We start from the raw sequence: 95,236 nt of genomic DNA on the forward strand, positions 1-95,236 counted from the left end.
GTTTGCCGAGCTGGCAGCCAAGTATTCCAAAGACTTGTCCAGCAGCAATAAAGGCGGCAATTTGGGATATCTGAGCAAAAGCGGCGGCAGCGGCTTCGGGCCAGAGTTTGATAAAGCGGCATTTGCATTGGGCAAAGGCGAAGTCAGCGATACCGTTAAATCATCTTTGGGTTATCACGTCATTAAAGTTTTGAATGTCGAAGCTGAGCCGACTTTGGAACAAGCCAAGGCGCGTATCGAAGCAGCCTTGAAACTGAAAAAAGCAGCTTCTGCCTTTAATGCTGCGAAAGAAAAACTGGGTGAAGATACCTTTAATGATCCATCTTCTTTGGCAAAAGCAGCCGCCAATTCAGGTTTGAAAGTGGAAAGCCTGGATGAATGGGTAACCAAAGCAGGCGCGAAAGAAGCCGGTTTGCCTGAAACGTTGATTAATGCGGCGTTTAGCGACGATGTACTGAAGAAAAAACACAATTCTGAAGTGATCGCCATCAACAACGATACCGTTTGGGTCATTCGTGCGAAAGAAGTGCGCGAAGAGAAAATCGCACCATTTGCGGAAGTTAAAGACACTGTCCGTGCAGCATATCTGCGTTCTGAAGCCGCCAAACTGGCAGAGAAAAAAGCCCAGGAAACTTTGGCCGCATTGAAAGCCGGTAAAGCTGCCGATGTTCAATGGTCGCCTGTTTCTCAATTGAGCGCGCAAGATGCACGTAAAACCATGTCTCCGGAGGCTTATGCAGCTTTGCTGAAAGCGCGTCCTGTCGGTGGCAAACCTGCGTATACATTGTTGGAAGGTATGCCTGCGCCGGTGATTATGGAAGTTCAGAGCGTTTCTGCTCCTGAAAATGCCGATTCACAGATTCCGGCTGCTAAACAGGCTTTGGTTCAGCAGCTTTCCGCCAATGTTTTCGATGCCTTGCTCCAGTATTTGGATAAGAAAATCGATCGTACGCAAGGTGCACAACAAGTTAATAATGCTGCCGAATAAGCAGAATATTAGAGTAGGGCAGCCGGATAAATTCCGGCTGTTTTCTTATTTTTAGCTATCTTTTAAAAGGCCGTCTGAAATCATGAGTAAAAATCCTGATGCCTTTGTCCGCTTGATTAATGCATTAAAAATCCTGCCCAATGTCGGCCCGAAATCCGCTCAACGCATGGCTTACCAGCTTTTACAGTACAAACGCGAAGAAGCGCAGGAGTTGGTGGATGCTTTGCAGTTTGCCTTGAGACAGGTGCAGCATTGTCGGATGTGTAATACATTTTGCGAAGGCGATTTGTGTGAAATTTGCGCCGACGAAAAACGTGAGAAAAGCCGCTTGATGATTGTGCATATGCCGGCGGATGTTTCCAGTATGGAGGCGGCTAATTGCCATGATGGCCTGTATTTTGTTTTGATGGGGCAAGTCAGTCCGGCGCAGGGCATGGATATTTCGGCAGTGGCATTAGATAAGCTGGTTGCCCGTTTGCAGGCGAGTGATATTGAGGAAATTATCATTGCAACCAACTTCACAGCCGAAGGCGACGCGACAGCGTATGTATTGGCGGAATTGTTTAAAAATCTTCCTTATAAAGTCAGCCGGTTGGCAAGGGGAATCCCTTTGGGCGGCGAGATGGAATATGTGGATGCCGGTACTTTGGCACAGGCTGTTTACGATAGAAGAAATATCCAATCTTAAATGCCAATATAAAAAGGCCGTCTGAATGTTTTTCAGACGGCCTTTTCATTGATGAAATCAGATTATTTGCAGCTCACGCCTTGAATTTGAGGCGTATCGCCGTTGCCGACTTTGAATGCGCATTTGGTTGCGCTGCTGCCGGATATGGTAACAACACCGTTTCCGCTGTTGAGGCTGACAGGTTCTTTTACGCCCATGCCGACAGCAGTGGCTGCTAGTTTTTGAACATCGGCGTCGGAGTAAGCGGTATTGTTTGAACTGATTTTGATTTCTTTGGCGGCATATGCATTGAAGCTGAATGACAAACCTACAGCTACAGATACGAGGGCCAAGAATTTTTTGCTGTTCATTAGTGTATTTCCTTTTTGATGGTGACAAAGTGTGTCACAGCTTCAGAATAAGGGCGATTGGCAGATTGTGCAAGTTTTTCGGCGGAATTTACGGGAAGATACATGGTTTTACATACACTTTATCCCTGAATGCTACATCAGTTGGGCAATCGGACGACCTGTCGGTTTTACGGTACAATAAGCCTTTTTTGACAAACGAATGAGGCATTTTTGAATGGCTTCTTTAGAAACTTGGATAGGCCTGCGCTATCTGCGTGCGAAAAAACGCAACGGCTTTATGTCATTTATTACCATGATTTCAATCGTAGGTATCGCCTTGGGCGTAACGGCTCTGATTGTGGTGTTATCGGTAATGAATGGATTTCAGAAAGAGATACGCGGTCAATTGTTGAATGTCGCACCTCATGCAGAAATCGGCTATTACGATGTCGGCAGTGCGCCGGGTTGGCAGAGTTTGCGCGAATTTGTAAAAGGCAAAAAGGAAGTGTTGGCTAGCGCGCCTTATGTTTCCGATCAAGCTTTGCTTGCCAATGCTGGCGAAGTGCGCGGAGTGCAGATACGCGGTATTTTGCCGTCTGAAGAAAAAAATGTCGTTGATTACGGCAAGGATATGCCGGCCGGCAGTTTCGACGATTTGAAGCCGGGCGAATTTGATATTATTTTGGGTCAAGGGCTGGCTGAGGCATTGGGCACGGAGATTGGCGGCAAGGTTACAGTGATTACGCCAGAGGGTAACGTTACCCCTGCCGGCGTGGTACCGCGCTTGAAGCAGTTTAATGTGGTCGGTGTGGTAAAAACCGGTGTTTATGAAGTCGATAACACCTTGGCTATGACGCATATCAAGGATGCGCAAGTCTTGTATCGACTGGGTGAAAATGTCGGTGGGCTGCGTTTGCGACTGGCTGATCCTCAGAATGCACCATCTTTCATTGCCAAGTTGATTCCTGATGCTAAAAAAGATGAAGTATGGGTGCGTGACTGGACGTTTAACAACCGCAGCTATTTTGAAGCCGTTGAGTTGGAAAAACGCATGATGTTCATCATTTTGACACTGATTATCGCGGTTGCTGCGTTTAACCTCGTCTCGTCTTTGGTAATGGCGGTAACGGAAAAACAAGCCGATATTGCGATTTTGCGCACTTTGGGTTTGTCCCCGGGCGGTGTCATGAAGATTTTCTTGGTGCAGGGCGCATTTGCGGGGTTCTTTGGTACGCTTGTGGGCGTGGTATGCGGTGTATTGTTGGGGTGGAATGTTGGTAAGATTGTCGCGTTTTTTGAAGACCTATTTGGCGTACATTTGATTAACTCACAGGTTTATTTCATCGATTACCTGCCTAGCGATGTGAACTTGAAGGATGTCGCCGTTATTGCCTGCATTTCGCTTGGTTTGGCATTTATTGCCACACTGTATCCGAGCTGGCGTGCAGCAAAAACCCAACCTGCGGAGGCTTTGCGTTATGAATAAGACAATTTTGAAATGTACTGGCGTTGGCAAAAGCTATAATGATGGCGCATTGAATGTACAAGTGTTGAATCATTTGGATTTTGAAGTTGCCGAAGCGGAAAGCGTGAGTATTATTGGTTCATCAGGCAGCGGTAAATCTACGTTGCTGCACCTTCTTGGTGGTTTGGATATGCCGTCTGAAGGCAAGGTGATACTGATGGATCAGGATTTGGGCGGTTTGAGCCAAAAACAGTTGGGTGAATTGCGCAACCGTTATTTAGGCTTTGTGTATCAGTTCCACCATTTATTGCCTGAGTTTTCTGCTTTGGAAAATGTCATGATGCCGCTTTTAATCGGCAAAATGCCCAAGGCGATGGCTGAGGAGAAGGCTGTCAAGATGCTGAAAAAGGTTGGCTTGGATAAGCGTATGCTGCACCGTCCGAGCGAACTTTCCGGCGGCGAGCGTCAGCGTGCGGCAATTGCACGTGCTTTGGTCAATGAGCCGAAATGCCTGTTGGCGGATGAGCCGACAGGGAACCTTGACCGTAAAAATGCGCAAAATGTGCTGGACATGATGCTGGATTTGAAACGCGAATTGAACACCAGCTTGATTGTGGTGACCCATGATGACGAGCTGGCTGAGCGTTTCGACCGGGTAATGACCATGAAAGACGGCAGCCTGCAAGTGCTGCAATAAGGTTATTATTTCAGGCAAATATTTTATGCTTTGAACGGTATAATAGAGGCCGTCTGAAAAATAGGTTTTCATTTATGGAAACGCTGTTTTTCAGACGGCCTTTCTTTTTTCCGTATCAATCAATTCTGAGCCATGAATCCGACCGACTCTATCCTTTCCTCTGCCGCAGATGCGGCCATAACGTTTTTCCGCCGCCACGAAGTACAGGGCGCATCCGTTATTGAACCTTATGTGGTTCGACTGTTTGCAGCCTTGCAAAACGGGCATTCGTTTGTTTATTTGGATAAAGCGGATGTTGATGCCTTAAGCAACTTGCCGAATTTGGTCGGTAATGCGGATAAACCGCTTATCCTGCAAGGCCGGAAATTGTTTTTAGGGCGGATGTGGCAGTTGGAGCATGATTTGGCTGTTGAAATCAAACGGCTGGCAAGTGCCGAGGCGGAAGAAGTGAATTTCATGGTGGCTTCAAAAAGCCTGAGCGACTGGTTTGATACTAAAGACAGCAAAGAGCAACGGGATGCTGCTGCTTTGGCCTTGCTGCAAAACTTTATGCTGATTACCGGCGGGCCGGGTACGGGGAAGACGACGACCGTCGCAAAGCTTTTGGGTCTGATTTGCAATAACAGTACGAAGCTGCCCCGTATTGCGTTGGCTGCGCCGACAGGTAAAGCGGCTGCACATATGGCACGGGCTTTGCAGCGTGCTTTGGACGGTTTTGATTTGTCTCCGAGCATTAAAGCGCATTTGGAAAACTTGGAAGGGCAGACTGTCCATCGTTTGTTGAAACTGCGTCCGCCGCAAATGCGCCCTGTGTTCAATCATGAATATCCGCTTGCTTTGGATGTTTTGGTGGTGGATGAGGCGTCGATGTTGGATTTGCCGCTGGTGTTGGATTTATTGCGCGCCGTGCCTACCGGCTGCCGTCTTGTGTTGCTTGGCGATGAAAACCAGTTGCCGTCGGTTGGCTTGGGAGCCGTATTGGCGGCATTGTCGCGCCCGACGGCTTTGGATAAAGAAACCGCTGAAAAGCTGGAAGTGTACCTGCCCAATCATGGCTTTGAGATAAAAGGGCGGCCACAAACTTTATCGCAAAACAATGCCAAATTGACGTTCAGCCACCGTTTTGGTGCAGACAGCGGTATCGGCTGTTTGGCAAGGGCGGTGGTATCCGGGGAAAAGCAAACTGCGGTCGAACAGTTTGACAAGTTCCCCAAAGAATTGGAAATGAAATCAGGCCGTCTGAAAGAGCAGGCCGCCTTGCTATATCAAAAGCAACAGGATTATTGGCAGGCTGTGGCAGAGAATAATGTTGCACTCGCCTATGGTCATGCTGCCGATGTGGTGGTATTGGCGGCTTGGCGGCAGGATGCGGATGATTTGAATCAGGCTTATCAAGAATACCTGCAACGGCAAGGCAAGGTTTCGGGCGAAACACCTTGGTTTGCCGGACAAATCATCATGATTACGCACAATGATTATATGCTGGAAGTGTTTAACGGCGACATCGGGCTGATTATGAAAGATGAAGAATCGTTGAATGGCTTGTCTGCCTATTTTCCTGAGAAAGATGGATTTAAAAAAATTGCCATCAGCCGTTTGCCCGATTTTGAATCGGCTTTTGCCATGACGGTGCATAAGAGCCAAGGTTCGGAATATCGGGAAGTATGGCTGTTGCCCCCGTCAGTGCCTGCGACAACAGAGAGTGAAGAAGAGGCACGGGGTTTGGATAAGGCTTTGCTTTACACAGCTATTACCCGTGCGCGTGAACGTTTTGTGTTTTGGGGAAATGCGGAGGAATTGTGTCAGGCTGTGGGATGCCATCAAAAACGCAGGACGGCATTGGCCGATGCTTTGGAATGGCAGTTTGAACAGCCTGATGAGTAGGCTTCTGTTTGACTTGAATCAAGAGGCCGTCTGAAAGAGGATAAAGCGTTTAAATCTGCTTGACTGATTACACTAATTTACATACGATAAAAATAATTAGTAAATAAAATGAATAATTTATACGAAATTCATAATTTTGTACGCTTTATCGAATACTTCACTTTCAATACCTTCTTTTGGAGAGTCGGCATGAAATTTCAAACCAAACTGATTGCAACCTGTATTTTATTGGCTTCATCGTCTTATTCCTTGGCAGAGAATGCTGATGGCGGACGTGATGCGGCGGCTTTGGCCACGACCAACGATTACGTCAATTCCGGCAGTATCATTCGCAAAGATGACGATAAAATAAGCATTTTTAATGATTTGTTGACTGTGAATGGTGGCTTGCGCGTGCGTGCGGATACTAAAGACATCAATGCCAACAACAGCGGCATTAATCCGACGCCCGAAGATACCAATGCCAACTTTAATGCGGAGTTTTGGTTACGCGCGAAACTGTACAAAGACTGGAAATTGGTGGCGCAAATCGAGCCGAATATCGATTTGGAAACCGGTAAGTTCAACGGCGATCATGATGTGCCGGTCAATAAACTGTATGCCGAAGGTACTTTGTACAACAATATTAAAGCGCGTGTCGGTAAATTTGGTGCGTTTTCTTCATACGGCCGCGTATGGGATACCGAAGTAACCGGCGGTGAAATCTTCTTCGACAATAAAACCCTGCCTACCAAAATCTATGCAGGCCGCCGCACTGGCAACCTGAACGACAACGCATGGGGCATTGGTGGCCGCCGCAGACATTTTGCCGCGGTTCAAAGCATGTTGCCTGTGAATGAGAATATCAACGTCGGCGCAACCGTCAGCTACATGAAAGACATCGATGTACGCGGTGCGAAGAAAAATGCGGTCTTCGGAGAAATCGGTACGGACATCAAATTTAATGACGATTGGCATTGGATGGCTGCAGTCAGCAAGTCCAATATCAAAGCCTATAATGATGCCGGCCAAAAAATCAAAAATGATGGCGTGTTCACTGAAGTGCGCTATAAATCAGCCGACTGGAACGTCCGCAATTCTTACGACGTATTCTTGAACTACCGCCGTGTCGGTTCGTTGTCCGGTGTCTCTTCTGTTGAGGATTACAGCAAAAACGTCCAAGGCGTGCAAATCGGTGCAACTTATATTCCTTGGAAAAACTGGAAACTTAAAGGCTTCTATTTGGCCGGCAAACAGGTTACGCCTACCGTCGGCACAGATAAGCAGGACGTAAACGTTATTCGTGGTCAGTTAGAATATAAATTTTAATCATCACAAATAAAAAACAGGCAGGATGTCCTGCCTGTTTTTGGTTTTCAGACGGTATGGATATGGGGCCGTTTGAAACAATGGATTCAACGCTTACCAGCTATCGCGCTTCATACGGTCAAGCTGGCGGCGGTCGCGTTTGGTCGGGCGTCCGTCCGGATAAGCAGCACTGATGCGGCTGGCTTGGTCGAGTTGTTTTTGAGCTTCGCGTTCGGCAGCCGTTTTCATGTCTTCTTCGTAGAGTAAACGTGCTTCCGGTGCCGGTCGGCGTTGATGATTGAGCGCGGCAACTTTGAATTTGTAGGGTAGGGAGTTCAAAGTCATGTCGATGGTGTCGCCGGCAGAAATATTTTTGCTGTTTTTCACCTTCGAGCCGTTTACCAAAACCCTGCCCAGCTCAATGTGTTTTTGTGCCAGCGCGCGGGTCTTGAAAAAGCGCGCGGCCCACAGCCATTTGTCCAAGCGCATGGACGAATTGTCATGATCGTTTTTCATAGCCTGTTTGAAATGATTGAACTGAATTGAAGTTTATCATAAGATACGGCACTTCATTCGTTTAGTGCAGATATACTATTTCTTTGTTAAAGGCCGTCTGAAAGATTTTTTATTGCAAAAGATGGCAGTTTCCCTTTGAGAAATGCTGTCAAATACGTCTGATTAGCGTATCATGTCAGCAACCGTTACCGAGAGCTTTGTTTTATGAAACCCGTTTTTTTGGACTTCGAACAACCCATCGCCGAATTAACCAATAAAATTGACGAGTTGCGATTCGTACAAGACGAATCTGCCGTTGATATTTCCGACGAGATTGCCAGACTGCAAAAGAAAAGCAGCGAGTTGACCAAGTCAATTTTCAGCAAGCTGACTCCGGCTCAAATTTCACAAGTGTCCCGCCATCCGCAACGTCCTTATACTTTGGACTACATCAACGGTATTTTTACCGATTTTGAAGAGTTGCATGGCGACCGCCATTATTCTGACGATCATGCCATTGTCGGCGGTTTGGCGCGTTTCAACGGCCAAAGCGTGATGGTTATCGGCCATCAAAAAGGTCGCGATACCAAAGAAAAAATCCGCCGTAATTTCGGTATGCCGCGTCCTGAGGGTTACCGTAAGGCATTGCGCTTGATGAAGACTGCCGAAAAATTCAATATTCCAGTTATGACCTTTGTCGATACACCAGGCGCGTATCCGGGCATTGGTGCAGAAGAACGCGGCCAGTCTGAAGCCATCGGCCGTAATTTGTACGAACTGACCCGCCTGCATGTGCCGGTATTGTGCACCATCATTGGCGAAGGTGGTTCGGGTGGCGCGTTGGCAGTGGCTGTCGGCGACTATGTTAATATGCTGCAATACTCGACTTATTCGGTGATTTCTCCCGAAGGTTGCGCCTCTATTCTTTGGAAAACTGCTGAAAAAGCAGCAGATGCCGCGCAAGCATTGGGTATTACCGCCAAACGCCTGCAAGAATTGGATGTCATCGACAAAGTGATTGATGAGCCTTTGGGCGGCGCACACCGTGATTTTGAAACCACGATGAAAAACGTTAAAACCGTTTTGGAGCAGCAATTAAGCGAAGCGCAAAGTATGACCATGCCTGACTTGCTTTCTCGCCGTTTTGACCGCATCATGGCTTACGGTAAATTTACCGATAAATAAGTTTGACTGCTGAAAAAGCAAGCAGATGTCGCTGCTTGCTTTTTTTGTGTTCTATTTTTGAGTCATTCACAATTTCAGGCCGTCTGAAATGTCGCAAGTATCCCCTGATTCCCTATTTAAAAGTTTTCAAACAGCTTTTCCTGATTTGCCGAACCATACTGTTTTTGAAGTTGGCTTGAGTGGCGGATTAGATTCTGTCGTCCTGCTGCATCTTTTGCATCGGATGCGCGAATTTCGCCATTTTGATTTGCGTGCCGTTCATGTTCATCACGGTTTAAGCACCAATGCCGACAGTTGGGCAAAATTTTGTCAGGATTATTGTCAGCGTCTGGATGTTGCCTTGCGGGTGTGCCGCGTTAATGTGCAAAACCAAGGAAAAGGTTTGGAAGCGGCAGCTAGGGCTGCCCGATATCAGGCATTTTCAGACGGCCTGAGGAAAATTATTGTTTTGGCCCATCACCACAATGATCAAATCGAAACATTTATGTTGTCGGCTGTGCGCGGGGGCGGATTACGCGGTATGGCAGCCATGCCTGTATGGCGTAATTTAAATGAAGAAATTCAAATCTGGCGACCACTTTTGGCATTTTCTCGTCAGGAATTGGCTGAGTATGCGCAACAGTGGGGATTATCTTTTGTTGAAGACGAAAGTAATGAAGACTCCGGCTATTTACGCAATTGGATGAGAAATCAGGCTTTACCGCAATGGCAGCAGCGTATTCCGAATTTTGAGCAGCAAATTTGTGCCAATGTTCGATTATTGCAGGAAGATTTGCAGCTTTTAGATGAATTGATTGAGTCTGAATACCAGCGCATTAGTCCAAACGGAATATTCAGCATCAGCCTGTGGAGGCAATGTACGCCGCTTTTGCGTCGTCGACTGCTTTGGTATTTTTTGCGAAAGCAAACGGAATCATTGCCTTCTTATCACAGTATTGCCGATTTTGCCCGAGTATTGGAAACCGCTGATCAGGCGCAGTTGAATTTGCCAGATGGGGAACTGGTCGCATATCGGGACAAGCTGTTTGTTTGTCAGGAAAGTGAGTTTCAAAAACTGCCTTGGTGTAATGGCAGGGAAGTTCAAGGCCGTCTGAAAGATATTTTGCTCGAAAATGGTTTTGTTTTATTACCGTTTAAGGGAGGTTTGTCGGAAGAGGAGTTGGAGAAGCCGGCGGTACTTAGAAGTGTGGTCAAAGGTGATGTGATTCAGTCGGGACAGAGGGAAAAATCAGTCGAAAAACTATTGCAAGAGTGTCATATTGTGCCACTCGTCCGTAAATATTGGCCGATTATCCTAAGTATGGGCAACAAGTGCCTTGCTGTTGTTAATCTTCGGGTGGGAAGCGATGTTCAAATAGGCGAAGGCTATCTGCCTGTTCATGAAAAGTTGGTCAAATATATAGCAGAAAAGTAAAGAGAATAACTTTAAATTTAGTAAGTATTAGTAATTTAACTACTTGTGCTAAGTGTATATATAATAAGCAATACAGCTTATGTTAGAGCATCTGCACGAATAAACTTTTGCGATTAAATGTAATCTTGTGGAACTATTTCAAAGCGATGCTGTCTTTATTGTGCACAGCACGCTTTACTATTTTTTGGTTTAAAGCAGTAAAACGATTAAAGGTTGGGTATGAACGATCGCCAAATAGATCAAGTTTTGGTGGAGCGCGCGCAGAAAGGTGACCATAAGGCATTCGAGATGCTGATGTCCAAGTATCAGCGTCGGCTAAACAGACTGATTTCCCGTTTTATTCAGGATGAGCATGAAGTGCACGATGTAACCCAAGAAGCAATGATTAGGGCTTATCGTGCGCTGGTTAATTTTCGCGGTGAGAGTGCGTTTTATACATGGCTGTACCGTATCGGTATCAATACGGCAAAGAATTTTCTGACCACTTCGGGTCGCCAGTTTTTTGTCAGCTCGGAAGCAGCCAATGAGGAGGGAGATGTTCTTGATTTAACCGATCAGATTGCGGATTACCATACGCCGGAAGCTGAAATGATGAATCGGGAAATCTTGCAGACCGTCGAAGCAAGCATTGCGCAACTGCCAGACGATATGCGTCAAGCCATTACGCTTAGGGAAATGGATGGCTTGTCTTATGAAGAAATAGCTCGGGTAGTGGATTGTCCGATAGGTACTGTACGTTCGCGTATTTTCAGAGCGCGTGAACTGATTGCAAAAGATTTGCGGCCGCTGTTGGATACTTCTGAAGATCAAAGGTGGTAATAAAAATGAACGAAAAAACAAATAAAGCATTGGAGTATGTGTCTGTATTGATGGACGGTGAAGCATTGACTGATGAGATGCTGGATGCCGTATTGGCAGACGAGGAAGCTATGCGCGCTTGGCATGAGTACCACATTATCGGCGACTGTATCCGTCAGGGCGCGGCGGTGAAGATGGCTGATGAAAGTATGCAAAGCAAAGCATTTACAGTGCCTCAAGCCGAAGCTGAAGGCAAACAGAAAAAATATGCTCAGCGTGAAGCGGCCAATAGCGGCTTCTTTAAATTCTTCGCGGCCGCTGCCAGCGTGTGTGCGATTGCTGTTGCAGTATGGCAATTTACACCGCAAACTTCTCGTGACGCTATGCCAGTTGCAGAGAAGTCTAATACTCAGCCTGCCCAAAATATCATTCCGGTAAGCGGTACGCCTGTTGATAAAGCGGCTTCCGAGCCTGGCGAGACTGTTGTGCCGAATGCGGCAAAAGACGGTAAACTTGAAAACCGTCCTACTGTCCGCACCGAGCAGCAAAATGAGCAGCAGACTGTTGTGCAGTAAAAAATGAAATCATGTAAAACCCTTGCTTTATTGCAAGGGTTTTTTATTTCCAAAGCAAAACCGTCAGGCCGTCTGAAAGCATAGCTTCAACGAAGTCAAAACAGTTATAATGCGTTCCATGAAACTGATTACCTCTGCTCAAAACGAACAGCTCAAACATTTATTCCGTCTGCTGATGCAGGCCAAAGCAAGGCGCGAAAGCGGTGAAACCGTATTGGAAGGCGTACATCTGCTGCAAACTTATTTGCAAAGCGGCGGTACGCCCAAACAGGTTTACCTGCCTGAAAAGAAACAGCAACATCCTGAAATTCAAGAAATTACGGCACAGTTGGATGAGGGATTGATTACTTGGGTCGGTAACGAAGCGCTGTCTAAAATCAGCAGTCTGACTGATGCCGATGATGTGATGACTTGGATTGATATTCCGAAACAGGCAGACTTGCCTTCAGACGGCGATTGCGTGGTATTGGAGCGGGTACAAGACCCCGGCAATGCAGGCACAATTTTGCGCAGCGCGGCGGCGGCAGGAGTCAAGCAAATTGTGTGCGGCAATGATTCCGTGGATATCTGGTCGCCCAAAGTGTTGCGAGCGGGGATGGGCGCGCATTTTCTGCTGTCTATTTTCAGCCGAGTGGAATTATCCGCTTGGATGGAAACGTATCAGCATCAAATTTGGGCAACTGCCTTGGGCGGGCGCAATATCGGTTTGTATGAAATGGACCTCAGTCAACCTTGTGCTTGGGTGTTTGGCAACGAAGGCAGCGGCGTGAGCGAAACGGTAAAAGAGAAGGCCGATGCCTGTGTCAAAATTCCTATGTTGGGGCAAACCGAATCCTTGAATGTCGCGATGGCGGCGACGGTTTGTCTGTTTGAACAAATGCGGCAGCGTATCCATGCCCAGGCCGTCTGAAAACAATAATACGATTTTATTTTAAGGAACAAAAATGCAAATACTGACTTTTGATGAAGCGGCACGCAGCCGGTTGATGGAATTGCTGGATGCCAAATCCGAAGCCCACAACACCATGCGTTGTGATGAGGTTCAAGGTTTTATGATGGCTTTATTGAGCGGTCCGGATGCTTTGAACCCGACCAACTGGCTGCCTGAGATTTTGGGTGAAGAATCTTTGTTTGATGCTAAAGAGCGCACCGAAATCGAGCGTTTGGTAATGGCAATGGCCGCTGATATGCGCATGAAGCTCAACGAGAAGATTTTGCCTGATTTGTGGTTTTATGAAGATGAAGCCGGCAATCCGGATTTCTACACTTGGTGTAACGCTTATCTTTACGCACTGGATATTGTGCCTACCGATTGGTTTGAAGCAGTCGATCAGGAAGAGTTTGAAGATTTGTTCTATCCGATTATGGCTTTGGGCGGTATCTATGACGATGGGGAAAACGGCGAAGTCATCTTGCATCTGAATGAAAAAGAGCTGACCCAGCTGGAATCTGATTTGCCGCATGTCCTGCTTGATATTTACTGGTACTGGCAGGCCATCATCAATAAGCCGCAAACCGTACGCCGTGAAGGCGAAAAAGTGGGGCGCAACGATCCTTGCCCGTGTGGCAGCGGTAAGAAGTACAAAGCCTGCTGCGGCAAATAAACCATGAAATAAAAAGGCCGTCTGAATGCTTGAAATTCAGACGGCCTTTAATATTTTTTGTTTAGAAGAATGAGGCTAACCAAACAAACAGGATAGTCAGTGCAATGGTCAAGGCGCAGCCGATTTTGGCCACGGTACCGATGATGAAGCCGATAAACGTACCGATACCGACTTTGCCTGCCTGCCAAGTGTCTTTGCGTGCGATAAATTCGCCGATGGCCGCACCGGTCAACGGGCCGAGCAACAAGCCGGGAATGGAGAAAAATGCACCAACGATGCCGCCGATAAACGCACCCCAAACCGCGGTTTTACTTGCGCCGGTATATTTTGCACCCAGCGCACCCGCCACATAGTCCATCGCAGTACCGAATACGGCAACGATGGCCAAAAAGGTCAGCGTACCCGAGCCAAACACTTGATAATCGCCGGCATAACCCAACAGCCATGCGCCACCAAACATCAAACCCAATCCGGGCAAGGCGGGATAAATAGTGCCTAAAATGCCGACAACAATGGCAATCAAGCCGAGAACGATGAGAACAGCAGTCATGAGGTTCCTTTTGAATGTAAGAGTGTAATAACGGCAGTATTATGGGCACGTTTTGTTATATTTTCATGAGAGATTGTGCAATAAAATGAAAAATTATCCGGAGGCACGCCCAATTAAAATCGATGGATAAATATCTAAGCGAATTATTGTGAATCACGCTCTGAATGATTGAATAAATTTCTATTCAAATATAAAAGCAGGCCTACCAATACGGCTAAGTACACTGCAACCCAATACGCATCTGTATAACCAATAGCCTTTGCCAGACGTAGGGCGGCGAAACCGGTCGCGTAACTGCCGAGCAGGACGACGGAAAATTGCAGGCTGCTGTCGAGTGCAGCGGTGGCGCGGTCGGATTTGTCCATCACCAACGCCAGTATCACCGGCAGCAGTAGCGTGTAGCTCAGGCTCAGGGCGATGATTTGCGCGGGGGGCAGCCAAGGGTGGACGCGTGCGAGCGTATCGATGGCGGTCATGGATGCCAAAAGCGGCAGTTGCAGCACGTAGAGTAGGAACACGAGTTTGCGGCGCGGATAATTGCGCGAAAACCAGCCCGACAGCGGCGTCACAATCAGGCAGGCAACAGGAATACCTATCGCCAAAATTCCGCCCGTTTGTTTCGGAGTGAAGCCCAAATCCGCCAGTTTGGGCACAAAAGTCGCCGCCATAAACGCATATGGCGCGGCAACGGCAAACAGTAAAACCAGCCACCGCCAGCCTGTTTCAGGTTGCTGCCAAAAAGAAATCAGCCGCGTTGCCAACGCCGTCCAACTGCCTTGCGCAGTCGGACTTTCCGGCTCGCGGTAGCACAAGAGTTGCAGCAGCATCAGCAGGCTGAACGCCAGCATAAAGCCCGCTGCCGCCGTCTGTCCGTATTCCTGATACAGCCACAACACCAGTGCGCCGCCGATCATCTTGCCGCCGCGCGCCGCCATCGTCTGAATCACGCCGCCGAAACCGCGTTCGCGGTGCGGCAGGACGATACACGACAAACCCAGCATCGCGCAGCCGTACACCGCCGACATCGCCGAGAGCAGTACGCAGCAGGTCAAAAGCAGCGCGAAGTTCTGCGTTATGTCGGTGCAGGCCATCAGTCCGAACACTGCTGAAAGCCCCAGCGTCGCCGCCAGCAGCCAGCCGCGAAACCGCCCGAACCGCCCCGCCAGCCGCCGCTCCATCAGTGCGGCAAACAATACCTTCGCGGCTTCGATACTGCCGATTAAATGAATCCAGCTCAGTTGGTTCAGGCTGTAACCATGATTTTTCAAAATAGCGACCAGCGCGACCAGATAAAAACCGGTTAGCGTAAATTTGTAAGTGCTGCCGCCGATAAGCAGCAGCCAGTCGCGTGAGTTTGGGGAAGTCTGATTGTCGGACATCACATGATTCTTTTGAAGATGAGCCAAATAAAGGGATAAGGCCGTCTGAACATATTGGGTGGCAAGACTTGATTTGTATTTAAATAGGTTTAGTATCTTTTCAGACGGCCTTCAACGCTTCTTCTGCGCGAAGCAGGGCGGTTGTTTCATCTGCTTCGACGATATAGTTCACGCCCAGCGCGGGGCCGAGTTTAGATGATTGTTCACGGAAGAACGCCAGTTGCGCCGCGTCGGGTTCGATAAGGAGCATGGCGGCGCAGCGTTCGGACAGTTGCGGCCGATGTGCCTTTATCCATTCGATGTAAGTTTTGCGGTCGGCAATGCGCTGTTCATCGCTTACCTGCCGCCGCATCGGGGTGCAGACGGTGGCGAAGCGGGGGTTTTGGTTTAACAGGGTTTCGAATTCGGTCAGCCAGTCGGCGAAGTCGGAGACGTGGGTCAGGTCGGTCAGGTAGATAGTGCCTTCGGGCAGGATTTTGGCAGGGGTGAAGTAGTGCATGGGATTCCTTTGGGTGTTTTGGAGGAATAAACGGTAGGTCGGGCATAAATGTCCGACCTATGTTTTTTCAGACGGCCTTCATCATTTCAGCTTCATTTAAAACTTCCATTCCGCGCTCACGCCCACGCTTCTGGGGCGTTGGTAGAGCGCGTCTTGGCGGTCGGCGCTGGAAATGAATATGGGGCGGCGGCGGTTGAACACATTGTCGGCGTAGAGCGAGATGCGGCCTTGTTTGAAGTTGTAGGCGGTGTAGAGGTTGACTTGGTTGAATGCGCTGATTTTGCCTGATTCGGCATTGTCCGCAGCGGAGTAGTAGCCGCCGTAGAAGCGCACGTCGCCGCCGGCTTCCCAGCCTTTGTCGTTCAGGTATTTCACGCCGATGTTGGCGGTGTATTTGGGAGCGCGGCCGAGTTTGTTGCCTTCAATGCCGCTGTCGGGATAGCTTTTGATTTTGGTGTTGAGCAGCCCCAGTCCGGTGGTGAGTTTCAGGCTTTCGGTGGCCTGCCAGTCAGCGGCGAGTTCCGCGCCGTAGGTGTGGACTTTTTTGGCGTTGCGGATAACGACGGAGTTGGTGCCGAGATAGAAGGGGAGCTGCATGTCGCGGTAGTGGTTCAGGAACAGGTTGCCGGAGAGTTGCAGGCGGCGGTCTGCGCTGCGCCAGCGGGTGTACCACTCGTAGTTGTTCACATATTCGGGTTCGTAAGTGTAGGTTACGACGGGGCGGCCGAAGGTGATGCCCGCGCCGCCGGGGTTGTAGCCGCGCGCGGCTTTGATGCCGCTGACCCATTGGTCGGTGGGTTTGAAGGCGATGTCGATTTTGGGCAGGAACACGGTCTGGCCTTTGTCTAAATCAAGGTGCAGTGCGCCGCTACCGCCGCTTCGTTTGTGCGTTTCTTTTTCAATGCGGGCGGTGGCCGTGATGTCCCATTTTTCGCTGGGGCTGTATGTGGTTTCGGCAAACAGGGCGCGCACGCTGTTGCGGTCGTCAAAGGTGTTGCGGCCGCCGACGTTGCGGATGTCCCCCCATTCGTCTTGTTTGCTGCGGAAGTAGTGCAGTCCGGCAAGGCCTTTCAGACGGCCTTTGTTGGAAAAATGCAATACCGGCTCCCATTGCAGTTCGCGGCCTTTGAGTTCGGCGGGCACGCCTTGCGGTCTGACGGTCATCGGCAGGTGCAGCCGCTCGTTGTGGTAGCGGCCGTAAATCAGTTTGTTTTCCAGTTTCAGATAGTCGTTAAGCTGCCACGATACGTCCCAGATGCCCGATGTCGAGCCGGTTACGAACACGGGCTTTTCTTTTAAAAAACGGCCGCTGGCGGTGTTGCCCATGATTTCGTTTTGCGGCGCGCGAGAACGGATGTGGTTCAGCGTCAGGCGGCTGTAAAAATCGGGATGGTTTTCGGGCGTGAGTAGGAGTTTGAAGCGCACGTTGGTGTTTTCCACGCGGCGCGGGTTGCCGGTCGGCTCGTAGGACACGAACGGCTCGTAGCTTTCACGCTGCTGCCGTTCCGCGCTCAAGCGGAAGGCAAGGTTGTTTTTCACAATCGGGCCGGACACTACGCCGGCGATGTTGCGCGTTTTCTGGTTGCCCAAACCCAAGCGTAGCGCGCCTTCCCATTCGTCGGTCGGGTCTTTGGAACGCATCACCACCGCGCCCGCCACCGCGTTCTGCCCGCGCACATGGCTTTGCGGCCCGCGCAAGACTTCCACCTGCTGCATGTCCCACAGCGATTGCGTGCCGAAGGCGTATTCGTTGTAAGTGGCGGAGCGGCCGTCTATGGACAGGTTCAGGCGCGGCCGCGTGCCCGCAAAGAACGCTACCGCGCCGACGGCAGGGCCGGAGCCGTCCACGCCTCGCACGGTCGGCAAATCGTTGCCGCTGCCCAAGTCCACCGTGTTCACAGTCTGTTTGATCAGGTCGGTTGCGGAAAGATTGTGGCCGCTGCGGTCGATGTTCGGCGTGGAGAAAACGCGGTTGGACGTGGCGGTTTCAAAGCCGTTGCGGTTGGTGCGTTCGCCGGTGACGACGACTTCTTCCAACTGCACCTGTTCCGCATCTTGCACCGCATCGGTGGCATAAATCCATTCGGAGGCGAAAGCGGCGGCAATCAATAGGGGGAGGCGGCGGAGGGTGTGTTTCTGCATTTCCTTATCCTTTCAGACGGCATACGTCGGGGTGGATTGAACATCAGGTAATCCAATTGCTCCGTCAGTATGCAAATATTTGTATTTACACATTTACATAAAACAAACTATTAATGTAAAGTATAAGAAATAAGAAACAGGAATGCAAGTGTTTATCATTCACTTTACTTCCCTCTTATCTTGTGAATCATCCAAAAAAATCCCTCTCCTATTTTTGGGAGAAGGTTGGAGGAGGCAGATTCTGTAATCTTCATGAATTTGGCCTGCCAAGCATCCGATAGTCCTCATTCGTAGGGCGGAGCGGAAGGATAAGGAAAGAGGCCGTCTGAAAGCCGTTATATTGCCATTGCCGCTGTGGGGAAATATGATGAGTATCCGACTTGCGGATAACTTTAATGAAAAACCTTTATGAACAAAATCAAAATCTTCTTACCGTCATGACTGCCAGCAAACAACAAACCATCGCCGACACCGCCCGCCGCCTATTCCGCGAACATGGCTTTTCCGCCGTATTCGTAGGCAGTATCTGCGCCGAGGCCAGCGTCAGCCGCGTCACTTTTTACAAATATTACAGCGGTAAAAACGCACTCTTGCAGGAAATTGTTACCGAGCAGAAAAACCGCGTCCGTGCCGAATTTGAAAATCTGCTTGAACGGCAATGCAGCCTGCGCGAAGCCGCCGAGGCTGTGTTTGTCTTGCAAAAACAATCGTTTGAAGAACTTTATTCCGCCGCTTTCCTGCGCGACATTGAAGAGAACACCGATTTGGAGCTGGAGCGATTTTTCCACGAATTGAACGAAGAAAAATACGCTTTTATGCGCGGCTTCTTCCATACTCTACAACAACGCCGCCTGATTCAGCCCGATTTGCCGGTGGAGCTCATTGACCTGTTCATCCGTCAGGCAGATATATTGATGCACCATCCGCAACTGACTGCACTTTATACCGCTGCACCACAAAAGCTGCCGCAGGATATATTGGGGTTGCTGCTGCACGGTTTGTCAGGGAAAGAATAGATAAAAAAGAATAGAAAAAATTTCAAATATGAATATTCAGACGGCCTTTCGGTAAATAGCTACCAAAAGGCCGTCTGAAAATTAAATGGAATTATAAACCGCAGGTTTTGGGTTTGTTTGCCAAAATATTGATGACTTTACGTTCAGCTTTTTGCGGCTCGATTTTGATTTCGCTTTCGTCTTCTTCGCTGCCGTCGGAGAAACGTTCCGGCATTTTTTCGCTGTCAAATGCCAAGTCGCCGCCGTGTTTCAGGCTTTGACCGCGTTCCAAGCCGACAAAGTCGAAAAGTTCGGTATCGGCCAAATGTGATGGAACGACGTTTTGTAGCGCGGAGAACATAGACTCAATACGGCCGGGGAAACGTTTGTCCCAATCGCGCAGCATGTCACCGATGACTTGGCGTTGCAGGTTGGGCTGAGAGCCGCAGAGGTTGCATGGAATAATTGGGAATTGCTTCAGCTCGGCGTATTTGATCAAGTCCTTCTCTTTGACATACGCCAGAGGACGGATGACAATGTGTTCGCCGTTGTCGCTGACTAGTTTGGGAGGCATGGCTTTGAGTTTGCCGCCGTAGAACATATTCAGGAACATAGTGGCAAGAATGTCGTCGCGGTGGTGTCCTAAGGCAATTTTGGTGCAGCCCAATTCTTTTGCGGTGCGGTAGAGGATGCCGCGGCGCAGGCGGCTGCACAGCGAACAAGTCGTTTTGCCTTCGTCCAACACGCGTTTGACGGTGGAATAAGTGTCTTCTTCAACGATTTTATAGGGAACGCCGATGCTTTCGAGATAGGTTGGCAATACTTCTTCGGGGAAGCCCGGCTGCTTTTGGTCGAGATTGACGGCGACCAGTTCGAAATCAATCGGCGCGCTGGCTTGAAGCTGGCGCAGAATGTCTAAAAGGGCGTAGCTGTCTTTGCCGCCTGAGAGGCAGACCATGATTTTGTCGCCCGGTTCGATCATGTTGAAATCGTTAATCGCATCGCCGACAGCGTGGCGCAGGCGTTTGCTGAGTTTGTTGTTTTCTAATTCTTGCTTGGTTTTTTTGGACATGGCTGTTTGTGCTTTGAAATAATAGAAAAATTTAAGGGCGGTATTGTACCGCAAAAGAATAAAGGTCGTCTGAAAAACTGCGCCTGCTTGGTTGAAGCGGCGTTTTCAGACGGCCTGATATTTGTGCTTTATTTGATTTGAAGGGCGGTGATTTTGATTTCAACCTTCCAGTCGGGCGAAGCCAGTTTCGCCTCCACGCAGGCGCGGGCCGGAGCGCGTTCGGGCGCTGTCCATGCGTCCCAGGCTTCATTCATAGCGGCGTAGTCGTTCATATCGGGCAGATAGATGGTGGCTTCTAAAATGTGGGCTTTGTTGGATTGGCATTGGGTGAGCCATGAATCGATTTGCGCCAAAACATTTTCAGTTTGCGCTTTGGCATCGGCTTCAGGATTTTCGGGAACCATGCCGGAGAGGAAAACCAAGCCGTTGGCCACGACGGCTTCCGAATAGCGTTTGCTTGTGCCAAGATAGCGGATGTCCATGTTGTCTCCTGATTTCAAAAAGAAGGTATGGTAACATTGCGACTGTTTACGTTCCACATTTAAGAGGGGCTGTCTGAAAAGGATGGCGGAAAACAACCCATGAGTAAAGCAGAATATCCGGTTACGCAGGCAGTACGCTTTTTACGCAGTAAGAAAATCGATTTTGTCCCTTATGTTTACGCATATGAAGAACATGGTGGTACGGCGCGTTTTGCCGAATGTACGGGCAAGCCCGAGCATCAGGTCATCAAAACGATTGTTTTGCAGGATGAGCATAAAAAAGGTTTGGTTGTTTTAATGCACGGTGACAAACATATTTCCACCCGCAATCTGGCGCGCGAACTGGGTTTGAAACACATCGAACCGGCAACGGCAGATCAGGCGGCGAAATGGACAGGATATTTGGTCGGCGGGACGTCGCCGTTCGGTATGAAAACCGCGTTGCCGGTTTATGTGGAAGAAAGTATTTGGGCTTTGGACGAGATTTTTATCAATGGCGGCAAACGTGGGTTTATCGTAGGCATGAAGCCTGAAAACCTGCGGACGCTTAATCCGCAAGATGTTCATGTTGCAGTGGACGCGTAAAGGAGGGGAATACAGATGGAACAAGTGAATTTATACGAAATCTTGGGTGTATCTCAGGATGCGGATATCAACGTTATCCGCGAAGCTTACGGCAAATTGGTGGCCAATCCGGATATTCAGAAAGATGCGGAGCGTTTCAAAGCCATCGGACAGGCGTTTGAAGTATTGTCTCATCCGGAAAAACGTTTGGCTTATGATGCGGCTATGCAGTACGAGCGTCAGGAAGCCAAAGACAACAGCTTCAATAATACGGCGACAAATGTGGTCAACACGCCCAGCTCTGACGTAAAAAACTATGTTTTTATTGCTTATGTTACATATGCTGTGGGCTTATTGATTTTGTTTACCCCCGTTGTCGGTGTGATTATGGCGTATGTTAAACGCGATGAGGCTCAAGGCAGTATTTACGCCAGTCATATCGATTATTTGATTAAGACATTTTGGGTGTCTTTAGTGGGTACGGTTTTGGGAACTTTTACTACACTGATCTTAATTGGTTGGCTGATTTTATTGGTAACTGCCATTTGGTTTATTTACCGTGTAGTCGTCGGACTGATTAAACTGAATGAAGATAAGCCTGTTTCCAATCAAGGATGGTTTTAAAGCATGGCATATTTATTGGCAAGTATCGTTTGCAGCGTGTTGGTGTCTGTCTTGCTGAAAGTGGCGCGCAAGCAAAAAATCAATATCGAGCAGGCGGTGGCGGTGAATTATATCGTTGCCGTCACTTTGACCATGCTGGTGTTAAAACCCGATTTGAGCAATCCGCAGGTATTTTTACCGACGTGGTGGCTTTTTGCGGCCTTGGGCATATTGCTGCCAAGCGTGTTTGTCATTATGGGCAAATCCGTAGATGCGGCAGGTATCGTCAAATCGGACGCGGCACAACGCTTATCGCTGTTTCTGCCGATTGTCGCTTCATTCACGCTTTTCCATGAGCAGTTGACCGAAGACCGTCTGATTGGTTTGGTATTGGCATTTACGGCACTGTTTTTCTTGCTTTGGAAAAGCGATGGCGGCAAGAAATCCGGCGGCTTCAGCACGCAAGTAATGCTGCTTTTGGGCGTTTGGTGCGGCTACGGCGTCATTGATATTTTGTTCAAACAAGTGGCGAAAAGCGGTACCGCGTTTGCCGGTAATTTGCTGGTGGCGTTTTGTTTGGCCGGCATCTTGATGTTTGGCTACCTGTTTGCCAAAGGAAGCAAATGGACCAAAGAGGGCATAGTGGGCGGTATGATTTTGGGCTGTCTGAACTTTTTGAATATTGTTACCTACATTTCTGCACACCAAATCATGAAGGATAATCCGACATTGGTATTTGCCGGTATGAATATTGGCGTGATTGTATTGGGTACGCTGATTGGTGCGGCAATGTTTAAAGAAAAAATCAGCAGCATTAATGCAGCCGGTATCAGTATTGCTATTTGCTCGATAGCCTGCCTGTTTTACTGGCCGCAGATTCACAGCTTGGTAGGTTAAAAATACTTATGCCGTCTGAAAGTTTTCAGACGGCCTTATTTTTATTATAAAATAGCCATTCATGCGCCGATTTGTCCGTATGGGAATTATTTTGCGCTTACGGGCGTTTCTATGTTAAACAATAAGTTGAACTCACACAATAATATCGATAGTTACATCATGAAACATATTAAAAAACACATTCAATGCGCCGTTCTCGGCATGCTGGTATTGTCCGGCTGTCAATCGTATCAGGAAGATCAAAGCCGCCGCAGTAAAATGGCACAATTTGCGCTTAACCATCCCGTGGCCGCCCAAGTTATCGGGATGGAAGACGAAGGCTTAATCAATATGACCAGTAATGCCACACGTTTTGCCGAGCGTACAGGTTTGGATGACAAAGCAAACGGCGACAGCAGGGGAACACAGGTCAATGCCGTACGCCAAGCATTATGGCAGGCGGCGATTGCTTCTAAATTCGACAGCATTATTGCCGAAAAAGCAGGTAATGCGCGTCTGACGGATATGGAATTGCGTGAAGGTAAAGATGACTACTTCAGCCGCTACCTTGCCGACCAAGCGGTCGATCAGCGCAACAACCGTATCGGCCGCAGTATCGGCAGTGCCAAACCCGATAGCGATATGAAGACGCTGGCGGCAAGCATTTTGTTCTACTACAACAAAGTAGGCTTATGGACGGCTTCCGAAGTGAACAACCGTTGGCGCATCAAACAGGAAAAACTTTCAGACGGCCAGTATGCCGAGGCATTGAAAAATATCGCCAAATTGGATCAAAACGGTATGACCGAACAGGAACGTAATAGTTATAAAACCGGTACGCTTAGCGAAATCAAACGTTCGGTTAAAGCCATACGTCAAGTCGAAGACTGATTTTAAGACTTCATTATTGAAAGGCAATTGTTATGAATTTCCCTCCGCGTTATGTCTCAAACACCCGTATGCGCCGTATGCGTAAAGACGATTTTTCACGTCGTCTGATGCGCGAGCATACTTTGACGGCAGATGATTTAATCTATCCGGTTTTTGTATTGGAAGGTCAGAATCAGGAAGAGGCAGTGCCGTCTATGCCTGGCGTCAAACGCCAAAGTTTGGACAAATTGTTGTTTACCGCTGAAGAGGCGCTGAATCTCGGTATTCCTATGCTGGCTTTGTTTCCCGTGGTAACGCAAAACAAAACCGAGTTTGCGGAGGAGGCTTATAACCCGGAAGGCTTGGTACCGACAGTAGTGCGAACCCTGCGCGAGAAATTCCCAGAGTTGGGTATCATGACCGACGTTGCCTTGGATCCCTACACCATTCACGGCCAAGACGGTTTAACCGATGAAAATGGCTATGTCCTGAACGATGAAACTATTGAAGTTTTGGTAAAACAGGCTTTGTGTCATGCCGATGCGGGCGCACAAGTCATTGCCCCATCAGACATGATGGACGGACGTATTCTTGCCATCCGCGAAGCCTTAGAAGATGCCGGACATATCCATACGCGCATTATGGCGTATTCGGCAAAATATGCTTCAGCGTTCTATGGCCCGTTCCGCGATGCCGTCGGCAGCTCCGGCAATTTGGGTAAGGCAGACAAGAAAACCTACCAAATGGATCCTGCAAACACTAACGAAGCCTTGCACGAAGTAGCATTGGATATTCAAGAGGGCGCAGACATGGTAATGGTAAAACCAGGTCTGCCGTATCTGGATGTCGTCCGCCGAGTTAAAGATGAGTTCGGTGTACCGACTTATGCTTACCAAGTTTCCGGCGAATATGCCATGCTTCAGGCAGCCATTCAAAACGGTTGGCTGGATGGCGAAAAAACCATTTTGGAAAGCTTATTGGCATTCAAACGCGCCGGTGCCGATGGTATTTTGACTTACTATGCGATTGAAGCGGCAAAATTGTTGAAGAAGTAAAATAAAGAAATAAATCAAAAAGCGGCAAACAGTATTTATCTTGTTTAGCCGCTTTTTTGTATTACTTAAGATTGGCTCAATAGGGCCCGACTAAGGTTTATTTTTTGAAAATCTAAAGAGTTTTGCATAAATAAAGGCCGTCTGAAAAACAGTTACCTGATTTTTCAGACGGCCTTATATGATTTAAACCTTAGTGGTGGCTACACCCGCCGTGGGTTTCACGTAATGCTTCGGCTGCTTGTTCGTCTGCATGGTAGCTGGAGCGGACCATTGCACCGATGGCGGCATTAGTAAAGCCCAATTCGTATGCTTCTTTTTCAAAAACTTTAAATTGGTCAGGCGTTACATAGCGTAGGACGGGCAAGTGGCCGTCTGAAGGTTGCAGATATTGGCCGATGGTAATCATCTCGATATTGTTGGCACGCATATCGCGCATGATTTCGCGCACGTCCTCGTCTGTTTCGCCCAAGCCGACCATGATGCCGGACTTGGTCGGGATATGTGGCATCATTTCTTTGTAGCGGCGCAGAAGCTCGAGGGAGTGTTGGTAGTTGGCACCCGGACGGGCTTTTTTATACAGGCTTGGATGGGTTTCCAAGTTATGATTCATCACGTCGGGCGGCGTTTCTGCCAAGATTTCCAATGCGATGTCCAGACGGCCGCGGAAATCGGGAACGAGGATTTCGATTTTGGTATTCGGGCTGGTTTCGCGGATGGCTTTGATGCAGTCGGCGAAGTGTTGGGCGCCGCCATCACGCAGGTCGTCACGGTCGACGGAAGTAATCACGACATAGCGCAGGTTCATGGACTTGACGGATTCGGCCAAGTGTTTAGGCTCATCGGGATCCAGCATATTGGGGCGGCCATGGCCAACGTCGCAGAACGGGCAGCGGCGGGTACAAATATCGCCCATAATCATGAATGTGGCTGTACCCTTGGTAAAGCATTCGCTGATATTTGGACAAGATGCTTCTTCGCACACGGTATGCATTTTTTGTTCGCGAAGAATGTTTTTGATTTCAAAGAATTTTTTGCCCGGTAATTTAGCGCGGATCCATTCGGGCTTTTTCAATTTTTGTTCCAATGGAACAACTTTAATCGGAATACGTGCAGTTTTTTCTGCGCCTTTCAGTTTGATGCCGCGTTTAGGGTCGTTTTTTACTTCTTCACTCATGGTGATGTGTTCTTTCTGTCGTTATGAAGGCCGTCTGAAAAGCTTATCGTAGTCTTTATGACCTAAGGGCTTGTGGGTTCAGAGGGGCAGTTAAAAGATGGCGTTGGGGTTGAATATTTTCAGACGGCCTTATGCCAGCTCTTTTTGTAAATGCTTGGTCAGTTTGTCTGAAACTTCTGCCAAACTGGGTACCGGAGAGACATAGTCGGCAATTTGGGTCATTTCCATACCGGCATAACCGCAGGGGTTGATATGGGTAAACGGACTTAAATCCATGTTCACGTTAAGCGCCAAACCGTGGTAAACGGAGCCGTCTTTAATACGCAGGCCAAGGGAAGCGATTTTACGCTCGCCGACATAAACGCCGGGGCGTTTGGGGTCGGCGGCTGCTTCGATGCCGTATTCTGCCAGGGTGGCGATAATGCTGTTTTCAAGTGCGGTAACGATATGGCGGACGCTGGTTTTACGGCGTTTGAAATTGATCATCGTATAGACGACCAATTGACCTGGGCCGTGATAAGTAATTTGACCGCCTCTGTCAATTTGGACAACGGGAATATCGTCGCGGATGAGGAGGTGTTCAGGTTTTCCGGCCAAGCCCTGGGTAAATACGGGCGGATGTTCGACCACCCATAATTCGTCTTCGGTGTTTTCGTCACGCGAGGCATTGAATGCCTTCATGGCTTCGAAAGTCGGCAGGTAATCGACCAAGCCTTTGTGCACGATTTTCATTACAGCACCACTTTTACCAATTCGTGTGAAGTCAGGTCGCGGTAGATATTGTCGAGCTGCTCTTGGTTGTCGACATTTACTTTGACAGTTGCGCTGGTGTAGTTGCCTTTGCTGCTTGGGCGCGTAGTAATGTGGTGCGGCTCGGTATCGGGAGCGTGTTTACGCACGGTTTCCAAGATGGCGGATTCAAATTCCGGATGAACCGCGCCCATGACTTTTACAGGAAAGGTGCAAGGGAATTCAATTAATGATTTTTTTTCAGTTGAGTCTGTCATGGTTTACTACCTTGTTTGGTTAGCCAGGGCCGTCTGAAAAGTTTTCAGACGGCCCGAAATCCGATATATTTTATCGTAAACGTCCATATCGGGCTATTAAAAATGATGTTTTCGAAAATAGGTGCGGATAAGCTGTTTTCAAGTCTTGAAATGGAGCGCTTCAGCCCAATTTTGAGCTACATTCTGATTTAACAATGATTGAGATTATTAACTATGCCGACAAAAGACAAATATTTCGAGGAATACAGTGCGCTGGCTACTTTGCCTTTACGCGATGTCGTGGTGTATCCGCATATGGTATTGCCGCTGTTCGTCGGTCGTCCTAAATCGATTGCGGCCCTTGAGGCGGCAATGGCCAATGATGATCCGGTTTTCCTGTTGGCCCAGCTTGACCCTAATACAGAAGACCCTAAAGCTGAAGACTTGCACCAGACCGGTACGGTTGCCCAAGTTTTGCAGGTTTTGAAGCTGCCTGACGGTACCGTTAAAGTATTGGTAGAAGGTATCCGTCGTGCGCGCGCGTTGACGGTTGACGAAACAGGCGGATTATTTTTGTCCCATGTTGAGGCGATTGATGAAAACAGCGACAAGGACAATCCCGAAATTGAAGCCTTGCGCCGTACCTTGCTGACTCAATTCGAGCAATATGCGAAATTGAACAAAAAAATCCCTGCCGAAGTCATCAGTACCATCAGCAGTATCGATGACAACAGCCGTCTTGCCGATACGATTGCCGCGCATTTGCAGCTGAAATTGGAGCAGCGTCAATATGTGCTGGAGACCGCCGGCATTGTTGAGCGTTTGGAATTTCTGCTGGCGCAGTTGGAAGCCGAACTCGACATCATGCAGGTTGAGAAGCGTATTCGTGGCCGTGTAAAACGTCAAATGGAAAAATCCCAACGCGAGTATTACTTGAATGAGCAAGTCAAAGCGATTCAGAAAGAGTTGGGCGAAGAAGACGAGCGCGGCGAGCTGGATGCGCTGGAAAACAAAATCAAAGAAGCAGGCATGAGCAAAGAGGCTGAAGAAAAATGTCTGTCTGAATTGAAAAAACTGAAAATGATGCCACCGATGTCTGCGGAATCTACCGTCGTGCGCAACTATATCGATACTTTGCTTGAGCTGCCGTGGAAGAAAAAATCCCGTGTCAGCAAAGATATTGCCAAGGCTGATTTGATTTTGAATGCCGACCATTATGGTTTGGAAAAAGTCAAAGAGCGCATTTTGGAATATTTGGCCGTTCAAAAACGTATGGACAAGCTCAAAGGCCCGATTTTGTGTCTGGTTGGTCCTCCGGGGGTGGGTAAAACTTCCTTGGGTGAGTCGATTGCCAAAGCGACAGGCCGCCAGTATGTGCGTATGGCCTTGGGCGGCGTGCGTGACGAAAGCGAAATCCGCGGCCACCGCCGTACCTATATCGGCTCTATGCCGGGCAAAATCCTGCAAAACATGGCGAAAGCGGGTGTGAAAAATCCATTGTTCCTTCTTGATGAAATCGACAAGATGGGCAGCGATTTCCGTGGCGATCCGGCCAGTGCTTTGCTTGAGGTGCTGGATCCTGAGCAAAACAACAAGTTTGCCGACCACTATGCCGAAGTCGATTATGATTTGAGCGATGTGATGTTTATTGCCACTTCAAACAGCTTGAATATCCCGACTCCGCTGCTTGACCGTATGGAAATCATCCGTCTGTCCGGTTATACGGAAGATGAAAAAATCAATATCGCCATGCAATACCTTGTGCCGAAACAAATGAAGCGCAATGGTGTAAAAGAGGGTGAATTGGTGGTTGATGAAAGTGCGGTGCGCGATATTATCCGTTACTACACCCGCGAGGCCGGTGTCCGCTCGTTGGATCGTGAAATTGCCAAAATCTGCCGCAAAGTAGTGATGCAGGTTACCTTGAATGAGGACAAGAAAAAAGCGTCCAAATCCAAAACAGTAAGCAAGGCTAAGCCTAAAGCGATTAAAGTTACTGAGAAAAATCTGCATGACTATCTGGGCGTACGCCGTTTCGACTATGGTGTGGCAGAAAGCGAAAACCGCATCGGTCAGGTAACCGGTCTGGCTTGGACGGAAGTCGGTGGCGAGTTGTTGACTGTTGAGGCGGTTGCCTTGCCGGGCAAAGGTACGATTCAATGCACCGGCCAACTGGGCGATGTGATGAAAGAATCGGTATCTGCCGCATGGTCGGTTGTCCGCTCCCGTGCTGAAGCAGTGGGTCTGGCTCCTGATTTTTACGAGAAGAAAGACATTCACATCCATGTGCCTGAAGGTGCGACGCCAAAAGACGGTCCGAGCGCAGGTATCGCCATGACTTTGGCGATGGTTTCTGCCTTCACCAAAATTCCGGTGCGTGCAGACGTGGCGATGACCGGCGAAATCACTTTGCGTGGTGAAGTTTTGCCTATCGGCGGTTTGAAGGAAAAACTACTGGCTGCTTTGCGCGGCGGGATCAAGCATGTATTGATTCCAAAAGACAACGTCAAAGATTTGGAAGAAATCCCTGAAAATGTCAAAACCGGTCTGACCATTCATCCGGTCAAATGGATTGATGAAGTGTTGGCTTTGGGCTTGGAAACTCAGCCTGAGCAATGGGCGGCTGAATTGGCGGTTGCCGAGACCCCGCAAACTTCTAAGGCGAAGTCAAGAACAAAAGCAACCAAGCATTAAGTAGGCCGTCTGATGTTGCAAAAAATGTGGTTTTGCCCTGAATGCCACAAAAATAGGGCAATTCCACATCTTTTACTTGACATGATAATTTCAGAATTGCTATAAAGTGCGTATGTGCTTTAAAAGTGCTTAAGCCCCGAGTATTCGGGCATTTCATCATTTTTTACGATAGGAAGGGACTAATTGTGAACAAGTCTGAATTGATCGAAGCAATTGCTCAAGAAGCCGGCATTTCCAAATCTGCTGCGCAAAAAGCTTTGGATGCTACTACTAATGCCGTAACCAACGCGTTGAAAAACGGCGACACTGTTACTCTGGTCGGTTTCGGTACTTTCTACGTCGGCGAACGCGCCGAACGTCAAGGCCGCAACCCTAAAACTGGCGAGCCTTTGACTATTGCTGCCGCTAAAACTCCTAAATTCCGTGCCGGTAAAGCATTGAAAGACGCTCTGTAATTTAGAGTCTTTCCCTGAATGGGAATAAAAAACCGATTTGATTCGGTTTTTTATTTTGAAGGCCGTCTGAAAGTTTTCAGACGGCCTTTAGTTTATTGAGTGTATAAAAAGGCTGAAATCCTAATGATAAAAGGATTTCAGCCTTTTTAGTTTATCTTGTTACATTTGATTTTTACATTAATAAGATATATCATTAGCAAAGAAAATAACAATACTTAAAACAAACCGCACTTATTGAAAGAAGTAGCGAATAGCCACTCATAACCAACCTTTCAAATGTGCACACATTCGTCATACTTCTCACATTTCTAATAATCTGATTTTTTAAAACAAATGAAAAGAGAGGCTTATGTCTACCATTCCTTTGTCGCGCCTGAAAAAAGGCGCAGTCGTACATATTGATTCCATCGTTTCCAATCCTGTTTTTGGTGATTTGGATACCTTGGTAACCCGTCGCCTTGCAGATTTGGGTTTTTCCAGCGGAATGCCGTTGCAAGTGATTGCAGTGGGTGGTTTTGGGAGAGGCCCGTTTGCGGTACGTTTGGGTAACCAATCTCAATTTTCCCTACGTTTGGAAGAGGCCGGGAAGATTATGTGTCGTATCGTTGAGGCCGTTTAAGGCCGTCTGAAAGAATAAGGAAAAATGATGGAACTAAGCTATTTTGCCTTGATTGGCGCGCCAAACTGCGGCAAAACCGTTTTGTTCAACGGTTTGACCGGCTCACATGCCAAGGTTGCCAATTATCCGGGCGTAACTGTCGATAAGCGCGAGGGCGCCTTCCTCGACGACGAGGCCGTCCGCATTATCGACCTGCCGGGCACATACAGCCTACGCACGACCAGCCCCGACGAAGCGGTGGCGAAAGATGTAATGGTAGGCAAGATGGGCATTCCGCCCGATGCCATTATTGCCGTTGCCGACGCGACCAACCTGCGTATGACCCTGCGCATGATTTTGGAACTGAAAACGCTGGGGCTGCCTATGGTGGTGTCGCTGAATTTGAGCGACGTGGCCCGCAAAAGGGGCTTGAATATCGACGCGGCCAAACTGAGCGAGTTGTTGGATGCACCTGTTTTGGAAACAGTTGCAGTAAGCGCGTCGGGCGTACAGGCTGTACGCGAAGCCGTGGCGAAGCTGCCGCGCAAACGCTCTTTCCCCGCAAACCCCGCCTCTGCCGAACGCACGCTCGATGCGCTGGATAGCGACAAACTTTATCAAGAAGTCGAATCGATTTTGGCACAAGTGGTACGCACCCAGATGACGCTGCCCGCATGGCACAAAAAACTCGACGACATCGTGCTGCACCCCGTCTGGGGCATGATTATGCTGCTGGTCATCCTGTTTATGGTGTTCCAAGCGGTTTACACATGGGCGGCGCCGATTATGGACGCCATCGAAGGCGGCTTTACCGCGCTGGGCGAATGGATAGGCGCCAACATGGAGCCGGGCATCCTCAGCGACTTGCTCGTCAACGGCGTCATTGCCGGTTTGGGCAGCGTGTTGGTGTTCCTGCCTCAGATTACGATTTTGTTCGCCTTCATCCTGCTTTTAGAAGACTCCGGCTACCTGCCGCGCGCAGCGTTCTTGTTGGACAACCTCATGGCAAAAAGCGGTCTGTCAGGACGCTCGTTTATCCCGCTTCTGTCGAGTTTCGCCTGTGCCGTTCCCGCCGTGATGTCGGCGCGTACGATTAATGACCCGCGCGAACGTCTTGTTACCATCGCGGTTGCGCCGTTGCTGACTTGTTCCGCACGTTTGCCAGTGTATGCGCTGATTATCGCCGCCGTCATTCCTGACCGTACAGTGGGTGGGATTTTCAACCTGCAAGGCCTGACATTGTTTATTCTTTATATCGTAGGCATTCTGTCGGCCGCATTGGCAGCGTATATCATGAAACGCTTGGCGCGGATGAAAGGCAATGTGCAACAATTCCCACTTTTGATGGAATTGCCGACTTTCCGTACGCCTAACTTCAAACACATCATGACCAGCTTGTGGGATAGGGTAAAAGCCTTCCTGAAACGCGCGGGTACCATCATTTTTGCGTTGGCCGTGGTTCTGTGGGGCTTGGTAAGCTGGCCGCAACCGCCTGAAGGCGCAACCGGTGCCGCCATCGATTACAGCTTGGCAGGTACGCTTGGTCATGCTATTCAGCCGTTTTTTGCACCTTTAGGCTTTACTTGGGAAATGTGTATCGCCATGATTCCGGGTATTGCCGCGCGCGAAGTGGTCGTTGCCGCTTTGGGTACTGTTTACGCCGTCAGCGCATCGTCTGAAGATGCAGTACAAAACGCACTGATTCCTATCATACACAACAACTGGGGCCTGCCTACTGCCTTTGCCTTCTTGGCTTGGTATGTGTATGCTCCGATGTGTGCCGCGACTTTGGCCGTGATTAAACGCGAAACCAAATCCACGAAAAATATGCTTATGATTACAGGCTATTTGTTCCTGATGGCTTATTTTGCCGCATTCGTGGTTTACCAAATTTCTTCAAGGATACTATCGTCATGACTCAATATATTATCGTCGGCTTGATTATGCTCGCCTGCATATTCTTCCTCTTGCGAAAATTCGTGTTCAAACCGAAAAAACGCGACTGCAGCAGCGGCTGCGGCAAATGCGGTGGTTGCGGTTAAATAAAGAGGGTTAGGTAATAAAAGGCCGTCTGGAACTGTTTCAGACGGCCTTTTTTATTGCTCTATGGCTTTTCAGATGCAAAACTAGGTATTTAGAGCTTAGCACCAGGATTTATTGAACGGGAAGCCTGAAATGTCCAGTGATGGTGTAGCGGTAGAGAATATCGTCTTCACGGGCTCCTGAACCGATATTATGGATAATCAGTGGACTGTCGCCGATTTTTCGATCGGAGACGATGCCGATATGGGGACGGTTGCCTTTCAGTTCCCAAGTTACAATATCGCCAGCTTGATAGTTTGTATCTTGAACTGCCCAGCCTTGACGCGTGAAATAAGTCATTAGGTTAGGGACGCGGCGGTGATCAATATTGGTATCAGGTTGTTTCAAACTCCAGCGTTTCGGATAGACGGAAAAGTTGCGGCTCATGTCTTGATGAACAAGCTCTTGCAAATCTATATTTTGGTCACGTAAGGCTCGGATGATCACGTCTGTGCAAACGCCTTTTTCCATCGGTACATCGCCCATCGGATAAGTGAGCTTCGTGTAAGCCGGATCGTAACGAAGGGTTTTGCCAATTTGGTTGCGCGCAGATTGTACGATTTGCGGTGATGGTCCTTCGGGTTCGGTAATCTCTTGTTGAAAGAAATCGGTAGTAATACTTGAGATAGAGTTGTGATGACGGGCAAAAAATACAGCTGTTGTAATCAGAAGGATGGAAAGCGCAATACTGAGAACTATGAGTTTAAAGGTAGTTTTGTGTTTCATGATATATGCACGGCTTAGATGTTGTTTGCATTATTATCAGATTTTTGGGTGGATTGGCAATGCATAATGGAAAAATGGTCTTGATCAAGTATGTATGGGCTAATAATGGATGAGTGCTATTTGGGTATTATTAAAACGTTTTTTCGTAAATATAGATTTTAATTAGCACATGATAAAAGGCCGTCTGAAAACTTTTCGGACGGCCTTGGTTATTGGAGAAGGCTTATTTCAAGGCTTCTAACAGCTTCCCGTGTATTCCACCGAAACCACCGTTGCTCATGACCAAAATATGGTCGCCTGCTTCGGCATTTTTCACGATTTCGACAACAAAGGCATCGAAGTCTTTGCCGACGTGCAGTTTGCTGTCTAAAGGCGCGAGGGCTTCGGTGACGTTCCAGTCCACGCCGCCGGCGTAGCAGAACACTTGGTCTGCACCTTTGAGGCTTACGGGCAGGGCGGCTTTCATGGTGCCGAGTTTCATGGTGTTGGAACGAGGCTCGAGGACGGCGAGGATGCGTGCGTTACCGACGCGCTGGCGCAGACCTTCGATAGTGGTTTCGATGGCGGTCGGGTGGTGGGCAAAGTCGTCGTAAACAGTGATGCCGTTTACTGTACCTTTGATTTCCATACGGCGTTTGACGTTTTTAAATGCACTCAAAGCTTCGCAGGCCGTCTGAATATCGACTCCGGCATGACGTGCAGCAGAGATAACGGCGAGTGCGTTCATGCGGTTGTGTTCGCCCATCAGTTCCCAAGCGACGTGTCCGACCGTTTCGCCGTGATGGCGTACGTCAAACGAGCCGTCGGCATGGACGGTACCAACCTGCCAGCCTTGTTCGGTACCGAATTTTTCTACTGGCGTCCAGCAGCCTTTGTCCAAAGTATCTTGCAGGCTTTGCTGCTGGCCGTTGCAGACGATGAGGCCTTCAGACGGCACGGTGCGTACTAAATGATGGAATTGGGTTTGAATGGCGCCTAAATCGGCAAAAATGTCGGCATGGTCGAATTCCAGATTGTTCAAAATGGCGGTACGCGGACGGTAGTGTACGAATTTGGAGCGTTTGTCGAAAAAGGCAGTATCGTATTCATCGGCTTCGATAACGAAAAACGGCGATTTGCTGTTCGGATCTTGGCGCGGCGTTTGCGGCAGACGGGCGGAAACGCTGAAGTTTTCCGGTACGCCGCCGATGAGGAAGCCCGGCGCGAGTCCGGCATATTCCAAGACCCATGCGAGCATGGAGGCTGTGGTCGTTTTGCCGTGTGTCCCGGCTACACCGAGTACCCAGTGCTGGTGCAATACGTTTTCAGCAAGCCATTGCGGGCCGGAAGTATAAGGCAGGCCTTTATTCAAAATGGCTTCAATCACATCCATGCCGCGTTTGGCAACATTACCAATAACGTAAATATCAGCTTTAAATTCGTCCAATTGAGCAGCATCAAAACCTTCGTGTACGTCAATGCCCAAGGCTTCGAGCTGGGTGCTCATCGGCGGATACATCTTTGCGTCGCAACCGCTGACTTTAAAACCTGCTTCTTTGGCAATAGCCGCTACGCCGCCCATAAATGTGCCGCCGATACCGATAATGTGGATGTGTTTCATGATAAGACTGTCTTTGGATAAATTAATTTTAAAGCCGTCATTATAACGGAGTTTGGATAAAGAAAGGGGTCGTCTGAAAAGTAATGCGGCAATAAGAATAGGAAAAAATGCGAAGAATTGATTTTAAAAGGAGGGCGTTGAGGTTTTTAAGTATGGGATTGGGTAATTTATTTTTTGGAAAGAGTTATTTGATACGGTAAAGTCATTCATGAAGGCCAAGGGAAGCATTGCCTTGAATTCCTCCATACTTGATAGCGTGAGGTTTTCGGTAACCGGTTTATTTGGATAGACTTTAGAAAATGGATGGTTGTTGTTATTAAAATAATGCCGTCTGAGAAATAAGTCTTGATTAAAACAAGTCATGACTTTTTTCAGACGGCATTTGTATTCTGTGTTGTGCGATTTCTATTAAAGCGCTGCTTCCGAGCGTTCACCGGTACGGATACGGATAGCTTCTTCAACCGGATAAATAAAGATTTTACCGTCACCGATTTTGCCGGAATGCGCGGTTTCCAAGATGGCATCAACAGCTTGATCGACTTTATCGTCAGCTAATACCAATTCGATTTTCACTTTAGGCAGGAAATCAACTGCGTATTCTGCGCCACGATAAATTTCCGTATGGCCTTTTTGGCGGCCGAAACCTTTGACTTCGCTGACAGTCATGCCGGTAATGCCGATTTCAGTCAGGATTTCGCGTACATCGTCGAGTTTGAAAGGTTTGATAATAGCTTCGATTTTTTTCATATTGAATCTCCTTATTTGCGAAAAGGCCGTCTGAAACATTCAGACGGCCTTTGTTCCATCAAGTTCGTTCAAATTTTATTTGAGTGAACTTATTTCTTTTTCTGAGCAGGCAGGTCGGTACATACGCCCAATGCCACTTCCGCAGCCATACCGATGGATTCGCCCAGGGTTGGGTGTGGGTGGATGGTTTTACCGATATCGGCTGCATCACAGCCCATTTCAATCGCCAAGCAGACTTCGCCAATCATATCGCCGCCGTTAGGGCCAACGATACCGCCACCGATGATGCGGCCGGTTTCAGCATCAAAAATCAGCTTAGTGAAACCATTGTCGCAACCGTTGGCAATCGCACGGCCGGAAGCAGCCCATGGGAAGTTGGCTTTGGTGATTTTGCGGCCGGAAGCTTTGGCTGACAATTCGGTTTCGCCAACCCATGCCACTTCAGGAGAAGTGTAAGCAACGCCCGGAATAACGCGTGCGTCGAAGTAGGCTTTGTGGCCGGCACAGTTTTCAGCGGCAACGTGGCCTTCGTGAACGGCTTTGTGCGCCAGCATAGGCTGACCGACGATGTCGCCGATGGCGTAGATGTGCGGCACATTGGTACGCATTTGTTTATCGACTTCGATGAAGCCGCGGTCAGTCACAGCAACACCGGCTTTCTCAGCGCTGATGAGTTTGCCGTTAGGCGCACGACCGGCGGCAACCAATACGGCATCGTAACGTTGTGGTTCTTTAGGCGCATTTGCACCTTCGAAGGTAACGTAAATGCCGTCTTCTTTAGGATCGACAGCAACAGTTTTGGTGTTGATCATGATGTTGTCAAAACGGTATTCGTTTTGTTTTTGCCATACTTTAACCAAGTCGCGGTCTGCGCCTTGCATCAGGCCGTCCATCATTTCAACAACATCCAGGCGAGAACCCAGAGTGCTGTAAACTGTACCCATTTCGAGACCGATAATACCGCCGCCGATGATCAACAGTTTGCCCGGTACTTCTTTCAGAGCCAAAGCGCCGCTGGAATCGATGATGCGTGGATCTTCAGGAATGAAAGGCAGTTTGGTTACGCGGCTACCTGCTGCAATGATACAGTTTTTGAAGGCAACGATTTTTTTCTCGCCAGTAGGAGTCGCTTGCTCGTACACGTCGCTGGTCGTCAGCGAAACTTCCAAGTGGTGTGGATCCAAGAATTGGCCGTCACCTTGGATAATGTCTACTTTGCGGCCTTTCGCCATACCGGCCAAACCGGTAGTCAAGCGGGAAACCACGCCGTCTTTGTAGCCGCGTAGCATGTCGATATCGAGTTCAGGCTCAGGGTATTTGATACCGTTGGCAGCCAAGTGGCGTACTTCATCGATAACGGCAGCATTGTGCAACAGAGCTTTTGAAGGGATACAGCCGACGTTCAAGCAAACGCCACCCAAAGTTTTGTAACGTTCAACGATGGCAACTTTCAAGCCTTCGTCAGCAGCGGCAAATGCAGCAGAATAACCGCCAGGGCCACCACCCAATACAACTACGTCGTATTCGGCATCGGCAGAGCCACCGAATTGAGCAGCTTGAGGGGCAGGAGCGGCTGCTTTAGGTGCTTCTTGTGCAGGAGCAGCAGGCGCTTCGGCTTTAGGAGCGGCAGCCACACCTTCGGCTTCAACGACTGCAATCAAGCCGCCTTCGGAGATTTTATCGCCGACTTTAACTTTAACTTCTTTAACGACACCTGCAACTTCGGCAGGTACGTCCATAGTGGCTTTATCGGTTTCCAAAGTAATCAGGGTATCGTCCACAGCAATGGTATCGCCCACATTTACTTCAACCGCAATAATATCTACATTTTCGTGACCGCCAATGTCGGGCACTTTCAATTCAACTAAGCTCATGTCTAATCTTTCTGAATGATGTTCGGACTTCTTTTTTCAGACGGCCTGAGTAAAAAGGCCGTCTGAAAATGCTCGGATTACAGAGTAATGCGGCGGAAGTCTTTCAACAGGTTAGCCAGGAATACGGTGAAGCGCATACCGGCGGCACCGTCGATGACGCGGTGGTCGAAGGACAGGCTCAATGGGCACATCAGGCGAGGAGCGAATTCTTTGCCGTTCCAAACCGGTTTGATTTGGGATTTGCACACGCCCAAGATAGCAACTTCAGGAGCATTCACGATCGGCGTGAAGCCTGTGCCGCCGATACCGCCCAAGCTGGAAATGGTAAAGCATGCACCTTGCATTTCTTGTGGTTTGAGCTTGCCTTCGCGGGCTTTTTTAGACAATTCGGTCAGCTCTTGGCTGATTTGTTTCAAGCCTTTTTGATCCACGTCTTTGATTACTGGAACTACCAAGCCGTTTGGCGTGTCTGCTGCGAAACCGATGTTGAAGTAGTTTTTCAGCACCAGGTTGTCGCCATCCAGAGAAGCGTTGAATTCAGGGAAGGCTTTCAGCGCAGCAACAGAGGCTTTAATGATGAAGGCCAATGGGGACAGTTTCACGCCTTCGCGTTCCCATTCTTTGTTCAGTTGTTTGCGGAATTCTTCCAATTCGGTCATATCTGCTTCCTCGTGTACGGTAACGTGAGGAATCACAACCCAGTTGCGAGACAGGTTTTGACCGGAGATTTTCTTAATGCGAGACAGTTCTTTAACTTCGACGCTGCCGAATTTAGAGAAGTCAACTTTAGGCCATGGCAACAAGTCCAGACCACCGCCCAAAGAAGCAGCGGCAGGTTTGCCTGCACCGCTTTGCATAACGGATTTAACGAAGGCTTTAACGTCTTCGCCCATGATACGGCCTTTCAGACCGGTACCTTTGACTTGACCCAAATCTACGCCCAATTCACGCGCCAGTTTACGTGCGGAAGGACCTGCATGCGCTTTTGCAAATGCAGCTTCGTCGATTTTGGCAGCAGCAGGAGCAGCTGGCGCAGGCGCGGCGGCTGGTGCAGCAGGAGCCGGAACGGCAGCTTGAGCGGCAGGAGCAGGGGCTGCTGCGGCAGAGCCGGCAGTTTCTACTTCGATAATGGCGGAGCCTTCGGATACTTTGTCGCCAACTTTCAGGAATACGGCTTTAACCACACCGGCTTCGGTACATGGTACGTCCATAGTGGCTTTGTCGGTTTCCAAAGTAATCAGGGTGTCATCAACGGCAACAGTGTCGCCAACTTTAATTTCAACGGCAATAACGTCTACATCTGTATGACCGCCAATATCCGGTACAACGACTTTTACAGTTGCACCGCCTGCAGGGGCTGCGGCAGGAGAGGCAGCGGGAGCTGCAGGAGCTTCAGCTGCAGGAGCCGGGGCTGCATCGGCAGCGGCGGCATCGGTTTCAACGGTCAGAATAACGCCGCCTTCAGAGATTTTATCGCCCACTTTAACTTTAACTTCTTTCACGACACCGGCTGCATCGGCAGGTACGTCCATAGTGGCTTTGTCGGTTTCTAAAGTAATCAGGGTGTCGTCAACGGCAATGGTGTCGCCTGCTTTAACTTCTACAGCGATGATGTCGACGTTTTCATGACCGCCGATATCAGGGACTTTGATTTCTACGATACTCATTTGAGTTCCTTTAATATTTTCAGTTTGATGCCGTCTGAAAACTGTTTCACACGGCATCGGTACAGTTTGTCTGTTCAAACCATTCAAGCATTTAGTTTTCAGACGGCCTAATGTTGGCATGAAGCAAACAGGCCGTCTGAAACATCAATTAGCGTTTCCAGCTAGGAGCTGTATCGGCTTTGATACCATATTTTTCAATGGCTTGTTGAACGGTTTCTTTGCTGACTTTGCCTTGTTCGGCCAGAGCGCTCAATGCAGCAACGGCAACGTTGTAGCGGTCAACTTCGAAGAAGCTGCGCAGGTTGGCACGGCTGTCGGAACGACCGAAGCCATCGGTACCCAAGACGTGGTAGTCGTTAGGGATGTAGGCACGGATACGGTCGGCATAGCTGCGGATGTAGTCGGTAGCGGCAATAACCGGACCGTCATGACCTTGCAGTTGAGAAGTGACAAACGGTACTTTTGCAGTTTCCAATGGGTTCAGACGATTGAAGCGTTCCACTTCGATGGCATCGCGGTGCAGCTGGTTGAATGATGGGCAAGACCAGATGTCTGCTTCCACGCCGAAGTCGGCTTTCAACAATTCAGCACCGGCAATTACTTCTTGCAGGATGGTACCGGAACCCATCAATTGGACTTTTTTGTCGCCTTTGCCGCCGGCTTTCAGCAAGTACATACCTTTCAGGATGTCTTGTTCTACGCCTTCAGGCATGTCCGGATGGGTGTAGTTTTCATTCATCAGGGTGATGTAGTAGAACACGTCTTCGTGGTTAACATACATGCGGCGCAAGCCATCGTGTACGATAACGGCTACTTCGTATTGGAATGTCGGATCGTAAGAAACGCAGTTTGGAATCAAATCTGCTTGAACATGGCTGTGGCCGTCTTCGTGTTGCAGACCTTCGCCATTCAGTGTTGTACGGCCGGCAGTACCACCCAACAGGAAACCGCGTGCATGCATATCGCCTGCTGCCCATGCTAAGTCGCCAACGCGTTGGAAACCGAACATAGAGTAGTAGATGTAGAAAGGAATCATGGCAAAGTCGTTGTTTGCGTAGCTGGTCGCAGCAGCAATCCAGTCAGCCATAGCACCTGGTTCGTTAATACCTTCTTGCAAGATTTGACCGTCAACAGACTCTTTATAGAACATCAGTTGGTCTTTATCTTGAGGAGTGTATTGTTGGCCTTTAGGGTTCCAAATACCGTATTGACGGAACATGCCTTCCATACCGAACGTACGGCTTTCATCTGGAACGATAGGCACCACGCGTTTGCCAATTTTTTTGTCTTTCAGCAAAGTAGACAGGATGCGGACGAAAGCCATGGTGGTTGAGAATTCACGGTCACCGCTGGATTTCAGTTGAGCATCAAATGCAGACAGTTCAGGCACTTCCAGAACTTCTTGGGTAGGTTTGCGTTGAGGCAGGTAGCCACCCAAAGCTTCACGGCGTGCATGCAGGTATTTGTATTCTTCGCTGTCGGGAGCAAAAGTCAGGTAAGGCAGGTCGCCGCTGTCGATTTGCTCGTCAGTTACAGGAATGTCAAAGCGGTCACGGAATTGTTTCAGAGACGCTTTGTCCATTTTTTTGGCTTGGTGGGCAACGTTTTGACCTTCGCCGGATGCACCCATACCGTAACCTTTAATGGTTTTCGCCAAGATTACAGTAGGTTTGCCGTCGGCGTGGTTCACTGCGCGGTCGTAAGCGTTGTACACTTTTTGAGGGTCATGGCCGCCGCGGTTCAATGCCCAAATTTCATCATCGGTCATATCGGCAACCAATGCTTTCAGTTCAGGCGTATTGAAGAAGTGTTCGCGAACGTATGCACCGTCTTTGGATTTGTAAGTTTGGTAGTCACCGTCCAAGCACTCTTCCATACGTTTGCGCAGGATGCCATCTTTGTCTTTTGCCAAGAGGCGGTCCCAACGACGACCCCAGATGACTTTCACAACATTCCAGCCGGCGCCGGCAAAGTTGCCTTCCAGCTCTTGAATGATTTTGCCGTTACCGCGTACTGGGCCGTCCAAACGTTGCAGGTTACAGTTGATGACGAATACCAAGTTGTCCAAGCCTTCGCGTGAAGCCAGAGCAATAGCACCTTGGCTTTCAGGTTCGTCCATTTCACCGTCGCCACAGAATACCCATACTTTACGGCCTTTGGTTTTAGCCAGACCGCGAGATTCCAAGTATTTCAGGAAGCGTGCTTGGTAAATTGCCATCAATGGGCCAAGACCCATAGATACGGTTGGGAATTGCCAGAAGTCAGGCAACAGGTGAGGGTGAGGGTAAGAAGGCAGACCTTTACCGTCAACTTCTTGACGGAAGTTGTTCAGCTGGTCTTCAGTCAGACGGCCTTCAACGAACGCGCGTGCGTAGATGCCAGGGGCAACGTGGCCTTGGAAGAATACCAAATCGCCTTCTTCGCCTTCGCCTTTAGCTTTCCAGAAGTGATTGAAGCCGACTTCGTACATAGTGGCGGCTGATTGGAAAGATGCAATGTGTCCACCCAATTCCAAATCTTTTTTACCCGCGCGCAAAACGATAGCGGCAGCGTTCCAACGAACGAATGCACGGATGCGGTGTTCGATGTTTTGGTCGCCGGGGATGCCTTTTTCGTCTTCTACGGAAACGGTGTTCAAATATGGAGTAGTGGTGCCGTGAGGCATACGGATGCCTTTGTCACGGCTGTATTTGACCAAACTTTCCAGCAGATACTGAGCGCGCTCGCTGCCTTCATATTCTAAAACAGAGCTTAACGCGTCTAACCATTCTTTGGTTTCAATTGGGTCAACATCGTGTAATTGGGTGGACATAATATCTATCCTTGTGTTGAGTGTTTTTCAATGACGGAGTATTACTCCGATATTTTCGTTTATCAACAAATGTGAGTTAAAAACGAAAATTCCTAGAGTCAAATTCGAAAAAAGTTTTAATTACTGAAATATTTTCAATACGTTATAACCGTTGATAAAAAATCAGAAAGAATTGAACTTTTTACAAACCAGCTAACCTGCAAATGCTATCAGTAATTGGGCAAACTGGCAAATTGTGCTGTAGATATTGATAGGATTTAGAGGTTGAAATTAAGATTTTTTAAAAGAGTTATGTAGCTTGTTTTTAAATCGAGATATTGAGTGGATACAGTAAAAAAGCATCAGATATTTGAGAAAGTTTATTCGAATACGAAAAATATTTTTCAAATTTTGTTGTAAATAGAAAATTAAATTTAGATTATCTGGTTTTTTACAAAGAGAATAGGCCGTCTGAAGACTCTAAAGAGATTAAGGAGAAATGGGATTTGAAGATGGCGATTGTTGAGGAAGGGTAAATGAAAAAAATGACATGTACAGGCTACTTTAGCGCTGACATGTCATTTATGTAGGAAGTTAGAATTTCAGACGGCCTCTAATTATCAGTAGAGCCTTTTTGAGAGAATTGCTTCCATTGAGTCAGAAGCTCTTTGAGAACGTCTTGCTGTTCATGTCCATGTTGGATGGCTTCTTGCAACCAGAAGCAAGCATTGTTGATGTCTTTTTTTACACCCATGCCGTGATAATACAGGCAGGCAAGATTATATTGAGCCATCGTGTCTCTTTGTTTGGCCGCTGCTTCAAACCATTTTGCAGCTTGGGCGTAGTCGACAGGTACGCCTTGTCCGCAGTAATACATCATACCTAGATTGGTTTGGGATTTACTGTGTCCACGTTCTGCGGACTGATGGTATAACTCCAGTGCTTCAGCGTAATTCTGTTTGCGTTTTAAGCCATAGTGCGCTGCAAATGCCAGCTTGTACAGACGCTCGGCTTCCTGACGTTGGAGGGCGATTTCTTTGGTTAGCTCATAGTTTTGCTGGTTATTCAATGCGCTGTCAGACAGAAGTTTTTGGTAAGCGGCAAGATTACCTAAATCAGCCGAGCGTTGATAATATTGGCGTGCGGTGTCAGCATCAACTGCTCGTCCCAATCCGTAGCGATAGATATCACCTAAAAGGCGCAAACCTTCCGGATCATTTTGATCAGCAGCAAATTTAGCGTGCTGATAGGCCTTCTGAGGGTCTCGTTCGGTGTTTTTGCCTAGCAGATAGATTTCGGCAAGTGCTACATGTGCATTGCTATCCCCTTGTTCGGCAGCTTTTTCAAACCATTCCAATGCTTCAGCAGGATTTGATGCGACTAAGAGTTCTGCAAGAGAAGTTTGCGCTGGAACAATGTCGTAATCGGCGGCAATACGCAAATGTTCGATTGCTTTTTCAGGGTTTTGTGCAACACCTTGCCCCAATTTGTATTGAAGACCGAGTTGCCAGTGTGCCGCAATAAATCCCTGTGCAGCAGATTGCTGGTAGAGCGTATGGGAATATTCTAAATCGGGGGTGCTTGAGTATTGGTAGTGTTGTGCTAAGAAATATTGCGCCTGAGGGTTTTGTTGCTCGGCAGCTTTCAATGCCCATTTGACTGCTTGCTGTTCGTTGCCGCTATCCGCATATAAACGCATCAGGCGTAGCTGGGCCGGGACCAAGCCTTCTTCGGCAAGTTCTTGATAGACTGAAATAAGCGTTTCTACTTCTGCGCCGTTATTTTCTTGTAATTGGAGAAGATTGTAACGGGCATAGGGATGACCGGCTCTTGCCGCTTGTTTTAAATATTCAACTGCAATTGCCAAATCTTGTTCGTTTTCGTGGTTTTCAAACAGGCATCCTGCCAGCTGAAATGCAGCCTCGATATGTCCCGCCTCTGCTGCCTCGCAGAGCAATGGAATAGCTTGCGCAAAGTCAGGCGGGTCTTGAGTAATTAATTTTTTTGCTAGAAGAAAAGATTCTTCATATTGTTGAGCATTCATCGTTTTTTATGTTTATGAAGGATTCAAGGGTAAAATAATCGGCCGACAGGGTGCGGCCGTTATGATTTTGTAATTTTGGGATTATTTACAAAAACAGGCAACCGTATTTGTATTTTTATACTTAGAGTAATGGAATAAATTGTTTTATGCTGCATAAATACAACAGAAGATAGAATAAAGTGGGTTGAGAAAATACTTCTGCTGTTTGTTCAGTTCGAATTACTCTTCGTCCGGTTTTTTACGCCATAAAACAAGTAATTTACCAATGTGTTGAACCAGTTGGGCACCTAGTGTTTCACACAGGGCATTGCAAATTTCAATACGTTCTGCACGGTCATCGCCAAAAACACGGACTTTAATCAATTCGTGCGCTGTCAATGCGGCGTCGGTTTCTTTAATGACGGAGTCAGTCAAACCTTGTTGGCCAACCATAACAACAGGATGGAGGTGGTGTGCTTGGGCTTTCAAGGCCAAAATTTCTTTAGTGCTTAGTTTGTTATCGCTCATTTTGATAAGTATCCAATTAAAAAGAATAATGGCTATATTGTACGCGATTTAGAACATTTACGGGGGAAATAACGTACAATACTGGTTTTTAACTTAAGCATTTCAAACCAAGATGGCTGTACGCTCAAAATCTTCGAAAGCATGGCTGCATGAGCACGTCAACGATCATTATGTCCATATGGCACAAAAGGACGGATATCGTGCCAGAGCGGCTTATAAATTATTAGAAATCAATCAGAAAGATAAATTGATCAAGCCGGGTACTGTCTTGGCGGATTTGGGTAGTGCACCGGGTAGTTGGTCGCAGATGGCAGCCAAGCTGGTCGGTAAAACTGGGGCTGTCTTTGCTTTGGATATTTTGCCGATGGATGCGATTGATGGTGTGTCGTTTATTCAGGGAGACTTTAGGGAAGATGCTGTTTTGGAGCAGTTTGAAGCCTTATTGGATAATCGTCCGCTAGACCTTGTAATCTGTGATATGGCACCCAATATGTCAGGCAATGCCGTAACAGACCAGGCACGCAGTTTTTACCTGTGTGAACTGGCTTTGGATTTTGCCTCGCAGCATTTGAAACCCGGAGGCAGTTTTTTGGTGAAGGTGTTTCAAGGCGCGGGCTATCAGGAATATACGGCGGCAATGCGCGAAATTTTTGCCAGTGTACAAACTCGAAAGCCGGATGCTTCCCGCAATCGTTCCAGTGAGATTTACCTATTAGGCAAAAATAAACGCTGACAATGTAGGGTGGGTGCTTTAAAATTCTTTCCCTTGATTTTATTTATTTTGTAACCATGGAGCCTGTTCAGTGGGGAATACCATTAAAAACATATTAGTCTGGGTAGTGGGTGGTGCTATGCTTTTAGCAGCATTCAATGCACTCAGCGATAAGCAGGAAGATAAACAGCAAATCGAATATTCTCAATTTATTCAGCAAGTTAATAGTGGCGAAGTATCCAATGTCAATATCGAAGGATCTGTTGTCAGCGGCTATCTGATTAAAGGTGAGCGCACCGATAAAACTGCCTTTTATACCAATGCGCCTTTGGATGACAACTTGGTTAAAACACTGTTGGACAACAAAGTACGCGTCAAAGTAACTCCGGAAGAAAAACCAAGCATGCTGGCCAGTCTGTTTTACAGCCTGCTGCCGGTTTTGTTGTTGATTGGTGCATGGTTCTACTTCATGCGCATGCAAAGTGGTGGTGGCGGTAAAGGCGGTGCCTTCTCTTTTGGTAAAAGCCGTGCGCGTTTGTTGGATAAAGATTCCAATAAAGTGACTTTTGCCGATGTTGCCGGTTGTGATGAGGCAAAAGAAGAAGTGCAAGAAATCGTAGATTATTTGAAAGCACCCAATCGTTATCAAAGCTTAGGCGGTCGTGTGCCGCGCGGTATTTTGTTAGCAGGCAGCCCCGGTACGGGTAAAACATTGCTGGCCAAAGCGATTGCCGGTGAGGCAGGTGTACCATTCTTCAGTATTTCAGGTTCTGACTTCGTAGAAATGTTTGTCGGTGTCGGCGCGAGCCGTGTCCGCGATATGTTCGAGCAGGCCAAGAAAAACGCGCCATGTATCATCTTTATCGATGAAATTGATGCTGTCGGCCGTCAGCGTGGTGCCGGTTTGGGCGGTGGCAATGATGAGCGTGAGCAAACGTTGAACCAATTGTTGGTTGAAATGGATGGTTTTGAAAGCAACCAAACCGTTATTGTGATCGCAGCAACCAACCGTCCTGATGTACTTGACCCAGCGTTACAGCGTCCGGGCCGTTTTGACCGTCAAGTCGTTGTTCCATTGCCTGATATTCGTGGCCGTGAGCAAATCTTGAAAGTTCACGCTAAAAAAGTGCCTTTGGATGCATCTGTAGATTTGACTTCTTTGGCTCGTGGTACACCTGGTTTTTCAGGTGCAGATTTGGCAAACTTAGTCAATGAAGCTGCTTTGTTTGCCGGCCGTCGTAATAAAGTTAAAGTCGATCAAAGCGACTTTGAAGATGCTAAAGACAAAATCTACATGGGTCCGGAGCGTCGCAGTATGGTAATGCACGAAGATGAAAAACGTGCGACAGCCTATCATGAGGCCGGTCATGCAATCGTAGCGGAAAGCCTGCCGTTTACTGATCCGGTTCACAAAGTAACAATTATGCCTCGTGGTCGTGCATTGGGTTTGACTTGGCAGTTGCCTGAGCGTGACCGCATCAGTATGTACAAAGACCAAATGCAGAGCCAGCTCTCAATCTTATTTGGTGGTCGTATTGCTGAAGATATTTTTGTTGGCCGTATTTCTACCGGTGCATCTAACGACTTCGAACGTGCAACTCAAATGGCACGCGAGATGGTAACGCGTTATGGTATGAGCGACAAAATGGGGGTGATGGTTTATGCTGAGAACGAAGGTGAAGTATTCTTGGGTCGCAGCGTAACCCGTTCTCAAAATATTTCTGAGAAAACCCAACAAGATATTGATGCGGAAATCCGCCGTATTTTGGATGAGCAGTACCAAGTGGCTTACAAAATCTTGGATGAAAATCGCGATAAGATGGAAACCATGTGCAAAGCACTGATGGATTGGGAAACCATCGATCGGGACCAAGTTTTGGAAATTATGGCCGGTAAACAACCTAGTCCGCCTAAAGATTACAGCCATAATGTCCGTGATGACAAAGTAGAAGAGTCTGAAGCGCCTGTTGCTGAAGCTGCTGAACCTGTTGAGCAAAATGAGGTTCAGAATACTGAGTCAGTAGAAGCAAGCAAAACAGATAAATCTGTATAAGGCTTGAAACAGAAAACGGTAGCTTTTGGGCTACCGTTTTTATTTTGAAGATAATCTAAAGGCCGTCTGAAAATTTTCAGACGGCCTGATTTTATTTGGTTAATTACAAAACAGCCAAGGCTGCTTCGTAGTCAGGCTCGTTCGCAATTTCAGAAACCAATTCAGCGTGGAGAACTTGGTTTTGCTCATTCAAAACCACCACTGCGCGGGCAGTCAGGCCGCGTAATGGGCTTTCTGTCAGTGTAACACCGTAATCGTTAGAAAAGCTGCTGCGGAATGTAGAAAGTGTCACTACATTTTCCAAACCTTCTGCGCCGCAGAAACGGGCTTGTGCAAACGGTAAATCGGCAGAAATGCACAAGACGACGGTATTGTCCAAAGATGACGCACGTTTGTTAAAAGTGCGGACGGACTGGGCGCATACGCCGGTGTCAATACTGGGGAAAATATTCAGCACTTTGCGTTTGCCTGCAAAGTCAGCCAATGATTTCTCAGATAGGTCTGCTGCTACCAATGTGAAATCAGGTGCAACTTGACCGATGGCAGGCAAATTGCCGTTTGTAGAAATAGGAGAGCCTTGGAAAGTAACTTGAGCCATGATTCAGTCCTTGTGTCAGGGGAAAATAGGATGGGCAGGGTTTTAGTAATGACGGCGACGGAAATAGAACATGCCTTCGCTGTCAATTTCTAAAATATAGCGACCGTTTTGTACAGCGGCATAGCCGCTTTTGCCTTCGGTATAAGGCTGCAAAGCAGCGTGTGAAATCAGATAGTCGGTCAGTTTGCCGCCGTCTTGGGCAATATTGTCCACCATTTTTGCAAAGGCAGTGTGGCAAACTCCGTTGGCTGACCAGCCGGCTGAAACGCCTTTTTCATTTTTTTCCATGCATTGGCCGCTGATGACTTCTAAGTCGGTAGGGTGCTTACCAATCAGATTGATAACACCGCCCTCTATGCCGTTAATCGGATAGGTGCGTTGTTTCTTACCTTCTTTCGTTTCGCCGTCTTGAGCTGTACCTAAATCCAAACCGGCTATAGCTTGTTCATCGATATATTTAACTTTGAAGGTAGGCTTGGGCGCTTTGCCTGAAGCAGCATCATTGGCTACAGTATCTTCAGATTTACCGCCGCAGGCAGCCAATGAAAGGCTGAGCAAGATAAGGGGGAAGGTTTTTTTCATATGAGAAACCCTAGAAAAACGATTATATTTCAAATGATAAACGATATTGTGGCCGTCTGAAATATTCAGACGGCCTTACTATTATTTCAACGGACGAATACCTACTGCATCGCGTACTTTATCCAACAATTCGCGTGCTTCTTTACGCGCTTTTTGTGCGCCGGCCTGCAAAATGTCTTCAATTTGAGAGGGTTTGGCTGTCAATTCATTGTAGCGCTCGCGCGGTTCTGCGAGCTCGGCATTGATTTTTGCGCCCAAGAGTTTCTTGGCTTCACCCCAAGCAAGGCCTTCGGCCAGCATTTGCGTGAACTCGGCAGTTTCAGACGGCGTGGAGAAGGCTTTGTAGATTTCAAACAGAGGACTTTCATCAGTCTGTTTCGGCTCGCCGGGTTCTTTCATATTGGTGATGATTTTGTTAACCGATTTTTGGGTTTTCTTGTCGTTTTCCCAAAGCGGAATGGTATTGCCGTAGGATTTGGACATTTTGCGTCCGTCCAAGCCGACCAAGAGTTCGACATTTTCGTCGATTTTTACTTCAGGCAGGGTGAAGAGCTCTTGGAAGCGGTGGTTAAAGCGACCGGCAATATCGCGAGCCATTTCAACGTGTTGTATTTGGTCGCGACCGACTGGTACTTCATGGGCATTGAACATAAGAATGTCGGCAGTCATGAGGATAGGGTAGCTGTACAGGCCCATTTCCACGCCGTGATCCGGATCTTCCTGACCGTTTTCGGTATTTGCCTGTACTGCAGCTTTATAAGCGTGGGCGCGGTTCATCAGACCTTTTGCAGTGATACAGGTCAGAATCCAGTTCAACTCCATCACTTCGGGAATATCGCTTTGACGGTAGAAAGTGGTCTGTTCCGGATTGAGTCCACAGGCGAGCCATGTGGCGGCAACAGCTTGAGTAGATTGATGAATCATTTCCGGCTCATGACATTTGATGATGCCGTGATAGTCGGCCAAAAAGAGGAATGATTCGGTATTGGAATCTTGCGCTGCGCGGATAGCCGGGCGGATGGCACCGACATAGTTGCCCAAGTGTGGAATACCTGTTGTGGTAACGCCTGTTAAAACTCGTTTTTTGCTCATGAAAGTATCCTTCGGCATAAAGGCCGTCTGAAAATAAATATGGTGCCGATTATACCTGATTATTCTTGATTTTTCAGACGGCCTTTTGAGTAGAGGGTAACTGGATAATAAAAGTTATACACATAAAATTTAAAAAATAAAACACTGTAAAACAATAAGATAGTAAAAAATTATTGATTAATGAGTAAATGGCTCTTGAGTTATCCACATTTGCGCTTATATAGGCTCTAACAGAATATATTTGAAGAGGAACTTAAAATGAGATTTGATAAATTGACTGCCAAATTTCAGCAAGCTCTGCAAGAAGGTCAAAGTTTGGCTTTGGCTGCGGACAGCAGCTACCTTGAGGCCGGCTTTATCTTAAAAGCGTTGCTTGACGATCAAAACAGCGGTGCTGCTGCGTTACTGGCTCATGCAGGTGTGAATGTGCCTCAAGTGAAACAGCGTTTGCAGCAGCATTTAAACAGCCTGCCGAAAGTGTCCGGTCAAGGTGGCGATATTATGCCTAGCCGTGAGCTGCAAGCTGTATTAAACCTGATGGATAAGGCTGCAACCAAACGTGGCGATGCCTATATCGCCAGCGAACTTTTCCTGCTGGCTTTGGTTCAGCAGAATGATGCGACCGGCAAAATTTTGAAAGAAGCCGGTGCGACCGAACAAAATATCAATGCCGCGATCGATGCGGTACGAGGAGGACAAAACGTGAACGATGCGAATGCTGAAGACCAACGCGATGCTTTGAAAAAATACACACTTGATCTGACTCAACGCGCCCGTGACGGTAAGCTCGACCCCGTTATCGGTCGTGATGATGAAATTCGTCGTGCGATTCAGGTATTACAACGCCGTACCAAAAACAACCCTGTGCTGATTGGTGAGCCGGGTGTGGGTAAAACCGCGATTGTTGAAGGTTTGGCACAACGTATCGTCAACGGTGAAGTACCTGAATCCCTGCGTAACAAACGCCTTTTGGTTCTGGACTTGGCGGCTTTGATTGCCGGCGCGAAATATCGTGGCGAATTTGAAGAACGCTTGAAAGGCGTGTTGAACGACTTAGCTAAAGACGACGGCAACACTTTGATTTTCATTGACGAAATCCATACTTTGGTTGGTGCAGGCAAAACCGACGGCGCAATGGATGCGGGCAATATGTTGAAACCGGCTTTGGCGCGCGGCGAATTGCACTGTATCGGTGCGACTACTTTGGATGAATACCGTCAGTACATCGAAAAAGATGCGGCACTCGAACGCCGCTTCCAAAAAGTATTGGTTGGCGAGCCAAGTGTAGAAGATACCATCGCTATTTTGCGTGGTTTGCAAGAGCGTTATGAAATTCACCACGGTATCGATATTACTGACCCTGCTATCGTTGCCGCAGCGGAGTTGAGCGACCGTTATATTACCGACCGCTTCCTGCCTGATAAAGCGATTGATTTGATCGACGAAGCGGCCAGCCGCATCAAAATGGAGCTGGACAGCAAACCTGAGCAAATGGATAAACTTGACCGTCGCATTATCCAGCTCAAAATGGAAAAAATGCACGTTGCCAAAGAAACTGATGATGCCAGCAAAAAACGTCTGGAATTGATAGACGAAGAAATCGACGGACTGCAAAAAGAATACGCTGATTTGGATGAAATCTGGAAAGCCGAAAAAGCGGCATCATCCAGCACAGCCGACATCAAGAAACAGATGGACGACATCAAAGTCAAAATCGAGCAGGCTAAACGCCAAGGCGATTTTGCCCGTGCATCTGAGCTTGAATACGGTAAGTTGCCTAAATTGAGCGCACAGTTGCAAGCGGCAGAAAGCAATCCTGACGGCAAAAAACAAAATAAACTTTTCCGTACTGAAGTCGGCGCAGATGAAGTAGCCGAAATCGTTTCTCGTATGACCGGCATCCCTGTGTCAAAAATGATGGAAGGTGAACGCGACAAGCTGCTGAAGATGGAAGAAGTATTGCACCGCCGTGTGGTCGGCCAAGATGAAGCCGTGCGTGCTGTATCCGACGCTATCCGCCGTAGCCGTTCCGGTTTAGCCGATCCGAATAAACCTTATGGCAGCTTCCTGTTCTTAGGCCCGACCGGTGTGGGTAAGACCGAATTGTGTAAGGCATTGGCAGGCTTCCTGTTTGACAGCGAAGATCACCTGATTCGTATCGATATGTCCGAATACATGGAAAAACATGCTGTTGCCCGCTTAATCGGTGCGCCTCCCGGCTATGTCGGCTACGAAGAAGGCGGCTACCTGACTGAACAAGTCCGCCGCAAACCGTACAGCGTGATTCTTTTGGACGAAGTGGAAAAAGCCCATCCGGACGTATTCAACATCTTGCTGCAAGTATTGGATGACGGCCGCTTGACCGACGGACAAGGCCGTACCGTAGACTTCAAAAATACCGTTATCGTGATGACTTCCAATATTGGTAGCCAACATATCCAACAAATGGGTACTCAGGACTACGAAGCGGTGAAAGAAGTTGTGATGGAGGATGTGAAAGAACATTTCCGTCCTGAAATGATCAACCGTATTGATGAAGTAGTCGTGTTCCATGGTTTGGATCAGGCCAATATCCGCAGTATTGCAAAAATCCAGCTTAAAGGTTTGGAAAAACGTTTGGAAGCACAACATCTACATCTGAAAGTTGATGATGCTGCCTTGGATCTGATTGCCGAAGCCGGTTTCGACCCTGTGTATGGTGCCCGTCCACTCAAACGCGCCATTCAGTCAGAAATCGAAAACCCGCTGGCAAAAGCATTGCTTGAAGGTAAATATGCACCGGATAGCACAATCCATGTTAAAGAAGAGGGTGGTAAGCTCTTGTTTGCATAAGGTTAAAACAATGTAGTATGTTGTTGTAAAAGGCCGTCTGAAAGAATTCAGACGGCCTTTCTTAGTTATTGATTCACATCATATATTTGTTATGTAATTTGATTATTCATTGAATTTTAGAGAATATTAATTGAAAATCTTGTACCATAGGTTGACAAAGAATGCGATATAATCGGACCTGTTTGCCGAGGTTCTTGCTAAATATCTCATTTTGTGTAATAATACTACAATGCAAAAACTGACTAATCAAAATCTTCACATTATTTTGTCGGAACGCTTAAATGATACCGACTTTGTTCTTATTCTCAATGCATTAATCAAATTTTTGCGCCGAGGAGGCAAAAAACAGGCTTCCGAACGTTTCGATTTGATTTTATCTACTTTAAAACAAGATGATGCTTTATGCCGTCAATTCAGCCTGCGCTTCTATGCCTGGCTGTCCAAAGTTCACATCTATCCTGCGCTGATTAAGCTTGGTATTTTCTCGCGCCATAGTTTTACTCGGGAGATGGGCATACGGATTTACGAACGTTTCAGCCCGTCTTATAAAGATTTTTCCAATCTGCGCGAAGTGTTTTTGTATCTTTTCCATTCGAAAAACGATGATAAATGGTTGCAAACCCTGAGTTTGCGCCAATGGTTGAGCATGTATGAATTGTTGCAGGGCAAAGCGGATCCTGCTTTGCTTCAGACGGCCAGCCGACAGTTGGCAGATGCCCGTTTGCGAGCGGTGGAAATGCTGTCGATTTGGATTGCTTCCGAAGCGATTGAGCCGGATTTAATACGGATTGCTCCCCGTTTGTTGGAGGCGGATTCGGCATTTGTTGCTTTGCAACGTGAAATTGCAAAATTGGTAGAACACTATCGCCACAGTGAAGAAACTTACGATACGGCGCACTTGGAGGTCATGTTTGACCAGTGTGATAAGCAAATTGAGTATCTGCGTCGTCGTGGTACAGGAGCGGGATCTGGCTCATCAGTTAAAGTAGCGCACTTGCTGGAGCGTTTGCAGCAAACTATCAGCCGTCTGAAACTGTTGACCAATATTCAAATTGAAACCGGCAGCCGCACCCGCTTAACCATCAATCTGATGAATGCGATGATTTACGCGGCAGTAGAGCAATACAGCACCAGCCACTTGCGTAAAAGCAGTATCCGAATGCTGGCACGCAGTATTACGGAAAACAAAAGCCACCATGGCGAACATTATATTACGCGCAACCGTAGCGAATATTTCAAAATGTTTTATTCCGCAGCAGGAGGCGGCGTAATTATTGCTTTGATGGCATTGAATAAAATCCATATTGCGTCTTTGGGATTCGGCGAGTTTACTACTTCATTTCTTGCCGGACTTAACTACGGCTTAGGCTTTATGCTGATTCATATGCTGCACTGCACCGTTGCGACTAAGCAGCCTGCCATGACGGCGGCGAGCTTTGCCGAGCAGGTGGACTCAAATGAAGGCAGTAAAGCGGTGGACAACAAATTGGCAAAATTGCTGATTGATGTGTGCCGTTCGCAAAGTGTTGCCGTGTTTGGCAATGTATCGATTGCCGTATTGTTGGCGGCGGGGATCGCTTGGGGTTATGCCTACACGCATGGTCAGCCTTTATTAAACGAGGCGGTTACAGCCTACCAGCTTAAATCTATTGAGATTTTTACCCAGCCGACCTTATGGTACGCTGCTATTGCCGGAGTATGGTTGTTTTGTTCGGGGATTATTGCCGGCTTCTTTGACAATCGTTCCGATTATCTGAACCTGCGTCAGCGTCTGCCGTTTAATCCGTTGTTACGAAAAATCATGCGCCCGCAGCCACGCCGCCTTCTGGCCGCTTATATTCATAAGCATTACGGCTCGCTTATGGGCAATTTTATTTTCGGTATGCTTTTAGGTATGACCGGCTATTTTGGCCATCTTTTCGGCTTGCCGCTGGATATTCGCCATGTGGCGTTTTCTTCGGCAAATTTGGGTTATGCCGCGATTAGCGGTCATGCAGATATATTCACTTTTATGCTTGGCTTGGCAAGTGTATTGGCAATCGGCATGGTGAATCTGGTGGTCAGCTTTTCTTTAGCTTTGGCCGTTGCGCTCCGCTCTCGAGGCACGCGTTTGGGCAGTATGCGTAATCTGCTGAAGAGTTTCTGGAGTCAAGTGAAAGCCAATCCTTTGATTTTGCTGTATCCGGTTCAAGTGAATAACAAAGACAACACGAAGTAAGATTGAAGAAAGGCCGTCTGAATATATATTTTTCAGACGGCCTTTTGATTTAAAAACTATAAAGATTAGGCTTGCAGAGAGGCGCGGTTTTCCAAAACTTGGTCAATCAAACCATATTCTTTAGCTTCATCGGCAGACATATAATTGTCGCGGTCGGTATCGCGTTCCAAGTCGGCCAAATCGCGATCACAATGTTTGGCGAGTAAGCGGTTCAGTTTCTCTTTGATTTTCAGCAGCTCTTTAGCGTGAATTTCAATATCGGAAGCCTGACCAGCCAAGCCGCCGCTGATGAGCGGTTGGTGAATCATGATGCGGCTGTTTGGCAGGGCAAAGCGTTTGCCTTTTTCGCCTGCGGACAACAGGAATGCGCCCATACTTGCCGCTTGACCCAAGCATAAGGTAGAAACATGAGGCTTGATGAAGTTCATAGTGTCGTAAATCGACATACCGGCAGTAACCGAACCGCCCGGAGAGTTGATATAGAAGAAGATATCTTTATCTGGGTTTTCGCTTTCCAAGAACAGTAATTGCGCAACAACCAGATTGGCAGATTCGTCTGTCACCGGGCCGATTAAGAAAACGATGCGCTCTTTCAAAAGGCGTGAGTAGATGTCGAATGCGCGCTCGCCGCGACCGCTTTGTTCGATAACGGTAGGGACAAGGTAATTATTGAAATCGAAGGACATTTTTGTCTCCTGTTAATGATGGAAAAGCACCAAAGCATTTAAAGCGCTTCGGTGCTTTTGATTGTCTGTTTCAGACGGTCTTGGAGCAATTAAGCTTGTGCGCCCATTACTTCGTCAAAAGACAGCGCTTTTTCAGTTACTTTAGCTTTGCTCAGAACGAAATCAACAACGTTGCTTTCTACTGCCAAAGAAGTCGGACCTTGCAGGCGGGAAGGCTCTGCGTAGTACCAGTCGATAACTTCTTGAGGATCTTCGTAGCTTTCAGCGAAGTTGGCAACAACAGCTTTGATTTGGTCTTCAGTTGGCTCAAGTTTGTTTTCTTCAACCAATTTAGCCAGAATCAGACCCAAAGAAACGCGGCGTTCTGCTTGTTCTTTGAACATATCCAAAGGCAGATCCAAGTTTGCAGCGTCAGCCATACCTTGGTTAACGAAGTTTTGTTTCATTTCGTTTGCCAAGCGGGCGGCTTCTTCGTTGACCAAAGCAACAGGAACTTGCAAATCGGCTGCTTTGAGCAGGGCGTTCATTACAGATTCTTTGGTTTGTTCACCGATGCGGCGCTCAACTTCGCGGCTAACGTTTTTCTTCACTTCTTCGCGCATTTTGGCAACGTCGCCGTCTTCAATACCCAAAGCTTTAGCGAAGTCTGCATCAACTTCAGGCAAAGTAGCTTCAGAAACGTTGTTCAGAGTGATGGTGAATACGGCAGATTTACCGGCAACATCTTTACCGTGGTAGTCTTCAGGGAAGTTTACGGTAACATCTTTGCTTTCACCGGCTTTCATGCCGACAACACCGGCCTCGAATTCAGGCAGCATTTGACCTGCGCCCAATACGAAAGCGTAGTTTTTAGATGCGCCACCAGCGAAAGGCTCGCCGTCGATTTTGCCTTCAAAGTCAATGATGACGCGATCGCCGTTTTGGGCTTCGCGGTCAACATGGTTGAAGCGGGTGCGTTGTTTACGCAGGATTTCTACAGTTTGGTCAACTTCGGCATCGCCAACAGTCGCAGTAACTTTTTCTACTTCTTGGGCAGACAGGTCGCCAATAGTTACTTCAGGGAAAACTTCAAAAATAGCGGCAACTTTGAAAGACTCTTGATCGTCTTGTTCTTCAACGCCTTCAAAGCGCGGGTAACCGGCAACTTTCAATTCTTGAGCAACGGCAACTTCGTAGAATTCGCGTTGTACCAATTCGTTGATAACGTCGTTTTGTGCGCTTGCGCCGTACATTTGGGCAATCATTTTGAACGGTGCTTTACCCGGACGGAAGCCGTCAATTTTTGCGCGGCGTTGGGTTTGTTTCAGTTTTTTCTCAGTTTCTGCGTTGATTTTGGACCAAGGCAGAGACAATACTACTTTGCGTTCCAGATTTTCTAAAGTTTCAACAGTTACGCTCATCGTAAGCCCTTAAATTTGTTGTGTTTAAACGGTTATCCTTCTGCTCAGTATTCCGAAGAATTTCGGAAGCGTGCATAAGGTCAAAATTTAGTTGCTTAGTATAACACAATGTTTCACGAATAACATAAAAAGGCCGTCTGAAAAGTAGGAAATTCTTTTCAGACGGCCTTTGTGTTTCGATATTGTTGTTTTTTACAGCTGGTCTTTTTGAGCCAGAATCCGTCGGCTGCCGTTGATGTCTGCCGGAGAAAGAACACCGGCATTTTCAAGCGCATCTACCAAATTAGCGGCTCGGTTGTAGCCGATGCGTAATTGGCGTTGGAGTGCGGAAATGGAAGTTTTCCGGCTTTCCAATACGAAGGCGACGGCTTGATCAAATAACTCATCGCTGTTTGCGTTCGGATTGACAATATTGGTGGTTTCGATGGCTGCTTCGCCACTGAGCAGACCTTCCACATAATTGGTTGGAGCCTGTTCTTTGACGAAATTGACGACCTGATGCACTTCATCATCGGAAACAAACGCACCTTGCAGGCGTGTTGGTTCTGCGCTGCCCGGTTGCAGGAATAATGAGTCGCCGTATTTGAGCAATTCGTCCGCACCCATTTGGTCAAGAATGGTGCGGCTGTCGATTTTGCTTTGTACGGTAAAGGCCATGCGTGTCGGAATGTTGGCTTTAATCAGGCCGGTAACCACATCAACGCTTGGGCGTTGGGTGGCGACAATCATGTGAATGCCTGCAGCACGTGCTTTTTGGGCAAGGCGTGCGATTTGCTGCTCAACGGATTTGCGTTCGGTCATCATCAAGTCAGCCAACTCATCGATAACGACCACAATCAACGGCAGTTTTTCCAGAGGCTCGGGATCATCAGGATTTAAGCTGAACGGATTGAGTAATGGTTTGCCTGCTGCTTTGGCTTGTTCGACTTTTTGGTTGAAACCGTCCAAATTACGCACACCGGCATGGGAAAGCAGGCGATAACGTTTTTCCATTTCAGCAACACACCAGTTCAACGCTTGTCCTGCCTCGCGCATATCGGTCACAACCGGGCATAGCAGGTGCGGAATGCCGTCATAAATGCTCAATTCCAGCATTTTCGGGTCAATCATGATGAAGCGGACTTCGTCGGGCGTGGCTTTGAAGAGCATGGACATAATCATGCCGTTCACACCGACGGATTTACCCGATCCGGTCATACCTGCAACCAAAAGATGCGGCATTTTTGCTAAGTCGCCAACCACAGGCGTACCTGCAATATCTTTACCCAAAGCAACGGTCAGTTTGGACTTGGCGTCGGTAAACACGGGAGAAGAGAGGATTTCGCTCAACATCACGTCTTGGCGTTTCTCATTGGGTAATTCAATGCCCATGGTGTTTTTACCGGCAATGGTCTCAACAATGCGTACGGCTTGCAGGGACATCGAGCGCGCCAAATCTTTGGACAACGCGACAATTTGGCTGCCTTTGACACCTTGTGCCGGTTCGATTTCGTAGCGGGTAATCACAGGGCCGGAAGTAGCGGAAACAACCTGTACGCCGATGCCGAATTCAGCCAGCTTGGCTTCGATCAATTCTGCGGTTTGTTGCAATTCATCCGGATTGACGGCAACCGGTTCTTCAGACGGCATACGCAACAGGTTTATGTTGGGCTTGTGGTATTCGCCGTTGTTTTTAGGTTCTGTATCGTCAAACAGGGAAGTTTGGATTTTAGGGGGCGGCGCAACGGATACGGCAACAGTTTTACGGTTGCTGCTGCTGCCTGCCAACGGAGCAACCGGAGTGGCGGTAATGGTTTTGGCCTCTTTAACCATGCGGCGCGTATTTTGAGTTTCCAAAGCTTCGGTGCGGACATCTTCTTTTTTATTTTGGAATTGAGACAGTTTTTTCATCAAATTGCCAAACAGACCGCCCATATGGCTGCCGGATTTGGCCATGACTTCCAACCATGACACCTGAGCCAACAGGGAAATGGACAACAGCAACATCACGAGCATAATCAACAGGCTGCCCGACTTACCCAACAGCCAAGCCAGGCCTGAGCCGGCCAATAAGCCGACCAAGCCGCCGGCGCCAACGGGAAGGGATTCGCTCAATGCGTTGTCAAACAGAAAATGTTCGATAATCGGGCTGCACACCAGCAGGAGAAACAATGCCAAAGCGGCTACGCCGTGATTGTAGGGCTTGTGGTTTTCCTGCTTTTTCATGGGGCGGAAATTTTTGTAGAGGAAAACGCAAGAGGCGGCGATCCACCACCAAAACGATAGGCCGAACAAATAATATCCGACATCGGAAAGATAGGAGCCAAAGAGGCCGCCGAGGTTGGCAACATCATTGCTTTTGGGAACGCTGCGCGACCATGCAGGGTCGTCCATGCTGAAGCTGGCCAGGGAAATGGCCAGATAAATGGTGATAACCAAGCCAAACAGCCATAAAGCATCATTAATCAAGTTGACGACATGCTCGGGACGCGCTTTTTTTTCTTCGTTTTTTTGCAGCTCTTTGGCGGCTTTCAGGCGTTGGGAGACTTTATTGTCGGCTTGAGTTTGTGCTTTAGTGGATTTGCGTGTGGTCGGTTTGGCTACCGGTTTGGTAGAGACGCGTTTTTTTGTTTGGGTTTTAGAAGATTTTGCAGTCATGAGATAAAGGCCGTCTGAAAAGACCGGAGGTAATGTGCGTAAAGGGCAAATTATACCGTATTTACTAGGCACAAGAAATTGAAACGGGCGTAATCATTTTAGGATTCAGGCCGTCTGTTCGGCGTGACGAAAATTTTGGATTTCGTTTCCACCTGTTCAGACGGCCTGATGTTTTGATTGATTTGGACTTACATTCTGCCCAGTTCGCGCTGGAGGGCTTGAATATTTTTCTCCCTATCCAAAACCGCACCTTGCAATGTGCTGATGGCCTGTTGATTGACGCTGCCGCCTTTGGCTGTCCGTGCTTGGCTCAGTTGCTTTTTGGCATCGGCCAAAGCCGCGCGTTCATTGGATAACTCGGTTTCCAAAATAGAACGGCGACTGTTGACGCCGGAGGATTTTGGAACCGGAGGAGGAGCTGTTTCAGAAGCGGTGCGGACAGGGGCAGGTTTGGGTGTTGCCTTATTGTTGGATTTTGCCGCTGTATTTTTGCTTTTTGCCGGAGCAGTTTGTGATGTCGGCGCATTGAGTGTAGGCGCATCGCTAACCGGGGCATCGTATCGGCTGCTGCTGTATTTGCCGACAATCGGCAAGTCGTTGACGGCTTGGCAGTTTCCGCTTGGGCGCGAGGTATAGACAATCGAGCCGTTGACTTCGCAGGTGTAGATTTTTGCGGCGTGGGCTTGGCTGTTGAAAACAGCAAGCGGCAGCAGGGATAGGGTAAGCAGATATTTTTTCATGATTCAGGTAGGGCTGATTCGTTGCAGTTGAGCATTTTATTCTTGTTCAGACGGCATGGGCTGCTGTTTTTTAGCTTTTTTACCGTTCTTGTTTTTGCTCGGTTTGTCGGCTTTTTTCTCTTGTTTATCGGATTTTTCCGCGCGTGCCTTTTTCTTAGGCTTTGCACTTGCGCGTTCATCAGAGGCATTGAGGCTGCGGATGTTGAGGTGGTAACCGCTGCCTTGATGGCCACTGATTTTAGGCAATTCGGCCTGTGCGCAGGAGGATTTGGGTTCGGAAGTATAGCTGCCGTTGCCGCAGGAATAAACTGCGGCGGCTGCGTGAAGAGAAATGCCCAAGACGAAAGAGGATACGAGGAAGTATCCGGCTTGTTTGATGGTTGAAGTCATGTTTTTCCGTATTGTGTTTTATTTCAGACGGCCTGATGGCTCTATTTTTATTGGGAAAACTCGGCTTCGACATCCACTTGGATTTGCTCAAGCTCTTCCTGCCATTGCAGCCAGTTTTCTTCCAGTTGCGTTAATTTTACTTTAGTTTCTGTTAATTGTGCGAGTGTCTCTTGCAATTTGGGTTTATTTTCTTCTGAATAAGCAGATTCTTGTGCCAAAAATGCTTCACAGGCCGTCTGAATATCAGTCAATCGTGCGATTTCTTTTTCAGCTTTGTCGATTTTCTGCTGAATCGGTTTGCTGCGTTTGGCTTTTTCCTGACGGATTTGTGCTTCTATGCGCTTGGTGTCCTTACGGCTTTGGCTTTGTGCAGAAGCGGCGGGGGCTGCTGCGGCGTTTTCTTGTGCCAATCGCCATTGACGGTAGTCGTTCAAATCGCCGTCGAAGTTGTTCAGACGGCCTTTGTCGATAAGGAGGAAGCTGTCGGTAGTCGCTTCAAGCAGGCTGCGGTCGTGCGATACGACAATCAATGCGCCTTGAAAACTTTGCAGGGCAAGTGTCAGGGCGTGGCGCATATCCAAGTCTAGGTGGTTGGTCGGTTCGTCAAGCAGCAGCAGATTAGGTTTTTGCCAGATAATCATGGCAAGGGCAAGCCGCGCTTTTTCCCCGCCGGAGAACGGCTCGGTCTTTTGAATCGCCATATCGCCGACAAAGTTGAAACCGCCTAAAAAGTTGCGGATTTCCTGTTCGCGGACTTCGGGCGAAAGCTGCTGGATATGCCAAACCGGACTTTGGTCGGCGCGTAAAGTATCCAGTTGATGTTGGGCAAAATAGCCGATATTGAGCTTTTCGGATCGGACGATATTGCCGGAAAGTAAATCGATTTTTCCTGCCAATGCTTTGATAAATGTGGATTTACCGCTGCCGTTCACACCCAACAGGCCGTAACGTGCGCCGCTTTCCAGAGACAAGGTGATATCGTGCAAAACGGTATTGTCGCCATAACCTAAGTCGGCATGGTCGAGTTTCAATAATGGATTGGGCAGGTGTGTCGGATTGGCAAACTCAAAGGAAAATTCGCTATCCAAATGCGCAGGGGCGATGCGCTCGAGTTTGGCTAATGCCTTCATGCGGCTTTGAGCTTGTACGGCTTTTGTAGCTTTGGCTTTGAAACGGTCGATAAAGGATTGCAGATGTTTGATTTGCGCCTGCTGTTTGACGTAGGCGGCTTGTTGTTGCGCCAGACGTTGGGCGCGTTCGGCTTGGTAGAAATCGTAATTGCCGCCGTATTGGGTCAGTTTTTGTTGCGACAGTTCGATGGTGTGCGTGGTGGTGGCATTCAAAAAGTCGCGGTCATGGGAGATGATGATTTGCGTACAGGGCAGGGAGGCGAGATGGTTTTCCAGCCACAGTACGGTTTCTAAATCCAAGTGGTTGGTCGGTTCGTCCAAAAGCAGCAAATCGGCACGGCAAATCAGTGCTTGGGCAAGGTTGAGGCGCATACGCCAGCCGCCGGAAAAAGATTTGACGGGGCGGGTATGCTCTTCTTGTGCAAAACCCAAGCCGTTAAGCAGTTTGGCAGCGCGTGCCGGAGCGGTATAGGCATCGATTTCTTCAAGTTTGGCGTGATATTCGGCTTGTTTCATGCCGTCGTTTTGCGCTTCTGCTTGTGCTAGGGCCGTCTGAAAAGCCTGCAATTCGGCATCGCCTTGCAAAACGTAGTCTAAAGCGGAAATATCTAAATCAGGCGTTTCTTGAGAGACGGAAGCCAGGCGCCATGTTTTTGGAATCAGGATTTCGCCGCCATCTTGAGTGATTTCACCTTTTATCAGCGCAAACAGGCTGGATTTTCCCGTACCGTTTTTACCGATTAAACCAACGCGTTGGCCGGGGTTGATTACGGCATCGGCTTTATCGAGCAGGACTTTCAAACCGCGTTGCAGGGTGAGTTTTTTGATTTCTATCATGATGGCAGGCAAGGGGGTAAGTAAAACGAAAGGCGTTATTTTACCTGAAAAGACATATAAAAGGCCGTCTGAACAAGTATGAAAACGAAATCAACGATTTCTATTTCACTTATTCAGACGGCCTTTATGAAATGACAGTAGGAAATGCTTTCAAATTGTCTGTCGTTTCAATTAAATTTGAAGATCGCCATTGTCCGCACGGATTTGGCGCAGGAATTTTTGTGTCCGCTCATGTTTGGGATGATTGAACAAATCTTGCGGGCTGCCTTGTTCGACAATAACGCCGCCGTCCATCACGACGACGGTGGTTGCCACTTCCAAGGCAAATTTGATTTCATGCGTAACGACAACCATGGTCCAGCCTTCTTGTGCCAATTCCTTCATGGTATCCAAAACATCTTGCACCAATTCAGGGTCAAGCGCGGAAGTCGGTTCGTCAAACAGCATCAATTCAGGCTGAATCGCCAATGCTCGGGCAATGCCGACGCGCTGCTGTTGACCACCGGAAAGCTGGTAGGGGTAGAGGTCAATCTTATCGCCCAAACCGACTTTTTTAAGCAATTTGACAGCCTCTTCACGCGCTTTGGCGACAGGCTTGCCTTGTACGGCAACCGGCCCTTCCATAACGTTTTCCAACGCAGTTTTGTGCGGAAAGAGGTTGTATTGTTGGAACACCATGCCGGACTTGCGGCGCAGTGCCAAAATATCGTGTTTGCTTGGTTTTTTGGAAAAATCGATGCTTAACGGCTGCGCATTGTCAAACTCGATCTGACCTTGTTCTGGCATTTCCAAAGCATTTAAACAGCGTAAAAACGTGGTTTTGCCTGAGCCGGAAGGGCCTAAGATGACAACCACTTGTCCTTTGCCGACATCCAAATCGATGCCGCGCAAAATGGTATTTTCGCCAAAGGTCTTATGGATATTGCGGATTTTAATCATGACAACTCCTTATTTGGCAACATAGCGGTCGAAACGTTTTTCCAAACGCGCCTGAATCAGAAACAGCACTTTGCAGAAACACCAATAAACCAATGCGGCTTCGATATAAACGGGTAAAAAGTCATAAGTACGGTTTGCTGTCTCTTGGGCAACACGGAAAAGCTCGGTTACCGTTACCACTGCGGCAAGCGAGGTGTTTTTGAACAAGCCGATAAACTCGTTGCTTAAAGGCGGTACGGCAACGCGGAATGCCTGTGGCGCGACAATGCGGCGGAAAGTCTGCATATAGGTCATGCCGATGGAGAAACCTGCTTCCCATTGGCCTTTAGGTACGGACAAAATTGCCGCGCGTATGGTTTCGGAAGCGTATGCGCCAACATTGAGCGAGAAGCCGATGATGGCGGCAGGAATCGGGTCGATATAGATGCCGACGGAAGGTAAACCGTAGAATACGATGACCAACTGTACCAAAAGCGGCGTACCGCGAATGACGGAAATATAAAATTCCACCAGCTTCAGCAAGCATTTTTGGAAAATGCCACCGGAGGGCATGATTCTTACCAAAGCAACGGCTACGGCAATAATCATGCCGATAACGAAAGAAGCGATCGCCAAAGGCAAAGACACTGCGAAGCCGGCTTTAACCATGGGCCAAAACGCGCTGATGAGCATATCAGCGCGTGTTTCCGTCATAAACGGCAGAGAAGCAAGGAAATTATTTAACACTGATGTCTTTTCCGAAGAATTGTTCGCCCAGTTTTTTCAGCGTGCCGTCGGCTTTCAGCTCAGTCATGGCAGTACTGAATTTAGCCAATGCTTCATCATTGCCTTTATTGACAATCAGGCCTGAGCCGACTTTTTCGTCAGCAGGGGCAGACCAAACGATTTGTACGCCGGCATTTGGGTTTTTCTTCAGGTAGTCCAATACCGCCAATTCGTCGTTCAGGGTTGCGTCGGCACGTTTTTGTTCAATCAGGGTCAGAGATTGCGCCAAGCCATCCACCGGTACGAGTTCAGCTCCTGCTGCTTTGGCTTTTTCGCCATAGTTGCTGGTCAGGGATTGTGCGGTTTTTACGCCTTTGATGTCGTCGATGGATTTGATATTGCTGTCTTTACGCGCGACTAAAACAGCACCACTCCAGCTGTAGGGTTCAGATTTGTCAAAAGTCGCTTGACGCTCAGGGCTGGTCAGGCCGACTTGGTTGGCAACCACGTCGAAACGGCCGGCTTTCAAACCTGCCATCATGGAGTCCCATTGTGTTTCTTTAAATTCGACTTTTACGCCCAGTTTGTCGGCGACTGCGCGGGTTACTTCAACATCGTAGCCGGTCAATTTGCCGTCTTTGTCGTGGTAGGTGAAGGGTGCGTAAGTACCTTCCGTACCGACAGTGATGGTACCTTTGTTGTTGATTCGCTCAATCAGTGAGCCGGAGGCCGAACCAGATTGTGCCGGAGTAGAAGAAGCTGAGTTGCTGCCTTCTCCGCCGCAAGCAGCCAAAACTACTGCAGCGATGCTGCCGAGTACGAATTTTTTCAACATGGATTTTTACTCCTGACTTTAAGTGTGTCATTTAGTATTAAAGCATGCATTCTAAGCGAAACTGCCCAAAATACAAAATACATCTTATGCCTTAAAAGGCCGTCTGAATGCTGATTTGTTCAGACGGCCTTCAATGATGTATAAAAAATTCAGCTTATGCAATTTCAAGCCACATGACTTGATAGGGTTGCAGTACCAAGTCCTGATTCAGAGAAACGGTTTGACTGCTGATCAAATCGTGCGCTTTAAACGGCATGGCCTGCAGGGTGTGTGCACTGATGGTTTGCGCATGTTCGCTGAAGTTGCCGAATACCAAAAGCGCGTTGTTGCGCATATAGCCGATGATGTGTTTGTTGTTGGTGTTGAAGGTAACCAACCTGCCGCCATTAAAGCGCGGATTGCTTTGGCGGATGGAAATCATATGGCGTAAACCTTGGAAGATTTGACCGGCAGTGGTCGAGCTGTCATGGCGTTGGTTGTACAACTCCTCATTGTAACGAGGACGGTGTGCCCAGCGGCTGTCATCGCTCTTGTTGCTGTCTTGAGACCAGTCATCGTCATTGAGCGTACCCACTTCGTCGCCTAGGTAAATCAGCGGCAGGCCGCCGGTACTCAAAGCAATGCTGTACAAAAGTTTGATGCGGTCAACGGCATGCGGATCGTTTTGAGCCAAGCCGACCAATGCTGCTGCTGTACCACTGACACGGCAGTCACCTGTGCTTGGGTTGTATTGGAATGGTACGCCACGCGCGAAGCTGCCGTCAAAATGGTTGACGAAGAAGCGGTTGAGGAATTGGCGGTGGTCGTAGCCGTGGATGCCGAATTGCGATGCGTCTTCGTCGGCAAACGTCCAGCCGATGTCGTCATGGCTGCGGACGTAGTTGACCCATGCGGTATGGTCGGGCAGGTTGTGGCGGTAGGAGAGGGCTTGGTGGAGCAGGTTGACTTCGCGGGTGGCGAGAGTGTTCCACAACAATGCCATTTGCAGAGGGTTGTAGCCGATTTGGCATTCATCTTGGCTGATGTATTGGACAACTTGGTCGGGGTGGACAATGGCTTCGGATTTGAAGAACACGGCCGGGGCGGCAATACGCATGACGGAGTTAAACGCACGAATCAGAGCGTGTGCCTGAGGCAGGTTTTCGCAGCTTGTGCCCATTTGCTTCCAAATAAAGGCAACGGCGTCCATGCGCAGAATATCAACGCCCAAGTTGGCAAGGAACATCATTTCGCCTGCCATGGCACGGAATACCCACGGGTTGCTGTAATTTAAGTCCCATTGGAAGGAGTTGAACGTCGTCCATACCCAGCGTCCGTCTTCCAGTTGGGAGAAGCCGCCCGGATGTTGGTCAGGGAAGATTTCACGCAGGGTGCGGTCGTATTGGTCGGGCATCCAGCGGTCAGGGAAAATATAGTAGAAGTTGTCGTAGAGTGGATCGCCGGCAGCGCAGCGTTTTGCCCATTCGTGTTCGTTGGAAGTGTGGTTGAAGATGAAATCGACAACGGCGGAAATGCCTGCTTCGTGCAAGGCGGCAATGACATCGCGCAAGTCGTCTATTGTACCCAGTGCTGGATTGACATCGCGGTGGCTGCTGACCGCATAGCCGCCGTCGCTTTTGCCTTCAGGGCATTTAAACAGGGGCATCAGGTGTAGATAGGTCAGGCCCAATTCTTGGAAATAAGGGATTTTGGCTTTCAACCCTTGCAGATCGCCTGCGAACAAATCGACGTAGCACACGCCGCCAACCTGTTTGTTGGACAAAATCCAGTCAGGATCGTTTTCTCGCGCGATATCAATATCTTTTAAAGATGCGTTGCGTTGGGAATAGCTTTGCCATGCTTGGGCAATCAGTTGCTCCAGCATAGGGAGGACGGCTTCGTTGTTGTTGTATACGTTGTCCAGCTCGTGCATCAGTTTTGGGAAGTGTTCCTCAAGTCGTCTGTCAAACTGTTTCCAGTCTTCAGATGTCTCGATGCTTGCACGCTGTTCGGGGGTATAAATCGATAGGGTGCGTTCTTTAAGGTGATGCAAGGTCAAATCAACCTGTTGAGTCTGGGTCAACATAATGCCTACTCCGAAATTAAGGTGAAATTGTTTTGAAGCTTGGTTTCACTTCTTTTGCAAATCCATGCCGATTGTGGGTGGCTAAGACTGTAATTTTGCGTCAAGAAATTGTCTCAATGATACTGGAAGTGCTTGAGTGTGCATAGGGTTTTCGCGGTTAAGAAGGACGATTTTTCAAGTGTTTGATTTTGATTAAAAGTAGGATTAAGCAGATGGAAAGTAGCCTTTTGACGAACTTATCTTTCAGATGGCCTGAGTTTGTGAGAAAAACTTTTATTTTTATTATCTTAGATATCTTTTTATTCCAATATGGCCGTCTGAAACATTATGTACAGCATAGTGGATTGCTTGTTTCGTCTAAAAACGTGTCACAGAGATTAAGTTCATGACTTCTGATGTACATCAAGATTCTATAAAGAGGCAGTTATTGTATTTTAAATAGAGTGGGAATGTACAAGTTTCATTTATTAAAAAATGAATCCATCAGTTTTCTTATTGATAGTGGTTATTATGTAGATTATCAAGTTAATAAGGAAAAGGTGTTTGTCTGGTTTGTCATGCTTTTTTAATATTATTTTTTAAAATTAGACTTGACCCATTACAAGCAATTACTTAAAGTACCCATCTTATTTTTACACAAGAAAACGGGTTGTCCCGTTCCGAAAAAATGAGCGCAATCAAACCACCACAAATCACCGTATTCGACAGCAAGCCAACCGATGCTTATTTCTTCGGTACTTGCGTTCTCGACCTTTTCATGCCTGAAGCCGGTATGGATGCCATCACTTTAATCGAACAACAGGGTATCCGTGTCCATTATCCAATGGAGCAAAGCTGCTGCGGTCAACCGGCTTATTCGTCAGGCCATCCTAAAGAAGCCTTTGATGTTGCCAAAGCGCAACTGGATTTATTCCCTGAAAATTGGCCGATTGTCGTGCCTTCCGGTTCTTGCGGCGGGATGATGAAACACCACTGGCCGACTTTGTTTAAAGGTACCGAGTACGAACAAAAAGCCATTGATTGCGCCAACCGTATCATTGAATTTACCCACTTCCTGCTGGCGATTGGTTACAAACCTGAAGATAAAGGCGAGCCGGTTAAAGTGGCTGTCCATACTTCCTGCGCGGCACGTCGTGAGATGAATGTCCATTTGTCAGGCTGGCAGCTGATTGACGGCATGGAAAATGTTGAACGTATCGTCCACGACCATGAAAGCGAATGCTGCGGTTTTGGCGGTACATTCTCTGTGAAACAGGCTGATATTTCCGGCGCGATGGTAACCGACAAAGTTGCAGCACTGAAAGAAACAGGCGCAACTGAAATTATCAGTGCGGACTGCGGCTGTATGATGAATATCGGCGGCAAAATTGCCAAAGATGAACCCAATATGCCACGTCCGAAACATATTGCATCTTTCCTGTTGGAACGTACCGGAGGTAAAGCATGAGCGCGCGCGAAAATATTTTAGCGAAATTGAAAAAAGCCGATGCCTTGCCGATGGAAGAGCCACCGGTTTTCGATTATTACCGTGAAATGGGTGTTTCTTGGGCAAACGATGTCGAGCGTTTGAAACATTGGGCGGCTGCCATGCGTGCCGTTAAAACTGAAATTTATTGGGTTACCAAATCCAACTGGCCTCAAGTATTCCGTCAAGCAGCCGCAGGCAAAGGCTTGAAAAACATTCTGCTCCCATTGGAAACAGAACATGGTCAGCTGGCTCGTGCAGCTTTGGCCGATACCAATATTGAACCTCGTGGTTTTGAGCGAAAAATCGACGACTGGAAAAACGAATTTTTTGCCGATATTGAGGCTGGTTTTAGCGGCTCTAAATGCGGTATTGCCCGTACCGGTACGATTATGCTGAAGTCCAGCTCTGTCGAGCCACGCAGCCTGAGTTTGGTTCCGCCTGTACATTTCTGCCTGTTTGACACCAGCAAAATGTACAACGAATTCCATAATGCTGTTGAAGGCGAAAAACTGGTAGAAAAAGGCATGCCTACCAACGTTATTTTGATTTCCGGCCCGTCTAAGACTGCCGATATTCAATTGACTTTGGCCTATGGTGCACACGGCCCGCGCGATTTGGTGGTTTTGGCCGTTCTGCCTGATCATATTTCCCCTGCCGATTTGGAGGAAAAAGCATGAGTTCCCAAACCATTAAATTCCATATGAAGCCGGAAACGTTCAAGCAAAACGCTGCGATTTCTTTGCAAGACAAACCCCTGCGTAAAAGCTTACGCACGGCGATGGATATGCTGATGACCAAGCGCAAAGCTGTTTTGACAGATGAAGAAGAGCTGCAAAGCCTGCGTGACTTGTGTGAGCATGTCCGTCAACGTTCGTTGTCCAAATTGCCTGCATTGTTGGAACAATTGGAAGAAAACCTGACCAAGCTGGGCGTTAAAGTCCACTGGGCGGAAACACCTGCCGAAGCCTGCCAAATCATTCACAACATCATTACCGATAAAAACGGCAAGCTGATGGTGAAAGGCAAATCTATGGTCAGCGAAGAGATTGAGCTGAACCATTATCTGCAGGATCAAGGCATCAAAGCGATTGAGAGCGACTTGGGCGAGTTTATCGTTCAAATGGCCGGTGAGAAACCAACCCATATCGTGATGCCTGCCATTCACAAGACCAAAGAGCAGGTTAGCGAGCTTTTTCATCAAAACCTTGGCACGCCGTTAACAGACGACGTAGACCAACTGACCGGATTTGCGCGTAAAGCATTGCGCGATATTTACAGTACTGCCGATGTCGGTTTGAGCGGCGTGAACTTTGCTGTCGCGGAAACAGGCACTTTGTGTCTGGTCGAAAACGAAGGCAACGGCCGCTTGAGTACCACTGTACCGCCTGTGCACATCGCCATTACCGGTATTGAAAAAGTGGTTGCGAAGCTGTCGGATGTTCCGCCTTTGTACAGCCTGTTGCCACGCTCCGCCATCGGTCAGAACATTACCACTTATTTCAATATGATTACCGGCCCTCGCCGTAGCGAAGAGCTGGACGGCCCTCAAGAAATGCACTTGGTACTGCTCGATAACGGCCGTAGCCAAGCATATGCAGAAGATCAAATGCGCCGTACTTTGCAATGTATCCGTTGCGGTGCGTGTATGAACCACTGTCCGGTTTATACCCGTATCGGTGGCGCGGCCTACGGTACGACTTATCCCGGCCCGATTGGCGAGATTATCTCTCCGCATTTGTTAGGTTTGGATGTGACACGCGATCTGCCGACTGCGTGTACCATGTGTGGCGCCTGCGTTGAAGTTTGTCCGGTACGCATTCCGATTACTGAACAAATGCAACGTCTGCGTGTTGAAGCACAACGTTCGCCAACAGAAACCGTTCCACATCCTATCCGTGGTCAAGGTGCATCGCATACTTTCGGCGAACAAATGGCATGGCGTACGTTTAACGGTATTTTCAGCGGCAGTAAAGCTTATCGAGCATTCGGCTGGGCTGCTACCAAATTCCGTGCATTGACGCCAAGCAAGCAGTTAAGCTGGACCAATAACCATGTTCCGATGAAACCTGCCAAGCAAACATTGCATGAGATGATGGCAGAAAGAAAACGTCAGCAAGAAAAAGCATAAGACTTGAAAATAAAACCTGGGGGATAAAAGCCTCAGGTTTTATTTTTTATTGAATGGTGCTGATGTGGTATTGCTATTTGTAAAGGCGTTTGATTTGATTATTTTATCTTAATTCTTTTGAATAAAAAGGCCGTCTGAAAGATTTTCAGACGGCCTTTATTACAGCCAAAAGTTTTTGTCTAAGTCCTTAGAGCAATACTTTTTCTACACCGCCGTTATTGGCTTTTTTCACAAACTCATCCAGCCAGTTTTCGCCGAGGATGTGTTTCGCCATTTCGATGACGATGTAGTCTGCAGGCATATTGTTGTCGTCGGCGTAGCGGCTTAAGCCTTGCAGGCAGGCTGGGCAGGAGGTGAGCATTTTGACGGGTTCGCCCTGCGGCAGCTCTTTGAGGTTTTTCTCAATTTCCTCTTGTTTGCGGAACTTGACCTGAGTGGCAATGTCTGGTCGTTTGACGGCAAACATACCGGACTCGCCGCAGCAGCGGTCGCTTAAGACGACTTTCTGTCCCATAAGGCTGCTGGCCATTTGGGTGGCGTTCATGGTTTTAATCGGTGTGTGGCAAGGGTCGTGGTATAGGTATTGCTGACCTTGTACGCCGTTTAGTTGCACTCCTTTTTCAAGCAGATATTCGTGGATGTCGATGATACGGCAGCCTGGGAAGATTTCCTCAAAACGGTATTTTTCCAGTTGGTCATAGCAGGTACCGCAACTGACGACGACAGTTTTAATGTCGAGGTAGTTGAGGGTGTTTGCCATGCGGTGGAAAGCCACGCGGTTGTTGGTGCTCATTTCTTCGGCTTTAGCCTTATTGCCGCCTGCGTCTTGAGGATAGCCGCAACACATATAGCCTGGCGGCAGGACGGTTTGTACACCGACATGCCAGAGCATGGCTTGGACGGCGAGTCCGATTTGGCTGAACAGGCGCTCAGAGCCGCAACCTGGGAAGTAGAACACGGCCTCGGCATCTTCCGGAGAAGCCGGATTGCGGATGATAGGAATACTTTTGTCGTCTTCTATACCCAGCATGGAGCGCGGAGTTTTGGCAGGCACGCTTTTGGGTAAAGGACGGTTGATGAAATGGATAACCTGTTCTTTGATTGAGGCGGTACCGACAGTGGCTTTCGGTTCGGCTTTTTGCTTTTTAGTGCCAATCGGAAGAAGCTTGCCGATTTTGTAGGCGAAGTTCTGGGCGGGGAAGCCGGTCTGTATCATGGCGGCGCGAAGGGCTTTGATGGTTTTTGGGCCTGTGGCGTTCAAAAATGCCATGCCCATTGAAGCCGCAGGCGCAAAGCGTTTGTGGCCGGAATCGGCAAGGTAGTTGCGGACGGCTACGGTAACGTCGCCGAAGTCGATGTTGACAGGGCAAGGTTTAACGCAGCGGTGGCACACGGTGCAGTGGTCGCCGATGTCCATCAGTTCTTCAAAATGTTTGACGGAAACGCCGCGACGGGTTTGTTCTTCGTATAAGAAGGCTTCGGTCAACAAGCCTACGCCGAGGATTTTGTTGCGGGGGCTGTACAGCAGGTTGGCACGCGGAACGTGAGTAGAGCAAACAGGTTTGCATTTGCCGCAGCGCAGGCAGTCTTTGACGGAATCGGCAATGGTGCCGAGGTCTGATTTTTCCATAATCAGCGATTCCGCCCCCAAGAGCTCGAAAGACGGCGTATAGGCGTTGCGTAAGTCCGAGCCTTTCATCAGTTTGTGACGGTTGAAGGTGTGTTTCGGATCGACTTGGTTTTTGTAGTTCCAAAACGGTTGCAAATCTTCATCGGTCAGGAATTCGAGCTTGGTGATGCCGATACCGTGTTCGCCCGAAATCACGCCGCCGAGCGAGCGGGCGATTTTCATGATGCGTTCCACAGAACGGTAGGCCGTTTGAAGCATCTCGGCATCGTCTGAGTTAACCGGAATGTTGGTGTGGACGTTACCGTCGCCGGCGTGCATATGCAGGGCGACGAAGACGCGGCTGCGTACGGTTTTGGCGTGGATTTTGCCCAAGCCTTCGATAATTTTGGTGTCGGTTTTGCCGCTGAAGATTTCAGAAAGCGGCTTCATTACATCTGCTTTGACAGACACGCGCAGGCGGAAATCGCGGAAGGCAATAAAGCAGCTTTCATTGTCTTTGGCTTCGGGCGCGGCGTGGACGGCTGCGCCATAGTGAGCCTTATAGTCGGCAAGCGGCGCGTCTAAGTTATCAAGCAGCCATTCCCAACGCGCTTTGACGGCAGAAACGTGGGCTAGGGCGTGTTTGCCGCGTTCGCCCAATAGTTCGGCGGTTGGCAGGTCTGTTCCCATTTTGTCGATGGGGAGTTTGCCGGACAGATATTGCTCCAAGGCGGCACAGAGTTTGAGCTTGTTTTGGATGGAAAGCTCAATGTTGATGCGTTCGATGCCGTCTGAATACTCACCGAGTCTTTCGAGTGGGATTACCACGTCTTCATTGATTTTAAAGGCGTTGGTGTGTTTGGCTATGGCGGCGGTGCGGCTGCGGTCGAGCCAGAAGGTTTTGCGCGCTTCGGGCGATACGGCGATAAAGCCTTCGCCGTCACGGGCGCTGGCGAGTTCGCAGATGTGTTCGGCGGCTGCCTCTACGGCGGCTTCGTCGTCTGAAACCACGTCTGCCAACAAGACCATTTTCGGTCGGCCTTTGCCTGCCGCTTTGGTGGCATAACCGACAGCGCGGACGTAACGCCAGTCCAAATGCTCCAAACCGGCCAGTCGTACGCTTTCATGGGCAAGTAGGAAATCGCGGATTTCAACAATGGACGGGGTAGCGGTGGCTACCGTACCGAAAAACTCCATACACACGGTGCGCGTGTATTTCGGCATTTTATGCAATACAAAGGCAACGCTGGTGATGATGCCGTCCGTGCCTTCTTTTTGCACGCCGGGCAGGCCGCTCAAGAATTTGTCGGTAACGTCTTTGCCCAAACCGACTTTGCGGAATTTGTGGCCGGGGATTTCCAAACGTTTGGTATTGACGATATTGCGGCCGTCTGAATCCAGCGTATGTACGTCAAACACGGCGGTTTCTTCATCGTGGATTTTGCCGAAATTGTGGCGCACGCGCTCGATACGCAACCATTCGCCTTGAGGATTGACCATGTTCCAGTAGGCGAGGTTGTCCAAGGCAGTACCCCACAGCACGGCTTTTTTACCGCCTGCGTTCATCGCCACATTACCGCCCACGCAAGACGCATCGGCGGAAGTCGGATCAACGGCGAACACTAAACCTGCCTGATGCGCGGTTTCTTCTACCCGGCGGGTTACTACGCCTGCGCCGCAATGGATAATCGGATGTCTGCCGTCCAAGCCTGCCAGCTCAACGTATTCGACGCCGCGATGCTTGTCGAGTTTTTCGGTATTGATGACTGCGCTGTTTGCGTCCAAAGGTACTGCGCCGCCGGTATAACCCGTACCGCCGCCGCGCGGGATAATAACTAAGTCCAACTCGATTAAGGCGCGCACTAAAGGCGCGATCTCTGCCTCGGTATCAGGATTGACGACGACAAATGGATACTCCACGCGCCAGTCGGTCGCATCGGTAACGTGCGTTACGCGAGCCAAGCCGTCAAACATGATGTTGTGCGGCTTGGTGATTTTGCTTAAGCGTTCCAAAATCTGATGGCGTTTTTGGCTGGTTTCATCAAAACTGCTATCAAAACGCTCGACTGCTTTTTCTGCTGCGGCAACCAAGACATCCACTTGCCGATTATCGTCGCGGCGTTTGCGGATTTCATTTAAGCGATGGCGCATTTCGCGTACCAACGCGGCGCGGCGTTTTGGGTGCTCCAGTAAGTCATCAACCAGATACGGATTGCGCGCGACCACCCAAATATCGCCCAATACTTCAAACAGCATTCGTGCCGAACGTCCTGTTTTGCGTTGACCGCGCAGGTCTTGCAGGATTTGCCACGCTTCGTTACCCAACAGTCGGATGACGATTTCGCGGTCGGTATAAGAAGTATAGTTATAGGGAATTTCTCGAATACGCTGAGGGGCAGTAGTCGTGGTCATGGTCGTGTTCCGTTGATGGATGTAATGTTTTTATATTAAAGGCCGTCTGAAAAATGCAATTTCTTCTTGATGGCGTAAAGTGTTAATGTAGTGTAATTTCCGATATTTTTCAACGGAAAAGACAATAAACATTTCAATGGGAATGATTTGCAACTAGGTAATATTGTTTACAATCTTGTCGTGTAAATGGTTTTCAGACGGCCTGACAGATTTTATCGCTTGAGTTTTTCTGTAAAACCGCTATAATGCGTTTCTTCTATGGCGGGTCTCCCCGCATGGTAATTCGGAACACCGGGTCAGGGGCGGAAGCCAGCAGCCCACTCTGATGAGCCAGTGCCGGGGGTTCGGCTCGCCACCTTATTCAAAAATGCCGGAGATGGTTAAGTCTCCGGCATTTTTCATTGTATAAAGCGTAATAAAAAGGCAGTCTGAAACCTCATTTGCAGACTGCCTTTGAGTTTATGAACCAGCTATTTATGCTTCTTCTGATTTTGTATTGGGCAAAACGCAGTTTAGGATAATGGCCAATACGGCGCACAAACCTACACCGGCGAAGCTCAAAGTACCTACTTTGATAATCATGCCGCCGATACCGGTCGTCAATACGGAGCTGACGATAACCAGATTTTTCGGCTGCATCAAATCGACTTTCGCATCAATCAATGTTTTGATGCCCAAAGAGGCGATTGTACCGAACAGCAGCAACATAATGCCGCCCATAACCGGCATAGGAATCGAACCCAAAAACGCGTTGAACTTACCGAAAAACGCCATGAAAATCGCAAAAATAGCCGCCCAAGTCATGATGACGGGGTTGCTGTTTTTGGTAATCATCACCGCGCCGGTTACTTCGCCGTAAGTGGTTACAGGAGGGCCGCCGATCAAACCGGCCACGCATACGCCCAAGCCGTCGCCGGCGAGGGTTTTGTCCAAGCCCGGGTCTTTGGTGTAGTTTTTGCCGGTTACATTACCGATAGCCATAATGCCGCCGATGTGTTCGATGGCCGGGGCAATGGCGACGGGCAACATAAACAAGGCAGCCTGCCAGTTGACTTGAGGCGTTTCAAAATGAGGGACGGCAAACCAAGGAGCGTTGATGATGGCGCTGGTATCGACCAAGCCCATGATTAAAGCCAACACATAGCCGGAAGCCACGCCGATCAGAATCGGAATCAGCTTCATCATTTTGCTGCCGAAGACAGAAACAATGACGGTTACAGCAAAGGTAAAGCCGGAGAGAATCAGCGAGTCGATATAGTCGATGACCTGCTTGCCGCCTGATTGACCCATGGCCATCTTGCTGGCTTCTGAGGCAACAGACAAACCGATTACCATAATCACCGGGCCGATAACCACGGGCGGCAACAACTTGTGTACCGCATCCAGACCGCGCCATCTAATCAGTGCGGCAAAGATGAAGTACATGAAACCTGCCGCAAACAGGCCAAACATGGTAGAAGGCAGCCCCCATTCTTTGATTGAATAGATGATCGGTGCAATAAAGGCAAAAGAAGAACCGAGGAAAATCGGCACTTTACGTTTGGTAACCAATTGGAACAACAAGGTGCCCAAGCCTGCGCCTAATAATGCCAAAGCCGGGTTCAGTCCCGTCAGAAGCGGCACAAGCACCATGGCACCGAATGCGACAAACAAAATCTGCGCACCTGCTACCGCCGTTTTAAGCTGGTTCATAAAAGCTCCGAAGAAAATTCAAACGGCGCAGATTATACTGATTTATCCTAGTCATGAACATTTATTTACAAAAGGCCGTCTGAACAAATGTAACGATGACACCTGTTCAGACGGCCTTATTCGATAGCGAATGGTTAGTAACTTATCAAAATCGATTAGGAAAATTTTCAGCCGCGTGTTTCGCGCCAAACCAAATAATCGCGCAGGGGTGGCATGGGCGGATTGATGCAGTGCGGACAGATACCGGTTGTGTCTTCATCATCGCTGTCGATATGGTAGTCGTTTGGATCGAAGCGCACCTGCTGCATCACAGCTTGCGCCAATGCTTGTTCCTGTACGACATCAAATTCAAATTTTTCCAAAATCTCATTCAATAGGCAGATTTCGCTGTCGCTGAAAGATTCGCTGTGTTTGACAATGAGGCGTTGATAATCTTCATTGCTGATTTTTTCGTGAAGTAAATTGGTCTGGATAGTCATGATTTTATTGTTGAAATAAGATGGTCAAGGTGCGGATTATAGCGGATATCGTGTCGGCTGTTTCAAAGGGCGTCTTTAAGTTGACGGGCTTTGGCGAATGTGGGGATAAATCTGTTCAATTCAATATTGACTGCCTGAAAATCGCGGCTATCAAAAAAATCGCCGATACGTATGGTTTTTCCCTGATAATCGAAAGACCATGCACCTTGTACACATTTTTGGATACGTAAAATATTGGGGATATTGTGAATTTTTCGTTTCATACCATTTTGGTATAGGTTTTCGTTTGGCAACCTCTGTTCCCTTCCTTGTGCAATAGGAGCTTTGGGAATATGGTCACGAGAATGCCATTCGGAGATTTCTGACAACGGGAAACTACGCCAACGCCCAATGGAGAACAAGGTATAACCATGAGACAGCGTATGGTTACGGATCTTGATGTTTTCACGTCCGAAAAGTTGCCAGAGAAGGCTGTAAACAAGCGAACCCACTAAGTAGAAAGTAAAAAGTATATGGATAAGAATTATTATTGGATCAGTGAAATAATGCTCTTCAAGGTAAAACGGCGCAATGCATGTAAGAGCAAAGGAAAACATAAGAAATACCGCGGTAAAACCGATTTCCTGCGAGTCATGTACAACACGCGCAGATACGGCAATGCCGTCGGGCATGCGCTCAATTTTATAACGCGAAGATGCCATCAATAGCCTCCTATTTTTTCAGCCTGATACGCTTTTTGCAGCGGCCTAATTTGCGCCAAGCGTGCATGATCGATTTGTTCGGCAATTAAATGGGCTTTTCCTTGTGCGCGGCATTCGGCGGCGATTTTGCCTGCATCTACTTGATTGGCGGCCTCAAGTAAGGCCAGCCAATGTTCGCGTTGCGGATAGGGGGTGTCTTCAAGGTTCAGACGGCCTTGTTTGTCGGCCACGCAGACGTTTAAGGCCGTCTGAAAACGTTCGGGGCGGCGGAATGCGTCGGTTTTTTTCAAAACATTCAAAATGGTTTTGCTTTTGAACTGCCCGACTTGATGGAGCATGATGTGCCAACGGCAGACAAGTTCGGCAAGCTCGGCGCAGTGTTTGGGCGCGCGAAGGCGTTGATTGACTTCGCGGATGGGTTCGACGCCGTTGATGTCGTGTCCGTAGTGTTTCGGCAGGATATCAGCCGGTGTTTTTGCCTTGCCCAAGTCGTGCAATAAGGCGGCATAGCGTTCGGCGAGGGACAGATTCATTTCTGCGGCTCGTTGTACAACCATCAGCGTATGAATACCGCTGTCGATTTCGGGATGATAGTCGGCGCGTTGCGGTACGCCGAAAAGGGCGTCAAGCTTGGGTAGCAAGACTTTGAGTGCGCCGCATTCGCGCAAAACTTCAATCATTTTGCGCGGGTTTTTCTCCATTAAACCTTTGGCCAATTCCTGCCAGACGCGTTCGGCAACCAAGGCATCCGCTTCGCCATTTTCTACCATTTTCCGCATCAGCGACATGGTTTCATCGGCAATTTGAAAACCATAACGCGCAGAAAAACGGGCAATACGCAAAATCCGCACGGGGTCTTCGGCAAAGGCAGGCGAAACGTGGCGCAGGATACCGGCCGCCAAGTCTTGTTGTCCGCCAAAGGGGTCGATGATCGTGCCGTCTGAATCCTGCGCCATGGCATTGATGGTCAGGTCGCGACGCATCAGGTCTTGTTCCAGCGTAACGTCTTTATCGGCATGAAAGCTGAATCCGGCATAGCCTTTGGCGGTTTTGCGCTCGGTACGGGCGAGGGCGTATTCTTCGTGGCTGTCCGGATGGAGAAAGACAGGAAAATCCTTGCCGACAGGTTGATAGCCCTGAGCCAACATGGTTTGCGCATCTGCACCGACGACTACCCAGTCGCGGTCTTTGACGGGCAGGCCTAACAGATGGTCGCGGACGGCGCCGCCGACAAGATAGGTTTGGATGGTTTGTGTATTCATATAAAAATCGAACGATATAAAAAGGCCGTCTGAAAAGCCGTATTGGTTTTTCAGACGGCCTGATTCAGAATGCTATTATGACGCTTTAGGCTTGTTGCTGTCGATAATCTTCAGTCCGGCGGCAACAAACCATATCGTTATGCGGCATATCCTTTATAATAAGCCCATTCAAATACGGAGCGGCAAATAATGCAAACTTGGCACGAGGCGATTGGTGCGGAAAAAGAAAAGGCGTATTTTCAAACGATTTTGGAGAAGGTGCGCCATGAAAGGCAGGCGGGGATAACCGTTTATCCGCCTGAGCGTGATATATTCAATGCCTTTCGGACGACAGAGTTTGGAAGTGTAAAGGTTGTGATTTTGGGGCAAGACCCGTATCACGGCGCGGGTCAGGCGCATGGTTTGGCGTTTTCCGTGCAACCCGAAATTGCAGTGCCGCCGTCACTGGTCAATATTTATAAAGAGCTGGCGACGGATATTGAGGGCTTTCAGATTCCGAAACACGGCTATTTGCAGCATTGGGCGGAACAGGGCGTGTTGCTGTTGAACACGGTGTTGACTGTCCGCGCCGGTGTGGCGCATTCCCATGCGACCTTCGGTTGGGAGGCGTTTACCGATGAAGTCATCCGACAATTGGATAAGGAACGCGAGCATTTAGTCTTTATGCTGTGGGGCAGCCATGCGCAGAAGAAAGGCGCGTTTATCGACCGCAACCGCCATTTGGTGCTGACCGCGCCGCATCCTTCGCCCTTGTCGGCGTATCGAGGCTTTTTCGGCTGCAAACATTTTTCGCAGGCAAACGCTTATTTGCAGGTGCATGGTTTAGAGCCGATTGATTGGCAGGTTTAATAAGATAAAAGGCCGTCTGAAAGCAGATTTTCAGACGGCCTTATGATTTAGTCTCAAATCGAATATTCAATCAGCTCGTTTTGAGAGAAGACATAAACCTGTTTCGGAATCAGCCTCAATTCTTTGCCTTCGGCGATTTGGTAACGCGCGGCATCGCTGCCTGCCAGCGTGATATGCACGTCTTGTTTGTCGTGTTTTACCAAAATATGCGTCAATGCCCCGACGGCGTGGATTTTTTCGATTTTGGCACGGATCATTGGTGTTTCGTGTTCGGTGGCAAGCTGCCATTCGTGTGGGCGGATATAGCCGATAGCGGTTTGCTCCTGCCATTTGTAGTGCGCGTCCAATTTCCACGCGAAGCCGTTGTAATGCCAGATGCCTTTTTCGATTCTACCTTCAAAAGCGTCGGTTTCGCCGAGGAACTCGGTAACGAAGGCGTTTTCAGGTTTGCGGTAAATGGCTTCAGCGCTGCCAGTTTGTTCGATTTTGCCGTGGTTCATGACGACGATTTCGTCGGAAACTTCAAGGGCTTCTTCTTGATCATGTGTTACTAAAATGCTGGTTACGCCCAAGTTGTGATGAATGTCGCGCAGCCAAGTGCGTAATTCTTTGCGTACTTTGGCATCCAGCGCGCCGAAGGGTTCGTCCAAAAGCAGGAGTTTCGGTTCGACAGCGAGGGCACGGGCGAGGGCGATGCGTTGGCGTTGACCGCCGGAGATCTGGTGCGGATAGGATTTGGCGAGGTGGGAGAGCTGCACGAGTTTGAGCAATTCTTCGACTTTGGCGCGGATTTGTTCTTTGGACGGGCGTTCGGACTTGGGCAATACGGTCAAACCGAAAGCAACGTTGTCAAACACGTTCATGTGGCGGAAAAGGGCATAGTGCTGGAACACGAAGCCGACTTTGCGCTCGCGGACGTGTTTGGCGGTTACGTCTTGGCCGTCAAAGAGAATTTGGCCGCCGTCGGCGTTTTCCAGCCCGGCGATGATGCGCAAGAGCGTGGTTTTGCCGCAACCGGAAGGGCCGAGCAGGGAAACGAGTTTGCCGGTGGGGACGTTGAGGTTGATGTTTTTCAGCGCGTGGAACGCTCCGAAGTGTTTGTTTAGATTTTGAATAGTAATGCTCATGCTGCGTTCCTTTCGGCGGCGGCGAGTTTTTTATCTTGTAATTTGGTAATGATGTTTTGCACCAGCAAGGTGGCCAAGGCTAAAAGTGCCAATACGCCGGAGAGGGCGAATGCGCCGGTGAAGTTGTATTCGTTGTAGAAGATTTCGACCAAAAGCGGGATGGTGTTGGTTTCGCCGCGAATGTGCCCCGATACCACGCTGACCGCGCCGAATTCGCCCATCGCGCGGGCGTTGGTAAGAATGATGCCGTAGAGCAGCGCCCATTTGATGTTGGGCAGGGTAACGCGCCAAAACATCTGCCAGCCGTTTGCGCCGAGTATCAGCGCGGCTTGTTCTTCACTGTCGCCCTGCGCCTGCATCAGTGGGATGATTTCGCGTGCGACAAAAGGGAAGGTAACGAACAGCGTCGCCAAAATAATGCCCGGGATGGCGAAGATAATCTGTATGCCTTGCGCTTCCAGCCAGCCGCCTAATGCCGTGTGCGCGCCGAACAATAAGACGAACATCAAACCGGCCACCACGGGTGATACGGAAAACGGCAAATCGAGCAGGGTAGTCAGCAACTGCTTGCCGCGGAAGTCAAAACGGGTCAGCAGCCACGCCATCGCTACGCCCAATACGGCATTGACGGGAACGACAATCAGCGCGGTAATCAGCGTCAATTTGATGGCAGACCATGCTTCGGGATCGGTCAGAGATTGCAGGTACAAATCCCAACCGCCTTTTAAAGCCTCGTAGAATACGGCAACCAAAGGTACGACCAGCATCAGCAGCAGAAAGCCCAAGGCGGTAGCGGTCAGCAACACGCGCAGCCAACTCGGTTCGCTCAGGTTTGGATTAGTGGAATGGGTTTTCATGTTAGTGAAGTCTCTATTTATTCTTGTATCCGTTTAGGCCGTCTGAAAAATGTTTGCTTGAAGTTTCAGACGGCCTGTTGTTTGTTAAACCCTCGCTCCGGCGCGGCGGCTTAAAGTCCATTGCATAATGTTTAAAATCAGCAGGATGACAAACGAAATCATCAGCATAAACAGAGCAACGGCTGACGCGCCTTGAGCATCGTATTGCTCCAGTTTGCCGGTAATAATCAAGGGTAGGATTTCAGACACCATCGGAATATTGCCCGCAATAAAAATGACCGAGCCGTATTCGCCGGTAGAGCGGGCAAACATCATGCCTGCACCGGTCAACAGGGCTGGCGTGATTTCAGGCAAAAGGACACGGCGGAACGTAGTCCAGCGGCTTGCGCCCAAAGTTGCTGCCGCTTCTTCATACTCGCCCGACAATTCTTCCAATACCGGCTGAACGGCGCGGACGATAAAGGGCAGGCTGACGACAATCAGCGCAATCCAGATGCCAGTAGGCGTAAAGGCGATTTTGATGCCCAAAGGCTCGAAAAAACGGCCTATCCAGCCATTGGGCGCATATAGGGTTGCCAAAGCAATGCCTGTTACCGCCGTCGGCAGCGCAAACGGCAAATCGACCAAAGCGTTTACCAATCCTTTGCCCGGAAATTCATAGCGTACCAATACCCAGGCGACCAACGTGCCGAACACGATATTGGTCAACATCGCATAAAACGACATCCGCAAGCTCAGCCAGACGGCCGCCAAGACATTGGGTTCGGTAATCGTGTTCCAAAATCCGCTCCAGCCGATTTCCGCCGCTTTGGCCGCCATCATTGCAAACGGCAAAACCACCAAAAGCGACAGGCACAAAACCGTCAAACCCAGGCTGAGCTTGAAACCCGGCAATACAGAAGGCGTTTTGAGTAACAACATAATGGCAATCGTCAGAATTTAATACACGCTTACTTTAACAAGGCCGTCTGAAAACTGGAAAGAATGCTTTGTTTGGTATAAAGACGATTTTGTTATATTGAAAAGCTGAAAAGGCCGTCTGAAAACCAAATTTCAGACGGCCTTGCTGGTGTGGTAAATATCAATAGGCAACAGGATCTTGAGATGCAGGCTGGCGTTGCGCCGCGTCATAGTTTTCCTGAGCCGAGCGGACGGCTTTTTCCAAACCGTTGATCCGTTCGAGATAGCGGGCATAGTTGCGTTCATTGCCATAACGCACTTTTTTGCCTTCTTCCAAATTTTTCTTGGCGGTATCTAAAGCACGCTTGGCCGCGCCAACGTCAGCCGGATTGATCGGGGCGACAGCTTCTTCCGCCTGCTCGGCTTTGCTTGGGGAAGTCGGCGTTGCCGGTGTTGAAACAGGCGCAGAAGTATATACGGACGGTTTGCCGATATTGCTGGCTTTGCAGTTTTTGCCGCCGGCTTGGGTATAGACTTTGCGGCCGGCAGAATCGGTACATTCAAAAATAGGCGCGGCGGAAACCGCAGTTGTCAACGCGAGCAGTAATGTGCTGATCCAGATTTTGTTCATTTTTATTTTTCCTTAAAACCATTTCCACCAAACAAACAAAGCCACAATCATGATGATGTTGGCGAATAGGATGGGTTTCCACTGTCTGGGTGCGCGCCGCAATTCGGCGCCCGAGCGCGTGCGGCGGATATAGAAAAACGGGCTGAGCAGCATGGAAGCGGCACATACTAAAATAATCACGGCGTAATAGATTTTGTGCGTTTCCATATTATTTCTCCGTTTCAGACGGCCTGAAATGCTGCCTACAACGCATTTTTGCGTGAAGCGTTGCCTGTTTTCATCTTGCATCGAAATTGGGCGCATTTGCCATGGCCTCAATCCTGAGGTCTTTGCAAAAATATGCTACAATCGCGTCCGATTATAACATTCTATTTATAAAGGTTTTACGAATAATGATTTCTACCAACGGCATCACCATGCAGTTCGGCGCAAAGCCGCTGTTTGAAAACGTATCCGTCAAATTCGGCGAAGGCAACCGTTACGGCTTGATCGGCGCCAACGGCTCAGGCAAATCCACCTTCATGAAAATCCTCGGCGGCGATTTGGAACAGACTGCCGGCGAAGTAGCGATTGAAAACGGCGTGCGTTTGGGTAAATTACGCCAAGACCAGTTTGCCTACGAAGACATGCGCGTGCTGGACGTGGTGATGATGGGTCACACCGAAATGTGGGCGGCGATGACCGAGCGTGATGCGATTTACGCCAACCTGGAAGCCACCGAAGACGACTACATGAAAGCCGCCGAACTGGAAGCCAAGTTCGCCGAATACGACGGCTACACCGCCGAAGCGCGCGCCGCCGAATTGTTGAGCGGTGTGGGCATTTCCGAAGATTTGCACAATGCGACCATGGCGGAAGTCGCCCCTGGCTTCAAACTGCGCGTATTGCTGGCGCAAGCCCTGTTCTCCAAACCAGATGTATTGCTCTTGGACGAACCGACCAATAACTTGGACATTAATACCATCCGCTGGCTGGAAGGCGTGTTGAACCAGTACGACTCCACCATGATTATCATCTCGCACGACCGTCACTTTTTGAACGAAGTCTGCACCCACATGGCGGATTTGGACTACAACACCATCACCATCTATCCGGGCAATTACGACGACTATATGCTCGCTTCCGCCCAATCGCGTGAGCGCGCCCTGAAAGACAATGCCAAAGCCAAAGAGAAACTGCAAGAGTTGCAAGAGTTCGTTGCCCGTTTCTCCGCCAACAAATCCAAAGCCCGTCAGGCAACCAGCCGTCTGAAACAGGCAGACAAAATCAAATCGGAGATGGTCGAAGTCAAACCTTCTACCCGTCAAAACCCGTATATCCGTTTTGAAGCCGACGAAAAAGCCAAATTGCACCGTCAGGCTGTGGAAGTTGAAAAACTGGCCAAACGTTTTGAAACCCAGTTGTTTAAAAACCTGAACTTCATCCTTGAAGCAGGCCAGCGCCTCGCCATCATCGGCCCGAACGGCGCAGGTAAATCTACCTTGCTGAAACTCTTGGCAGGCGCATACAACCCCGAATATTCAGACGGCCTGCTGCCGGACGAAGGCACCATCAAATGGGCGGAAAAAGCCAGCGTCGGCTACTATCCGCAAGACCATGAAAACGACTTCGACGTCGATATGGACCTGAGTGAATGGATGCGCCAATGGGGTCAGGAAGGCGATGACGAACAAGTCATCCGCGGCACTTTGGGCCGCTTGCTCTTCGGCAGCAACGATGTCGTGAAAAAAGTGAAGGTTCTATCTGGTGGCGAAAAAGGCCGTATGCTTTACGGCAAACTGTTGCTGTTGAAACCCAATGTCTTGGTTATGGACGAACCGACCAACCACATGGACATGGAAAGCATCGAATCCTTGAACATGGCGCTGGAAAAATACAACGGCACGCTGATTTTCGTATCGCACGACCGTCAGTTTGTATCTTCGCTGGCTACCCAAATCATTGAATTGGATGGCAAAGGCGGATATGAACACTACTTGGGTGATTACGAAAGCTATCTGGAGAAAAAAGGCTTAGTTTAAGCTCATACTGATAAGCTATTAAGATATTGAAATGCCGTCTGAAAATCGTTGTGTTTTCAGACGGCATTTTTTTGAAGCGTTTCATATTGGCAATCACTGAAACTGCTAAGATTAAAATGGATAAATATCTTGTTAGGAATTTTTATTAAAGCCATAAAACAGATATACAAAAGGCCGTTTGAAATATTTCAGACGGCCTTTATGTATGTTTTCATAGCAAGAGGATTAACTGAATAAACCTTTAAACCACAACACAATCGCGTCCCACATACGGCGCAGCCAGCTGCCTTCTTCCACACCGTTTAGTGCGATGACGTCTTTTTCGGCAATGACTTTGCCGTCTTTCATGACTTTCAGTTTACCCAATACTTGGCCTTTTTCAATCGGGGCGAGGACGGGCTGAAGCGTTTCTAAAATAGGTTTGACGTTTTTGCCGGTATCGTGGGGGATGGTAATGTAAACATCGTCCAAGAAACCGATGTCTACGGCTTTGGTGCTGCCTTTGTAAACTTTAACTTGGGAAATTACTTCTCCGCCGTTATAAAGTTTGGGCGTATCAAATGCCTGCAATGACCAGTTGAGCAGTTTGCTGCTTTCGCTGGCGCGCGCTTCGGTAGATTCGGCACCGGCAAGAATGGAAACAATACGGCGGTTGTTGCGTTTGCTGGAAGCGGCAAGATGGTAGCCCGCGCCTTCAGAATAGCCGGTTTTCAAACCGTCGATACTGCTGTCGCGATAGAGCAGGAGATTGCGGTTGGGCTGCTCGATATTATTGTATTTGAAAGATTTGTTTGCAAATAAAGGATAATATTTCGGATAGTCATTGATGAGTGCGGCAGCCAAGATGGCAAGGTCGCTAACGGTTGAAACATGGCCGTTAGAAGAAATACCGGTCGGGTTGTTGAAGTGGGTGTGCTTCATGCCCAAGCGTTTGGCTTCTTCATTCATTTGTTTAACGAATTCGTCAATAGAGCCGTTGCCAATGGCTTCGGCGAGGGTAATGGCGGCATCGTTGGCCGATTGGATGGTTGTACCCTTAATCAAGGAGCTGACGCTGACAGGTACTTTGGGGTCGAGGAACATACGCGAACCTTCGACTTTCCATGCAGCATTGGAAACAGTCAGCATTTGGCCAGCCTCAAGCGTACCGTTTTCTAATGCTTTAAAGGCAAGGTAGGCAGTCATCATTTGCGTCAACGCGGCAGGCTCGATAGGTGTATCGGCATTGTTGGATGCCAAGGTTTGCTTGCTGTGCAGGTCGGTAACAATATAGGCGGTCGCCGCAATTTCCGGCGGCGTTGTCGGGCTGTTGATGCTGTGCAGCAGCGGCTGCGTTTGAGCCTCGCTTTGTACGGCAGGTGCAGATGCAACCGGGTCGGCAGCGAGGGCAGGAGTATTCAGGAAGTTAGCAAAAATTAAACTAAGTAGCGTTTTTTTCATCATTATTTGTGGATTTGAATATGAGTGGATACTGTTATGAAGCAAACAGCTTGGCATATTAAATAGATATTAAGCGGACATTATACCGTCTCATTTAGGCTTTGCTAAGATTTTTCTTGCCTTCAGACGGCCTCAGGGGTATGGTTTTAACTTTTTCCTCCGGTCGGTTTGACCGAATTGCAATTTATTTCCGAACACTAAAAATACCATGAACCATTCCCTTCCTCTTTCCGATTATCTAACCCGTATTTTGACCGCTTCCGTTTATGATGTAGCCGTAGAAACACCTTTGGATTTGGCGCGCAGTTTGTCAGGCCGTCTGAACAATCAGGTTTTGCTCAAACGTGAAGATTTGCAGCCGGTGTTTTCGTTCAAAATTCGTGGTGCGTACAACAAAATGGCGAAGCTGCCTAAAGAAGCCTTGGATTGTGGCGTGATTGCCGCAAGCGCGGGCAACCATGCGCAGGGTGTGGCTTTATCGGCGCAGTATTTGGGTTGCCGCGCCGTTATCGTGATGCCGGAAACAACGCCTAAAATCAAAATCGATGCGGTAAAGAGCCGAGGCGGCGAAGTGGTATTGAAAGGCGTGTCTTATAACGACGCCTATGATTATGCGATGGAGTTGGCAGAAAAGGAAAAACTGACTTATATCGCGCCGTTTGATGATCCTGATGTGATTGCCGGTCAGGGAACTGTCGGCATGGAAATCCTCCGACAACACCGCAATATCAATGCGATTTTTGTCCCGATTGGTGGCGGCGGTTTGGCAGCAGGCGTAGCGGCGTTTATCAAACAAGTTTGCCCTGAAATTAAAGTGATTGGCGTGCAAACCGATGATTCTTGCTGTATGAAGCAATCGGTCGAGGCTGGGGAAATCGTACATTTGAAAGATGTCGGCCTGTTTTCAGACGGCACGGCGGTCAAGGTTGTCGGTGATGAAACCTTCCGCCTGTGTAAGGAGCTGTTGGACGAAATTATTACGGTAAATACGGATATGTTGTGCGGCGCGATTAAAGATATTTTTGACGATACGCGCAGCATTACCGAGCCTGCGGGCGCATTGGCCCTTGCCGGCCTGAAGGCTTACGTTGTGAAAAACAATATCCAAGGCCAAAACTTGGTTGCCGTAACCAGTGGCGCCAACATGAACTTCCACCGCCTGCGCCATGTTTCTGAACGCAGTGAACTGGGCGAGGGCAACGAAGGTATTTTTGCCGTTACCATTCCTGAAGAAAAAGGCAGCTTTCTTAAGTTTATCAATGTCTTGGGTAGTCGGAACATTACCGAGTTCAACTATCGCTACGGCAGCGATAAAAATGCGCATATTTTTGTCGGCTTGCAAACCGCCGGTGCGCAAGACTTGGCCGTCATCAGCAAACAACTGGCTGACGCAGGCTTGCCCAATGTTGACCTGACCAATGACGAAATCGCCAAAATCCATATCCGTTATATGGTCGGCGGACGTACGGAAAAAGTATCCAGCGAACGCTTGGTCAGCTTTGAATTCCCGGAGCGCCCGGGTGCGTTGTCCCGTTTCTTGAACCATATGCGCGCCGAATGGAATATTACTTTGTTCCATTATCGCAATCATGGTGCGGATTACGGTCGTATTTTGGTCGGTATCGATGTACCTGAAAGCGACAATGAAGCCTTTACCGACTTCTTGGAGAGCTTGGGTTATGTTTATAAAGAAGAAACCGATAATCCGGCTTATAAACTTTTCTTAGCTTAATCAGTAAGATAAAAGGCCGTCTGAAATTTTTCAGACGGCCTTGTGTTTTATGTTCGGCTATTTCTTACGGAACACCAAGTCCCAAACGCCATGACCCAATCGTTTGCCTCGGGCTTCAAATTTGGTTTCAGGACGATAATCAGGCGTAGGGGCGTAATCGGCAGCCGTGTTTTGCAAAGCGTCAAAACTGCTCAAAACTTCCAGCATTTGCACGGCGTATTCTTCCCAGTCGGTTGCCATATGGACATAGCCGCCGCTTTTGAGTTTGGGCAGCAGCTTTTCAACAAACGGCACTTGTACCAAGCGGCGTTTGTTATGGCGCTTTTTGTGCCAAGGGTCAGGGAAGAAAATATGAATGCCGTCTAAAGAACCGTCTTCCAGCATCTTTTCCACTACTTCCACCGCATCATGACGCATCACGTGGATATTGGAAATGTGTTCTTCCTCAATCAGCTTCAAGATATTACCGACGCCCGGGCCGTGAACATCAATCGCTAAAAAGTCGGTATCGGGCAGACGTTTGGCGATTTCCACTGTCGCGACGCCCATACCGAAACCGATTTCCAAAACTTTAGGATTGTCCCGTCCAAAAGCGCGGTTCAAATCCAAAGGAGCTTCTTGGAAGTCCACACCAAATTGCGGCCACATCGTATCGATGGCGCGCTGTTGGGCCGCGGTCATATGGCCTTGGCGCAAGACGAAACTGCGGATGCTGCGTTTGTGTTCTTCCGGAACGGTATTTTCGGGTGTATTTTCTGGAATGTTTTCGGACATGTTGTTTTAAATCAGTGAGAAATCAAATAAAAAGGCCGTCTGAAAGAATCAGACAACCCTGCATATAAATCGGCGTGATTATAGCGAATAAACGCTCTTCCTGAAACCTTTTAAAAAGAAGGTTTCAGACGGCCTGATTAAGACAATACCGGTTGAGGTACTTTGTGTTGCACCGCATAAACCGCAGCTTGAACGCGGCTGCTTAGGTTTAACTTGCGCAACAGGTTTTGTACATGCACTTTGACGGTTGACTCTGCCAGATTCAAATGGCGGGCAATGATTTTGTTGCTGTGTCCTGCGGCAAGATAGCCCAAGATTTCCATCTCGCGCGGGGTCAGTTGCTCCAGCAGATGGTCTGAGCGGGAAGGAGATGGAGAAATCAGCGATTGCACCAAGCGGCTGGTCATTTCTGGAGAAAAGACGTTGTCGCCATCGACAGCTTTGCGGATGCTTTCCAACAGGAAGTCGGCATTGATGTTTTTCAGCAAAAAGCCTTTTGCACCCATACGCATACACTCGGTCAAATCGTCGCTGTCTTCAGAAACAGTCAGCATGATGACGGTCAGCTGCGGATTGATACTTAAAATTTGGGCCAATGCTTCGCGGCCGTTCATGACCGGCATATCCAAGTCCAGCAAGACCACATCAGGCTTGAGCTGCTCAACCATTTTTACGCCGGCCAGGCCGTCTGAAGCTTCGCCGACGACTTCAAAATCAGGTTGGCGCGAAAGCAAGGCCTTGATACCGCTGCGAAATAGGGTGTGGTCGTCAATAAGGGTAATTTTAATCGTCATGATGCTGTTCTCATTTGTTGTGGCAAAGTCAGCATAACCGCCGTACCTTGCCCAATCTGTGATGTAATGGCCAATTCTGCGTTAATCCGTTGGGCCCGTTCCTGCATAATGCCCAAGCCGACATGTTCGCCTGAAGGCCGGTTTGATAGGTGTTCTTTATTAAAGCCTGCGCCGTCGTCACGAATCGTCATGACAAAATCGCCGTGGTTGGCAATTTCGACGCTGACATGTTGCGCACGCGCGTGTTTTCGGATATTGGACAGACTTTCCTGCAAGATGAAGATGATCTGCAAATGCTCATCATAATTCAAAGCCTGCCCGTCGTCCTGCCATTTTAAATCAACTGGAATACCGGTTTGTCGTTCAAAACGCGCCAGCAGCGATTCTACCGCTTCAGGAAAATCTTTATTACTGATTTTGGTGCGGAAATTCATCAGAAGCTCGCGGACGTCTTCATAGCATTCCTGCACGCCGTCTTTAATGAAGCTGATGTTTTCTTCAGCCTGCTCGCGTTGGTTTGAAGCAAACGCGCTTTCCAACATTTGCACCTGCAAATTCAAAAAGGTCAGGGCTTGTGCAATGCTGTCATGCAAACCTTGTGCAATCAAGTTACGCTCCTGCAAGACTGCAAGCAGGCGGCGCTCTTGTTCCATGCGGTTGTTGGCGATGGAAATGCCCAGCTGTCCGCTTAAAGTATGCAGCAGTTTTTCATCTTGCTCATCAGGCATATGGCCGTCTGAAAAATATAGGGTTAGTACGCCAAGCTGTTCATCTTGATAAACGATCGGAAATTCTACACGATTTCCTTCTTCGGTTTCACCGACGCTTGCCGCCAAATCAGAACGTTTCCGCTCCTCATCGGAAAGATATACCGTACCTCCTAAGGCTGAAAACGCCGGCAGAATCTGAGTTAAAAATTCTTCTGCCGCCTGTTGGGGCGTAAAAGTTTGGTGCAGATTGCGCGTGGTTTGGTAGAGCAGGGTTAAATCACGGTTTTGCCGCGCCAAGTCTTGGGTTTGTTTGGCAACTTGTCCTTCCAAGTCTGTATAAAGCGTATGCAGACGGCGGCTCATTTGGTTAAAACCCTTGCTGACTTGGGCGAATTCACGAATTTGGTCTGTATCGATTTGTACCCCGAAACGACCTTCGCTGATGGTTTCTACTCCGTCGCGCAATTTTTCCAGCGGCCGGATGATCCACGAATAATGCCAAACAATCATCAAGCCTGCAGCCACTAAAATCATCAACATCATCGCCATTTGAAAACGGCGCAGCCATAAAGTATTTTGCTCGTTGGCATTTTCCATCGCCTGTAAAAACAGCTCGATGTTGCCGGCAAAACGGTACAGGCCGATTTGGGTCGGACGCTCGTAATGTTGCAAAGAAGGCTTGATGTTGGATTCCCAATCAATCAACAGCATCGATTGGATCAAATCGTAAGCCAGCGGCATTTGTGACGGAATCAGCGGATGAATGGCATCGCTTTGAGTTACACTGGCCAGCGTACGCTCAAATTCTTTGATTTGGTTATCAATTTGCGCATTGGGTGTACGGACGCTTGCCATATAAGCCAAACGATACACCTGCATTTTCAAACTGCCCGCATCTTCAATCGTTTTGGCCGCGCTTTCCAAACGCCAAGAAAGCAGCAGGGTAAAGACAATCGACAAAAATGCCGAACTGACCCATAAAAAAGTCAGCAGTTTTAAACGCGAAGACAGGCTCAAGCCGTCTGAAGATCCGGAGAATAAACGCATAAAGCACGCAGGAAAACTAATCCGATAATCTTATAAAAATATCATTCTTTCGGCTTATAAACAACCTGTCTAAAATAATTGTGTGGTTATGATAAGAAAAAACAGGGGTTTAATGTAAAATCATGTTATGATAAAATTCATCTCAAGTGAATTTAATCATAAAATCAGGTTTCAGACGGCCTGAAACCTTGAAACTTACCCAATAAACACAACATCTTGAACCACACTCCATACTCTGCTTCGCAAAGGACTACCAAAATGAAAATTTTCGCACTGATATTGGCCGGCGGGCAGGGAAGCCGGATGGGAGGTGTCGATAAGGGGTTGGTGCAATGGCACAACAAAGCCTTGATAGATCATGTTATCGAAAAAATCCGCCCCCAAGTCAGCCACATCGCCATCAGTGCCAACCGCAACCTTGAATCTTACGCCCAACGCAGCGCGCACATTTTCTCTGATGCGCGCCAATGGCAGCATTACGGCCCTTTAGCCGCCTTGTGTACTGCCGCCAACGATTTACAAATAGCCACTGCCGACTGGCTGCTTATCGTATCCTGCGATATGCCGCGTTTGCCGGAAAACTTGGTTTCCCAGTTTGAAACCATCGCGCGGCGCACGCCATTGTGCAATGCGTTTTATGTAGAGACCCCTGCCAGACCGCATTACAGCGTGATGTTTATCCGGCCGCAAATCCTGCAAAGTACTGTGCCATACCTTTATTCAGGAATGCGCAGCATCCGCGGCTGGCTGCAACAACAGCGCGCGCGGGTTGTCCATTTCCCTCATGAGCAGGATTTTATCAGCTACAACACGGAAAATGATTTGGCCCAGCCTTTGTAGTTGGGTAGGTAGAAGCAATAAGCTTCTGATGAACTGAATTGTTTTGCAATAAAGTATTTTATAAAAGCTTTAGGCCGTCTGAACAACAGACGGCCTTTGTTTTGTCATTTTAAAGTTAAATGAATTATAGGCAACCGGCAAAGTTTTCTGCAGCCAATGGTTCCCTACCTAGCAAAGCTGCAAAATCAGAATAGTCGGCGCATGAGCCTTGCTGGAGCAGGGCAAAGCTGTCGCGGCTGATGATGCCGTTGCTGAAGATATTTACCAACGGTAGCGCAGGGTTAATCAGACGCAGGGGAACGGGTAGGATACGTTGCGGCGATTTATGGAGCAGGGTTTGGCGGAGGATGATCAGGTATTCCGCCAAAGTCAGGGCTTGTCTGCCGGTCATATTGATGGCGCTATGGTCGGTGTCGGTTTGGACGGCAAGTTTCGCCAAACCTTCTGCAACATCGGCAAGATGTACGGGCTGCAAATGAAAGCGACCGGCTTCCGGTAGAGGAAGTAAAGGGAGGCGGGCTAGTTTGATGAACAGTTCGCAGCTGGTTCCTCCTCGACCGTAAACAACGGATGGTCTGGCTATGGCAATCGGTATGCCGCTTTGAACAATGGCATCATCGCCACGCCCTTTGCTGCCAACAAAGTTGATGGACTGAGATGGATTGGCACCCAGTGCGGATAGTTGCACCCAGCGTTTAATGCCTGCTGCTTTTGCCCATGAGGCGAGCTGTTTGGGCGTGTGGTGGTGTACGGTTTCGAGTATTTCGGCATGACGGCTCATAATTCCAATGCAGTTGATGAGGACGTCTTGCCCTTCCAATAAACGGCGTGCGGCGGTTTCGTCGGGATGAAGAAAATCGAAGGCGCGGCGGTCGGGCGTGCAAACTTGGTGACCTTGTTCTTTGAGGATTTGAACGGTACGGCTGCCAATAAAGCCGCTGCCTCCGAAAATGATGATGTTCATATGCTTTTCTTTATATTGTTAATAAGGCCGTCTGAAAACCTTTAAACCGGTTTCATCACCATCAGGAAGTAAATCACGATAGTGGCGCAAAAGGCAGGATAGCCGAGTAATTCCCAGCGTCTAGCATAACGCCAGTAGGGCTCCGGAATGGTGTCTGCGTTTTCTTTGTGCGCTTTTTCGGCAATTTTTGCCATGCGGATTTGCAGCCAGACAACAGGTAGCCAGCAAATGCCTGAAAAGATATATAAAGCCAGCGTCATCCATATCCAATTTTGTTCCAGCATGGTGGCAACAGTGTAGCCGCGTTCGTACAGCATCCATAAGCCGGATAAGGGTTGGAAAATGACGGCGGGGGTTGTAAACCACCAATCTGCTTTGATGACCCAATGCGAGACGACCGACTGCGCGGCAACCGAGCCGCTGCGGTTTGCCCAAAAGAGGTAAAACGCTGTACCAAAACCGGTGCCGACCATTAAGGTAGCCGAGATGATGTGCAGGGTTTTAACAATTAAATAAGTGTTCATTTTTTATCTCCTACGGATTGATACAGGAAAAATAAAGTAGCCATAATCGGCAGGTTTTTTACCAAAGGCGCAAATGGATGCGCCCACATTTCAGGCAGCCTGAAGGCGATAATCAGGCTGTATGCCGCGACGGTTATCAATTGCAGCAGCCATACTGAGGAATGGGAGCGAAGGCGGCTGAAGCATAAAAAAGCAAAACCAATGTCCAGCAGAGAAGCGGCGATTAATGTAGGCCATTGCAACGGATTGGGAATACCGACTGAATGCAGCAAATCCAATGACATTTCAGGCATGAAAAACAGAGGTTGGGTACCACTCCACAGCCATAGCAGCCCCATCGAGTAAGACAGGTAGGCGGGTAGGGTGTGCGTAGTGTTGTCGGACATGCTGGTTTCCTATTTTGTTTTGGTTTAAATATATAATTAGTCTGTAATTTCTATAATTTCTGTTAAAAGAGAAATTATAGGGCAAAAAATTTTAAATAGGCTCCGGGATTGTTTCTTTAGGAGGGAAATCCATATCCAGTGATTCAAAATCTACCAAAGAATATCAAGCTTCAGATAAATATGCCCATGCAAGGCTGCCATGAGCATGTTTCCATATCCTAAATAGCATTGGCTATGTTTATTGAGAACAAGTCCATTGCCATCAACGGAAAAATTTTTGTATTCCGGCGCCTATTTTTAAAATTTTCACCATGGTTGAAGTGGAAAGCTTCAGCATTTCATTTGCCCACACGGTCAGCGTACTAATGAAATCATGGGTTTGTTGGATTCGCTGCTTGGCAGTTTCATTTTCCTGACTAAATTCAGGGCTGTCGATCAGGCTTTGCAAAAATTGCCGTGTCGGTTCTATTTCGCGCTGCATACGCACTTCTGCAATGGTACGGAACAAAGTCCAGACATCATCCGAAGTTTCAAAATGATCGCGCCTATCGCCCAAGATATGCACGGTATGTACCAATCTCAGGTTTTGCAACTCTTTAATACTGTTGCTGACATTGGAGCGTGCTACGCCGAGTGTTTCGGTGATTTCTTCGGCGTTCATTGGTCTGCCTAAGATGTAGAGCAGGGCATGGATTTGCGCAACGGTACGGTTGACGCCCCATTTGGTACCCATTTCACCCCAATGGAGGATAAATTTTTCAGTGGTCGGATTTAGTTTCATAGTGATGGTATTCTATTTTTATCTTTTATTTCTGTCAATACAGAAATAAAGAAATTTTAGCGTATGAAGTAAAAATGTTCAGACGGTCTTTTGAATCACCCCTTCTTCTATATGTTCTCTCAACATCTCTAGACCTTATCAGTCATGGTTTCTTATGAGGAAAAGATGTTATTCATAAACCGGTATTTTTTGAATAAAAATTTATCCGTACAATCT

General features: G+C 48.4%; 84 protein-coding genes and 1 other RNA gene. 35 read left to right on the forward strand and 50 right to left on the reverse strand.

Annotation, left to right across the window (positions count from 1 at the left end):
• Both HMPREF2608_RS11655 and recR read left to right on the forward strand, forming a co-directional pair.
• On the forward strand, nucleotides 1–988 hold a 988-nt coding region (locus HMPREF2608_RS11655; protein ID WP_283122291.1), incomplete at its 5' end, for a peptidyl-prolyl cis-trans isomerase.
• Between the two features lie 82 nt (nucleotides 989–1,070).
• Entirely contained in the window at nucleotides 1,071–1,676 is a 606-nt protein-coding gene (gene recR / locus HMPREF2608_RS05275; protein WP_003679078.1) for a recombination mediator RecR, read from the forward strand.
• Nucleotides 1,677–1,738: 62 nt separating this feature from the next.
• Here the strand turns inward: recR and HMPREF2608_RS05280 are convergent, their stop codons facing one another.
• Entirely contained in the window at nucleotides 1,739–2,026 is a 288-nt protein-coding gene (locus tag HMPREF2608_RS05280; protein WP_070826226.1) for a hypothetical protein, read from the reverse strand.
• Between the two features lie 214 nt (nucleotides 2,027–2,240).
• Here HMPREF2608_RS05280 and HMPREF2608_RS05285 point away from each other — a divergent pair, with 214 nt between their 5' ends.
• The 4 genes from HMPREF2608_RS05285 (at nucleotide 2,241) to HMPREF2608_RS05300 (ending at nucleotide 7,359) form a co-directional block, all read left to right on the forward strand.
• Nucleotides 2,241–3,491, forward strand: a complete 1,251-nt coding sequence (locus tag HMPREF2608_RS05285) for a lipoprotein-releasing ABC transporter permease subunit (RefSeq protein ID WP_004519734.1) — start codon at nucleotides 2,241–2,243, stop codon at nucleotides 3,489–3,491.
• On the forward strand, nucleotides 3,484–4,167 hold the full coding sequence (lolD, locus tag HMPREF2608_RS05290) for a lipoprotein-releasing ABC transporter ATP-binding protein LolD (RefSeq protein ID WP_070826227.1): 684 nt from the start codon (nucleotides 3,484–3,486) through the stop codon (nucleotides 4,165–4,167). Before HMPREF2608_RS05285 ends, lolD begins: the two co-directional genes overlap by 8 nt.
• 132 nt (nucleotides 4,168–4,299) lie before the next feature.
• The gene (gene recD / locus HMPREF2608_RS05295; protein ID WP_070826228.1) at nucleotides 4,300–6,051 is read left to right on the forward strand and encodes an exodeoxyribonuclease V subunit alpha; all 1,752 of its coding nucleotides are present in this window, start codon (nucleotides 4,300–4,302) and stop codon (nucleotides 6,049–6,051) included.
• Between the two features lie 108 nt (nucleotides 6,052–6,159).
• A complete protein-coding gene (locus tag HMPREF2608_RS05300) occupies nucleotides 6,160–7,359 on the forward strand; it encodes a hypothetical protein (protein ID WP_070734809.1) in 1,200 nt (399 codons plus the stop codon).
• Nucleotides 7,360–7,452: 93 nt separating this feature from the next.
• Here HMPREF2608_RS05300 and HMPREF2608_RS05305 read toward each other — a convergent pair whose 3' ends face one another.
• Nucleotides 7,453–7,854 (reverse strand): RNA-binding S4 domain-containing protein, encoded by a 402-nt coding sequence (locus tag HMPREF2608_RS05305; RefSeq protein WP_003679090.1) that lies wholly within the window; start codon nucleotides 7,852–7,854, stop codon nucleotides 7,453–7,455.
• A gap of 204 nt (nucleotides 7,855–8,058) precedes the next feature.
• Between HMPREF2608_RS05305 and HMPREF2608_RS05310 the strand changes: the two genes are divergently transcribed.
• From HMPREF2608_RS05310 to HMPREF2608_RS05335, 6 genes are all read left to right on the forward strand, one after another.
• Complete coding sequence (locus HMPREF2608_RS05310) at nucleotides 8,059–9,018, forward strand: acetyl-CoA carboxylase carboxyltransferase subunit alpha (RefSeq protein WP_004519730.1); 960 nt, start codon at nucleotides 8,059–8,061, stop codon at nucleotides 9,016–9,018.
• Nucleotides 9,019–9,106: 88 nt separating this feature from the next.
• A complete protein-coding gene (gene tilS, locus HMPREF2608_RS05315) occupies nucleotides 9,107–10,432 on the forward strand; it encodes a tRNA lysidine(34) synthetase TilS (protein ID WP_004519729.1) in 1,326 nt (441 codons plus the stop codon).
• A 219-nt stretch (nucleotides 10,433–10,651) separates the two neighbouring features.
• Entirely contained in the window at nucleotides 10,652–11,251 is a 600-nt protein-coding gene (gene rpoE / locus HMPREF2608_RS05320) for an RNA polymerase sigma factor RpoE (RefSeq protein WP_004519728.1), read from the forward strand.
• 5 nt (nucleotides 11,252–11,256) lie between these two features.
• On the forward strand, nucleotides 11,257–11,805 hold the full coding sequence (locus tag HMPREF2608_RS05325; protein ID WP_070826229.1) for a sigma-E factor negative regulatory protein: 549 nt from the start codon (nucleotides 11,257–11,259) through the stop codon (nucleotides 11,803–11,805).
• A gap of 118 nt (nucleotides 11,806–11,923) precedes the next feature.
• Entirely contained in the window at nucleotides 11,924–12,715 is a 792-nt protein-coding gene (locus HMPREF2608_RS05330; protein WP_070826287.1) for a TrmH family RNA methyltransferase, read from the forward strand.
• A 34-nt stretch (nucleotides 12,716–12,749) separates the two neighbouring features.
• Nucleotides 12,750–13,409: a YecA family protein gene (locus HMPREF2608_RS05335; protein ID WP_070826230.1), complete on the forward strand. Its 660-nt coding sequence runs from the start codon at nucleotides 12,750–12,752 to the stop codon at nucleotides 13,407–13,409.
• 61 nt (nucleotides 13,410–13,470) lie between these two features.
• On the opposite strand, the gene HMPREF2608_RS05340 is transcribed toward HMPREF2608_RS05335, so the two are convergent.
• The 4 genes from HMPREF2608_RS05340 to HMPREF2608_RS05355 all read right to left on the reverse strand — a co-directional run bounded on the left by HMPREF2608_RS05340 (nucleotide 13,471) and on the right by HMPREF2608_RS05355 (nucleotide 17,979).
• Entirely contained in the window at nucleotides 13,471–13,959 is a 489-nt protein-coding gene (locus tag HMPREF2608_RS05340) for a DUF456 domain-containing protein (protein WP_063075298.1), read from the reverse strand.
• A gap of 143 nt (nucleotides 13,960–14,102) precedes the next feature.
• Nucleotides 14,103–15,338, reverse strand: coding sequence for an MFS transporter (locus tag HMPREF2608_RS05345; RefSeq protein WP_070826231.1), 1,236 nt, complete (start codon nucleotides 15,336–15,338; stop codon nucleotides 14,103–14,105).
• 100 nt (nucleotides 15,339–15,438) lie between these two features.
• Complete coding sequence (locus HMPREF2608_RS05350) at nucleotides 15,439–15,837, reverse strand: extensin (RefSeq protein ID WP_070826232.1); 399 nt, start codon at nucleotides 15,835–15,837, stop codon at nucleotides 15,439–15,441.
• A 96-nt stretch (nucleotides 15,838–15,933) separates the two neighbouring features.
• Nucleotides 15,934–17,979 carry a TonB-dependent receptor gene (locus HMPREF2608_RS05355; protein ID WP_070826233.1) on the reverse strand — a complete coding sequence of 682 codons (2,046 nt, stop codon included), beginning with the start codon at nucleotides 17,977–17,979 and terminating at the stop codon, nucleotides 15,934–15,936.
• A 395-nt stretch (nucleotides 17,980–18,374) separates the two neighbouring features.
• Here HMPREF2608_RS05355 and HMPREF2608_RS05360 point away from each other — a divergent pair, with 395 nt between their 5' ends.
• Entirely contained in the window at nucleotides 18,375–18,995 is a 621-nt protein-coding gene (locus tag HMPREF2608_RS05360; protein WP_004519720.1) for a TetR/AcrR family transcriptional regulator, read from the forward strand.
• Nucleotides 18,996–19,086: 91 nt separating this feature from the next.
• On the opposite strand, the gene ttcA is transcribed toward HMPREF2608_RS05360, so the two are convergent.
• Nucleotides 19,087–20,046, reverse strand: a complete 960-nt coding sequence (gene ttcA, locus HMPREF2608_RS05365; protein WP_004519719.1) for a tRNA 2-thiocytidine(32) synthetase TtcA — start codon at nucleotides 20,044–20,046, stop codon at nucleotides 19,087–19,089.
• 128 nt (nucleotides 20,047–20,174) lie between these two features.
• Complete coding sequence (locus HMPREF2608_RS05370) at nucleotides 20,175–20,528, reverse strand: RidA family protein (RefSeq protein ID WP_004519717.1); 354 nt, start codon at nucleotides 20,526–20,528, stop codon at nucleotides 20,175–20,177.
• A gap of 99 nt (nucleotides 20,529–20,627) precedes the next feature.
• Here HMPREF2608_RS05370 and ybaK point away from each other — a divergent pair, with 99 nt between their 5' ends.
• The 5 genes from ybaK to hemB all read left to right on the forward strand — a co-directional run bounded on the left by ybaK (nucleotide 20,628) and on the right by hemB (nucleotide 24,496).
• Nucleotides 20,628–21,113, forward strand: coding sequence for a Cys-tRNA(Pro) deacylase (ybaK, locus tag HMPREF2608_RS05375; RefSeq protein ID WP_004519716.1), 486 nt, complete (start codon nucleotides 20,628–20,630; stop codon nucleotides 21,111–21,113).
• Between the two features lie 15 nt (nucleotides 21,114–21,128).
• A complete protein-coding gene (locus tag HMPREF2608_RS05380; RefSeq protein WP_004519715.1) occupies nucleotides 21,129–21,716 on the forward strand; it encodes a DnaJ domain-containing protein in 588 nt (195 codons plus the stop codon).
• Nucleotides 21,717–21,719: 3 nt separating this feature from the next.
• A complete protein-coding gene (locus HMPREF2608_RS05385; protein WP_070826234.1) occupies nucleotides 21,720–22,592 on the forward strand; it encodes a hypothetical protein in 873 nt (290 codons plus the stop codon).
• 159 nt (nucleotides 22,593–22,751) lie between these two features.
• Nucleotides 22,752–23,462: a DUF6973 domain-containing protein gene (locus HMPREF2608_RS05390; RefSeq protein ID WP_070608363.1), complete on the forward strand. Its 711-nt coding sequence runs from the start codon at nucleotides 22,752–22,754 to the stop codon at nucleotides 23,460–23,462.
• A 32-nt stretch (nucleotides 23,463–23,494) separates the two neighbouring features.
• Complete coding sequence (gene hemB / locus HMPREF2608_RS05395; RefSeq protein WP_039863499.1) at nucleotides 23,495–24,496, forward strand: porphobilinogen synthase; 1,002 nt, start codon at nucleotides 23,495–23,497, stop codon at nucleotides 24,494–24,496.
• 190 nt (nucleotides 24,497–24,686) lie between these two features.
• Here hemB and lipA read toward each other — a convergent pair whose 3' ends face one another.
• From lipA to HMPREF2608_RS05410, 3 genes are all read right to left on the reverse strand, one after another.
• Complete coding sequence (gene lipA, locus HMPREF2608_RS05400; RefSeq protein ID WP_070826235.1) at nucleotides 24,687–25,670, reverse strand: lipoyl synthase; 984 nt, start codon at nucleotides 25,668–25,670, stop codon at nucleotides 24,687–24,689.
• A gap of 129 nt (nucleotides 25,671–25,799) precedes the next feature.
• Nucleotides 25,800–26,402 carry a lipoyl(octanoyl) transferase LipB gene (lipB, locus tag HMPREF2608_RS05405; protein ID WP_070826236.1) on the reverse strand — a complete coding sequence of 201 codons (603 nt, stop codon included), beginning with the start codon at nucleotides 26,400–26,402 and terminating at the stop codon, nucleotides 25,800–25,802.
• The gene (locus tag HMPREF2608_RS05410) at nucleotides 26,402–26,677 is read right to left on the reverse strand and encodes an HP0495 family protein (protein WP_049328369.1); all 276 of its coding nucleotides are present in this window, start codon (nucleotides 26,675–26,677) and stop codon (nucleotides 26,402–26,404) included. Before HMPREF2608_RS05410 ends, lipB begins: the two co-directional genes overlap by 1 nt.
• 213 nt (nucleotides 26,678–26,890) lie before the next feature.
• Between HMPREF2608_RS05410 and lon the strand changes: the two genes are divergently transcribed.
• The 5 genes from lon (at nucleotide 26,891) to HMPREF2608_RS11060 (ending at nucleotide 32,445) form a co-directional block, all read left to right on the forward strand.
• Complete coding sequence (lon, locus tag HMPREF2608_RS05415; RefSeq protein ID WP_070826237.1) at nucleotides 26,891–29,350, forward strand: endopeptidase La; 2,460 nt, start codon at nucleotides 26,891–26,893, stop codon at nucleotides 29,348–29,350.
• Nucleotides 29,351–29,535: 185 nt separating this feature from the next.
• Entirely contained in the window at nucleotides 29,536–29,805 is a 270-nt protein-coding gene (locus HMPREF2608_RS05420; protein ID WP_003683413.1) for an HU family DNA-binding protein, read from the forward strand.
• A 349-nt stretch (nucleotides 29,806–30,154) separates the two neighbouring features.
• Entirely contained in the window at nucleotides 30,155–30,424 is a 270-nt protein-coding gene (locus HMPREF2608_RS05425; protein ID WP_049344802.1) for a FeoA family protein, read from the forward strand.
• Nucleotides 30,425–30,451: 27 nt separating this feature from the next.
• Complete coding sequence (locus HMPREF2608_RS05430; protein WP_070826238.1) at nucleotides 30,452–32,320, forward strand: ferrous iron transporter B; 1,869 nt, start codon at nucleotides 30,452–30,454, stop codon at nucleotides 32,318–32,320.
• Nucleotides 32,317–32,445, forward strand: a complete 129-nt coding sequence (locus HMPREF2608_RS11060) for a FeoB-associated Cys-rich membrane protein (protein ID WP_084824579.1) — start codon at nucleotides 32,317–32,319, stop codon at nucleotides 32,443–32,445. Before HMPREF2608_RS05430 ends, HMPREF2608_RS11060 begins: the two co-directional genes overlap by 4 nt.
• Before the next feature lie 112 nt (nucleotides 32,446–32,557).
• On the opposite strand, the gene HMPREF2608_RS05435 is transcribed toward HMPREF2608_RS11060, so the two are convergent.
• The 8 genes from HMPREF2608_RS05435 to yhbY form a co-directional block, all read right to left on the reverse strand.
• Nucleotides 32,558–33,211: a DUF1287 domain-containing protein gene (locus HMPREF2608_RS05435; protein WP_070826239.1), complete on the reverse strand. Its 654-nt coding sequence runs from the start codon at nucleotides 33,209–33,211 to the stop codon at nucleotides 32,558–32,560.
• Nucleotides 33,212–33,434: 223 nt separating this feature from the next.
• Nucleotides 33,435–34,811, reverse strand: a complete 1,377-nt coding sequence (gene mpl, locus HMPREF2608_RS05440; RefSeq protein ID WP_070826240.1) for a UDP-N-acetylmuramate:L-alanyl-gamma-D-glutamyl-meso-diaminopimelate ligase — start codon at nucleotides 34,809–34,811, stop codon at nucleotides 33,435–33,437.
• A 408-nt stretch (nucleotides 34,812–35,219) separates the two neighbouring features.
• Complete coding sequence (locus tag HMPREF2608_RS05445; protein ID WP_003683576.1) at nucleotides 35,220–35,558, reverse strand: P-II family nitrogen regulator; 339 nt, start codon at nucleotides 35,556–35,558, stop codon at nucleotides 35,220–35,222.
• 89 nt (nucleotides 35,559–35,647) lie between these two features.
• Entirely contained in the window at nucleotides 35,648–37,432 is a 1,785-nt protein-coding gene (gene lpdA / locus HMPREF2608_RS05450) for a dihydrolipoyl dehydrogenase (RefSeq protein WP_070826241.1), read from the reverse strand.
• A 77-nt stretch (nucleotides 37,433–37,509) separates the two neighbouring features.
• Nucleotides 37,510–39,099: a dihydrolipoyllysine-residue acetyltransferase gene (gene aceF / locus HMPREF2608_RS05455; RefSeq protein ID WP_070826242.1), complete on the reverse strand. Its 1,590-nt coding sequence runs from the start codon at nucleotides 39,097–39,099 to the stop codon at nucleotides 37,510–37,512.
• A 148-nt stretch (nucleotides 39,100–39,247) separates the two neighbouring features.
• Complete coding sequence (gene aceE / locus HMPREF2608_RS05460; protein WP_070826243.1) at nucleotides 39,248–41,911, reverse strand: pyruvate dehydrogenase (acetyl-transferring), homodimeric type; 2,664 nt, start codon at nucleotides 41,909–41,911, stop codon at nucleotides 39,248–39,250.
• Between the two features lie 592 nt (nucleotides 41,912–42,503).
• On the reverse strand, nucleotides 42,504–43,934 hold the full coding sequence (locus HMPREF2608_RS05465) for a tetratricopeptide repeat protein (protein WP_070826244.1): 1,431 nt from the start codon (nucleotides 43,932–43,934) through the stop codon (nucleotides 42,504–42,506).
• A gap of 219 nt (nucleotides 43,935–44,153) precedes the next feature.
• Complete coding sequence (yhbY, locus tag HMPREF2608_RS05470; protein WP_049323205.1) at nucleotides 44,154–44,441, reverse strand: ribosome assembly RNA-binding protein YhbY; 288 nt, start codon at nucleotides 44,439–44,441, stop codon at nucleotides 44,154–44,156.
• 112 nt (nucleotides 44,442–44,553) lie between these two features.
• Here yhbY and rlmE point away from each other — a divergent pair, with 112 nt between their 5' ends.
• Both rlmE and ftsH read left to right on the forward strand, forming a co-directional pair.
• On the forward strand, nucleotides 44,554–45,174 hold the full coding sequence (rlmE, locus tag HMPREF2608_RS05475; protein ID WP_070826245.1) for a 23S rRNA (uridine(2552)-2'-O)-methyltransferase RlmE: 621 nt from the start codon (nucleotides 44,554–44,556) through the stop codon (nucleotides 45,172–45,174).
• Between the two features lie 70 nt (nucleotides 45,175–45,244).
• Nucleotides 45,245–47,206: an ATP-dependent zinc metalloprotease FtsH gene (ftsH, locus tag HMPREF2608_RS05480; protein ID WP_070826246.1), complete on the forward strand. Its 1,962-nt coding sequence runs from the start codon at nucleotides 45,245–45,247 to the stop codon at nucleotides 47,204–47,206.
• 103 nt (nucleotides 47,207–47,309) lie between these two features.
• Here the strand turns inward: ftsH and tpx are convergent, their stop codons facing one another.
• The 3 genes from tpx to trpS form a co-directional block, all read right to left on the reverse strand.
• Nucleotides 47,310–47,804 (reverse strand): thiol peroxidase, encoded by a 495-nt coding sequence (gene tpx / locus HMPREF2608_RS05485; RefSeq protein WP_003679194.1) that lies wholly within the window; start codon nucleotides 47,802–47,804, stop codon nucleotides 47,310–47,312.
• A gap of 42 nt (nucleotides 47,805–47,846) precedes the next feature.
• Nucleotides 47,847–48,386 carry a hypothetical protein gene (locus HMPREF2608_RS05490; RefSeq protein ID WP_070826247.1) on the reverse strand — a complete coding sequence of 180 codons (540 nt, stop codon included), beginning with the start codon at nucleotides 48,384–48,386 and terminating at the stop codon, nucleotides 47,847–47,849.
• An 81-nt stretch (nucleotides 48,387–48,467) separates the two neighbouring features.
• Nucleotides 48,468–49,478 carry a tryptophan--tRNA ligase gene (gene trpS, locus HMPREF2608_RS05495; protein ID WP_070826248.1) on the reverse strand — a complete coding sequence of 337 codons (1,011 nt, stop codon included), beginning with the start codon at nucleotides 49,476–49,478 and terminating at the stop codon, nucleotides 48,468–48,470.
• Nucleotides 49,479–49,736: 258 nt separating this feature from the next.
• On the opposite strand from trpS, the gene clpB reads away from it, so the two are divergent.
• The gene (gene clpB / locus HMPREF2608_RS05500; RefSeq protein WP_070826249.1) at nucleotides 49,737–52,310 is read left to right on the forward strand and encodes an ATP-dependent chaperone ClpB; all 2,574 of its coding nucleotides are present in this window, start codon (nucleotides 49,737–49,739) and stop codon (nucleotides 52,308–52,310) included.
• Between the two features lie 229 nt (nucleotides 52,311–52,539).
• Nucleotides 52,540–54,528, forward strand: a complete 1,989-nt coding sequence (locus HMPREF2608_RS05505; protein WP_070826250.1) for a site-specific recombinase — start codon at nucleotides 52,540–52,542, stop codon at nucleotides 54,526–54,528.
• A gap of 65 nt (nucleotides 54,529–54,593) precedes the next feature.
• Here the strand turns inward: HMPREF2608_RS05505 and clpP are convergent, their stop codons facing one another.
• The 10 genes from clpP to HMPREF2608_RS05555 form a co-directional block, all read right to left on the reverse strand.
• Complete coding sequence (clpP, locus tag HMPREF2608_RS05510; RefSeq protein ID WP_003683589.1) at nucleotides 54,594–55,214, reverse strand: ATP-dependent Clp endopeptidase proteolytic subunit ClpP; 621 nt, start codon at nucleotides 55,212–55,214, stop codon at nucleotides 54,594–54,596.
• Nucleotides 55,215–55,303: 89 nt separating this feature from the next.
• Nucleotides 55,304–56,614 carry a trigger factor gene (gene tig, locus HMPREF2608_RS05515; protein ID WP_070826251.1) on the reverse strand — a complete coding sequence of 437 codons (1,311 nt, stop codon included), beginning with the start codon at nucleotides 56,612–56,614 and terminating at the stop codon, nucleotides 55,304–55,306.
• Nucleotides 56,615–56,806: 192 nt separating this feature from the next.
• Nucleotides 56,807–59,251 carry a DNA translocase FtsK gene (locus HMPREF2608_RS05520; protein WP_070826252.1) on the reverse strand — a complete coding sequence of 815 codons (2,445 nt, stop codon included), beginning with the start codon at nucleotides 59,249–59,251 and terminating at the stop codon, nucleotides 56,807–56,809.
• 188 nt (nucleotides 59,252–59,439) lie between these two features.
• A complete protein-coding gene (locus HMPREF2608_RS05525; protein WP_070765493.1) occupies nucleotides 59,440–59,991 on the reverse strand; it encodes a hypothetical protein in 552 nt (183 codons plus the stop codon).
• A 36-nt stretch (nucleotides 59,992–60,027) separates the two neighbouring features.
• Nucleotides 60,028–60,381 (reverse strand): nucleolar protein, encoded by a 354-nt coding sequence (locus tag HMPREF2608_RS05530; protein ID WP_070826253.1) that lies wholly within the window; start codon nucleotides 60,379–60,381, stop codon nucleotides 60,028–60,030.
• Between the two features lie 47 nt (nucleotides 60,382–60,428).
• Nucleotides 60,429–62,348, reverse strand: a complete 1,920-nt coding sequence (locus tag HMPREF2608_RS05535) for an ATP-binding cassette domain-containing protein (protein WP_070826254.1) — start codon at nucleotides 62,346–62,348, stop codon at nucleotides 60,429–60,431.
• Between the two features lie 171 nt (nucleotides 62,349–62,519).
• Nucleotides 62,520–63,287, reverse strand: coding sequence for an amino acid ABC transporter ATP-binding protein (locus HMPREF2608_RS05540; RefSeq protein WP_070826255.1), 768 nt, complete (start codon nucleotides 63,285–63,287; stop codon nucleotides 62,520–62,522).
• Between the two features lie 9 nt (nucleotides 63,288–63,296).
• Nucleotides 63,297–64,013: an amino acid ABC transporter permease gene (locus HMPREF2608_RS05545; RefSeq protein WP_049336124.1), complete on the reverse strand. Its 717-nt coding sequence runs from the start codon at nucleotides 64,011–64,013 to the stop codon at nucleotides 63,297–63,299.
• On the reverse strand, nucleotides 64,003–64,827 hold the full coding sequence (locus tag HMPREF2608_RS05550; RefSeq protein WP_004520598.1) for an amino acid ABC transporter substrate-binding protein: 825 nt from the start codon (nucleotides 64,825–64,827) through the stop codon (nucleotides 64,003–64,005). Before HMPREF2608_RS05550 ends, HMPREF2608_RS05545 begins: the two co-directional genes overlap by 11 nt.
• A 154-nt stretch (nucleotides 64,828–64,981) precedes the next feature.
• A complete protein-coding gene (locus tag HMPREF2608_RS05555; RefSeq protein ID WP_070826256.1) occupies nucleotides 64,982–66,892 on the reverse strand; it encodes an alpha-amylase family protein in 1,911 nt (636 codons plus the stop codon).
• A 667-nt stretch (nucleotides 66,893–67,559) separates the two neighbouring features.
• On the opposite strand from HMPREF2608_RS05555, the gene HMPREF2608_RS05560 reads away from it, so the two are divergent.
• From HMPREF2608_RS05560 to HMPREF2608_RS05570, 3 genes are read left to right on the forward strand one after another with little or no spacing between them, the layout of a single operon-like run.
• Entirely contained in the window at nucleotides 67,560–68,339 is a 780-nt protein-coding gene (locus HMPREF2608_RS05560; protein ID WP_049344813.1) for a (Fe-S)-binding protein, read from the forward strand.
• Entirely contained in the window at nucleotides 68,336–69,037 is a 702-nt protein-coding gene (locus tag HMPREF2608_RS05565) for a LutC/YkgG family protein (protein WP_070826257.1), read from the forward strand. Before HMPREF2608_RS05560 ends, HMPREF2608_RS05565 begins: the two co-directional genes overlap by 4 nt.
• A complete protein-coding gene (locus HMPREF2608_RS05570; RefSeq protein WP_070826258.1) occupies nucleotides 69,034–70,488 on the forward strand; it encodes a LutB/LldF family L-lactate oxidation iron-sulfur protein in 1,455 nt (484 codons plus the stop codon). The genes HMPREF2608_RS05565 and HMPREF2608_RS05570 overlap by 4 nt, the downstream gene beginning before the upstream one ends.
• Nucleotides 70,489–70,675: 187 nt before the next feature.
• Here HMPREF2608_RS05570 and HMPREF2608_RS05575 read toward each other — a convergent pair whose 3' ends face one another.
• Complete coding sequence (locus tag HMPREF2608_RS05575; RefSeq protein ID WP_070826259.1) at nucleotides 70,676–74,509, reverse strand: DUF3683 domain-containing protein; 3,834 nt, start codon at nucleotides 74,507–74,509, stop codon at nucleotides 70,676–70,678.
• A 260-nt stretch (nucleotides 74,510–74,769) separates the two neighbouring features.
• Between HMPREF2608_RS05575 and ffs the strand changes: the two genes are divergently transcribed.
• An RNA gene (gene ffs, locus HMPREF2608_RS05580) (signal recognition particle sRNA small type) lies at nucleotides 74,770–74,866 on the forward strand.
• A gap of 117 nt (nucleotides 74,867–74,983) precedes the next feature.
• On the opposite strand, the gene HMPREF2608_RS05585 is transcribed toward ffs, so the two are convergent.
• From HMPREF2608_RS05585 to HMPREF2608_RS05600, 4 genes are all read right to left on the reverse strand, one after another.
• Nucleotides 74,984–76,201 carry a uracil-xanthine permease family protein gene (locus tag HMPREF2608_RS05585; protein ID WP_070826260.1) on the reverse strand — a complete coding sequence of 406 codons (1,218 nt, stop codon included), beginning with the start codon at nucleotides 76,199–76,201 and terminating at the stop codon, nucleotides 74,984–74,986.
• 167 nt (nucleotides 76,202–76,368) lie between these two features.
• The gene (locus HMPREF2608_RS05590; protein ID WP_070826261.1) at nucleotides 76,369–76,680 is read right to left on the reverse strand and encodes a hypothetical protein; all 312 of its coding nucleotides are present in this window, start codon (nucleotides 76,678–76,680) and stop codon (nucleotides 76,369–76,371) included.
• 62 nt (nucleotides 76,681–76,742) lie between these two features.
• Complete coding sequence (locus HMPREF2608_RS05595) at nucleotides 76,743–77,381, reverse strand: hypothetical protein (RefSeq protein ID WP_070826262.1); 639 nt, start codon at nucleotides 77,379–77,381, stop codon at nucleotides 76,743–76,745.
• Nucleotides 77,381–78,628 (reverse strand): multifunctional CCA addition/repair protein, encoded by a 1,248-nt coding sequence (locus HMPREF2608_RS05600; protein WP_070826288.1) that lies wholly within the window; start codon nucleotides 78,626–78,628, stop codon nucleotides 77,381–77,383. The genes HMPREF2608_RS05595 and HMPREF2608_RS05600 overlap by 1 nt, the downstream gene beginning before the upstream one ends.
• A gap of 204 nt (nucleotides 78,629–78,832) precedes the next feature.
• Here HMPREF2608_RS05600 and ung point away from each other — a divergent pair, with 204 nt between their 5' ends.
• Nucleotides 78,833–79,492 (forward strand): uracil-DNA glycosylase, encoded by a 660-nt coding sequence (ung, locus tag HMPREF2608_RS05605; protein WP_070826263.1) that lies wholly within the window; start codon nucleotides 78,833–78,835, stop codon nucleotides 79,490–79,492.
• Nucleotides 79,493–79,545: 53 nt separating this feature from the next.
• Here the strand turns inward: ung and HMPREF2608_RS05610 are convergent, their stop codons facing one another.
• From HMPREF2608_RS05610 to HMPREF2608_RS05630, 5 genes are all read right to left on the reverse strand, one after another.
• Nucleotides 79,546–80,619 carry a sulfate/molybdate ABC transporter ATP-binding protein gene (locus HMPREF2608_RS05610; protein ID WP_070826264.1) on the reverse strand — a complete coding sequence of 358 codons (1,074 nt, stop codon included), beginning with the start codon at nucleotides 80,617–80,619 and terminating at the stop codon, nucleotides 79,546–79,548.
• Nucleotides 80,616–81,476: a sulfate ABC transporter permease subunit CysW gene (gene cysW, locus HMPREF2608_RS05615; protein ID WP_070826265.1), complete on the reverse strand. Its 861-nt coding sequence runs from the start codon at nucleotides 81,474–81,476 to the stop codon at nucleotides 80,616–80,618. The genes HMPREF2608_RS05610 and cysW overlap by 4 nt, the downstream gene beginning before the upstream one ends.
• A gap of 84 nt (nucleotides 81,477–81,560) precedes the next feature.
• Nucleotides 81,561–82,397, reverse strand: coding sequence for a sulfate ABC transporter permease subunit CysT (gene cysT, locus HMPREF2608_RS05620; RefSeq protein ID WP_004520580.1), 837 nt, complete (start codon nucleotides 82,395–82,397; stop codon nucleotides 81,561–81,563).
• A gap of 160 nt (nucleotides 82,398–82,557) precedes the next feature.
• The gene (locus HMPREF2608_RS05625; RefSeq protein ID WP_070826266.1) at nucleotides 82,558–83,007 is read right to left on the reverse strand and encodes a DUF4124 domain-containing protein; all 450 of its coding nucleotides are present in this window, start codon (nucleotides 83,005–83,007) and stop codon (nucleotides 82,558–82,560) included.
• Between the two features lie 12 nt (nucleotides 83,008–83,019).
• Complete coding sequence (locus HMPREF2608_RS05630) at nucleotides 83,020–83,214, reverse strand: hypothetical protein (RefSeq protein WP_070826267.1); 195 nt, start codon at nucleotides 83,212–83,214, stop codon at nucleotides 83,020–83,022.
• Nucleotides 83,215–83,399: 185 nt separating this feature from the next.
• Here HMPREF2608_RS05630 and HMPREF2608_RS05635 point away from each other — a divergent pair, with 185 nt between their 5' ends.
• Nucleotides 83,400–85,028, forward strand: a complete 1,629-nt coding sequence (locus HMPREF2608_RS05635) for an ABC-F family ATPase (RefSeq protein WP_070712944.1) — start codon at nucleotides 83,400–83,402, stop codon at nucleotides 85,026–85,028.
• Between the two features lie 225 nt (nucleotides 85,029–85,253).
• Here HMPREF2608_RS05635 and HMPREF2608_RS05640 read toward each other — a convergent pair whose 3' ends face one another.
• The gene (locus HMPREF2608_RS05640; RefSeq protein WP_070826268.1) at nucleotides 85,254–86,471 is read right to left on the reverse strand and encodes a D-alanyl-D-alanine carboxypeptidase family protein; all 1,218 of its coding nucleotides are present in this window, start codon (nucleotides 86,469–86,471) and stop codon (nucleotides 85,254–85,256) included.
• Nucleotides 86,472–86,676: 205 nt separating this feature from the next.
• Here HMPREF2608_RS05640 and ilvA point away from each other — a divergent pair, with 205 nt between their 5' ends.
• On the forward strand, nucleotides 86,677–88,200 hold the full coding sequence (ilvA, locus tag HMPREF2608_RS05645) for a threonine ammonia-lyase, biosynthetic (protein WP_070826269.1): 1,524 nt from the start codon (nucleotides 86,677–86,679) through the stop codon (nucleotides 88,198–88,200).
• A 57-nt stretch (nucleotides 88,201–88,257) separates the two neighbouring features.
• Here the strand turns inward: ilvA and trmB are convergent, their stop codons facing one another.
• From trmB to HMPREF2608_RS05660, 3 genes are all read right to left on the reverse strand, one after another.
• Entirely contained in the window at nucleotides 88,258–88,974 is a 717-nt protein-coding gene (trmB, locus tag HMPREF2608_RS05650; RefSeq protein WP_070585311.1) for a tRNA (guanosine(46)-N7)-methyltransferase TrmB, read from the reverse strand.
• Between the two features lie 137 nt (nucleotides 88,975–89,111).
• Complete coding sequence (locus HMPREF2608_RS05655; protein ID WP_003680203.1) at nucleotides 89,112–89,768, reverse strand: response regulator; 657 nt, start codon at nucleotides 89,766–89,768, stop codon at nucleotides 89,112–89,114.
• Nucleotides 89,765–91,525: a histidine kinase gene (locus HMPREF2608_RS05660; RefSeq protein ID WP_070826270.1), complete on the reverse strand. Its 1,761-nt coding sequence runs from the start codon at nucleotides 91,523–91,525 to the stop codon at nucleotides 89,765–89,767. The genes HMPREF2608_RS05655 and HMPREF2608_RS05660 overlap by 4 nt, the downstream gene beginning before the upstream one ends.
• 258 nt (nucleotides 91,526–91,783) lie before the next feature.
• On the opposite strand from HMPREF2608_RS05660, the gene mobA reads away from it, so the two are divergent.
• Entirely contained in the window at nucleotides 91,784–92,365 is a 582-nt protein-coding gene (mobA, locus tag HMPREF2608_RS05665; protein WP_070826271.1) for a molybdenum cofactor guanylyltransferase MobA, read from the forward strand.
• A gap of 124 nt (nucleotides 92,366–92,489) precedes the next feature.
• Here the strand turns inward: mobA and HMPREF2608_RS05670 are convergent, their stop codons facing one another.
• From HMPREF2608_RS05670 to HMPREF2608_RS05685, 4 genes are all read right to left on the reverse strand, one after another.
• Nucleotides 92,490–93,329, reverse strand: coding sequence for an NAD-dependent epimerase/dehydratase family protein (locus HMPREF2608_RS05670; protein WP_070826272.1), 840 nt, complete (start codon nucleotides 93,327–93,329; stop codon nucleotides 92,490–92,492).
• Between the two features lie 41 nt (nucleotides 93,330–93,370).
• Entirely contained in the window at nucleotides 93,371–93,853 is a 483-nt protein-coding gene (locus HMPREF2608_RS05675) for a DUF2269 family protein (protein WP_070826273.1), read from the reverse strand.
• Nucleotides 93,850–94,239 carry a DoxX-like family protein gene (locus tag HMPREF2608_RS05680; protein WP_070826274.1) on the reverse strand — a complete coding sequence of 130 codons (390 nt, stop codon included), beginning with the start codon at nucleotides 94,237–94,239 and terminating at the stop codon, nucleotides 93,850–93,852. Before HMPREF2608_RS05680 ends, HMPREF2608_RS05675 begins: the two co-directional genes overlap by 4 nt.
• Nucleotides 94,240–94,501: 262 nt before the next feature.
• Nucleotides 94,502–95,020, reverse strand: a complete 519-nt coding sequence (locus HMPREF2608_RS05685; protein WP_063068990.1) for a GbsR/MarR family transcriptional regulator — start codon at nucleotides 95,018–95,020, stop codon at nucleotides 94,502–94,504.
• Nucleotides 95,021–95,236 lie beyond the last annotated feature (216 nt).

The sequence above is a fragment of the Neisseria sp. HMSC064D07 genome, assembly GCF_001837185.1.
GTDB lineage: Bacteria > Pseudomonadota > Gammaproteobacteria > Burkholderiales > Neisseriaceae > Neisseria > Neisseria flavescens_C.

Excerpts from the sequence above, each read along its gene's own strand:
- recR (WP_003679078.1), top strand. The coding sequence starts at position 1,071 with ATGAGTAAAAATCCTGATGCCTTTGTCCGCTTGATTAATGCATTAAAA.
- mobA (WP_070826271.1), top strand. The coding sequence starts at position 91,784 with ATGAAAATTTTCGCACTGATATTGGCCGGCGGGCAGGGAAGCCGGATG.
- aceF (WP_070826242.1), bottom strand. The coding sequence starts at position 39,099 with ATGAGTATCGTAGAAATCAAAGTCCCTGATATCGGCGGTCATGAAAAC.
- HMPREF2608_RS05625 (WP_070826266.1), bottom strand. The coding sequence starts at position 83,007 with ATGAACAAAATCTGGATCAGCACATTACTGCTCGCGTTGACAACTGCG.
- cysW (WP_070826265.1), bottom strand. The coding sequence starts at position 81,476 with ATGAAAACCCATTCCACTAATCCAAACCTGAGCGAACCGAGTTGGCTG.
- ilvA (WP_070826269.1), top strand. The coding sequence starts at position 86,677 with ATGAACCATTCCCTTCCTCTTTCCGATTATCTAACCCGTATTTTGACC.
- ung (WP_070826263.1), top strand. The coding sequence starts at position 78,833 with ATGCAAACTTGGCACGAGGCGATTGGTGCGGAAAAAGAAAAGGCGTAT.
- lon (WP_070826237.1), top strand. The coding sequence starts at position 26,891 with ATGCCGACAAAAGACAAATATTTCGAGGAATACAGTGCGCTGGCTACT.
- HMPREF2608_RS05570 (WP_070826258.1), top strand. The coding sequence starts at position 69,034 with ATGAGTTCCCAAACCATTAAATTCCATATGAAGCCGGAAACGTTCAAG.
- lolD (WP_070826227.1), top strand. The coding sequence starts at position 3,484 with ATGAATAAGACAATTTTGAAATGTACTGGCGTTGGCAAAAGCTATAAT.
- HMPREF2608_RS05355 (WP_070826233.1), bottom strand. The coding sequence starts at position 17,979 with ATGCAGAAACACACCCTCCGCCGCCTCCCCCTATTGATTGCCGCCGCT.
- HMPREF2608_RS05585 (WP_070826260.1), bottom strand. The coding sequence starts at position 76,201 with ATGAACCAGCTTAAAACGGCGGTAGCAGGTGCGCAGATTTTGTTTGTC.
- lipA (WP_070826235.1), bottom strand. The coding sequence starts at position 25,670 with ATGAGTGAAGAAGTAAAAAACGACCCTAAACGCGGCATCAAACTGAAA.
- HMPREF2608_RS05390 (WP_070608363.1), top strand. The coding sequence starts at position 22,752 with ATGAAACATATTAAAAAACACATTCAATGCGCCGTTCTCGGCATGCTG.
- hemB (WP_039863499.1), top strand. The coding sequence starts at position 23,495 with ATGAATTTCCCTCCGCGTTATGTCTCAAACACCCGTATGCGCCGTATG.
- HMPREF2608_RS05490 (WP_070826247.1), bottom strand. The coding sequence starts at position 48,386 with ATGAAAAAAACCTTCCCCCTTATCTTGCTCAGCCTTTCATTGGCTGCC.
- HMPREF2608_RS05610 (WP_070826264.1), bottom strand. The coding sequence starts at position 80,619 with ATGAGCATTACTATTCAAAATCTAAACAAACACTTCGGAGCGTTCCAC.
- HMPREF2608_RS05525 (WP_070765493.1), bottom strand. The coding sequence starts at position 59,991 with ATGAAAAAATATCTGCTTACCCTATCCCTGCTGCCGCTTGCTGTTTTC.
- HMPREF2608_RS05430 (WP_070826238.1), top strand. The coding sequence starts at position 30,452 with ATGGAACTAAGCTATTTTGCCTTGATTGGCGCGCCAAACTGCGGCAAA.
- HMPREF2608_RS05655 (WP_003680203.1), bottom strand. The coding sequence starts at position 89,768 with ATGACGATTAAAATTACCCTTATTGACGACCACACCCTATTTCGCAGC.
- rpoE (WP_004519728.1), top strand. The coding sequence starts at position 10,652 with ATGAACGATCGCCAAATAGATCAAGTTTTGGTGGAGCGCGCGCAGAAA.
- HMPREF2608_RS05590 (WP_070826261.1), bottom strand. The coding sequence starts at position 76,680 with ATGACTATCCAGACCAATTTACTTCACGAAAAAATCAGCAATGAAGAT.
- rlmE (WP_070826245.1), top strand. The coding sequence starts at position 44,554 with ATGGCTGTACGCTCAAAATCTTCGAAAGCATGGCTGCATGAGCACGTC.
- lpdA (WP_070826241.1), bottom strand. The coding sequence starts at position 37,432 with ATGAGCTTAGTTGAATTGAAAGTGCCCGACATTGGCGGTCACGAAAAT.
- cysT (WP_004520580.1), bottom strand. The coding sequence starts at position 82,397 with ATGTTGTTACTCAAAACGCCTTCTGTATTGCCGGGTTTCAAGCTCAGC.
- HMPREF2608_RS05340 (WP_063075298.1), bottom strand. The coding sequence starts at position 13,959 with ATGACTGCTGTTCTCATCGTTCTCGGCTTGATTGCCATTGTTGTCGGC.
- HMPREF2608_RS05325 (WP_070826229.1), top strand. The coding sequence starts at position 11,257 with ATGAACGAAAAAACAAATAAAGCATTGGAGTATGTGTCTGTATTGATG.
- HMPREF2608_RS05335 (WP_070826230.1), top strand. The coding sequence starts at position 12,750 with ATGCAAATACTGACTTTTGATGAAGCGGCACGCAGCCGGTTGATGGAA.
- HMPREF2608_RS05370 (WP_004519717.1), bottom strand. The coding sequence starts at position 20,528 with ATGGACATCCGCTATCTTGGCACAAGCAAACGCTATTCGGAAGCCGTC.
- HMPREF2608_RS05280 (WP_070826226.1), bottom strand. The coding sequence starts at position 2,026 with ATGAACAGCAAAAAATTCTTGGCCCTCGTATCTGTAGCTGTAGGTTTG.
- trmB (WP_070585311.1), bottom strand. The coding sequence starts at position 88,974 with ATGTCCGAAAACATTCCAGAAAATACACCCGAAAATACCGTTCCGGAA.
- trpS (WP_070826248.1), bottom strand. The coding sequence starts at position 49,478 with ATGAGCAAAAAACGAGTTTTAACAGGCGTTACCACAACAGGTATTCCA.
- HMPREF2608_RS05530 (WP_070826253.1), bottom strand. The coding sequence starts at position 60,381 with ATGACTTCAACCATCAAACAAGCCGGATACTTCCTCGTATCCTCTTTC.
- HMPREF2608_RS05310 (WP_004519730.1), top strand. The coding sequence starts at position 8,059 with ATGAAACCCGTTTTTTTGGACTTCGAACAACCCATCGCCGAATTAACC.
- clpB (WP_070826249.1), top strand. The coding sequence starts at position 49,737 with ATGAGATTTGATAAATTGACTGCCAAATTTCAGCAAGCTCTGCAAGAA.
- HMPREF2608_RS05305 (WP_003679090.1), bottom strand. The coding sequence starts at position 7,854 with ATGAAAAACGATCATGACAATTCGTCCATGCGCTTGGACAAATGGCTG.
- HMPREF2608_RS05635 (WP_070712944.1), top strand. The coding sequence starts at position 83,400 with ATGATTTCTACCAACGGCATCACCATGCAGTTCGGCGCAAAGCCGCTG.
- HMPREF2608_RS05555 (WP_070826256.1), bottom strand. The coding sequence starts at position 66,892 with ATGTTGACCCAGACTCAACAGGTTGATTTGACCTTGCATCACCTTAAA.
- HMPREF2608_RS05285 (WP_004519734.1), top strand. The coding sequence starts at position 2,241 with ATGGCTTCTTTAGAAACTTGGATAGGCCTGCGCTATCTGCGTGCGAAA.
- HMPREF2608_RS11060 (WP_084824579.1), top strand. The coding sequence starts at position 32,317 with ATGACTCAATATATTATCGTCGGCTTGATTATGCTCGCCTGCATATTC.
- ybaK (WP_004519716.1), top strand. The coding sequence starts at position 20,628 with ATGAGTAAAGCAGAATATCCGGTTACGCAGGCAGTACGCTTTTTACGC.
- HMPREF2608_RS05685 (WP_063068990.1), bottom strand. The coding sequence starts at position 95,020 with ATGAAACTAAATCCGACCACTGAAAAATTTATCCTCCATTGGGGTGAA.
- HMPREF2608_RS05300 (WP_070734809.1), top strand. The coding sequence starts at position 6,160 with ATGAATAATTTATACGAAATTCATAATTTTGTACGCTTTATCGAATAC.
- HMPREF2608_RS05465 (WP_070826244.1), bottom strand. The coding sequence starts at position 43,934 with ATGAATGCTCAACAATATGAAGAATCTTTTCTTCTAGCAAAAAAATTA.
- HMPREF2608_RS05360 (WP_004519720.1), top strand. The coding sequence starts at position 18,375 with ATGAAAAACCTTTATGAACAAAATCAAAATCTTCTTACCGTCATGACT.
- HMPREF2608_RS05345 (WP_070826231.1), bottom strand. The coding sequence starts at position 15,338 with ATGTCCGACAATCAGACTTCCCCAAACTCACGCGACTGGCTGCTGCTT.
- HMPREF2608_RS05565 (WP_070826257.1), top strand. The coding sequence starts at position 68,336 with ATGAGCGCGCGCGAAAATATTTTAGCGAAATTGAAAAAAGCCGATGCC.
- HMPREF2608_RS05410 (WP_049328369.1), bottom strand. The coding sequence starts at position 26,677 with ATGACAGACTCAACTGAAAAAAAATCATTAATTGAATTCCCTTGCACC.
- lipB (WP_070826236.1), bottom strand. The coding sequence starts at position 26,402 with ATGAAAATCGTGCACAAAGGCTTGGTCGATTACCTGCCGACTTTCGAA.
- HMPREF2608_RS05330 (WP_070826287.1), top strand. The coding sequence starts at position 11,924 with ATGAAACTGATTACCTCTGCTCAAAACGAACAGCTCAAACATTTATTC.
- HMPREF2608_RS05660 (WP_070826270.1), bottom strand. The coding sequence starts at position 91,525 with ATGCGTTTATTCTCCGGATCTTCAGACGGCTTGAGCCTGTCTTCGCGT.
- clpP (WP_003683589.1), bottom strand. The coding sequence starts at position 55,214 with ATGTCCTTCGATTTCAATAATTACCTTGTCCCTACCGTTATCGAACAA.
- tig (WP_070826251.1), bottom strand. The coding sequence starts at position 56,614 with ATGAGCGTAACTGTTGAAACTTTAGAAAATCTGGAACGCAAAGTAGTA.
- recD (WP_070826228.1), top strand. The coding sequence starts at position 4,300 with ATGAATCCGACCGACTCTATCCTTTCCTCTGCCGCAGATGCGGCCATA.
- HMPREF2608_RS05550 (WP_004520598.1), bottom strand. The coding sequence starts at position 64,827 with ATGTTGAAAAAATTCGTACTCGGCAGCATCGCTGCAGTAGTTTTGGCT.
- mpl (WP_070826240.1), bottom strand. The coding sequence starts at position 34,811 with ATGAAACACATCCACATTATCGGTATCGGCGGCACATTTATGGGCGGC.
- HMPREF2608_RS05435 (WP_070826239.1), bottom strand. The coding sequence starts at position 33,211 with ATGAAACACAAAACTACCTTTAAACTCATAGTTCTCAGTATTGCGCTT.
- HMPREF2608_RS05505 (WP_070826250.1), top strand. The coding sequence starts at position 52,540 with ATGCAAAAACTGACTAATCAAAATCTTCACATTATTTTGTCGGAACGC.
- HMPREF2608_RS05520 (WP_070826252.1), bottom strand. The coding sequence starts at position 59,251 with ATGACTGCAAAATCTTCTAAAACCCAAACAAAAAAACGCGTCTCTACC.
- HMPREF2608_RS05595 (WP_070826262.1), bottom strand. The coding sequence starts at position 77,381 with ATGGCATCTTCGCGTTATAAAATTGAGCGCATGCCCGACGGCATTGCC.
- HMPREF2608_RS05630 (WP_070826267.1), bottom strand. The coding sequence starts at position 83,214 with ATGGAAACGCACAAAATCTATTACGCCGTGATTATTTTAGTATGTGCC.
- HMPREF2608_RS05445 (WP_003683576.1), bottom strand. The coding sequence starts at position 35,558 with ATGAAAAAAATCGAAGCTATTATCAAACCTTTCAAACTCGACGATGTA.
- ttcA (WP_004519719.1), bottom strand. The coding sequence starts at position 20,046 with ATGTCCAAAAAAACCAAGCAAGAATTAGAAAACAACAAACTCAGCAAA.
- HMPREF2608_RS05385 (WP_070826234.1), top strand. The coding sequence starts at position 21,720 with ATGGCATATTTATTGGCAAGTATCGTTTGCAGCGTGTTGGTGTCTGTC.
- yhbY (WP_049323205.1), bottom strand. The coding sequence starts at position 44,441 with ATGAGCGATAACAAACTAAGCACTAAAGAAATTTTGGCCTTGAAAGCC.
- HMPREF2608_RS05535 (WP_070826254.1), bottom strand. The coding sequence starts at position 62,348 with ATGATAGAAATCAAAAAACTCACCCTGCAACGCGGTTTGAAAGTCCTG.
- HMPREF2608_RS05680 (WP_070826274.1), bottom strand. The coding sequence starts at position 94,239 with ATGTCCGACAACACTACGCACACCCTACCCGCCTACCTGTCTTACTCG.
- HMPREF2608_RS05380 (WP_004519715.1), top strand. The coding sequence starts at position 21,129 with ATGGAACAAGTGAATTTATACGAAATCTTGGGTGTATCTCAGGATGCG.
- HMPREF2608_RS05670 (WP_070826272.1), bottom strand. The coding sequence starts at position 93,329 with ATGAACATCATCATTTTCGGAGGCAGCGGCTTTATTGGCAGCCGTACC.
- HMPREF2608_RS05640 (WP_070826268.1), bottom strand. The coding sequence starts at position 86,471 with ATGATGAAAAAAACGCTACTTAGTTTAATTTTTGCTAACTTCCTGAAT.
- HMPREF2608_RS05540 (WP_070826255.1), bottom strand. The coding sequence starts at position 63,287 with ATGATTAAAATCCGCAATATCCATAAGACCTTTGGCGAAAATACCATT.
- aceE (WP_070826243.1), bottom strand. The coding sequence starts at position 41,911 with ATGTCCACCCAATTACACGATGTTGACCCAATTGAAACCAAAGAATGG.
- HMPREF2608_RS05575 (WP_070826259.1), bottom strand. The coding sequence starts at position 74,509 with ATGACCACGACTACTGCCCCTCAGCGTATTCGAGAAATTCCCTATAAC.
- tilS (WP_004519729.1), top strand. The coding sequence starts at position 9,107 with ATGTCGCAAGTATCCCCTGATTCCCTATTTAAAAGTTTTCAAACAGCT.
- HMPREF2608_RS05675 (WP_070826273.1), bottom strand. The coding sequence starts at position 93,853 with ATGAACACTTATTTAATTGTTAAAACCCTGCACATCATCTCGGCTACC.
- tpx (WP_003679194.1), bottom strand. The coding sequence starts at position 47,804 with ATGGCTCAAGTTACTTTCCAAGGCTCTCCTATTTCTACAAACGGCAAT.
- HMPREF2608_RS05425 (WP_049344802.1), top strand. The coding sequence starts at position 30,155 with ATGTCTACCATTCCTTTGTCGCGCCTGAAAAAAGGCGCAGTCGTACAT.
- HMPREF2608_RS05560 (WP_049344813.1), top strand. The coding sequence starts at position 67,560 with ATGAGCGCAATCAAACCACCACAAATCACCGTATTCGACAGCAAGCCA.
- HMPREF2608_RS05350 (WP_070826232.1), bottom strand. The coding sequence starts at position 15,837 with ATGCACTACTTCACCCCTGCCAAAATCCTGCCCGAAGGCACTATCTAC.